Source organism: Streptomyces sp. DH10 (genome assembly GCF_029813805.1).
In the GTDB taxonomy this organism is placed as follows: Bacteria; Actinomycetota; Actinomycetes; order Streptomycetales; family Streptomycetaceae; genus Streptomyces; species Streptomyces coeruleofuscus.
Genome location: NZ_JARVKU010000021.1, coordinates 57672 through 171687, shown reverse-complemented (window position 1 = coordinate 171687; position 114016 = coordinate 57672). Strand labels below are relative to the sequence as shown.

The 114016-nt window shown below is 71.8% G+C and carries 106 protein-coding genes, 1 tRNA gene and 2 pseudogenes (2 of these 109 only partly in view); 51 read left to right on the top strand and 58 right to left on the bottom strand.

Going from position 1 to position 114016, the window contains the following annotated elements; all coding sequences use genetic code 11:
• On the bottom strand, positions 1–88 hold the 5' portion of the coding sequence (locus QC385_RS34160; RefSeq protein WP_279545230.1) for a sugar phosphate isomerase/epimerase family protein. 737 nt of this gene lie to the left of the window's left edge; the window shows 88 of its 825 coding nt (coding positions 1–88); its start codon is at positions 86–88; its stop codon lies off the left edge, out of view.
• 91 nt (positions 89–179) lie between these two features.
• Positions 180–1112 (bottom strand): Ppx/GppA phosphatase family protein, encoded by a 933-nt coding sequence (locus tag QC385_RS34155; protein ID WP_279545229.1) that lies wholly within the window; start codon positions 1110–1112, stop codon positions 180–182.
• Between the two features lie 71 nt (positions 1113–1183).
• Between QC385_RS34155 and QC385_RS34150 the strand changes: the two genes are divergently transcribed.
• Positions 1184–1984 carry a hypothetical protein gene (locus tag QC385_RS34150; protein ID WP_279545228.1) on the top strand — a complete coding sequence of 267 codons (801 nt, stop codon included), beginning with the start codon at positions 1184–1186 and terminating at the stop codon, positions 1982–1984.
• Positions 1985–2033: 49 nt separating this feature from the next.
• On the opposite strand, the gene QC385_RS34145 is transcribed toward QC385_RS34150, so the two are convergent.
• On the bottom strand, positions 2034–3755 hold the full coding sequence (locus tag QC385_RS34145) for a BACON domain-containing protein (protein WP_279545227.1): 1722 nt from the start codon (positions 3753–3755) through the stop codon (positions 2034–2036).
• Between the two features lie 196 nt (positions 3756–3951).
• Here QC385_RS34145 and radA point away from each other — a divergent pair, with 196 nt between their 5' ends.
• Positions 3952–5361 (top strand): DNA repair protein RadA, encoded by a 1410-nt coding sequence (gene radA / locus QC385_RS34140; protein ID WP_086850964.1) that lies wholly within the window; start codon positions 3952–3954, stop codon positions 5359–5361.
• Positions 5362–5441: 80 nt separating this feature from the next.
• Positions 5442–6566: a DNA integrity scanning diadenylate cyclase DisA gene (gene disA / locus QC385_RS34135; RefSeq protein ID WP_279545226.1), complete on the top strand. Its 1125-nt coding sequence runs from the start codon at positions 5442–5444 to the stop codon at positions 6564–6566.
• A gap of 99 nt (positions 6567–6665) precedes the next feature.
• Here the strand turns inward: disA and QC385_RS34130 are convergent, their stop codons facing one another.
• Positions 6666–7538 carry a hypothetical protein gene (locus QC385_RS34130; RefSeq protein WP_279545225.1) on the bottom strand — a complete coding sequence of 291 codons (873 nt, stop codon included), beginning with the start codon at positions 7536–7538 and terminating at the stop codon, positions 6666–6668.
• Positions 7539–7713: 175 nt separating this feature from the next.
• On the opposite strand from QC385_RS34130, the gene QC385_RS34125 reads away from it, so the two are divergent.
• The gene (locus QC385_RS34125) at positions 7714–8355 is read left to right on the top strand and encodes a phosphatase PAP2 family protein (protein WP_279545224.1); all 642 of its coding nucleotides are present in this window, start codon (positions 7714–7716) and stop codon (positions 8353–8355) included.
• Between the two features lie 60 nt (positions 8356–8415).
• On the opposite strand, the gene QC385_RS34120 is transcribed toward QC385_RS34125, so the two are convergent.
• Positions 8416–9108, bottom strand: a complete 693-nt coding sequence (locus QC385_RS34120; RefSeq protein ID WP_279545223.1) for a response regulator transcription factor — start codon at positions 9106–9108, stop codon at positions 8416–8418.
• Positions 9105–10682, bottom strand: coding sequence for a sensor histidine kinase (locus QC385_RS34115; RefSeq protein WP_279545222.1), 1578 nt, complete (start codon positions 10680–10682; stop codon positions 9105–9107). The genes QC385_RS34120 and QC385_RS34115 overlap by 4 nt, the downstream gene beginning before the upstream one ends.
• Before the next feature lie 119 nt (positions 10683–10801).
• On the opposite strand from QC385_RS34115, the gene QC385_RS34110 reads away from it, so the two are divergent.
• The 5 genes from QC385_RS34110 (at position 10802) to cseC (ending at position 15411) form a co-directional block, all read left to right on the top strand.
• Positions 10802–11737 (top strand): A/G-specific adenine glycosylase, encoded by a 936-nt coding sequence (locus QC385_RS34110; RefSeq protein WP_279545221.1) that lies wholly within the window; start codon positions 10802–10804, stop codon positions 11735–11737.
• A 288-nt stretch (positions 11738–12025) separates the two neighbouring features.
• Positions 12026–12565 (top strand): SigE family RNA polymerase sigma factor, encoded by a 540-nt coding sequence (locus QC385_RS34105; RefSeq protein WP_059423502.1) that lies wholly within the window; start codon positions 12026–12028, stop codon positions 12563–12565.
• Positions 12553–13209, top strand: coding sequence for a hypothetical protein (locus QC385_RS34100; RefSeq protein ID WP_279545220.1), 657 nt, complete (start codon positions 12553–12555; stop codon positions 13207–13209). Before QC385_RS34105 ends, QC385_RS34100 begins: the two co-directional genes overlap by 13 nt.
• Before the next feature lie 135 nt (positions 13210–13344).
• Positions 13345–14046 carry a two-component system response regulator CseB gene (gene cseB, locus QC385_RS34095; RefSeq protein ID WP_086839347.1) on the top strand — a complete coding sequence of 234 codons (702 nt, stop codon included), beginning with the start codon at positions 13345–13347 and terminating at the stop codon, positions 14044–14046.
• Positions 14047–14055: 9 nt separating this feature from the next.
• A complete protein-coding gene (cseC, locus tag QC385_RS34090; RefSeq protein WP_279545219.1) occupies positions 14056–15411 on the top strand; it encodes a two-component system sensor histidine kinase CseC in 1356 nt (451 codons plus the stop codon).
• A 13-nt stretch (positions 15412–15424) separates the two neighbouring features.
• On the opposite strand, the gene QC385_RS34085 is transcribed toward cseC, so the two are convergent.
• From QC385_RS34085 to QC385_RS34075, 3 genes are all read right to left on the bottom strand, one after another.
• On the bottom strand, positions 15425–15871 hold the full coding sequence (locus QC385_RS34085; RefSeq protein ID WP_279545218.1) for a VOC family protein: 447 nt from the start codon (positions 15869–15871) through the stop codon (positions 15425–15427).
• A gap of 62 nt (positions 15872–15933) precedes the next feature.
• Complete coding sequence (locus tag QC385_RS34080; RefSeq protein ID WP_279545217.1) at positions 15934–16368, bottom strand: helix-turn-helix transcriptional regulator; 435 nt, start codon at positions 16366–16368, stop codon at positions 15934–15936.
• A gap of 100 nt (positions 16369–16468) precedes the next feature.
• Entirely contained in the window at positions 16469–18058 is a 1590-nt protein-coding gene (locus tag QC385_RS34075; protein WP_279545216.1) for an MDR family MFS transporter, read from the bottom strand.
• 124 nt (positions 18059–18182) lie between these two features.
• On the opposite strand from QC385_RS34075, the gene QC385_RS34070 reads away from it, so the two are divergent.
• A complete protein-coding gene (locus QC385_RS34070) occupies positions 18183–18779 on the top strand; it encodes a TetR/AcrR family transcriptional regulator (protein WP_279545215.1) in 597 nt (198 codons plus the stop codon).
• A 16-nt stretch (positions 18780–18795) separates the two neighbouring features.
• Here QC385_RS34070 and QC385_RS34065 read toward each other — a convergent pair whose 3' ends face one another.
• Positions 18796–19509, bottom strand: coding sequence for a M23 family metallopeptidase (locus tag QC385_RS34065; protein WP_279545214.1), 714 nt, complete (start codon positions 19507–19509; stop codon positions 18796–18798).
• Positions 19510–19949: 440 nt separating this feature from the next.
• Between QC385_RS34065 and QC385_RS34060 the strand changes: the two genes are divergently transcribed.
• Both QC385_RS34060 and QC385_RS34055 read left to right on the top strand, forming a co-directional pair.
• Positions 19950–20582: an HAD family acid phosphatase gene (locus QC385_RS34060; RefSeq protein WP_279545213.1), complete on the top strand. Its 633-nt coding sequence runs from the start codon at positions 19950–19952 to the stop codon at positions 20580–20582.
• A gap of 59 nt (positions 20583–20641) precedes the next feature.
• Positions 20642–23704, top strand: a complete 3063-nt coding sequence (locus tag QC385_RS34055; RefSeq protein WP_279545212.1) for an NACHT domain-containing protein — start codon at positions 20642–20644, stop codon at positions 23702–23704.
• A 106-nt stretch (positions 23705–23810) separates the two neighbouring features.
• Here the strand turns inward: QC385_RS34055 and QC385_RS34050 are convergent, their stop codons facing one another.
• Complete coding sequence (locus QC385_RS34050; RefSeq protein ID WP_279545211.1) at positions 23811–26336, bottom strand: ATP-dependent Clp protease ATP-binding subunit; 2526 nt, start codon at positions 26334–26336, stop codon at positions 23811–23813.
• Positions 26337–26595: 259 nt separating this feature from the next.
• On the opposite strand from QC385_RS34050, the pseudogene QC385_RS44350 reads away from it, so the two are divergent.
• A pseudogene (locus tag QC385_RS44350) lies at positions 26596–27075 on the top strand (SCO3374 family protein); the annotation flags it as partial.
• Between the two features lie 468 nt (positions 27076–27543).
• Positions 27544–27807, top strand: a pseudogene (locus QC385_RS34040) (SCO3374 family protein); the annotation flags it as partial.
• A gap of 9 nt (positions 27808–27816) precedes the next feature.
• On the opposite strand, the gene QC385_RS34035 reads toward QC385_RS34040, so the two are convergent.
• From QC385_RS34035 to QC385_RS33990, 10 genes are all read right to left on the bottom strand, one after another.
• Positions 27817–28152 (bottom strand): histone-like nucleoid-structuring protein Lsr2, encoded by a 336-nt coding sequence (locus tag QC385_RS34035; protein WP_107460317.1) that lies wholly within the window; start codon positions 28150–28152, stop codon positions 27817–27819.
• 282 nt (positions 28153–28434) lie between these two features.
• Positions 28435–28968, bottom strand: coding sequence for an amino-acid N-acetyltransferase (locus QC385_RS34030; protein ID WP_279545210.1), 534 nt, complete (start codon positions 28966–28968; stop codon positions 28435–28437).
• A 9-nt stretch (positions 28969–28977) separates the two neighbouring features.
• Positions 28978–29520: a BlaI/MecI/CopY family transcriptional regulator gene (locus QC385_RS34025; protein ID WP_279545243.1), complete on the bottom strand. Its 543-nt coding sequence runs from the start codon at positions 29518–29520 to the stop codon at positions 28978–28980.
• Between the two features lie 203 nt (positions 29521–29723).
• A complete protein-coding gene (locus QC385_RS34020; protein WP_279545209.1) occupies positions 29724–29912 on the bottom strand; it encodes a hypothetical protein in 189 nt (62 codons plus the stop codon).
• A gap of 18 nt (positions 29913–29930) precedes the next feature.
• Complete coding sequence (locus tag QC385_RS34015) at positions 29931–30632, bottom strand: hypothetical protein (RefSeq protein WP_279545242.1); 702 nt, start codon at positions 30630–30632, stop codon at positions 29931–29933.
• Between the two features lie 223 nt (positions 30633–30855).
• Positions 30856–31653, bottom strand: a complete 798-nt coding sequence (locus QC385_RS34010) for a type III pantothenate kinase (RefSeq protein ID WP_279545208.1) — start codon at positions 31651–31653, stop codon at positions 30856–30858.
• Positions 31654–31670: 17 nt separating this feature from the next.
• Positions 31671–32645, bottom strand: coding sequence for a carboxylating nicotinate-nucleotide diphosphorylase (gene nadC / locus QC385_RS34005; protein ID WP_279545207.1), 975 nt, complete (start codon positions 32643–32645; stop codon positions 31671–31673).
• A 5-nt stretch (positions 32646–32650) separates the two neighbouring features.
• Positions 32651–34360: an L-aspartate oxidase gene (locus tag QC385_RS34000; protein ID WP_279545206.1), complete on the bottom strand. Its 1710-nt coding sequence runs from the start codon at positions 34358–34360 to the stop codon at positions 32651–32653.
• A complete protein-coding gene (gene panC / locus QC385_RS33995) occupies positions 34357–35349 on the bottom strand; it encodes a pantoate--beta-alanine ligase (protein ID WP_279545205.1) in 993 nt (330 codons plus the stop codon). Before panC ends, QC385_RS34000 begins: the two co-directional genes overlap by 4 nt.
• Positions 35349–36275, bottom strand: coding sequence for a Rossmann-like and DUF2520 domain-containing protein (locus tag QC385_RS33990; protein WP_279545204.1), 927 nt, complete (start codon positions 36273–36275; stop codon positions 35349–35351). The genes panC and QC385_RS33990 overlap by 1 nt, the downstream gene beginning before the upstream one ends.
• A gap of 161 nt (positions 36276–36436) precedes the next feature.
• Here QC385_RS33990 and QC385_RS33985 point away from each other — a divergent pair, with 161 nt between their 5' ends.
• The gene (locus tag QC385_RS33985; RefSeq protein ID WP_279545203.1) at positions 36437–37648 is read left to right on the top strand and encodes a threonine aldolase family protein; all 1212 of its coding nucleotides are present in this window, start codon (positions 36437–36439) and stop codon (positions 37646–37648) included.
• Here the strand turns inward: QC385_RS33985 and QC385_RS33980 are convergent.
• A complete protein-coding gene (locus QC385_RS33980; protein WP_279545202.1) occupies positions 37641–37844 on the bottom strand; it encodes a hypothetical protein in 204 nt (67 codons plus the stop codon). The two genes, QC385_RS33985 and QC385_RS33980, sit on opposite strands and share 8 nt — an antisense overlap.
• Before the next feature lie 341 nt (positions 37845–38185).
• Between QC385_RS33980 and QC385_RS33975 the strand changes: the two genes are divergently transcribed.
• Positions 38186–39292, top strand: coding sequence for a DUF5937 family protein (locus tag QC385_RS33975; protein WP_279545201.1), 1107 nt, complete (start codon positions 38186–38188; stop codon positions 39290–39292).
• 19 nt (positions 39293–39311) lie between these two features.
• Here QC385_RS33975 and QC385_RS33970 read toward each other — a convergent pair whose 3' ends face one another.
• Together QC385_RS33970 and QC385_RS33965 are read right to left on the bottom strand one after the other, a co-directional pair.
• On the bottom strand, positions 39312–39980 hold the full coding sequence (locus tag QC385_RS33970; RefSeq protein WP_279545200.1) for a response regulator transcription factor: 669 nt from the start codon (positions 39978–39980) through the stop codon (positions 39312–39314).
• A 54-nt stretch (positions 39981–40034) separates the two neighbouring features.
• A complete protein-coding gene (locus QC385_RS33965) occupies positions 40035–41225 on the bottom strand; it encodes a sensor histidine kinase (protein ID WP_279545199.1) in 1191 nt (396 codons plus the stop codon).
• A gap of 118 nt (positions 41226–41343) precedes the next feature.
• Here QC385_RS33965 and QC385_RS33960 point away from each other — a divergent pair, with 118 nt between their 5' ends.
• Positions 41344–42348, top strand: a complete 1005-nt coding sequence (locus QC385_RS33960; protein WP_279545198.1) for an SAM-dependent methyltransferase — start codon at positions 41344–41346, stop codon at positions 42346–42348.
• A gap of 14 nt (positions 42349–42362) precedes the next feature.
• Here the strand turns inward: QC385_RS33960 and QC385_RS33955 are convergent, their stop codons facing one another.
• On the bottom strand, positions 42363–43514 hold the full coding sequence (locus tag QC385_RS33955; RefSeq protein WP_150482297.1) for an NADH-quinone oxidoreductase subunit D: 1152 nt from the start codon (positions 43512–43514) through the stop codon (positions 42363–42365).
• A 31-nt stretch (positions 43515–43545) separates the two neighbouring features.
• Here QC385_RS33955 and QC385_RS33950 point away from each other — a divergent pair, with 31 nt between their 5' ends.
• Positions 43546–44112, top strand: coding sequence for a PH domain-containing protein (locus QC385_RS33950; RefSeq protein ID WP_279545197.1), 567 nt, complete (start codon positions 43546–43548; stop codon positions 44110–44112).
• Between the two features lie 302 nt (positions 44113–44414).
• Positions 44415–45704, top strand: a complete 1290-nt coding sequence (locus tag QC385_RS33945) for a PH domain-containing protein (protein ID WP_279545241.1) — start codon at positions 44415–44417, stop codon at positions 45702–45704.
• Positions 45705–45786: 82 nt separating this feature from the next.
• Here the strand turns inward: QC385_RS33945 and QC385_RS33940 are convergent, their stop codons facing one another.
• Positions 45787–46950, bottom strand: a complete 1164-nt coding sequence (locus QC385_RS33940; RefSeq protein WP_279545196.1) for a hypothetical protein — start codon at positions 46948–46950, stop codon at positions 45787–45789.
• A 145-nt stretch (positions 46951–47095) separates the two neighbouring features.
• Positions 47096–48214 (bottom strand): alpha/beta hydrolase, encoded by a 1119-nt coding sequence (locus QC385_RS33935; RefSeq protein ID WP_279545240.1) that lies wholly within the window; start codon positions 48212–48214, stop codon positions 47096–47098.
• 240 nt (positions 48215–48454) lie between these two features.
• On the opposite strand from QC385_RS33935, the gene QC385_RS33930 reads away from it, so the two are divergent.
• The 6 genes from QC385_RS33930 (at position 48455) to QC385_RS33905 (ending at position 53495) form a co-directional block, all read left to right on the top strand.
• A complete protein-coding gene (locus tag QC385_RS33930) occupies positions 48455–50299 on the top strand; it encodes a phosphatidylglycerol lysyltransferase domain-containing protein (protein ID WP_443033060.1) in 1845 nt (614 codons plus the stop codon).
• 62 nt (positions 50300–50361) lie between these two features.
• A complete protein-coding gene (folP, locus tag QC385_RS33925) occupies positions 50362–51243 on the top strand; it encodes a dihydropteroate synthase (protein ID WP_279545194.1) in 882 nt (293 codons plus the stop codon).
• A complete protein-coding gene (locus QC385_RS33920; RefSeq protein WP_086851403.1) occupies positions 51240–51743 on the top strand; it encodes a nuclear transport factor 2 family protein in 504 nt (167 codons plus the stop codon). The genes folP and QC385_RS33920 overlap by 4 nt, the downstream gene beginning before the upstream one ends.
• Positions 51744–51979: 236 nt before the next feature.
• Positions 51980–52339, top strand: coding sequence for a dihydroneopterin aldolase (gene folB / locus QC385_RS33915; protein WP_279545193.1), 360 nt, complete (start codon positions 51980–51982; stop codon positions 52337–52339).
• Positions 52336–52947 (top strand): 2-amino-4-hydroxy-6-hydroxymethyldihydropteridine diphosphokinase, encoded by a 612-nt coding sequence (gene folK / locus QC385_RS33910; protein ID WP_279545192.1) that lies wholly within the window; start codon positions 52336–52338, stop codon positions 52945–52947. Before folB ends, folK begins: the two co-directional genes overlap by 4 nt.
• A gap of 59 nt (positions 52948–53006) precedes the next feature.
• Positions 53007–53495, top strand: coding sequence for a DUF3180 domain-containing protein (locus QC385_RS33905; RefSeq protein WP_279545191.1), 489 nt, complete (start codon positions 53007–53009; stop codon positions 53493–53495).
• 35 nt (positions 53496–53530) lie between these two features.
• On the opposite strand, the gene folE is transcribed toward QC385_RS33905, so the two are convergent.
• The 6 genes from folE to dacB form a co-directional block, all read right to left on the bottom strand.
• Positions 53531–54136 carry a GTP cyclohydrolase I FolE gene (folE, locus tag QC385_RS33900; RefSeq protein ID WP_150482288.1) on the bottom strand — a complete coding sequence of 202 codons (606 nt, stop codon included), beginning with the start codon at positions 54134–54136 and terminating at the stop codon, positions 53531–53533.
• A 126-nt stretch (positions 54137–54262) separates the two neighbouring features.
• Complete coding sequence (gene ftsH / locus QC385_RS33895) at positions 54263–56305, bottom strand: ATP-dependent zinc metalloprotease FtsH (RefSeq protein ID WP_279545190.1); 2043 nt, start codon at positions 56303–56305, stop codon at positions 54263–54265.
• Between the two features lie 185 nt (positions 56306–56490).
• Entirely contained in the window at positions 56491–57051 is a 561-nt protein-coding gene (hpt, locus tag QC385_RS33890) for a hypoxanthine phosphoribosyltransferase (protein WP_086851389.1), read from the bottom strand.
• Positions 57052–57110: 59 nt separating this feature from the next.
• A complete protein-coding gene (gene tilS / locus QC385_RS33885) occupies positions 57111–58148 on the bottom strand; it encodes a tRNA lysidine(34) synthetase TilS (RefSeq protein WP_279545189.1) in 1038 nt (345 codons plus the stop codon).
• A gap of 196 nt (positions 58149–58344) precedes the next feature.
• Positions 58345–59472 (bottom strand): zinc-dependent metalloprotease, encoded by a 1128-nt coding sequence (locus QC385_RS33880; protein WP_279545188.1) that lies wholly within the window; start codon positions 59470–59472, stop codon positions 58345–58347.
• A 237-nt stretch (positions 59473–59709) separates the two neighbouring features.
• Positions 59710–61284, bottom strand: coding sequence for a D-alanyl-D-alanine carboxypeptidase/D-alanyl-D-alanine endopeptidase (dacB, locus tag QC385_RS33875; protein ID WP_279545187.1), 1575 nt, complete (start codon positions 61282–61284; stop codon positions 59710–59712).
• A gap of 79 nt (positions 61285–61363) precedes the next feature.
• Here dacB and QC385_RS33870 point away from each other — a divergent pair, with 79 nt between their 5' ends.
• Both QC385_RS33870 and QC385_RS33865 read left to right on the top strand, forming a co-directional pair.
• Positions 61364–61855, top strand: a complete 492-nt coding sequence (locus tag QC385_RS33870; protein ID WP_031487466.1) for an inorganic diphosphatase — start codon at positions 61364–61366, stop codon at positions 61853–61855.
• A 113-nt stretch (positions 61856–61968) separates the two neighbouring features.
• A complete protein-coding gene (locus QC385_RS33865) occupies positions 61969–63666 on the top strand; it encodes a threonine/serine ThrE exporter family protein (protein ID WP_279545185.1) in 1698 nt (565 codons plus the stop codon).
• A 63-nt stretch (positions 63667–63729) separates the two neighbouring features.
• On the opposite strand, the gene QC385_RS33860 is transcribed toward QC385_RS33865, so the two are convergent.
• Positions 63730–64644, bottom strand: a complete 915-nt coding sequence (locus QC385_RS33860; protein WP_279545184.1) for a DedA family protein — start codon at positions 64642–64644, stop codon at positions 63730–63732.
• Between the two features lie 133 nt (positions 64645–64777).
• On the opposite strand from QC385_RS33860, the gene QC385_RS33855 reads away from it, so the two are divergent.
• The 3 genes from QC385_RS33855 to QC385_RS33845 all read left to right on the top strand — a co-directional run bounded on the left by QC385_RS33855 (position 64778) and on the right by QC385_RS33845 (position 68172).
• Complete coding sequence (locus QC385_RS33855; RefSeq protein ID WP_279545182.1) at positions 64778–65152, top strand: YbjQ family protein; 375 nt, start codon at positions 64778–64780, stop codon at positions 65150–65152.
• 294 nt (positions 65153–65446) lie between these two features.
• Complete coding sequence (locus QC385_RS33850) at positions 65447–66733, top strand: ion channel protein (protein WP_279545181.1); 1287 nt, start codon at positions 65447–65449, stop codon at positions 66731–66733.
• 32 nt (positions 66734–66765) lie between these two features.
• Complete coding sequence (locus QC385_RS33845) at positions 66766–68172, top strand: glutamate decarboxylase (RefSeq protein ID WP_279545180.1); 1407 nt, start codon at positions 66766–66768, stop codon at positions 68170–68172.
• A gap of 18 nt (positions 68173–68190) precedes the next feature.
• Here QC385_RS33845 and QC385_RS33840 read toward each other — a convergent pair whose 3' ends face one another.
• The 6 genes from QC385_RS33840 to QC385_RS33815 all read right to left on the bottom strand — a co-directional run bounded on the left by QC385_RS33840 (position 68191) and on the right by QC385_RS33815 (position 73674).
• A complete protein-coding gene (locus tag QC385_RS33840; protein ID WP_279545179.1) occupies positions 68191–68952 on the bottom strand; it encodes an ABC transporter permease in 762 nt (253 codons plus the stop codon).
• Complete coding sequence (locus QC385_RS33835) at positions 68949–69899, bottom strand: ATP-binding cassette domain-containing protein (RefSeq protein ID WP_279545178.1); 951 nt, start codon at positions 69897–69899, stop codon at positions 68949–68951. Before QC385_RS33835 ends, QC385_RS33840 begins: the two co-directional genes overlap by 4 nt.
• A gap of 73 nt (positions 69900–69972) precedes the next feature.
• The gene (locus tag QC385_RS33830; protein ID WP_279545177.1) at positions 69973–70614 is read right to left on the bottom strand and encodes a PadR family transcriptional regulator; all 642 of its coding nucleotides are present in this window, start codon (positions 70612–70614) and stop codon (positions 69973–69975) included.
• Between the two features lie 25 nt (positions 70615–70639).
• Positions 70640–71188: a DinB family protein gene (locus tag QC385_RS33825; protein WP_279545176.1), complete on the bottom strand. Its 549-nt coding sequence runs from the start codon at positions 71186–71188 to the stop codon at positions 70640–70642.
• 107 nt (positions 71189–71295) lie between these two features.
• A complete protein-coding gene (locus QC385_RS33820) occupies positions 71296–72759 on the bottom strand; it encodes an aldehyde dehydrogenase family protein (protein WP_279545175.1) in 1464 nt (487 codons plus the stop codon).
• A 90-nt stretch (positions 72760–72849) separates the two neighbouring features.
• Positions 72850–73674 (bottom strand): helix-turn-helix domain-containing protein, encoded by an 825-nt coding sequence (locus QC385_RS33815; protein ID WP_279545239.1) that lies wholly within the window; start codon positions 73672–73674, stop codon positions 72850–72852.
• 342 nt (positions 73675–74016) lie between these two features.
• On the opposite strand from QC385_RS33815, the gene QC385_RS33810 reads away from it, so the two are divergent.
• Positions 74017–74532 carry an ATP-binding protein gene (locus QC385_RS33810; RefSeq protein ID WP_279545174.1) on the top strand — a complete coding sequence of 172 codons (516 nt, stop codon included), beginning with the start codon at positions 74017–74019 and terminating at the stop codon, positions 74530–74532.
• 93 nt (positions 74533–74625) lie between these two features.
• Here the strand turns inward: QC385_RS33810 and QC385_RS33805 are convergent, their stop codons facing one another.
• The 5 genes from QC385_RS33805 to rpmG form a co-directional block, all read right to left on the bottom strand.
• On the bottom strand, positions 74626–74844 hold the full coding sequence (locus tag QC385_RS33805) for a DUF397 domain-containing protein (RefSeq protein ID WP_086847633.1): 219 nt from the start codon (positions 74842–74844) through the stop codon (positions 74626–74628).
• 616 nt (positions 74845–75460) lie between these two features.
• A complete protein-coding gene (gene rpsR, locus QC385_RS33800) occupies positions 75461–75694 on the bottom strand; it encodes a 30S ribosomal protein S18 (protein ID WP_059419099.1) in 234 nt (77 codons plus the stop codon).
• Between the two features lie 6 nt (positions 75695–75700).
• Positions 75701–76921, bottom strand: a complete 1221-nt coding sequence (locus tag QC385_RS33795; RefSeq protein ID WP_279545173.1) for a CobW family GTP-binding protein — start codon at positions 76919–76921, stop codon at positions 75701–75703.
• Positions 76922–76925: 4 nt separating this feature from the next.
• The gene (locus QC385_RS33790) at positions 76926–77174 is read right to left on the bottom strand and encodes a type B 50S ribosomal protein L31 (RefSeq protein ID WP_086847611.1); all 249 of its coding nucleotides are present in this window, start codon (positions 77172–77174) and stop codon (positions 76926–76928) included.
• A 3-nt stretch (positions 77175–77177) separates the two neighbouring features.
• Positions 77178–77342: a 50S ribosomal protein L33 gene (rpmG, locus tag QC385_RS33785; RefSeq protein WP_010044249.1), complete on the bottom strand. Its 165-nt coding sequence runs from the start codon at positions 77340–77342 to the stop codon at positions 77178–77180.
• Between the two features lie 63 nt (positions 77343–77405).
• Between rpmG and rpmB the strand changes: the two genes are divergently transcribed.
• From rpmB to QC385_RS33765, 4 genes are all read left to right on the top strand, one after another.
• The gene (gene rpmB / locus QC385_RS33780) at positions 77406–77642 is read left to right on the top strand and encodes a 50S ribosomal protein L28 (RefSeq protein ID WP_279545172.1); all 237 of its coding nucleotides are present in this window, start codon (positions 77406–77408) and stop codon (positions 77640–77642) included.
• On the top strand, positions 77642–77947 hold the full coding sequence (gene rpsN, locus QC385_RS33775; protein ID WP_279545171.1) for a 30S ribosomal protein S14: 306 nt from the start codon (positions 77642–77644) through the stop codon (positions 77945–77947). The genes rpmB and rpsN overlap by 1 nt, the downstream gene beginning before the upstream one ends.
• Positions 77948–78108: 161 nt before the next feature.
• Positions 78109–78663: a hypothetical protein gene (locus tag QC385_RS33770; RefSeq protein ID WP_279545238.1), complete on the top strand. Its 555-nt coding sequence runs from the start codon at positions 78109–78111 to the stop codon at positions 78661–78663.
• Between the two features lie 161 nt (positions 78664–78824).
• Positions 78825–79370 (top strand): DUF4232 domain-containing protein, encoded by a 546-nt coding sequence (locus QC385_RS33765; protein ID WP_279545170.1) that lies wholly within the window; start codon positions 78825–78827, stop codon positions 79368–79370.
• 7 nt (positions 79371–79377) lie between these two features.
• Here the strand turns inward: QC385_RS33765 and QC385_RS33760 are convergent, their stop codons facing one another.
• Positions 79378–80478, bottom strand: a complete 1101-nt coding sequence (locus QC385_RS33760; protein ID WP_279545169.1) for a DUF2786 domain-containing protein — start codon at positions 80476–80478, stop codon at positions 79378–79380.
• 108 nt (positions 80479–80586) lie between these two features.
• Here QC385_RS33760 and QC385_RS33755 point away from each other — a divergent pair, with 108 nt between their 5' ends.
• The 3 genes from QC385_RS33755 to QC385_RS33745 all read left to right on the top strand — a co-directional run bounded on the left by QC385_RS33755 (position 80587) and on the right by QC385_RS33745 (position 83860).
• Positions 80587–81219 (top strand): LysE family translocator, encoded by a 633-nt coding sequence (locus tag QC385_RS33755; protein ID WP_279545168.1) that lies wholly within the window; start codon positions 80587–80589, stop codon positions 81217–81219.
• A gap of 59 nt (positions 81220–81278) precedes the next feature.
• Positions 81279–82022 (top strand): Clp protease N-terminal domain-containing protein, encoded by a 744-nt coding sequence (locus QC385_RS33750; protein WP_279545167.1) that lies wholly within the window; start codon positions 81279–81281, stop codon positions 82020–82022.
• A 137-nt stretch (positions 82023–82159) separates the two neighbouring features.
• Entirely contained in the window at positions 82160–83860 is a 1701-nt protein-coding gene (locus tag QC385_RS33745) for a bifunctional 3'-5' exonuclease/DNA polymerase (RefSeq protein WP_279545166.1), read from the top strand.
• A gap of 30 nt (positions 83861–83890) precedes the next feature.
• Here QC385_RS33745 and QC385_RS33740 read toward each other — a convergent pair whose 3' ends face one another.
• Both QC385_RS33740 and QC385_RS33735 read right to left on the bottom strand, forming a co-directional pair.
• A complete protein-coding gene (locus QC385_RS33740) occupies positions 83891–87127 on the bottom strand; it encodes an AfsR/SARP family transcriptional regulator (RefSeq protein WP_279545164.1) in 3237 nt (1078 codons plus the stop codon).
• Positions 87128–87533: 406 nt separating this feature from the next.
• Positions 87534–88427: a glycosyltransferase family 2 protein gene (locus QC385_RS33735; RefSeq protein WP_279545163.1), complete on the bottom strand. Its 894-nt coding sequence runs from the start codon at positions 88425–88427 to the stop codon at positions 87534–87536.
• Between the two features lie 206 nt (positions 88428–88633).
• Here QC385_RS33735 and QC385_RS33730 point away from each other — a divergent pair, with 206 nt between their 5' ends.
• Positions 88634–89551 carry an AraC family transcriptional regulator gene (locus QC385_RS33730; protein ID WP_279545162.1) on the top strand — a complete coding sequence of 306 codons (918 nt, stop codon included), beginning with the start codon at positions 88634–88636 and terminating at the stop codon, positions 89549–89551.
• 56 nt (positions 89552–89607) lie between these two features.
• Here QC385_RS33730 and QC385_RS33725 read toward each other — a convergent pair whose 3' ends face one another.
• The 6 genes from QC385_RS33725 to QC385_RS33700 all read right to left on the bottom strand — a co-directional run bounded on the left by QC385_RS33725 (position 89608) and on the right by QC385_RS33700 (position 98136).
• The gene (locus QC385_RS33725) at positions 89608–91071 is read right to left on the bottom strand and encodes an amino acid permease (protein WP_279545160.1); all 1464 of its coding nucleotides are present in this window, start codon (positions 91069–91071) and stop codon (positions 89608–89610) included.
• A gap of 292 nt (positions 91072–91363) precedes the next feature.
• Positions 91364–92998 (bottom strand): PucR family transcriptional regulator, encoded by a 1635-nt coding sequence (locus QC385_RS33720; RefSeq protein ID WP_279545158.1) that lies wholly within the window; start codon positions 92996–92998, stop codon positions 91364–91366.
• A gap of 93 nt (positions 92999–93091) precedes the next feature.
• Positions 93092–94045 (bottom strand): DMT family transporter, encoded by a 954-nt coding sequence (locus QC385_RS33715; RefSeq protein WP_279545237.1) that lies wholly within the window; start codon positions 94043–94045, stop codon positions 93092–93094.
• An 88-nt stretch (positions 94046–94133) separates the two neighbouring features.
• Positions 94134–94631, bottom strand: coding sequence for a YbaK/EbsC family protein (locus QC385_RS33710; protein WP_279545157.1), 498 nt, complete (start codon positions 94629–94631; stop codon positions 94134–94136).
• On the bottom strand, positions 94628–96694 hold the full coding sequence (locus tag QC385_RS33705) for a class II fructose-bisphosphate aldolase (protein WP_279545156.1): 2067 nt from the start codon (positions 96692–96694) through the stop codon (positions 94628–94630). Before QC385_RS33705 ends, QC385_RS33710 begins: the two co-directional genes overlap by 4 nt.
• Positions 96691–98136 (bottom strand): hypothetical protein, encoded by a 1446-nt coding sequence (locus QC385_RS33700; RefSeq protein ID WP_279545155.1) that lies wholly within the window; start codon positions 98134–98136, stop codon positions 96691–96693. Before QC385_RS33700 ends, QC385_RS33705 begins: the two co-directional genes overlap by 4 nt.
• Before the next feature lie 653 nt (positions 98137–98789).
• On the opposite strand from QC385_RS33700, the gene QC385_RS33695 reads away from it, so the two are divergent.
• Genes QC385_RS33695 through QC385_RS33640 form a run of 12 tightly spaced genes read left to right on the top strand, consistent with a single transcriptional unit; the run spans position 98790 to position 109167 of the window.
• A complete protein-coding gene (locus QC385_RS33695) occupies positions 98790–99314 on the top strand; it encodes a thiamine pyrophosphate-binding protein (RefSeq protein WP_086599722.1) in 525 nt (174 codons plus the stop codon).
• Positions 99315–99316: 2 nt separating this feature from the next.
• Positions 99317–99889 (top strand): thiamine pyrophosphate-dependent enzyme, encoded by a 573-nt coding sequence (locus tag QC385_RS33690; RefSeq protein WP_279545154.1) that lies wholly within the window; start codon positions 99317–99319, stop codon positions 99887–99889.
• Complete coding sequence (locus tag QC385_RS33685) at positions 99886–100911, top strand: hypothetical protein (RefSeq protein ID WP_279545153.1); 1026 nt, start codon at positions 99886–99888, stop codon at positions 100909–100911. Before QC385_RS33690 ends, QC385_RS33685 begins: the two co-directional genes overlap by 4 nt.
• A complete protein-coding gene (locus QC385_RS33680; protein WP_279545152.1) occupies positions 100908–101843 on the top strand; it encodes an isocitrate lyase/phosphoenolpyruvate mutase family protein in 936 nt (311 codons plus the stop codon). The genes QC385_RS33685 and QC385_RS33680 overlap by 4 nt, the downstream gene beginning before the upstream one ends.
• Entirely contained in the window at positions 101840–102955 is a 1116-nt protein-coding gene (locus QC385_RS33675) for a hypothetical protein (RefSeq protein WP_279545151.1), read from the top strand. Before QC385_RS33680 ends, QC385_RS33675 begins: the two co-directional genes overlap by 4 nt.
• On the top strand, positions 102952–103416 hold the full coding sequence (locus QC385_RS33670; protein WP_279545150.1) for a YjbQ family protein: 465 nt from the start codon (positions 102952–102954) through the stop codon (positions 103414–103416). Before QC385_RS33675 ends, QC385_RS33670 begins: the two co-directional genes overlap by 4 nt.
• Positions 103413–104555 (top strand): pyridoxal-phosphate-dependent aminotransferase family protein, encoded by a 1143-nt coding sequence (locus QC385_RS33665; RefSeq protein WP_279545149.1) that lies wholly within the window; start codon positions 103413–103415, stop codon positions 104553–104555. Before QC385_RS33670 ends, QC385_RS33665 begins: the two co-directional genes overlap by 4 nt.
• The gene (locus tag QC385_RS33660; protein ID WP_279545148.1) at positions 104555–104860 is read left to right on the top strand and encodes a glutaredoxin domain-containing protein; all 306 of its coding nucleotides are present in this window, start codon (positions 104555–104557) and stop codon (positions 104858–104860) included. The genes QC385_RS33665 and QC385_RS33660 overlap by 1 nt, the downstream gene beginning before the upstream one ends.
• On the top strand, positions 104857–106059 hold the full coding sequence (locus tag QC385_RS33655) for an ATP-grasp domain-containing protein (RefSeq protein ID WP_279545147.1): 1203 nt from the start codon (positions 104857–104859) through the stop codon (positions 106057–106059). The genes QC385_RS33660 and QC385_RS33655 overlap by 4 nt, the downstream gene beginning before the upstream one ends.
• 5 nt (positions 106060–106064) lie before the next feature.
• A complete protein-coding gene (locus tag QC385_RS33650) occupies positions 106065–106760 on the top strand; it encodes a metallophosphoesterase family protein (RefSeq protein WP_279545146.1) in 696 nt (231 codons plus the stop codon).
• Positions 106757–107914: an ATP-grasp domain-containing protein gene (locus QC385_RS33645; RefSeq protein WP_279545145.1), complete on the top strand. Its 1158-nt coding sequence runs from the start codon at positions 106757–106759 to the stop codon at positions 107912–107914. Before QC385_RS33650 ends, QC385_RS33645 begins: the two co-directional genes overlap by 4 nt.
• Positions 107911–109167, top strand: coding sequence for an MFS transporter (locus tag QC385_RS33640; protein WP_279545144.1), 1257 nt, complete (start codon positions 107911–107913; stop codon positions 109165–109167). The genes QC385_RS33645 and QC385_RS33640 overlap by 4 nt, the downstream gene beginning before the upstream one ends.
• An 89-nt stretch (positions 109168–109256) precedes the next feature.
• On the opposite strand, the gene QC385_RS33635 is transcribed toward QC385_RS33640, so the two are convergent.
• The 4 genes from QC385_RS33635 to tmk form a co-directional block, all read right to left on the bottom strand.
• A tRNA-Thr gene (locus QC385_RS33635) sits at positions 109257–109330 on the bottom strand.
• 107 nt (positions 109331–109437) lie between these two features.
• A complete protein-coding gene (locus tag QC385_RS33630; RefSeq protein WP_279545143.1) occupies positions 109438–111072 on the bottom strand; it encodes an alpha/beta hydrolase in 1635 nt (544 codons plus the stop codon).
• A gap of 128 nt (positions 111073–111200) precedes the next feature.
• Entirely contained in the window at positions 111201–112406 is a 1206-nt protein-coding gene (locus QC385_RS33625) for a DNA polymerase III subunit delta' (RefSeq protein ID WP_279545142.1), read from the bottom strand.
• Positions 112407–112665: 259 nt separating this feature from the next.
• Positions 112666–114016, bottom strand: the 3' end of a protein-coding gene (tmk, locus tag QC385_RS33620) for a dTMP kinase (protein WP_279545141.1). The gene runs 1820 nt beyond the window's last position; 1351 of the gene's 3171 nt are visible here — the last part of the coding sequence; its start codon lies off the right edge, out of view; the stop codon is at positions 112666–112668.

Here is a 114016-nt window from a genome sequence, read left to right as displayed (position 1 = left end):
CGAAGGCCGTGGCCGTCGACTCCGGGTAGACCGAGGCCGTCGAGAGGGCGACCTTCGCGTCCGGGATCCTTACGGCTGGCTCTGCCATGCAGGACAGATTACGGGGTGTGGTCGGGGTGGAGCGGGGTGCCTATTCGCCGTTGTGGTGTTTGCCACGGGCGGGCAGGGTGCAAGGCCCCCTAAACGGACTCCATGTGATCCAGATGACGCAGGATCACGCCCTCCCGCAGCGCCCACGGGCAGATTTCCAGGCGCTCCACGCCGAAGAGGTCCATCGCGGCCTCGGCCACCAGGGCCCCCGCCAGCAGCTGGCCCGCCCTGCCCTCCGAGACGCCCGGGAGCTCGGCCCGTTCCGCCTCCGTCATGCCGGCCAGCCTCGGGACCCATTCCTCCAGGGACTTCCGTTTGAGTTCCCGCTGGACGTAGAGGCCCTCGGCGGAGCGGGCGGCTCCGGCGATGCGGGCGAGCTGCTTGAAGGTCTTGGACGTGGCGACGACGCGGTCGGGCGGGCCGAAGCGGCTGAACTCGCCGACCGTGCGGGCGACCTCGGTCCGGACGTGGCGGCGCAGGGCCCGCACGTCGTCCGGGGCGGGCGGATCGCCGGGCAGCCACCCGGCGGTGAGGCGGCCGGCGCCCAGCGGCAGGGACGCGGCCGCGTCGGGCTCCTCGTCGATGCCGTAGGCGATCTCCAGGGAGCCGCCGCCGATGTCCAGGACCAGCAGTTTCCCGGCCGACCAGCCGAACCAGCGGCGGGCGGCGAGGAAGGTGAGACGGGCCTCCTCCTCGCCGGTGAGGACCTGGAGCTCGACGCCGGTCTCGGTGCGCACGCGCTCCAGGACGTCGTCGGCGTTGCGGGCCTCGCGCACGGCGGAGGTGGCGAACGTCAGGAGGTCCTCGACGCCCTTGTCCTCGGCGGCCTGGAGCGACTCCTGGACGACCGAGACCAGCCGGTCGACGCCCTGGGGGCCGATCGCGCCGTCGTCGTCGAGGAGCTGGGCGAGGCGCAGTTCCGCCTTGTGCGAGTGCGCGGGCAACGGGCACGCGCCGGGGTGCGCGTCCACCACGAGCAGATGCACCGTGTTCGATCCCACGTCGAGGACACCGAGTCTCATGTACGGAACGCTACTGCCAGGAGTGCCGTCCGCCGTCCTCGGTGTGGGTACAAGGCCCGTACCCTGGACTCGTGCCAAAGACGAAAAAGGCGAAGCGCGACAAATCACCGGTCGCCCCGCGGCCCGACGAGAAGGGCCTCGACTTCGCCCGTGCGTGGGTGGAGTTCCCCGATCCGGCGGACGACGAGCAGGTCTTCCGCTGCGATCTGACATGGCTGACCTCTCGCTGGAACTGCATCTTCGGCAGCGGCTGCCAGGGCATCCAGGCCGGCCGCGCGGACGACGGGTGCTGCACGCTGGGTGCCCACTTCTCCGACGAGGACGACGAGAAGCGGGTCGCCGAGCATGTGGCGAGGCTCACGCCGGACATCTGGCAGCACCACGCCGAGGGAACCAGGAACGGCTGGGTCTCCGAGGACGAGGACGGCGACCGGCAGACACGCCCCTTCCAGGGCTCGTGCATCTTCCAGAACCGGCCCGGTTTCGCGGGCGGCGCGGGCTGCTCGCTGCACATCCTCGCCCTGAAGGAGGGCCGCGAGCCGCTGGAGACCAAGCCGGACGTGTGCTGGCAGCTGCCGGTGCGGCGGACCTACGAGTGGATCGACCGGCCCGACGACACGCGTGTGCTCCAGGTGTCGATCGGTGAGTACGACCGCCGCGGCTGGGGGCCGGGCGGCCACGACCTGCACTGGTGGTGCACCTCGGCGACCTCGGCGCACGGCGCGGGCGAGCCGGTGTACGTCTCCTACCGGCCGGAGCTGATCGAGCTGATGGGCAAGGCCGGTTACGACCGGCTGGTGGAGCTGTGCGAGGAGCGGCTGGCCTCCCAGCTGCCGCTGCTGGCGCCGCATCCTGCCGACCCGGCCGGCTGACGAGCGCGACCGCTTCGGCACCCAGGACTTCCAGGGCTGTTACGGCCGTCTAGGACGTGGGCGGGCTCGCGTCGCCGCCGTCCGAGGGCGGGGGCGTCGGGTCAGTCGGGGTCGTCGGCCCCGGGTCCGTGGGTGTGGGGTCCGGGTCGGGTGACGGGGGCGGGGTGGTCGGCGTCGGGTCCGGTGGGGCCGAGGTCGTGGGCGTCGGGTCGGGCCGGGTCGAGGGCGGGTCGCTCGGGCCGCCGGGGTGGGGGTCCGGACGCGGGCCGGGGTCGGACGGGCTGGGGGCGGTGCCGAAGCCCTCGATGTGGACGACGGCGCCCACCGGGGCGATCGCCACCTGCGCGCGCCAGGGGCCGGAGGGCTCCCGCAGATGGTCGACGTACACCTTGATCGTCAACGACTCGCCGGGCCGGAGCGTTCCCGACGACTGGCTCAGGTAGAGCCAGTCCGCTCCGGTGGACGCGGACCAGCGGACCGGGGACGGGCCCGTGGCGGTCAGGGTGACGAGGGTGGTGTCGCCGCTGTTGTCCGCCGCGACGCCCAGGGCGCTCTCGCGGCCGGCGCCGGCGACGCCGATGACCTCAACGGAGACGTCGGCCTTGCCGTCCTTGCCGAAGCGGGGGCCGGGTCTGGTGCTCGCGTTGCCGGCGTTCTCGTAGCCGCCGCCGGCCATCTCGCCGTCCAGGGCGAACGGGTCGTCCGCCTCGCGCGCGGAGGCGGAGCGGCCGTCCTGGCCCTCGCCGACGGGGGTGCCCCGGTAGGCGGCCCACAGCGCGAGCACGGGGGCGGCCACGACGGTGGCGACGACGGTCGTGGTGACGGCACGCGCGCGGAGGCGGTCCCTTCGTGCGGCGCGGTCCTTGGGGTCCATCGGGAAGCCGCGCCGGTCGAAGCGGGGTCCGGCGCCACGCGCGCGTGCGTGGTGGGTCATGGCGACGTGCACGGCCGCGCGCGGGGCCGGCAGGACGGGCAGTTCGGCGGGCGTGACGCTGGTGCCGGGCCAGCGGCCCGGGATGGCGCGCTCGGCGGTGCGGCGGCAGCGCGGGCAGTCGTCGACGTGCCGGACGAGTTCGCGGCGCAGGGTCGTGCCGAGCACGGGCCGGTCGTCGCCGACGAGGTGCGCGACGCTCGGACAGGCCCCGGTCTCGACCACGGCCAGGGCCGCACGCGTGCGTTCCACCTCGCAGGCGGCGGAGGCGAGGAGATCGCGGGCGGCGGCCGGGTCCATGCCCAGGACGGCGGCGACCTCCTGGGCGGCGAGGTGGTGGCGCACGGCCAGTTCGAGCGCCTCGCGCTGCTCCGGGGTGGTGCCGGCGGCCTCCGGCCAGGCCAGCAGGGCCAGTTCGCGCCGCCGCCGTTCCCGGACCTCCTCGGAGACGGCCGGGCCGGTTGGCCGGTCGGCGCGCTGCGGGCGGCCCGCGGCGTGGCTGCTCTGACGTTTCTGCTTGGCCTCGGCCAGCTTGCGCAGGCACGCCCAGCGGGCCAGCGCGTACAGCCACGCCCTGCGGTCGGCGGGGGCGTCGGGGACGTGCTTGCCGCGGCGTTCGGCGAGCGCGAGGGCGTCGCCGAGGGCGGCGGTCGCGGCGTCGTGGTCGCACAGCACGGACAGGCAGTAGGTGAACAGGCCGTCCAGGTAGGGCTCGTAGCGCGCGGGCGGCCGCTGCGCCAGCGTGCGCGCCGCCCCGCGGTCACGCGCTTCCCCGTGCGCCCGGTGCGGGCCGGCCGTGCGGGTCGAGCGGGTCGAGATCTCCGGAGTACTGCTCATCATTCGGCGACCGTAGGCGGCCGGGAGTGGCACCTTCCGGCGGCTTGAGCACATTTAATCCGTACGGGTGAAACGATCCCTCAAAAGGGGACATGAACCAGTGGTTCCGTTGCTGGCGCGGGGTGGCGGGGCCGTGGCGCGCAGGTGGCCGAGCCGGTCGGCGACCGCGTTGTCAGTGCCGACGGCTACGGTCTTGTCCATGGCTGCCCGTACGAAGACCACCAAGGACCGCCCGTCCTACCGCTGCACGGAGTGCGGCTGGCAGACGGCGAAGTGGCTCGGCCGCTGCCCCGAGTGCCAGGCCTGGGGGACGATCGAGGAATACGGCGCGCCCGCGGTCCGTACGACGGCGCCGGGGCGGGTCACCACCTCCGCCCTGCCCATCGGCCAGGTGGACGGCCGCCAGGCCACCGCCCGCTCCACCGGCGTGCCCGAGCTGGACCGCGTGCTCGGCGGCGGGCTCGTCCCCGGCGCGGTGGTGCTGGTCGCGGGCGAGCCGGGCGTCGGCAAGTCGACCCTGCTGCTCGACGTGGCGGCCAAGTCGGCGAGCGACGAGCACCGCACGCTGTACGTCACGGGCGAGGAGTCGGCGAGCCAGGTCCGGCTGCGCGCCGACCGCATCCACGCCATCGACGACCACCTGTACCTGGCGGCCGAGACGGATCTGGCGGCGGTGCTGGGCCACTTGGACGCGGTCAAGCCCTCGCTGCTGATCCTGGACTCGGTGCAGACGGTCGCCTCACCGGAGATCGACGGCGCGCCCGGCGGCATGGCCCAGGTGCGGGAGGTCGCCGGGGCCCTGATCCGGGCCTCCAAGGAGCGCGGCATGTCCACACTGCTCGTGGGCCATGTCACCAAGGACGGCGCCATCGCGGGCCCGCGCCTGCTGGAGCACCTCGTGGACGTCGTCCTGAGCTTCGAGGGCGACCGGCACGCGCGCCTGCGGCTCGTCCGCGGCGTCAAGAACCGCTACGGCACCACCGACGAGGTCGGCTGCTTCGAGCTGCACGACGAGGGCATCACGGGCCTGGCCGACCCGAGCGGGCTCTTCCTGACCCGCCGGGCCGAACCGGTCCCGGGCACCTGCCTGACCGTCACCCTGGAGGGCCGCCGCCCGCTGGTCGCCGAGGTCCAGGCGCTCACGGTCGACTCGCAGATCCCCTCCCCGCGCCGCACCACCTCCGGCCTGGAGACCTCCCGGGTGTCGATGATGCTCGCGGTGCTGGAACAGCGCGGCCGGATCAGCGCCTTGGGCAAAAGGGACATCTACTCCGCGACGGTCGGCGGTGTGAAGCTCTCGGAGCCCGCCGCCGACCTGGCCGTCGCGCTCGCCCTGGCCAGCGCGGCGAGTGACACACCTCTCCCCAAGAACCTCGTCGCGATCGGGGAGGTCGGCCTCGCGGGCGAGGTGAGACGGGTCACGGGCGTGCAGCGCAGACTGGCGGAAGCCCACCGTCTGGGCTTCACACACGCCCTCGTCCCGGGCGACCCGGGCAAGATCCCCTCGGGCATGAAGGTCCTGGAAGTCGCGGACATAGGGGACGCCCTGCGGGTCCTCCCCCGGTCCCGTCGCAGAGAGGCCCCACGGGACGAGGAGGGTCGCCGGTAGACTTTGCCCTGGTCTCGCCCGTCCGTGCGAACCGAGCGCGCGACACGGGGGCGCCCAGAACCTGCGACCGGAGGAGTGCAGTGGCAGCCAACGACCGGGCATCAGCTCCCGGAAAGTCCGGCGGGAGTGCCGGTACCGATGGCCTGATGCGCGCCTCTCTGAGCGCCGTGGCACCCGGAACCGCCCTGCGTGACGGCCTGGAGCGGGTGCTCCGCGGCAACACCGGCGGTCTCATCGTGCTGGGCTCCGACAAGACGGTCGAGGGGCTGTGCAGCGGCGGTTTCGTGCTGGACGTCGAGTTCACCGCGACCCGTCTGCGCGAGCTGTGCAAGCTGGACGGCGGCATCGTGCTGTCCTCGGACCTGTCGAAGATCCTGCGCGCGGGCGTGCAGCTGGTCCCGGACCCGGCGATCCCCACGGAGGAGACGGGCACCCGGCACCGCACCGCCGACCGCGTGAGCAAGCAGGTCGGCTTCCCGGTCGTCTCGGTCTCCCAGTCGATGCGGCTGATCGCCCTGTACGTGGACGGCCAGCGCCGCGTCCTGGAGGACTCGGCGGCGATCCTGTCCCGCGCCAACCAGGCCCTGGCGACCCTGGAGCGCTACAAGCTCCGCCTCGACGAGGTCGCGGGCACGCTGTCGGCACTGGAGATCGAGGACCTGGTCACCGTCCGGGACGTCTCGGCGGTCGCCCAGCGCCTGGAGATGGTGCGCCGCATCGCCACGGAGATCGCCGAGTACGTGGTGGAGCTGGGCACGGACGGCCGGCTGCTGGCCCTCCAGCTCGACGAGCTGATCGCCGGTGTGGAGCCCGAGCGCGAGCTGGTCGTCCGGGACTACGTCCCCGAGCCCACCGCCAAGCGCTCCCGCACGGTCGACGAGGCGCTGGCCGAGCTGGACGCCCTCACTCACGCCGAGCTTCTCGAACTGCCCACGGTGGCCCGCGCGTTGGGCTACACCGGCTCGCCCGAGACGCTGGACTCGGCGGTGTCGCCGCGCGGCTTCCGCCTGCTCGCCAAGGTGCCCCGGCTCCCCGGCGCGATCATCGACCGCCTGGTCGAGCACTTCGGTGGGCTCCAGAAGCTGCTCGCCGCGAGCGTCGACGACCTCCAGACGGTGGACGGCGTCGGCGAGGCCCGGGCGCGCAGCGTCCGGGAGGGGCTGTCGCGGCTGGCGGAGTCGTCGATCCTGGAGCGGTACGTCTAGCGCATGAGCGGCATCGGCCGCACTGGCTGGAACGGCTGGAACGGCTGAGGGCGGTACCCGGCAAGGGGTACCGCCCTCAAGCGTCTGAGCCGCCGGGTGCTAGTCGGCCGACAGCACGAACGACGTCTGCACCTTCGCGAAGCCCGGAGCCTTCGCTTCCACCAAATACGTGCCCTTCCCGGCCGAGCCCGCCGGAGGCGTGGCGCACTCGGGGGCGCTCGGCTTGCGGTCCCATTTCACGGTGTAGGTGATGCCGCTGCCCGCGGGCACCCGGTACAGCTGGTGTGCGGCGGCCTTGGGGCAGTCCTTCGAGGTCCAGTAGTCGTCGTCGGAGCTCGCCGGGGTGATCGTGAACACCGCGTTCTTCGGCCCGAGATCGATCTTGCAGTCGCTGCCGGAGATGTTCCGCGCGGTCAGCAGGAACGTGGGCGTCTGCTCGGGGTCGTAGCTGTTGTGCCGGCTGCGCAGGCTGAACTTGACCACGCTGGAGGTGCAGTTGGGCAGCGTGGAACCGGCCGGCAGCGTGTCGCCCAGGCCGACGCCGCCCACCGCGGTACCGCCCCCGGAACCACCGGCGCCGCCCGACCCGGCGGACCCTCCGGAGCCGGAACCGCCGCCGGAGCCCGTGCCGGAACCGCCCTCGGAGCCGTCGCCCGAGCCATCACCCGAGCCGTCGCCGGAACCGTCCCCGGACCCGGACGACGAGCCGCCGGAGCCCCCGCCACCCGACTCGTCGCGTCCGCCGGGCGCTTGGCTGATGGCCGGGCCCGAACTCGACGGGCCGGGCGTGATGGAGGGCGCGGGATTCTTGCCGTTGGCGTCGTTGCCGCCGTCGTCGCCGCCCCCGCCGCCCATGGTCACGATCCAGGTGGTCAGCAGCGCCAACAGGGCGACCACAGACACCAGTACGACCCTCCGACGCCAGTAGATGTTGGAGGGAAGCGGCCCGACCGGATTGCGCAGAGATCCCACGGCGCAAACCTTACGAGAGATCGGCGCGTTCGCCGGTCCCACCCGCCGCTCGGGACGACAACTTTTCCGGATCATCATCCCGGAAACCACCGCCCCACCCCTGTCTTTCGACAGGTACGGCACGCGACGATCGCTGGGTGTGACGGTATCGGCCTGCCGCCTACCGTCCGTGACCATGAACTTCGAGGACAGCGCGCTCTACCGCGACATCACCGACTTCGCCCACGGCACCCCGATGTGGGTACAGCACGGGGCCGGCATATGGACGGAGGCCGGACTGCTGGTCTTCGTCGCGCTGTTCGCCACCGCCTGGTGGCGTGCCCGCCGCGACACTCCCCACGCGTTCGCGATCGCGGCTCTCGCGCCTCTGGCCACGGCAGTGGCGTACATGTGCAGCGAAGTGCTCAAGTCCGCGGTCACGGAGGAGCGTCCGTGCCGTGCGGTCGCCGGTGCGGCCGCGTCCCTCGCCGAGTGCCCACCGCACGGGGACTGGTCCTTCCCGTCCAACCACGCCACGATCGCGGGTGCCGCGGCGGTCGCCCTGGCCCTGGTCCGGCGCGCGCTCCTGTGGCTGACGGCCCCGCTCGCCCTGCTCATGGCCTTCTCCCGGGTCTTCGTCGGCGTGCACTATCCGCACGACGTCGTCGCGGGGCTGGGCCTGGGCACGCTCGTCGCCCTCGTCGCCGTACGGCTGGGCACGGGCCCGGCGACGCGGCTGGCCCGGACGCTGCGCACCTCACCGACGCCGGCCGTGCGGTGGTTCACCGGGCCCGGCACGGCGCCCGTCACGTCGTACGGCTCGCACGCGCGGCGCTGAGCCGACCGGTATGCGCGTCGACGAGCCGGGACGCGCCCCCACCACCGCGCGCCCCGGTCGTCACGACTCCACCAGCCCCGCCTCGTACGCCACGATCGCCGCCTGCACGCGGTTGCGCACGCCCAGCCGGTCCAGGACCGCGCTCACGTACGCCTTCACCGTGCCCTCGACGAGGTGCAGCCGGGCGGCGATCTCCGGGTTGGACAGGCCGGCTCCGACCAGTGCGAGGACCTCGCGTTCGCGGGGGCTCAGGACCGCCACCCGTGTGCGTGCCCGTGCCTCGCGGGTGAGGCGGCCGCCACCGAGGCCTTTGTCGATGACGTACCGGGCCACCTTGGGCGACAGGAACGCGGCACCGGCTGCCACCGCCCGTACGCCGGCGATCAGTTCGTACGGGTCCCCGGACTTCAGCAGGAAGCCGGTGGCGCCACCGCCGAGGGCGCGGGTCACGTAGGCGCCCTCGGAGAAGGTGGTGAGCATCGCGACGGACGTGCCGGGCACGGTCCGTACGATCTCCTCCGCCGCCGTGAGGCCGTCCAGGCGAGGCATGCGGATGTCGAGCAGGGCCACGTCCGGGCGGTGGGCGCGGGCCAGCTCGACCGCCTCGCGGCCGTCGCCCGCCTCGGCGACGACCTCCGTCACGCCGCTGCTGGCCAGGATGGCGCGGACTCCGGCCCGGACCAGGGCCTCGTCGTCGGCCAGCATCACGCGGATCGCCGTGCTCGCCGTGCTCGCCGTGCTCGCCGTGCTCATCGTGCGAACTCCTCGTGTTCCTCTCGCTCTTCGCCGGACCGGCCGAGGCCCGGGACAACGTCCTTGGCGACCAGCCGCCCGGCGTCGAAACACAGTCTGAAGTGGTCGACGGAGACGAAGAGTTCGCCGCTCGCGCGGTAGTAACGGCAGTCGGCTCCCTGGGGTGGGGCGGGGGCCCGGTCGTCGGGCGGGTCGTTCACGTCACGTTCGGGGAGCACGCGCTCGACATCGGCCACCGGGGTGCCCGGGCGCAGTTTCGCGTAGGCGGCGGGTTGGAGCACCGAGTGCGTCTCGGCGTACGCGTACCAACCGAAGGCGGCACCGACGAGCACGACACCCACACCGGCCGCGGTGCCGAGGCCGACGGCGAAGCGGCGCCTGGCGTGTGTGAACGGCGCCCGGGCGGAGCCCGCCGGCCTGACCGCCGTCCGCTGCTCGGGGACGTACGCCCGGACCCGGAAGCCCTCCTTGTGGGGGCCCGCCTCGAAGGTGCCGCCGATGGCGGTCACGGTGGCGCGCAGCCCCAGCAGCCCCGTGCCGCCCCGGGAGGGCCGCGAACCGCCGTGGGTGGCAGGGCCGTTGGTGATGGTGACGGACGTGCCCGCGGCCCGCCCCGTCACCGCCACGGTCACGGCAGCGCCCGGTGCGTGCCGTGCCGCGTTGGTCAGTGCCTCCCGGACCACGCGGTGCAGCAGCCGTTCGGCGACCCCGCCGGGCTCGGCGGCGGGGCCCTGCCCGACGGGCTCGTAGCGCACCGGCAGGCCCGATTCCGCGGCGCGGGCGACGAGTTGCTCCAGCGTCTCGCCCGCCGGGGTCAGCGGCGCGGGCTCGTCGTCGTCCTCGCGCAGCACGCCGATGATGCGGTGCAGCCGGTCCGTGGCGTCGGCGGCGGCCGCGCGCAGGTCGGCCGCCGCGGTCCGGTGCTCCCCGGCGAGTCCGGGGGCGACCTGGAGGGCTCCCGCGCGCAGGGCGATGAGGCTCAGCTCGTGGCCGAGGGAGTCGTGCATGTCCTGGGCGATCCGGGCCCGTTCGCGCAGCCGGGCGCGTTCCTCGGCGAAGCGGGCCTCGTCCTCCAGCCGGGCGGCGCGCAGCCAGCCCGCCTCGGCCAGCTCGCGGCTCTGCCGCCAGTAGCGACCGCCGAGCCAGGGGAAGACGCAGCCGAAGAGCAGCGTGCCCGTCATGACGAGCCACTCGGGGGCCGGGTCGACGCCGACGAGCAGGATCCGGGAGGTGCCGGCGCAGCCGACGGCCGCGAAGCACAGCACCGCGGGGCGTGCCCGGCCCGCCCGCAGCCCGAGCAGCAGCGCGAACACGCCGAGGGCCGGGCCGTAGGAGACGGTGAACAGGGCCGGGGCGGCGGTGAAGCTCAGGGCGGCGGCCAGCCCGAAGGCCACGGGCGGCAGCCGCCGGGACACTGCGGCCGCGACCGCCAGCACCGCCACACCGGCCAGTTGCTGCCAGAGGGGACGCGGCTCGTTCAGCCCGAGCCGGTCCGCCGTGAGGGCCGGCAGGGCGAGAGCCGCCCAGAGCAGGGCGCGGCCGCCCGGTGCCACGGCGGGACGAGGACGTTCCATGCGCCCGACGCTATAGGCGGACAGCGGGGTGGCACTGCTGCCGATCGTCAGGTACGCCTGTCCCTCTTGAGTGGTGGTGTGCCCGGAACGCGGCCCCCGCGTGGCAGGATCGAATGGCCATGACTGCTCCCACGAAGCCCCCGCACACCAGCCCCGCCGACCCCGCGTCCGGCCCGCCCTCCGGCGAGAGCCTGCACTCCCCCGTCATCGACTGGTTCGACGAGAACGCCCGTGACCTGCCGTGGCGGCGCCCCGAGGCCGGGGCGTGGGGTGTGATGGTCAGTGAGTTCATGCTCCAGCAGACGCCGGTGAACCGCGTCCTGCCCGTCTACGAGCAGTGGCTGGCCCGCTGGCCGCGCCCCGCCGACCTGGCCAAGGAGGCGCCGGGCGAGGCGGTCCGCGCCTGGGGCCGGCTCGGCTACCCGCGCCGCGCCCTCAGGCTGCACGGCGCCGCCGTCGCGATAACGGAACGGCACGGCGGTGACGTACCGGCCGACCACGCCCAGCTGCTGGGGCTGCCCGGCATCGGCGAGTACACGGCCGCCGCCGTCGCCTCCTTCGCCTACGGGCAGCGGCATCCGGTGCTGGACACCAATGTGCGCCGGGTCCTCGCCCGCGCGGTCACCGGCGTGCAGTACCCGCCGAACGCCACCACCGCCGCCGAGCGCAAGCTCGCCCGCGCGCTGCTGCCGGAGGACGAGCCGACCGCCGCCCGCTGGGCCGCCGCCTCCATGGAGCTGGGCGCGCTGGTGTGCACGGCGAAGAGCGAGTCGTGCCACCGCTGCCCGATCGCCGCCCAGTGCGCGTGGCGGCTGGCGGGCAAGCCGGAGCACGACGGGCCGCCGCGCCGCGGTCAGACGTACGCGGGCACCGACCGGCAGGTGCGCGGGCGGCTGCTCGCCGTCCTGCGGGAGGCCCACGGTCCGGTTCCGCAGTCGGCCCTGGACCGGGTGTGGCACGAGCCCGTGCAGCGGGCCCGCGCCTTGGACGGCCTCGTCGCCGACGGTCTGGTGGAACCGCTGGCGGGAGGGCTGTACCGGCTGCCGCTGACCTGACGTACGGACAGCCAGGTCACAGAAGCGGGTCGCCGCCCGTCACAGTGATCGGGGTGGACAAATCACCCTGAATCCGCCCCAACACGCGCACCGTTGTACCCCGTTACCACGGCCGTTACACAACCGACGGACAGCCGAGTGCTAGCCGAAGGCTGCTTCGGACAGTGCCGTGACAACGCCTCCGTACCTTCAATTTCGTTCCCGGAAGACACGGGACGACCAAGGAACACAGGCAGTGCACGGGCGGCGCGGAGCCGGCCGTAACGGGGAAGCGGAAGGCGGTTCACCATGGCGCAGGGCGAGGTGCTCGAGTTCGAGGAGTACGTCCGCACTCGGCAGGACGCGCTGCTGCGCAGTGCCCGCCGACTGGTCCCGGACCCCACGGACGCGCAAGATCTGCTCCAGACCGCGCTGGTACGGACCTACGGCCGCTGGGAGACCATCGAGGACAAGCGGCTGGCGGACGCCTACCTGCGCCGGGTGATGATCAACACGCGAACGGAGTGGTGGCGGGCCCGCAAGCTGGAGGAGGTGCCGACCGAGCAGCTCCCGGACGCCTCGGTCGACGACTCCACCGAGCAGCACGCGGACCGCGCCCTGCTGATGGACATCATGAAGGTGCTCGCCCCGAAGCAGCGCAGTGTCGTCGTGCTGCGACACTGGGAGCAGATGTCCACAGAGGAGACGGCCGCCGCCCTCGGTATGTCGGCCGGAACGGTCAAGAGCACGCTGCACCGGGCGCTCGCCCGGCTCCGCGAGGAGCTGGAGTCCCGCGATCTGGACGCACGCGCGCTGGAGCGTGAGGAGCGGGAGCGGTGCGCGGCCTGACCGGCGAGGGGTCTGCACGGCCCCGGGCCAGCATCCAGGCGGTGAGTACGGCGCTGGCCGTACTCACCGCCCTCGGCCTTTTCGTGTCCGCGTGCGGCGCGGGCGGCACCGGCGCCCGTGACGAGGGCCCGGCGCACTCCGACTCGGTGGCGGGCGCCGCCGCCGCCACACCGTCCGCCGCGCCGTCGAAGACGCCCGACACGGTCGACGCCGTCCGGCTCGTCAAGGACGACCCGAAGGTCTCCCCCGAGGTGAAGCGCGAGCTGAAGCCGTGCGTCGCCGACGAGTACCCCGTCGACGTGTCCTACGGCAACATGACCGGCGGATCGGCCGACGACGTCGTCGTGAACGTGCTGACCTGCGGTGACGCGGTGGGTGTCGGCAGTTACGTGTACCGCGAGCAGGACGGCTCGTATCAGAATGTCTTCAAGGCCGAGGAGCCCCCGGTCTACGCGGAGATCGACCGCGGCGACCTGGTCGTGACCAAGCAGGTGTACGACAAGGGCGACCCGGTGTCGAGTCCCTCCGGGGAGAACGTGATCACGTACCGCTGGACCTCCGGCCGGTTCGACGAGGAGTACCGCACGCACAACGACTACGGGAAGGTCGTCGGCGACACCCCCACGCCGGAGCCCGCGAGCTGACCCGGACGCGAGGGCGCGTGAACCGATCGGGCCGCTCGGACCGATCCCTCGGTGAACGCAACACACGGACCGTGCGTCCACCAGAGAGACACGACAGAACGCACCCCACGAACCACGAGGACTGAGAGCACCGGGATGGCAGACCAGACCCACGTCCTGTTCGTCGAGGACGACGACGTCATCCGCGAGGCCACGCAGCTCGCCCTGGAACGGGACGGCTTCGTGGTCACGGCCATGCCCGACGGCCTGTCGGGCCTGGAGGCGTTCCGGGCGGACCGCCCCGACATCGCGCTGCTGGACGTCATGGTTCCCGGCCTCGACGGGGTCAGCCTGTGCCGCCGTATCCGGGACGAGTCGACCGTGCCGGTCATCATGCTGTCGGCGCGGGCCGACTCCATCGACGTCGTGCTGGGCCTGGAGGCGGGGGCCGACGACTATGTGACCAAGCCGTTCGACGGTGCCGTCCTGGTCGCCCGGATCCGCGCGGTGCTGCGCCGGTTCGGGCACGCGGGCGGCGGGCGGGCCGAGGAGCCGGCCTCGCCGCCGAACGGCGGGGTGCTGACCTTCGGGGACCTGGAGGTCGACACCGAGGGCATGGAGGTCCACCGGGCCGGGCAGCCGGTGGCGCTGACGCCGACCGAGATGCGGCTGCTGCTGGAGTTCTCCACGGCGCCGGGCACGGTGCTCTCCCGCGACAAGCTGCTGGAGCGGGTGTGGGACTACGGCTGGGGAGGGGACACCCGCGTCGTCGACGTGCACGTGCAGCGGCTGCGGCAGAAGATCGGCCAGGACCGTATCGAGACGGTCCGCGGCTTCGGCTACAAGTTGAAGGCCTGAGCAGGGGATATGAGGGGGCACTTCCGGCGCCTGGTCGCCACGGGCTTGGAGCGCGCGGGGATCCGCACGGGCCTCAGATGGAAGCTGAGCGCGGCCATCGCGCTGGTCGGGGCGCTGGTGGCGATCGCGCTGAGCCTGGTCGTGCACAACGCCGCACGGGTGTCGATGCTGGACAACGCGCGCGACCTCGCCGACGAGCGCATCATGATCGCCCAGCGGAACTTCGAGCTGTCCGGGCGGATGAACTTCCCCAACACCAAGATCGACGACCCGCACCTGCCGGCGGCGCTGCGGGACCGGGTCGAGGCGGGCCAGCGGGCGACGTACGTGGCGGACCGGCCCGGTGACGTGCCCGACATATGGGCCGCGGTGCCGCTGAAGAACGGGCATGTCATGTCCCTGCACTCGGGCTTCACGGACCGCAGCTCGGACATCCTCCAGGACCTCGACCAGGCCCTGCTCATCGGCTCCATCGCGGTCGTCCTCGGCGGCAGCGCGCTCGGCGTGCTCATCGGCGGGCATCTCTCGCGGCGGCTGCGCAAGGCGGCCGTCGCGGCCAGCCAGCTGGCGGGCGGCGAGACAGACGTGCGCGTGCGGGACGCCATGGGAGGGATCGTCCGGGACGAGACCGACGACCTGGCGAGCGCGGTGGACGCCATGGCGGACACGCTACGCCAGCGGATCGAGGCCGAACGGCGCGTCACCGCCGACATCGCGCACGAGCTGCGCACGCCGGTGACCGGGCTGCTGACCGCCGCCGAACTGCTGCCGCCCGGCCGCCCGACCGAGCTGGTGCTGGACCGGGCCAAGGCCATGCGCACGCTCGTGGAGGACGTGCTGGAGGTGGCCCGGCTGGACGGGGCCTCGGAACGGGCGGAGCTCCAGGACATCATGCTGGGCGAGTTCGTCGCCCGGCGGGTGGCGGCCAAGGACCCGGACATCGAGGTGCGGATCGTGCACGAGTCGGAGGTCACCACCGACCCGAGGCGCCTGGAGCGGGTGCTGTTCAACCTGCTCGCCAACGCGGCCCGGCACGGCAAGCCGCCCATCGAGGTCACCGTGGAGGGCCGGGTCATCCGGGTCCGCGACCACGGGCCCGGCTTCCCCGAGGACCTGCTCGCCGAGGGGCCCAGCCGCTTCCGCACCGGCAGCAAGGACCGGGCCGGGCACGGCCACGGCCTCGGTCTGACCATCGCGGCCGGTCAGGCCCGGGTGATGGGCGCCCGGCTGACCTTCCGGAACGTCCGCACGCCCGGGACACCGGAGCATCTGCCCGCCGAGGGCGCGGTCGCCGTGCTGTGGCTGCCGGAGCACGCGCCGACGAACACGGGGAGTTATCCGATGCTGCCGGGGTCGGGGACGTAGCCCCTCGCGGTGGTCAGCAGGTCCACTCCTGGTCCAGGTCGAGTCCGCCCTCCCGGGGCTGCGTGAAGGAGAACCAGTTGCCGGAGTCGTCGCGGAACAGCGCCTCCGTGCCGTACGGGCGCTCCTGCGGCTCCTGGAGGAACTCCACGCCCCGGTCCTTGAGCTTCTTGTAGTCGCCGTGGATGTCGTCGGTGGTCAGCACGCCCGCGCCGAGCGCGCCCTTCGTCACCAGCTTCCGGAGCATCTCGGCGGACTCGGGGTCCATCGCGGGCCCGCCGGGCACCATCAGCGTGAACTCGACGTCGGGCTGGTTGGGCGAGCCGACGGTGAGCCAGCGCATGCCGCCCTCGCCCATGGTCATGTCCGTACGGACCTCCAGGCCCAGTTTCTCGGTGTAGAACTCCTTGGCCCGGTCCTGGTCGAGAACCCAGACGGTCGAGATGGCGAGACCCTTGATCATGGCGTGCTCCTGCTGGTCGGGGCCGGTTCGCTCTTGCCCTGCCACCGTAGGCAGCGGGGGTGTCAGCCCGCTTCTTCGGAATTGCGCTGTTTCCCCAGGGCGGGTGCCGACCGGAAGCCGCCGGCCCACAGCATGGCGTAGCAGCCCGGTATGAGTGCCGCTCCGCGGCCCACGTGCTTCGTCCGGTACTCGCTGGGCGTCAGGCCGGTCCACGCCTTGAACCGGGCCGAGAACGTGCCGACGCTGCTGAAGCCGACCAGGTGGCAGATCTCCGTCACCGACAGGTTCGCCGTGCGCAGCAGGTCCTCGGCGCGTTCTATGCGGCGGTGGGTGAGGTACTGCCCGGGGGTCTCGCCGTACACCTCCTTGAAGGCGCGGATGAAGTGGTACCGCGAGTACCCGGCGTGTGCGGCCACGGCGCCCAGATCCAGGTCCGGATCGGCCCAGTCCCGGTCCATGGCGTCCTTGGCCAGGCGCACCTGCCGCGTCTTGTCCATGGATCCGATGGTGGCACGGGGGTCTGACAGCGGGGTGTGCGGCCGCATGAGGAAGGCCCCGGGGTTCTCTCCCCCCCGGGGCCTTCCTCATGCGGTCCGCTCAGACGGTCTCCGCCACGGGCGGCTGCGCCGCCGGGGCGTCCGGCTCGTCCTTCCCCTCCGGTCCCGCTCCCTTGAGCGGGACCTCCTTCACGAACACCGCCGCTGCCAGCGCCACCACGGCCACCACGGCTCCCAGCAGGAACGCCGAGTGCGTGCCGGCGGAGACCGCGTGCTGGTAGGCCTCCCGGGCCGCCTCCGGGAGCTTCGCCAGGCTCGCCTGGTCGAGCTGCGCGGACTGTTCGGTGACCTTGGAGCCCAGCGCACCGGCCCGCTCGGCCATGACCTCCTGGACGCGGTTGTTGAACAGCGCGCCCATGATCGCGACGCCGAAGGAGGAGCCGAGGGTGCGGAAGAGGGTGGTGGACGAGGACGCGACGCCCATGTCCTTCATCTCCACGCTGTTCTGCGCGACCAGCATGGTGATCTGCATCAGGCAGCCCATGCCGAACCCGACCACGGCCATGAAGACACCGGAGGTGAACCGCGAGGTCCCCGTGTCCATCGTGGACAGGAGGTAGAGACCGACGGCCATCAGGACACTGCCGAGAATTGGGAACACTTTGTACCGGCCGGTGTTGGTGGTGACCCGGCCGGCGACCATCGAGGTCACCAGCATCGCGCCGAGCATGGGCAGGAGCAGCAGCCCGGAGTTGGTGGCGGAGGCCCCCTGCACGGCCTGCTGGTAGAACGGCAGGAACAGCGTGGCGCCGAACATCACGAACCCGGTGATGAAGCCGATGACCGACATCAGCGTGAAGTTGCGGCTGCGGAAGATGTGCAGCGGAAGCACCGGCTCGGCGGCCTTGGTCTGCCAGAACACAAAGCCGACGAGTGCGGCGACCCCGATGCCGATCAGCTCCATGATCCGCGCGGATGTCCAGGCGTACTCGGTGCCGCCCCAGGTGGTGACGAGCACGATCGCGGTGATGCCGACGGTCAGCAGGGCGGCGCCCAGGTAGTCGATCCGTGCCTCGGACCGCTTCTTCGGCAGGTGCAGTACGGCACTGACGGCGACCAGCGCGACCACGCCGAGCGGCAGGTTGATGTAGAACGCCCAGCGCCAGCCCCAGTGGTCGGTGATCGTGCCGCCGACCAGCGGGCCGCCGATCATCGCCAGCGCCATGACGCCGGCCATCATGCCCTGGTACTTGCCGCGCTCCCGGGGCGGGATCAGGTCACCGATGATCGCCATGACGCCGACCATCAGACCGCCGGCCCCGAGGCCCTGGATCGCGCGGAAGCCGATCAGCTCGCCCATGTTCTGGGCCATGCCGCTGAGCGCCGAACCGATCAGGAAGAGGACGATGGACGACAGGAACGTGCCCTTGCGGCCGTACATGTCGCCGAGCTTGCCCCACAGCGGGGTGGAGGCCGCGGTCGCGAGCGTGTAGGCGGTGACCACCCACGCGAGGTGTTCGAGGCCGCCCAGTTCACCGACGATCGTCGGCATCGCCGTACCGATGATCATGTTGTCGAGCATCGCGAGCATCATCGCGATCATCAGCGCGAGCAGCACGACCCGCACACTCTTCGGCCGTTTCCCCCCGGTGTCGGCGCCGATCGCCGGTATGTCCGTCGTGTCCGCCATCGCTTTCCCACTCCCCCAGCTACCGCTACTTACTTGCCGACCGGCTAGTGACTACACTCGGAAGCTAGCCGCGGAACTAGCCGGGCGTCAAGTAAGTTTTATGGAAAGGGAGCGGCGTAGGAGGATGGGCGGCACCATGGACGGCACCAGGCGGCGGCGCCGCGGGGACACCCGCCAGCGCATCCAGGACGTGGCCCTCGAACTCTTCGCGGAGCAGGGCTACGAGAAGACCTCCCTGCGCGAGATCGCGGAACACCTGGAGGTCACCAAGGCGGCGCTCTACTACCACTTCAAGACGAAGGAAGAGATCCTCGTCAGCATCTTCGAGGACCTCACGAAGCCGATCGAGGAACTGATCGAGTGGGGGCGGCAGCAGCCGCACACGCTCGACACCAAGCAGGAGATCGTCCGCCGTTACGCGGAGACCCTGTACGGCGCCGCGCCGCTGTTCCGCTTCATGCACGACAACCAGGCGACGGTGCGGGAGCTGCGGATCGGCGACTCCTTCAAGGAGCGCATCCGCAGCCTGCGCGACATCATCATCGACCCGGACGCCGACATGGTCGACCAGGTGCGCTGCGTCAGCGCGATCTTCACGCTGCACGCCGGGATGTTCCTGCTCCAGGACCTGGAAGGCGACCCCGAGGACAAGAACAAAGCCGTCCTCGAGGTCGCCACGGACCTCGTGACCCAGGCCCACGGGGGAGCCCAGGGCTCCTAGGGCGTGTCCGGGATCGTCAGACCTTGACGCCCTTGGCGCGCAGGAACTTCACCGGGTCGACCGCCGAGCCGTAGTTCGGGGTCGTACGGATCTCGAAGTGCAGGTGCGGACCGCTCGAGTTGCCGGTGTTGCCGGACCGGGCGATCTCCTGGCCGGTCTTGACGATCTGGCCGATGCTCACCTTGACCTTCGACAGGTGGGCGTACTGCGAGTACGTGCCGTTGCCGTGCTTGATCACGACGGCGTTGCCGTACGCGGGGCCGTCACCGGCGCCGTTGCCGCCGGCCTTGACGACGGTGCCGCCGTGGGTGGCGACGACCTGGGTGCCGCTCGGCACGGCGAAGTCCTGCCCGCTGTGGGTGGACTGCCACATGCCGCCGTTCTGGGCGAAGCTCGCGGAGAGCTTGTACTTCTTCACCGGGTCGACCCAGGACGGAGTTGCCTTCTTCGCGGCCTTCTTCACGGCGGCCTTCTTGGCGGCGGCCGCCTTCTTCACGGCGGCGGCCTTGGCGGCCTTGGCGGCCTTCTCGGCCTTCGCGGCCGCGGCCTTGGCCTGGGCGGCGGCCTGCGCCTGGACGGCACCGGCGGCACCGGACGCGGCCGTGGTGTCGGCGGCGGACGCGACCCCGGCTCCCAGTGCGACCGAGACACCGAGGCCGGCGGCCAGCACGGTCGCACGGGTGCGGAGCTGGGACGTACGGAAGGAACGGGACGTGACGCGCTGGGACATCGAAACCTCGTGGGGAAGGGGACGGAGAAAACCACCCGGCGCACAGTCGCTCGCCGAATGGCCATCTCTTGGTAACCCGAAGTCCGACAAACTCCCAAAAGCGTGATCTACGGCCTAAGTTAGTAACTTCGCTCAGTGGCCTACGTCTCTTGACATGGCACTCATTCGGGACGAATCAGGACACTACGCCGCACTTCAGCGTGCTCCACGGGCCGAGAATCCCTTTTCTCCCGACCCGTTCGCCACTATTCCGTCTAGTAACGGACATATCGCCTGTGCGGCATGTCACCGGGGCCTCTCTTCGGCCATTCCGGAAATGTGGCGCACGCCTCTATGCACCTACCGTTCGGTAACCCTACGGTTCCCCTCGCGCCACCCTCGCCCACGAACATGCACACGACATGTTGGCAGCGTCACGGACGTGAGAGGACCCCCACGACATGCAGACCCGACGCCCCTGGTTGCGCCGCGCATCAGTGACCGCCGTCTCGGCAGCCGCCCTTGTGGCGATGGCCGCACCGGCCGACGCCGCGGCCCCCGCCGGTGCCGCCACCGCGGTCACCACGGCCGCCGCCGCAGACGTCGACTACGCGACATGGCAGAAGGACTGCCAGGCGGTGATGGACCAGGCGCTGCCCTACCTGAAGCAGCGGATCGCGGCCGCCAAGCCGGGCGAGAAGCAGGCCATCGTTTTCGACATCGACAACACCACGCTGGAGACCGACTTCGGCTTCAGCTACCCGCAGCCGGCCAACAAGCCGGTCCTGGAGGCCGCCAGATACGCCCAGCAGCGCGGCGTCGCCCTGTTCTTCGTGACCGCCCGCCCGGACATCATCCACTCGTTCACCGAGTACAACCTCAAGCAGGCCGGCTACCAGGTCTCCGGCCTGTACGTCCGGAACTTCATCGACCTCTTCAAGAACGTCGCCGAGTACAAGACGGCCCAGCGCGTCGACGTCGAGAAGAAGGGCTACACGATCATCGCGAACATCGGCAACAGCGCCACCGACCTCTCGGGCGGCCACGCCGAGAAGACGTACAAGCTGCCGGACTACGACGGGCAGCTTTCCTGACCCACCTGGTCAACTCCGGGTAGTCTCACCCCCGTTCGGCGATCACGGGGGTGAGGCTGTTGGATCCGACGGTACTCGGCGGCAGGCTGGCGTCCGCACTGGTCGCCCCGCTGCTGAAGAAGCTCTTCCGCTCGGAGGGCCCGGGAGCGGGCCTGGTCGACAAACCCGTACGCCTCTGCGCACTCGTGTCGTTCCGCGGCGAGAAGCGAACCCTGAGCGAGCAGGACGTACGGAAGCTCGCCGAGTGGCTCGTGGCACAGGCGGTGGAGTCCCCCGGTGAACCGCCCTTCCCGCCCGACGAGCAGATCGCCGTCACCGACACGCTGGCCCGCAGGCTGCTCGCCCTCGGCGACCTCGACATGGACGACGTCCAGGCGGTGCGACTGGGCCACCGCGAACTGGCCAGGAAGCTCCATTACGCGGCGCCCGCACCCGACGGCCTGTCCGCGGACTCCTGTCACTTCCTTGACCACACGACCGACTGGGCCTGCCTGAACATCCTGGAGTTCTTCACCCGCCGCTCCACCTTCGTCGCACGCACCCTCGTCGAGCAGGCCCGGGCCCAGGCGGAACTGATCGCCAAGGTCGACGAGCTGATCACCCGCACACCCCGCCCGGACGCCCGCGACACCGCTTTCGAACGCCGCTACCTGCCGTTCGTCGCCGAGTGCCACAACCACATCACGATCTACGGGATCGACCTGCGGGACTCCCCCGACCGCTGGCCGCTGGAGGTCGCCTACCTGACGCTGGAGGCGACCACCGACCGGGAACCGGACCGGGCCGCCGAGCCCGGCGAGGGTCCGCCGGCCCGCACCGGACGGATGCCCGCCGACGAGACGCTGGACAAGGACCCCAGGGTGCTGCTGCGCGGCGACGCGGGCTCCGGGAAGACGACACTGGTGCAGTGGCTGGCGGTGTCCGCCGCGCGCAAGGGCCTGTACATCCCGTACGTCCTCCCGCTGCGCACCCTGATCCGCACCGGCCCGCTGCCCGCACCGGCCGCCTTCCTGAGCGCCGTCGGCTGTCCGCTGTCCCCGCCGGACGGCTGGACGGAGCGCGTGCTGACCGCTGGCCGGGCGCTGGTCCTGGTCGACGGTCTGGACGAGATCCCGGCAGCCGACCGCCACGGCACCCGTGACTGGCTGCGCGCCCTCATCCACGCCTACCCCGGCAACCGCTGGCTGCTGACCACCCGGCCCACCGCCGTACGCGCCGACTGGCTGTCCCAGGAGGGCTTCCGGGAACTGTCCCTGGCACCGATGGGCCGGGCGGAGGTCACCACCTTCGTCCACCGCTGGCACGAGGCGGCGCGCGCCCCGGAGTACGAACAGCGGCTGCTGGACTCCCTGCGCACCAAGCGGGACCTGGCCCGTCTCGCCACCAACCCGCTGATGTGCGGTCTGATCTGCGCCCTGCACCGCGAGCGCCGCGGCTACCTGCCCACCGGGCGCAAGGAGCTGTACGACGCGGCCCTCAGCATGCTGCTCTCCCGTCGCGACCTGGAACGCGGCATGGGCGCGGCCGAAGGACCGGAGCTGGGCGAAGCCGCCCAGCTCGAACTTCTCCAGCGCCTCGCCTACGCCCTGGTGCTCAGCGGCCGGAACGAGATGACCCTGACGACCGCCGAGAGGATCGTGGAGAGCGCGCTGCCCACACTGGCCCCGGCGGCCGGGAAGCAGGACGCGTCGGACATCCTGCGGGTCCTCCTGCTGCGCAGTGGCGTGCTGCGCCGTCCGGCCGAGGACGTCATGGACTTCGTCCACCGCACCTTCCAGGACTACCTGGGCGCCCGGTACGCCGTCGAGGAGGGCCACCTCGACGTCCTCACCGGCCATGCCGACGACACCCAGTGGGAGGACGTCATCCGCATGGCCGTGGCCCACGCCCGGCCTCACGAACGGGTCTCCGTGCTGAAGGAGCTGCTGGCCGGGGACACGCCCCGGCTGACGCTGCTGGCGCTGGCCTGCCTGGAGCACGCGACGGCGCTCGCCCCCGCGGTGCGCATGGAGGTGGAAGGGCGGGCCGCCGCGCTGATCCCGCCGCGCACGACCGGGGCTGCGAGGGAGCTGGCCGAAGCCGGTCCGCTGGTGCTGGAGCTGCTGCCGGGGCCGGAGGGCCTGACGGACGAGGAGGCGCTGGGCGTCACCGTCACCGCCTCGGTCCTGGGATCGGAGGAACCCGACGGGGCCCTCGCCGTGCTGCGCCGCTTCCGGGACCACCCGGACCACGACGTACGGCGGCAGCTGGCCGGCACCTGGCACCGGTTCGGCGCCGAGGAATACGCGGTCGAGGTACTGGACCACCTCGACCGCTCGGACCTCTTCCTCACCTGCGAGGCGCCCGCCCAAGTCGCGGCCCTCGCCCGGATGCGCCCCTGGCCCGACCTGGCCTTCGAGGGCCCGCACAGCGCCGAGGACATCGTGGCCGCCGTACCGGAGCCCGGGACGGTGACCACGCTCGGCATCCTCCGGAATCCGCGTCTGACGGAACTGGGTGCCCTGCGGCGCTTCACTTCGCTGAACCAGCTGACGATTTTCGAGTGCCCGGACGCGACGGGCCTGGAGCGGATGCGGCCCCTGCCGCTCACCGAACTCGTCATCCTCAGTTCCGTCGCCGACCTGACGGGACTGCGGGCCCTGCCCTCACTGACCCTGCTCTCCGTGGTCCAGGAACTGCCCGGCGCCGGCCTCACCGACGCCCTGCCGACCGAGGCCCCGCTGGGCTTCCTCTTCCTGGGCCGCCACAGCACCGACACAACCGGGCTGCGGGGCCTGGCTCACTGGGACAGGCTGCACACGCTCAGCCTCGGACCGCTGACCACGGAACTGACGGCGGCCGACTGGCGGGAGGTCGCCGAGCTTCCCGGACTCACCAGCTTGTACCTGAACGCTTCGATCATCCGGGACCTGCCCGCCTCCATCGGCTGCATGCCCGAGCTGCCGGGGGTCGAGGTGCTGCGGATCCGCTCGATGGACGGGACCGAGCACCTCGCCCCACTGGCGTCCCGGCTGCCCGGGTTGCACACGGTGATCCTGGGAAACAGGCCCGGGCACTTCTTCCCGCTGTCCGACTTCCAGCCGCTCTTCCCGGACGCCGACCTCGCCCTGGACCCGGACTGAGGCGAAAGCCGGTGCACGGGGACGGCCGACGGACGGCGCAGCACGAAGTGGGGCCACCGCCCGAAGGCAGTGGCCCCACTCTCGTTTCAGGAAGGTCCCCGAAGGGTCACACGTCCTTGCTCAGGTTCGGTCCCGTGCCACCGGCCGCCTGCTCGATCGGCGGGACGTCCGGCAGGGCCGACTTCTCCTCGCCGCGGAAGGTGAAGGTCTTGGTCTCACCCTCGCCCTCGGTGTCCACGACCACGATGTGACCGGGACGCAGCTCGCCGAAGAGGATCTTCTCGGAGAGGCTGTCCTCGATCTCGCGCTGGATGGTGCGACGCAGCGGACGCGCACCCAGCACCGGGTCGTAGCCCTTCTTGGACAGCAGCTCCTTGGCGGACTGGGAGAGCTCGATGCCCATGTCCCGGTCCTTCAGGCGCTCGTCCACCTTGCCGATCATCAGGTCGACGATCTGGAGGATGTCGTCCTGGCTGAGCTGCGGGAAGACGACCACGTCGTCGACGCGGTTGAGGAACTCGGGCCGGAAGTGCTGCTTGAGCTCGTCCGAGACCTTGTTCTTCATGCGCTCGTAGTTGGACTTGGTGTCGCCCTGGGCCGCGAAGCCCAGGTTGAAGCCCTTGGAGATGTCCCGGGTGCCGAGGTTGGTCGTCATGATGATGACCGTGTTCTTGAAGTCCACGACCCGGCCCTGGGAGTCGGTCAGGCGACCGTCCTCCAGGATCTGCAGCAGCGAGTTGAAGATGTCCGGGTGGGCCTTCTCGACCTCGTCGAAGAGGACGACCGAGAACGGCTTGCGGCGGACCTTCTCCGTCAGCTGGCCGCCCTCCTCGTAGCCCACGTAACCGGGGGGCGAACCGAAGAGACGCGACACCGTGTGCTTCTCGCTGAACTCCGACATGTCGAGGGAGATCAGCGCGTCCTCGTCACCGAAGAGGAACTCGGCGAGCGCCTTGGACAGCTCCGTCTTACCGACACCGGACGGGCCGGCGAAGATGAACGAGCCACCGGGACGCTTCGGGTCCTTCAGACCGGCACGCGTACGGCGGATCGCCTTCGACAGCGCCTTGACGGCGTCCTTCTGACCGATGACCCGCTTGTGGAGCTCGTCCTCCATGCGGAGCAGTCGGCTGGACTCCTCCTCGGTCAGCTTGAAGACCGGGATGCCCGTGGCCGTGGCGAGGACCTCGGCGATCAGCTCGCCGTCGACCTCGGCGACGACGTCCATGTCGCCGGCCTTCCACTCCTTCTCCCGCTTGGCCTTGGCGGCGAGGAGCTGCTTCTCCTTGTCGCGCAGGGAGGCGGCCTTCTCGAAGTCCTGCGAGTCGATCGCGGACTCCTTGTCGCGGCGGACGCCGGCGATCTTCTCGTCGAACTCGCGCAGGTCCGGCGGCGCGGTCATCCGGCGGATGCGCATCCGGGAACCGGCCTCGTCGATCAGGTCGATCGCCTTGTCCGGCAGGAAGCGGTCCGAGATGTACCGGTCGGCCAGGGTCGCGGCCTGGACCAGCGCCTCGTCCGTGATGGAGACGCGGTGGTGCGCCTCGTACCGGTCACGCAGACCCTTGAGGATCTCGATCGTGTGCGGCAGGGACGGCTCGGCGACCTGGATGGGCTGGAAGCGGCGCTCCAGGGCCGCGTCCTTCTCCAGGTGCTTGCGGTACTCGTCCAGCGTGGTCGCACCGATGGTCTGGAGCTCACCGCGGGCCAGCATCGGCTTCAGGATCGAAGCCGCGTCGATGGCGCCCTCGGCGGCACCCGCACCGACCAGCGTGTGCAGCTCGTCGATGAACAGGATGATGTCGCCGCGGGTGCGGATCTCCTTGAGCACCTTCTTCAGGCGCTCCTCGAAGTCACCGCGGTAGCGGGAGCCGGCGACCAGCGCGCCGAGGTCCAGGGTGTAGAGGTGCTTGTCCTTGAGGGTCTCGGGCACCTCGCCCTTGACGATGGCCTGGGCGAGGCCCTCGACGACGGCGGTCTTGCCGACGCCGGGCTCACCGATCAGGACCGGGTTGTTCTTCGTACGGCGGGACAGCACCTGCATGACCCGCTCGATCTCCTTCTCGCGCCCGATGACCGGGTCGAGCTTGGACTCACGAGCGGCCTGGGTGAGGTTCCGGCCGAACTGGTCGAGGACCAGGGACGTGGAGGGCGTGCCCTCGGCAGGACCGCCGGCGGCGGCGGTCTCCTTGCCCTGGTAACCGGAGAGCAGCTGGATCACCTGCTGCCGCACGCGGTTCAGATCTGCGCCCAGCTTGACCAGGACCTGGGCGGCGACGCCCTCGCCCTCGCGGATCAGGCCGAGCAGGATGTGCTCCGTGCCGATGTAGTTGTGGCCCAGCTGAAGAGCCTCGCGGAGCGACAGCTCCAGGACCTTCTTGGCACGAGGGGTGAAGGGGATGTGACCCGACGGGGCCTGCTGGCCCTGCCCGATGATCTCCTCCACCTGCTGGCGGACCGCCTCGAGCGAAATCCCGAGGCTCTCAAGGGCCTTGGCGGCGACACCTTCGCCCTCGTGGATCAGGCCCAGGAGGATGTGTTCAGTGCCGATGTAGTTGTGGTTGAGCATCCGGGCTTCTTCCTGAGCCAGGACGACAACCCGCCGCGCGCGGTCGGTGAACCTCTCGAACATCGTTAATCGCTCCTCAGAGCGGTCAGGCAGTGGGGGGAACTTCCCCTCCCTGTCCTTCCGCAGCTTAGTCCCGCAAGCGGGGACCGCTCATTCCAACTGCCGACACCGTCCTTGGCCTCCTGACCCCGAACGCCGACATCTGCTCCAACCCGATGGTGCGAGACGATGTTCCCGCAGGCCAGGCAGTTACCCCCTTCGCCAGTACGCCCATGGCGAACGTGAGACGGCCTTTCCTGCGTGTCGCCCCCTCCCACTAGGGATGTCTTACCCGTACGGACCGGAAGTCCATGCCGAGCGCCCCCGTTCCCTCCGCTACGGGCGAACAACCTTGCGCCTCCCCGTACCCCTCACAGGCCCCCATTTCGCCACCGTGTGCGCTCAATACGACACCCACCGTAACCCGCATGCTCCTCCGGCTGTTGCGCTTGGCATGTTCGGAGCCCCCGGCCCCATCCCGCTCCCCCGTCGGCCGCTCGACGCGAGCTGTCGTATCCGACGGTGGTACGAGAACGAACTGGGCTGGCCGACGGTGCCCGGCGGTCCTCTGCGGCTGGCGGTGGGATTGCGCTACGACGTCCTGGACGTGCCTGCCGAGGCGGGACACGCGGCCCTGCGGCACTTGGGACCGCACTCCCCGGTCGCCGCGTTCGGCGACCGGATGCGCCTCCTGGTGGCCCCGGGCAGCGCGGAGGAACTGCCCGGGCTCCTGGAGTGGCTGGAGTGGGGAACGCTGCCGCTCGGCCTGACGGCGATCGGGGCGGGGGGTGCCATGGAGGCGCCGTGTCCGCCCTGGATGGAGGCGCCGTTCCCCGACGGGACGGACGGCTCGACGCCGGCCTGCGGGGCGGGCGCGCGGCTGTACCAGGGGACGGACGGCTCCATGCCGCGCACGAGAGGCGGCCTCATGCCGCGGGAGGCAGGCGGGGTGCCGCCCGACGACACGAGCGCGTTGTTCTTCCGCGAGGCGGACGGCTCGGTATCGCGGGAAGGAGGCCGCTTGATCCCGTGCAGGGAAGGCGGGCTGCTGCCTGGCGAGTGGGACTGGCCGTCGACCCATGAGACGGACGCGGCGTTCTTGCGCGACGCGGGCGGCCGGGTATCGCGCGCCAGGGGTGGACCGCTGCCGTGCGAGGCCTTGATGCCGGTGGCCGCCGAGAGGCCGCTGCCTAGTCAGGCGTTCGCGCCGTCGGCCCCCGAGACGGACGGCGCGTTGCCCCCCGAGCCCGGCTTCTGTGGTGGCCGGCCGCTTCCCCTGGACCGGTTCGGTTCCCAGGGGGCCGCCGTGTGGCTGCGGCCCCCCGAGCCGGGATGCGAGGTCGAGACCTCGCTGCCGACGCTGTCGGCGTTGGGAGGCGGTGGAGACGCCCCCGATCTCGTGCGGCTGGTGAACACGGTGGCAACGCACTGCCACCGGCTCCGGCTGCGGCGCGCGTGCGCGCAGCCGCCGGCCTTGCGTGCGCAGGGCCGGTAGTGCCGCTGTTCAGCCGTTGGCCTTCTCGTAGGCCTCGCGGATGGTCGCGGGAACACGGCCGCGGTCGTTGACCTCGTAGCCGTTCTCCTTCGCCCAAGCGCGGATGGCCGCCGTGTCCTGGCTGCCGCCCGAAGCCGCCCGCGCCTTTCCGCGCCCGCCCGAAGCACGGCCTCCGGTACGACGACCGCCCTTCACGTAAGGCTCGAGAAGGCCGCGGAGCTTGTCCGCATTGGCGGTGGTGAGATCGATCTCGTACGTCTTGCCGTCCAGCGCGAACGTCACGGTCTCGTCCGCCTCGCCGCCGTCGAGGTCGTCGACAAGAAGGACCTGAACCTTCTGTGCCACCGGATTTCCTTTCATCGATATCTTCAGGGCCGGGGTGTGCCGGCGTCCGCCGTATCACCGTCCCCTGTTATATGCAGTACTGCAGTACCTCGGAAAGCAAACCGCTTTTGCCGGAAAAACACAAACCCTCGGGAGAGACCGGCAGCCCCGCCTCCGCCTGGAAACGTGCGCGTTTCGGACATAGGGCACCCGCACAGGGCGGTGGGGCGAAATATGTCTTGACGAACCGGGCGGGCGGTCTTGCGGCGGACTTGCGACTGGCTTGTGTGTCCGACCCGGCGATCACAGATGCAGAAGCATCCGGCTGTTGCCCAAGGTGTTCGGTTTCACTCGTTCGAGACCGAGGAACTCCGCGACACCCTCGTCATAGGAACGCAGCAGCTCCGCGTAGACATCGGTGTCGACAGGTGTCTCGCCGATCTCCACGAAGCCGTGCTTGCTGAAGAAGTCGACTTCGAAGGTCAGACAGAAAACACGGCGAACGCCGAGCCAGCGGGCGGTGTGCACCAACTTCTCCAGCAACTGGTGTCCGACACCCGCGCCCTTCAGGCCCGGCTTCACGGCGAGAGTGCGCACTTCCGCGAGGTCTTCCCACATCACGTGCAGGGCTCCGCAGCCGACGACCTCGGCGTTGTCGTCCCGTTCCGCGACCCAGAACTCCTGGATGTCCTCGTAAAGCGTCACCGTTGCTTTGTCGAGCAGGATGCCGCCGCGGACGTAGGCGTCAAGGAGGCGGCGCACGGCCGGGACATCGCCGGTACGGGCCCGCCGGACGGTGATGGCTTTTGCGGGGGCTTCGGGGCTCTTCGCGGACATGCCGGGACGCTATCGCCCGTCGGCGTCCTGAGCGGAGGCGGGGTTCTCCGCCGGTTCCGCCGGTTCCGTTCGTTCCGCCGGTTCCGTTCGTTCCACCGGTTCGGTTCGTTCCGCAGGTTCCGTGCGTTCTGCCGGTTCGGTTCGTTCCGCAGGCTCCGTGCGTTCTGCCGGTTCCGTGCGTTCCGTTCGTTCGGCCGGTTCCGACGGTCCGGTCGGTTTCTGGGTTTCCGGTACCTGGACGATGCGTACGGCATCGCGGAGAGCCTCTCGCTGTTCCTCGCTCATCATGCCGAAGAAGGCGACGAGAGCCGCGGCGGGGTTGTCGCTCTGCGACCAGGCGTCGTTCATCAGGGCGGCGGCGTAGGCGGCGCGTGTGGAGACCGCCTCATATCGATAGGCGCGGCCCTCCGCCTCGCGGCGCACCCAGCCCTTCTGATGGAGATTGTCCAAAACGGTCATCACGGTGGTGTACGCGATGGACCGCTCCTTCTGAAGATCTTCCAGGACTTCTCGAACGGTCACCGGGCGGTTCCACTTCCACACCCGCGACATGACCGCGTCTTCGAGTTCTCCCAATGGGCGAGGCACACCTCAGAACAATAGTGGGAGATCCGGGTAATGGCGTGGCGGACGTGCACTTCACCGGCAAACGGGAACAAAAAGGGCGTACGACTCCAAAGGTGCGAGCCCACGGAGGGGCGGCCGCACGGAGTCGTACGCCGTCGGAGCGCTGCGCCGGGGCGGCAGCGGTCGGGTCAGGCTTCGGCCTTCGGGGGCGTCGCGGAGGACTGCCGGGCGCCATCCACGCGCGCGAGGGCGGCGTCGACGGCCGCGTCCTCCTTGGCCTTGTTGACGCCGCCCTGTGTCTTCACGATCACCCGGATCACGCCGATGAAGAAGATGGCCATGACGACCGGGGGCAGGAGCGCGGAGACGTAGTCCATGGATCCAGAGTAGCCACGTCAGCCGGCGGCGAGCTGCTGGGGGCTCGCCGGGGGTGGCGGGCTGGGCTTGCGGCGCGGGAAGACCTCGCCCGGTGTGGGGATCGGGCGCCCGGGCTTCGGGGTGCCCGGGGCGGGGGCCGGGGCGGGCTTGGGGGCGGGCTTCGGAGCCTCCGGCTTTCGTGCGGGCTTCTTCTCGGGCTGCTTCTCGGGGGTGTCCTCGGCAGCGCCGGAGAGGTCCCCGGGGAGGGGCAGGAGACGGAGGCGGGAGCGGGAGGCGGGGACGGTGGGGGTGCCCGGCGCGACCGCGCGAGCGGCGGGGTGAGCGGCCGGATGAGCGATCGGCGAGGGGGCGTGCGAGCCGGTGCGTACGGTCTGCTGCCCGGTGAGCCGCTGGCACCGGTCCAGGAGGGCGGCGGCGGTGGGGTTGCCGCTCAGAGCACGCAGGGCGGCGAGGTCGTCGGGGCGGGGGCGGTATCCGGCGCCCAGTGCCTCGTCCAGGAGCGTGAGGTAACCGGCGGCGGTACCGGGAAGGGCGGCGCGGTACCGGCCGAGATCGGCCACGAGGAAGGCACGCAGCCTGGCCCCCTCCCGCATCGCCTCGTCGAGCGACTCTGCGAGGCGGAGACAGTCCTGGACGTCGTCGGCCGAGGCGGAGGTCGGGTGAAGGGCGAGGGCGAGAGCGCGGCGGAGCACACGCAGCTCCTCCACACCGAACGCCATGCCGCCGCGGGATCCGTATGGCGTGGGCATGCGGCGACGATACGCGCTAATCAGACAAATCTGGCATAGCGGATGGGTGTGGCGCGGGGGACCACCCGGGTGGGCGGGGTCGGCACCCCGCCACGCCGGGCCGCGAACCCACCCCACCCCAGTGACAACACCGAGCACCTCGAAACGCCGAGTCGCACAACGCCCACCCCCGACACCACCACCGCACGCCGGCTCACATGCGCGACACGTTCCGCTCGTACACCAACCGCAGCCCGATCAACGTCAGCCACGGCTCGTGTTCGTCGATGACCGACGACTCGCCCAGGACCATCGGTGCCAGACCGCCCGTCGCGATGACCGTGACGTCTTCCGGGTCGTCGGACAGCTCGCGGGCCACGCGGTTGACGACCCCGTCGACCTGGCCGGCGAAACCGTAGATGATGCCCGACTGCATCGCCTCGACCGTGTTCTTGCCGATGACGCTGCGGGGGCGGGCCACCTCGATCTTGCGGAGCTGGGCGCCGCGGACGCCGAGGGCCTCGACGGAGATCTCGATGCCGGGGGCGATGACGCCGCCGACGTACTCGCCGCGCGCGCTGACCGCGTCGAACGTCGTCGCCGTGCCGAAGTCGACGACGATCGCGGGGCCGCCGTAGAGCTCGACCGCCGCGACGGCGTTGATGATGCGGTCCGCGCCGACCTCCTTGGGGTTGTCCATGAGGATCGGGACGCCCGTCTTGACGCCCGGTTCGACCAGGACCGCCGGGACGTCGCCGTAGTAGCGGCGCGTCACCTCGCGGAGCTCGTGCAGGACCGAGGGGACGGTCGCGCAGATGGCGATGCCGTCGATGCCGTCGCCCAGTTCGTCGCCGAGGAGCGGGTGCATGCCCATCAGGCCCTGGAGGAGGACCGCCAGTTCGTCGGCGGTGCGGCGCGCGTCCGTGGAGATACGCCAGTGTTCGACGATGTCCTCGCCGTCGAACAGGCCCAGGACGGTGTGGGTGTTCCCTACGTCGATCGTCAGCAGCATGACCCGTACCCGCTCCCCTACTCCGCCGGCCGCAGGTCCAGGCCGATGTCCAGGATCGGCGAGGAGTGGGTGAGGGCTCCGACGGCCAGGTAGTCGACGCCGGTGTCCGCGTACGCCTTGGCGTTGTCGAGGGTCAGGCGGCCCGAGGCCTCCAGGGCGGCGCGGTCCTGGACGACGGCCACCGCCTCCGCGCACTCGCCCGGCGTGAAGTTGTCCAGGAGGATCAGCTCGGCACCGGCGTCCAGGACCTCGCGGAGCTGGGTCAGGGTGTCGACCTCGACCTCGATGGGGACGTCGGGGAAGCGTTCGCGTACCGCCGTGAAGGCCTGGGCGACGCCGCCCGCGGCGACCACGTGGTTGTCCTTGACGAGGGCCGCGTCCGAGAGGGACATGCGGTGGTTGACGCCGCCGCCGCAGCGGACCGCGTACTTCTCGAGGGAGCGCAGGCCGGGCGTCGTCTTGCGGGTGTCGCGGACCTTGGCCTTCGTGCCGTCCAGGACGTCCGCCCACGCGCGCGTGGCCGTCGCGATGCCCGACAGGCGGCACAGGATGTTCAGGGCGCTGCGCTCGGCCGTGAGGAGGTCGCGGGTGCGGGTGGTGACCGAGAGGAGCTTCTGGCCCGCCTCGACGCGGTCGCCGTCTTCGGCGTGGCGCTCGATCTCCAGTTCCTCCTCGCAGACGACGGAGATCACCGCTTCGGCGATCCGCAGGCCCGCCACGACGCCCGCCTCGCGGGCCGTGAAGTCTGCGGTGGACACCGCGTCCTCGGGGATCGTCGCCATGGTCGTCACGTCCACGCCGTGGGCCAGGTCCTCCTGGAGGGCCACGTTGGCGATGTCCTCGACCTCGATGGGGTCGAGGCCGGCGTCGGCCAGGAGCTGGGCGAGTGCGGGGTCCAGACCGCACTCGAGGTACGCCTCGCCGTCCGCGCCGCAGGCGCAGCCGTCGCCGCAGCCTCCGGACGAGGCGAGGGGAAGGTCGGGGGTGCTCACGTCGGTCACAGCTCCTGGGGGGCCTGGGGAGGAAGGGTCGAAGGGAAGTGTGTGGTGTCGGTGGTGTGCACGGCCAGCGTGCGGTCGGGGTTCAGGCGTACGACGATGTGGCGCCGCCAGGTGGTGTCGTCGCGCTCGGGGCGGTCCTCGCGCCAGTGGCAGCCCCGGGTCTCCTCACGCAGCCGGGCCGCTGTGACCAGCACGCGGGCCACGCACAGCAGGTTGGTGGCCTCCCAGGTGTCGACGCCCGCCTCGGCGGTCTTGCCGTTCTCGGCGAGGGCGTCGCGGGCGTCGGTGTGCAGTTGCTGGAGCTGGTCGGCGGCCTTGGTGAGGGACTCCGCCGAGCGCAGGACGCCGGCCCCGTTGGTCATGATCCGCTGGATCGTGAAGCGGGCCTCCGGGGTGAGCAGGGGGTGCTCGGGGGTCTCCGGGTGCGGCAGCGGTTGCGGCACGCGGGCCTCGATGCCGTTCGACGCGATGTCGGCCGCGATGCGCTCGGCGTAGACGAGGCCTTCGAGGAGGGAGTTGGAGGCCAGGCGGTTGGCGCCGTGCACGCCGGTGCAGGCGACCTCGCCGCACGCGTACAGGCCGGGGACGGTCGTACGGCCCCGGGAGTCGGTGCGGACGCCGCCGGAGGCGTAGTGGGCGGCCGGGGCGACGGGAATGGGCTCGGTGACCGGGTCGATGCCGTGGGCGCGGCAGGCGGCGAGGATCGTCGGGAAGCGGTGTTCCCACATGTCGGCGCCGAAGTGCCGGGCGTCGAGGAACATGTGCTCGGCGTCCTGCTCCTGCATGCGGCGCGTGATGCCCTTGGCGACGATGTCCCGGGGGGCGAGTTCGGCCAGTTCGTGCTGCCCCTGCATGAAGCGCACGCCGTCGGCGTCGACCAGGTGGGCGCCCTCGCCGCGGACCGCCTCGGAGACCAGGGGCTGCTGGCCCTCCGCGTCGGAGCCCAGGAAGAGGACCGTCGGGTGGAACTGGACGAACTCCAGGTCGCTCACCTCGGCGCCCGCGCGCAGCGCCAGGGCCACGCCGTCGCCCGTGGAGACGGAGGGGTTGGTCGTCGCCGAGAAGACCTGGCCCATGCCGCCGGTCGCCAGGACCACCGCGGGGGCGTGGACCGCGCCCACGCCGTCGTGCTGGCCCTCTCCCATGACGTGCAGGGTGACGCCTGCCGTGCGGCCCTCGGCGTCCGTGAGGAGGTCCAGGACGAGCGCGTTCTCGACCGTGCGCACGCCACGCGCGCGTACCGCCTCGACCAGGGCCCTGGAGATCTCGGCACCGGTGGCGTCGCCGCCGGCGTGGGCGATGCGGCGGCGGTGGTGGCCGCCCTCGCGGGTGAGCTCCAGGCCGCCCTCGGAGGACTCGTCGAACTGGGCGCCGGTCTCGATGAGGCGGCGCACGGCGTCGGGGCCCTCGGTGACGAGGAGGCGGACCGCCGCCTCGTCGCACAGGCCCGCGCCCGCCACCAGGGTGTCGTCCAGGTGCTGTTCGGGGGTGTCGCCCTCGCCGAGGGCCGCGGCGATGCCGCCCTGGGCCCAGCGGGTGGAGCCGTCGTCCAGGCGGGCCTTGGTGACGACGACGGTGGTGAGGCCGGCCGCCTCGCAGCGCAGGGCCGCGGTGAGGCCGGCGACGCCGGAGCCGACGACGACCACGTCCGCGGAGAGGGACCACCCGGGGGCGGGCGCGTGCAGTCGTATGCCTGTGCTGGTCACGAGGCGGCTCCGAAGGTGAGGGGAACGTTGTCGATCAGCCGGGTCGCCCCGACCCGGGCGGCGACGGCGAGGACCGCCTCGCCGGTGAAGTCGTCCCCGATCTCGGTGAAGTCGGACGGGTCGACCAGGGCGAGATAGTCCAGCACGAGCGGCGGGTCGAGGCGGGCGGCCTCGTCGAGGACCTGGCGGGCGGCCGCGCGGACGGCGGCCGGGCTGCCCGGGACGGCCGTCGCGACGGCGTGCGCGTCCGCCGCCGCGCGGGACTCCCCTATGGCGCTGAGAGCCTCGGCACGCGCGCGTGTGGCGGGCACTTCGCGGGCCCGGGCGCGCAGCGCCTCCTGTGCGGCGTGCCGGTCCTGGCCCGCGAACAGGGCACCGGACAGCGCGAGGGCGGTGCGCCGCTCGGCGGACGAGAGGTAACGGTTGCGGCTGGACAGGGCCAGGCCGTCCTCCTCGCGGACGGTGGGCACGCCGACGATCTCCACGCCGAAGTTCAGGTCCCGCACCATGCGGCGGATCAGGGCGAGCTGCTGGGCGTCCTTCTGGCCGTACAGGGCGACGTCGGGGCGGGTGAGGTGGAGCAGCTTGGCGACGACCGTGAGCATGCCGTCGAAGTGGCCCGGGCGGGAGGCGCCCTCCAGCCGCTCACCCATGGGGCCCGCGGTGATGCGGACCTGGGGCTCGCCGCCGGGGTAGACCTCGTCGACGGCCGGGGCGAACACGACGTCCGCGCCCGACTCCCCGGCCAGCTTCACGTCGGCGTCCAGGGTGCGCGGGTAGCGGTCGAGGTCCTCGCCCGCGCCGAACTGGAGCGGATTGACGAAGACGGTGACGACGACCTCGCCGTCCGGCCCGGCGATGGCGCGCGCGGTGCGGATCAGCGTGGCGTGGCCCTCGTGCAGCGCGCCCATGGTCATCACCACGGCGCGACGGCCCGTACGCGCGCGTGCGTGCAGTTCACCGGCGGTGCTGAGCAGGGTGGTGGTCATCAGGCGTCCCCTTCGGTGCCGTCGGTCCCGTTTGCGAGTACCCCGAGGAGGTCCGTGGCGAGCTCCGGCTTGAGCAGGCCGTGGGCCAGGGCCCGGTCGGCGGTCGCGCGGGCCATCGCCAGGTAGCCGGCGACGGCCTGCGGGGCGTGCCGGCGCAGCTCGGCGACGTGCGCGGCGACCGTGCCCGCGTCGCCGCGCGCGACCGGGCCGGTGAGGGCCGCGTCGCCGGAGCGCAGGGCGTTGTCCAGGGCCGCGCCGAGCAGCGGGCCGAGCATCCGGTCGGGGGCCGCGACACCGGCCGTGCGCAGCAGCTCCAGGGACTGGGCGACCAGGGTGACCAGGTGGTTGGCGCCGAGCGCGAGGGCCGCGTGGTAGAGCGGCCGGTTCTCCTCGGCGATCCACTCCGGCTCGCCGCCCATCTCGATGACCAGGGCTTCGGCGGCCATCCGCAGTTCCTCGGGCGCGGTGACGCCGAAGGAGCAGCCGGCCAGCCGCTGGACGTCCACGGGCGTGCCGGTGAAGGTCATCGCGGGGTGCAGGGCGAGCGGCAGGGCGCCCGCGCGCAGGGCGGGGTCGAGCACCCGCGCGCCGTACCGCCCGGAGGTGTGCACGAGAAGCTGTCCCGGCCGCACGGAGCCGGTGTCGGCGAGGCCCGCGACCAGCTCGGGCAGGGCGTCGTCCGGAACGGTCAGCAGGACCAGCTCGGACCGCTGGAGGACCTCGGCGGGCGGCATCACCGGCACGTCGGGCAGCAGCTGCGCTGCGCGGCGCCGGGAGACGTCGGAGACCGCGGAGACGGCGACCGGGCGGTGCCCGGCGAGCTGGAGGGACGCGGCCAGTGCCGGTCCCACGCGACCGGCGCCTACGACGCCGACGGTGAGCCGCGCGGGGCGGTCCTTGGGGTCTGGCTGTGGGGTTGTGTTCACTCGACGGCGGCCTTCCCGTTCCAGTCCGCTCCGGGTACCGGACGATTTCTCGTCATGTTAACGCGATCGGTTCGAGGGGCGTTCGGTTGTCCACAGGCTGTGCGTTCAGGCAGGGAAAAACCGGATGTCCGCCCGCACCCGCGCGCGGGATGATCCGGGCCATGAGTGACACGGCGGAACAGGCAGGACGGGCAGAACAGGACGAGCAGGCGACCGGGCAACTCCCGGACGAGGACCGGAGGTCACGGCTCCGGGAGCGGCGGCTGGCCGCCCACCGGGGCGCACGACGGGTGTTCGCGCGCTTCGGCTTCCACAAGACGCTCCGGGAGCGGCTGGCGGAGCTGGACGGCGCGGAGGGCCTGTACGACCTGGACGAGCTGTCCGACCTCTACGGCGACGGCGTCGTCGAGGCGCTGGAGGCGAAGGTCGCCGGACTGCTCGGCACCGAGGCCGCCGCGTTCTTCCCGACGGGGACGATGGCCCAGCAGGTGGCGCTGCGTTGCTGGGCGGGCCGCACGGGCGACCCGACCGTCGCCCTGCACGCGCTCAGCCATCCCGAGGTGCACGAGCGGAACGCGTTCAGCGAGGTCGGACGCCTGCGCACGGTGCGCGTGACGAGCGAGCCGCGGTTGCCCACCGCCGCCGAGGTACGCGACTTCGAGGAGCCCTTCGGGGCGCTGATGCTGGAACTGCCCCTGAGGGACGCCGGTTTCGTGCTGCCCTCATGGGAGGAGCTCACCGAGGTGGTGGCGGCCGCGCGGGAGCGGGACGCGGTGGTGCACTTCGACGGGGCGCGCCTGTGGGAATGCACGGTCCACTTCGGCCGGTCCCTGGAGGAGATCGCGGGCCTGGCCGACAGCGTCTACGTGTCGTTCTACAAGGCCCTGGAGGCTTTCGGCGGCGCGGCGCTGGCCGGGCCCAGGGAGCTGGTGGAGGAGGCGAAGGCCTGGCGGCACCGGTACGGCGGCGAGGTCTTCCAGCAGTTCCCGACGGTCCTGTCGGCGCTGGCCGGACTGGAGCGGGAGCTGCCCCGGCTGCCGGAGTACGTCGCCCACGCGCGCGTGGTGGCCGCCGGCCTGCGCGAGGGCTTCGCGGCGGCCGGGGTGCCGTGGGTGCGCGTGCACCCGGAGGTGCCGCACACCCACGACTTCCAGGTGTGGCTGCCGTACGACGCCGGTGTCCTCGCGGAGGCGGCGGTGCGGACGGCCGAGGAGACCGGCGCCGTCCTGTTCGGCTCCGGCTGGGACCGGGGCGGCCCGGGTCTGGCGGTCACGGAGGTGCATGTGCGGTCGGCCGGGCTGGAGTGGACCGCCGAGGACGTCAAGAGCGCGGTGGCGGAGTTCGTGGACCGGCTGCCGGAGGAGGTCAGGTAGAGCGCCGCCGCCACCGGTTCAGGGCGTCCCGGAACCGATGGCGGACCGGGTGGCCCGTCAGGACCGCCCGGAACTGCCGTTCGTCGCGCCATTCCCGTACGACCTGCCAGTCGTGCGCGCCGGGTGCGGGCGGGGCGGGCTCGCCGAGCCGGCGGGCGCGGTAGGTGTCGAGGAGGTGCTGCTGCGTGATGCTCATGGTGGATCGCCTCTGCGGGACGGGGTGATGGAGGTCCTAGGGGGTGTCCGCAAATTCCCGTGCGGTGCCCGCGGTGCCCGCGGTGCCCGCGGTGTCCGGAGCGTGGCCTCGGCGTGCCGGACGAAGGCCCTCGTAGCGGAGCTACTTCGGCCTTTGGCCGGTGCGGCGAGGGCGCGTGCCGGGCGCCATGGGGGTTGTGCGGGACTTTGCGGACACCCCCCAGGGCTCCGCGGCTGCCCCGGTGGTCCCACAGTGCGCCCGCTCCGGACGCGGCGTCGCGTCGATTGACGAGGCCCGTCAATCGGCGGGGCGTTGTCGGTGGCGGGGTGCACCATGAGGGCATGAGCGTGCACATCGACATCACGGGGCTGCGGCCGGAGCAGGTCGCCGTCGTGCCCTCGCCCCTGGCCGAGCTGGGCATGGCTCTGCACGCGCTGTCCGAGCCGGGACACCACCCGGGCCTCCAGGGCTGGGTGACGGGCGTGACCGCCCGGCTCGATCCGCATCTGGCCGACCGGATGTGCGAGGCCGACTTCCTGTGGCGGACGACGTTCTCGGACCTGTTCCTGCCGTACGCCGGCCTCCCGGGCCGGGGCACACTGCCGTGCGCCACCCTCGCCGAGGAACTGGACCTGCTGGACAAGCTGACGGACGAACAGTTCGTGGACGCGGCACTGGAGTTCACCTGTGCCGTCGGGTACGGCTCGTGCGGGCCCACCGCTCTGTCCGACCCCGAGGTGCGCCGCCGGTCGCTGGACCTGGCCGCCGCGCGCGGGCCGCAGCAACTGCGGTTCGGCGAGCGGCTGCTGGCCGACCCGCCCAGGATCCGGGCCTGGCTGCGGCAGTTCCTCCAGGACTGCGACGAGGCGTTCTTCGCGGAGGCCTGGTCCCGGCTGCGTCACCAGCTCGCGGCGGACGCCCGCCACAAGACGGACCTCCTCAGACACCGGGGCCTGGCCGAGGCGCTCGCCGCGGTGTCCCCCGCGGTGACACTCGACGAGGCCGCCGCCGACATCAAGGTCGACAAGCTGGGCGACGGCCGCACGGCCACGGGCGACAACGGCCTGCTGCTCGTCCCGACGAGCCTGGGCTGGCCGCACCTGATGGTCCTGTACCGGTACGGCTGGCAGCCGGTGCTGCACTACCCGGTCGGCTCCCCGGAGCTCGCCGCCCCGCCCACGCTGGAGCAGCTGGCCCTGCGCATGACCGCGCTGGCCCACCCGGTGCGCATGCGCATGTGCCGCTATCTGGCCCGCAGCGCGTACACCACCGGTGAACTGGCGCAGGTGCACGGCATGACGGCCCCGGAGATATCCCGCCATATGGCCGTGCTGAAGAAGGCGGGGCTGGTCACCACCCGGCGCCGCGGGCGCTACGTCCTGCACCAGCTGGACGTGACGGCGGTGGCCCGGCTCGGCAGCGAGTTCCTGGAGGGGATCCTCAGATAGCAGCCCCCCGGCGGACGGCTCAGCCGTGCCCGCCTGCCCGCACCAGTCCCGTCTCGTAGGCCAGCACCACCACCTGCACCCGGTCCCTGAGCCCCAGCTTGGTCAGGATGCGGCCCACGTGCGTCTTCACGGTCGCCTCGGACAGCACCAGCCGGGCCGCGATCTCGCCGTTGGACAGGCCCTGCGCGACCAGCACCATGACCTCCCGCTCCCGCTCGGTGAGCCGCTCCAGCTCCTTGTACTGGGGCTGCTTGGTGCCCGGCAGCATGGGTGCGAAGCGGTCCAGGAGCCGCCGGGTGGTGGAGGGCGCGACGACCGCGTCGCCGCTGTGCACGGCGCGGATCGCGGCGAGGAGCTCCCCGGGCGGCACGTCCTTGAGCATGAAGCCTGAGGCGCCCGCCTTCAGCCCGGAGAAGGCGTACTCGTCGAGGTCGAAGGTGGTCAGGATGAGCACCTTCGGCGGGTCGGTGTCCGCGCAGATCCGGCGGGTCGCCTCCACGCCGTCGAGCTTGGGCATGCGGACGTCCATCAGCACCACGTCGACCTCGGTCGAGCGCAGCTCCTGGAGGGCCTCGACCCCGTCGCCCGCCTCCGCCACGACCTCCATGTCCGGCTGGGCGGCCAGCACCATCCGGAAACCGGTGCGCAGCAGCACCTGGTCGTCGACGAGCATCACGCGGATCGTCATCGGGGCCTCTTCCATGTCTCTTTTGCAGGTGTCAGCGAGGGACGTGCGCCGAGGTCAGTTGGCGGGTTTGAGCGGCAGCAGGGCACTGATGCGGAATCCTCCGCCCGGGCGCGGGCCGGCGTCCAGGGTGCCGCCGACCATGCCGACCCGTTCCCGCATGCCGATCAGGCCGTGGCCCTGGCCGTCGAACCCGCCCTCCTCGTACAGCTCGTGCGGGGCGCCCTTGCCGTCGTCCTCGACGAGCAGGCCGAGGCCGTCGTCGAAGTACACCAGGCGCACGCTCGCGCCCACGTTGGGCCCGCCGTGCTTGCGGGTGTTGGTGAGCGCCTCCTGCACGATGCGGTAGGCGGTGAGCTCGACGCCGCTGGGCAGCGGGCGGGGGGTGCCCTCCACCTTGAAGTCGACGGGCAGTCCGTGCCCGCGGCACTGCTCGACGAGGTCCTCGATCTGCTCGACGTCGGGCTGCGGCACGTACTCGCCGGCCTCCTCGTGCTCCCCGGTGCGCAGCACGCCGAGCAGGCGCCGCATCTCGGCGAGGGCCTGGCGGCCGGTGGAGGAGATGGTCTCCAGGGCCTTCTTCGCCTGGTCGGGCGCGGCGTCGAGGACGTAGGCGGCGCCGTCGGCCTGCACCACCATCACCGAGACGTTGTGCGCGACGACGTCGTGCAGCTCGCGGGCGATCCGGGCGCGTTCGGCGGCGACGGCGACCTTGGACTGTGCCTCGCGCTCCCGCTCCAGGCGGGCGGCCCGCTCCTCCAGCTGCGCGAAGTAGGCGCGGCGGGTGCGGATGGAGTCGCCGAGCACCCAGGCGAGGGCGAAGGGCACGGTCATGAACACCGTCGCGGCGATGCTGCCCCCGACGCTCATCTGGTCGCTCGGCCAGCGCAGGTGGGCCACGGGGGCCGCGCACAGGCCTGCGGCCAGGGCGAAGCGGGAGGCCCATCGCGCGCCCTCCGCGGCGACCGTGTAGACGATCACCAGCATGGCGAAGTCGTGGGGGCCCATCTCGACGTCGGTGATCAGCTGGGCCACACCGACCGCGGTCGCGAGCAGCAGCATCTTCTCCGGCATGCGGCGGCGCAGCGCGACCACCAGGCACAGCAGCAGCGCGAGCGGAACGGCGACGGCCGGGGGGCCGAACCCGCCCGACGCTCCGCCGACCACGGAAATCCCGAGGAGGACCACGGCCCAGGAGCCGTCGACCCACATCGGGTGCCTGCGGAGGAAGTCATAGAGGCGCTGCACGTAACCCAGCGTAGGGAAGCGGGATAGGTGCAGGGGTCAACCGGAGGACCGATCCGCACCGGGCGCGTGTACTCCGCAAGGTGGAGTTGCGTTCGTTGTGTCCGCTTAGCCTGGCCCCGTGACAGCAGTGACGAGGGGCGAGGGACACCAGGGACAGCAGTGGCGGGGGTGGCGTGCGGCGGCTCGGGAGGCCCTGTACGGGCCGGGCGGCTTCTATCGCCGGGCCGAGGGGCCGGCCGGGCATTTCCGCACGTCCGTGCACGCGTCGCCGCTGTTCGCCGGGGCCGTGGCGGGGCTGCTGTGCCGGGTCGACGAGGCACTGGGGCGGCCCGCTGCGCTGGACTTCGTCGACATGGCAGCCGGGCGGGGCGAGCTGGCCGGCGGGGTGCTCGCCGCGCTCCCGGCCGACGTGGCGGCCCGCACGCGCGCGTACGCCGTCGAAGTCGCCGGGCGGCCCGAGGGGCTCGATCACCGGATCGAGTGGCTGGCCGAGCCTCCGCAGGGCGTCACCGGGCTGCTGTTCGCCAACGAGTGGCTGGACAACGTGCCGGTGGAGGTCGCGGAGGTGGACGCCGCGGGCGTGGCGCGGCGGGTGCTGGTCCGGGAGGACGGGACCGAGCGGCTCGGGGAGCCGGTCGACGGGGAGCGGGCGCGGTGGCTGGCGCGGTGGTGGCCGCTGCCCGGCGAGGAGGGGCTGCGGGCCGAGATCGGCCTGCCCCGGGACGAGGCCTGGGCCTCGGCGGTCGCGACGCTCGACCGGGGGCTCGCCGTCGCCGTGGACTACGGGCACACGGCGGACACCCGGCCGCCGTTCGGGACGCTGACCGGCTTCCGGGAGGGCCGGGAGACGCCGGCCGTTCCGGACGGCTCCTGCGACATCACGGCGCATGTCGCGCTCGACGCCTGCGCGCTGCCCGGCGGGCGCCTGCTCCCGCAGCGCGAGGCGCTGCGCGCCCTGGGCGTGACCGGCGCACGCCCCCCGCTCACGCTGGCCTCCACCGACCCCGCCGCCTACGTACGCGCCCTCGCGAACGCCGGAGAGGCCGCCGAACTCACCGCGGCGGGCGGGCTGGGCGACTTCGGGTGGCTGGTGCAGCCGGTCGGGATCGGGGATCCGTTCTAGGACTTATTTGTCGATCACTTGTCGATGTCGCCCACGACGAAGAACATCGACCCCAGGATCGCCACCATGTCCGCGACCAGCGTCCCCGGCAGCAGCTCCGTCAGCACCTGGATGTTGTTGTACGAGGCCGAGCGCAACTTCAGCCGGTACGGCGTCTTCTCGCCCTTGCTGACCAGGTAGTAGCCGTTGATGCCGAGCGGGTTCTCGGTCCAGGCGTAGGTGTGGCCCTCGGGTGCCTTCAGGACCTTCGGGAGCCGCTGGTTGACCGGCCCGGGCGGCAGCTCGGCGAGCCGGTCGAGGCAGGCGTCGGCCAGGTCCAGCGCGTTGTGCGTCTGCTCCAGGAGGCACTCGAAGCGGGCGAGGCAGTCGCCCTCCTGCCGGGTCACCACCTTCAGGACGTCGCCCAGCTCCCCGTAGGCCAGGTACGGCTCGTCCCGGCGCAGGTCGAAGTCGACGCCCGAGGCACGTCCGATCGGCCCGCTGACGCCGTAGGCGTGCACCGCCTCCGGGGCGAGCGTGCCGACGCCCCGGGTGCGGCCCCGGAAGATCTCGTTGCCGAGCACCAGGTCGTCGAAGCGGTCCATCCGGGAACGCACGTCGGCGACGGCGGCACGCGCGCGCGTGGTCCACCCGGCCGGCAGGTCCTCCTTGAGGCCGCCCACGCGGTTGAACATGTAGTGCATGCGCCCGCCGGAGACCTCCTCCATGACGTGCTGGAGCTCCTCACGCTCCCGGAAGGCGTAGAAGATCGGCGTGATCCCGCCGAGCTCCAGCGGGTACGAGCCGAGGAACATCAGGTGGTTGAGCACCCGGTTCAGCTCGGCGAGCAGCGTGCGCAGCCACACCGCCCGCTCGGGGACCTCCATGCCGAGCATCCGCTCCACGGCGAGGACCACGCCCAGCTCGTTGGAGAAGGCCGACAGCCAGTCGTGGCGGTTGGCGAGCATGATGATCTGGCGGTAGTCGCGCGCCTCGAACAGCTTCTCCGCGCCGCGGTGCATATAGCCGATCACGGGCTCCGCGTGCGTGATGCGCTCGCCGTCCAGCACGAGCTTCAGCCGCAGCACGCCGTGCGTGGACGGGTGCTGCGGCCCGATGTTGAGCACCATGTCGGTGCTCTCCGCGGCGCCGCCGATTCCGACCATGGTCTCCGTCGTAGGAGTCATGGACACAGTCTCTCCTACGTACGCTGGCCTCATGGAGACGGGGAGTCCGCAGGACACGGGGCCGGCGGGGACACAGGGCGCGGCGAAGACGCGGGACGCCGCAGGGACGCGGGGCGCCGCGGGGGCGGTCGAGGACGGGCCGGTGTGGATCGCGCTGCCGCCCGGGCTGCTGAAGATGCGGCGGTTGCTGCTGGTGGTGTGGCTGGGGCTGATCAGCCTGGCCGCCGGGCTGGTGCCGGGGCTGCTGGTCGGTCCCGCCTGGGCCGCCTTCGCGCTGCCGCCGCTGGCGCTGATGGTCTGGGGGTGGGTGATGCTGGAGCGCAACTGGCGCTCCTGGCGGTACGCCGAGCGCGCCGACGACCTGCTGATCAGCCGCGGTGTGCTGTGGCGGGAGGAGACGGTCGTGCCGTACGGGCGGATGCAGCTGGTGGAGGTCACCTCCGGGCCCGTCGAGCGGCACTTCGGGCTGGCCAGCGTGCAGTTGCACACGGCCGCCGCCTGGACCGACGCGACCATCCCCGGCCTGGACCCGGCCGAGGCGGAACGGCTGCGCGACCGGCTCACCGAGCTGGGCGAGGCCCGATCGGCGGGGCTGTGACGGCGCCCGAGGCCGCCGGGGATGCCGGGGATGCGGGGGCTGCGGAGGCCCCCGTGGCCGCCCGGACCACGGGGGATGCCGGAGCGGCGGAGACCCCCGTGGCCGCCCGGACCACGGGGGATGCCGGAGCGGCGGAGACCCCCGAGGCCGCCCGGACCACCGCGGAACCCGGAGCTGCCGAGGCCACACAGACCACCAAAGACGCCGGAACCGCCAAGACCCCCGAGGCCGCACAGACCACCAGGGACGCCGGAACCGCCGAGACCCCCGAGGCCGCCCGGACCGCCGGGGCCGGCAGCGGGATCGCCGAGCGGCGGCTGCACCCCGTCACACCGCTCAGGCGGGCCTGGGCGCCGGTCGCCGTGGTGATCGGCTGGGCGGTGCACGACCCCGACGGGGCGCAGCGCCATCTGACCCGGCTGAACACGACCACACTGCTGATCGGCCTCGCCGTGATCCTCCCGGCCGCGGCCCTGTACGGCTTCTGCTCCTGGTGGTTCACGCACTTCGCGGTGACCGAGACCGAACTGCGCATCCGTACCGGACTGGTGTTCCGGCGCACCGCGCACATCCGGCTGGAGCGGCTCCAGGCCGTCGACATCACCCAGCCCCTGCTCGCGCGGGTCGCGGGCGTCGCCAAACTCAAACTCGACGTCATAGGCACCGACAAGAAGGACGAGCTGGCCTTCCTCGGCGCGGACGAGGCGCGGGCGCTGCGGGCCGAACTGCTCGCCCGCGCGGCCGGATTCGCGCCCGAGACCGCGCACGAGGTCGGGGAGGCGCCGTCCCGGCAGATGCTGCGGGTGCCGCCCGGCGTGCTCGCCATGTCGCTGGTGCTGAGCGGGGCGACCTGGGGGTCGCTGGCCGCGGCGCTCGTCGTGCCCCCCGTGCTGTGGCTGGCCACGGAGAGCGTGTGGACGGTCCTGGCCGTCGCCCTGCCCCTGCTGGGCGCGGCGGGCGCGAGCAGCGTGGGGCGGTTCGTCGGCGAGTACGACTGGACGGTGGCCGAGTCGCCCGACGGGCTGCGCCTCGACCACGGCCTGCTGGACCGGGCCCACGAGACGGTGCCGCCGGGGCGCGTGCAGACCGTGCGGATCGTGGAGCCGCTGTTGTGGCGGCGGCGCGGCTGGGTGCGCGTGGAGCTGGACGTGGCGGGTTCCTCCAACTCCGTGCTGGTGCCGGTCGCCCCGCGCGAGATCGCGGAGGTCGTCGTCGCGCGCGTCCTGCCCGGGGTGACCGTGCCGGAGCGGGCGGCCCTGTCGCCGTCGCCGCGCCGCGCCCGGTGGTGTGTGCCGGTGTGGTGGCGCGGATACGGACTCGTCGTCACGGACTCGGTGTTCGCGGCGCGGTCCGGGCTGCTGCGGCGGCGCCTGGCGCTGGTGCCGCACGCGAAGGTGCAGAGCGTACGGATGACGCAGGGGCCGTGGGAGCGGGCCCGGGGCGTGGCCGACGTGTGTGTGGACACGGGCGCGAACAAGACGGTGAGGGCACGGCTGCGGGACGCGGCCGAAGCACGCGAACTGCTCGAGGCACAGGCGGAGCGGTCACGGACCGGGCGCAGGGACGCGCGGCCGGACCGCTGGATGGCGTGACCCACCGGAAAGCGAAGGCCCCCCGGTCGCGACCGGGGGGCCTTTTCAGCGGGTGCGGGCGTCAGGTTCAGCGACGTGGGCGTCAGGAAACCGCGCTCCGCAGCCCCTGTACGTCGATCTGCTCCGTCTCGTCGTGGGCCGTCAGGTCGATGACCTGGCCGATGCCGCGCGACTCCTCGTCCGCCGGCTTGAACCGGGCCTCGGTCTCGGCCTTGTGCAGCGCGAGGGCCTCCTGGCCGACGACATCGGCCAGGTCCTCGTTCTGCACGGCCTCCAGGGCGGCCCGCGACGTGCCCTGCTTCGTACCGAAGAAGTCGAACCCGCCTTCCGACGTGTGGCGCCGCACCGGCGTCTGCGGCGCCACGGCCACGGCGGTCGGCACGGTGTAGTGCCCCGGGGAGGCGGGCTCCGGGAGTCGCCCGGCCTCGTCGGCGGCGGCGGTGCCGGCGGTCGCACGCTCGTGCCCGGCGGCCGCCTCGGACTGCCCCTTGGCCTCATCCTCCCGCGTCTGCTCCCGCTGGTCGTCCTTCCGGTCGTCCCGCGCGGACTCCGCGTCGTCGCCCTTCGGTACGCCGTCGCCGTCACCGCCCCCGTCCGGATCCGGAGCCGGGGCCGCGTCGGCGTCGAGCCGGGCGAGCGCCGCCGCGGCACGCAGGAACAGCCGGGAGCCCTCCGGCGAGAACACGGCGGGGATCGCCGTCTGCTCGTCGGCGGCGGCCGCCTCGTCGGCGTCCGCCGGAGCCTCCGCCGTCTGCGTCGCCCCCGCGGGCAGCGCGGCCCGTTCCGGAACCGTCGCCTCTATCTCGAGCACCCGGCGTTCCTCCAGGACGCTCGCGCGCTCGGTCTCGGCGGTGGCGTACCGGCGCAGCAGGGCGGCGTGCTCGTTGCGCAGTCCGGCCAGTTCGGTCCGCTTGGCGCGCAGCCGCTGCTCCAGCTTCGCGCGCAGCTCGCGGGACTCCTCGAGGTCGGCCTCCAGTTCGGCGACCCGCTCCTCGAAGCGCCACTCGTCGCTCGCACGCGCGCGCGTGAGGTCCGCGACGCGCTTGCCCGCCTGGGTGTCCCAGCGGCGGAGCACGACCGCGCCGACGACCGCCGTCGCCGCGGCGGCAGCGGCCAGACCGCGGAGCACCATCGGCTCCGTGAACACCCAGGGCCCCAGGGCGCAGACGAGGGAGACGCCTGCGATCGCCGACGGGGGCAGCAGCCTGTGCAAGGGCGGTGAATGGCGGTGACGTCCACGTGGCATGGCCAGAAACTTACCGCGCGTAGGCGAATCGTGGTGACCCACCCCGCAAAAACAAAGCCACACCGAAGCGTTCACACGGCATCGGAACTCGGGAAGAAGCGGAATCGCCCCCTCGGACCTCCGGAGTGAATTCCCAAGATCATTTTCAACGGCCGTTCAGCCGCCCGCCGATCCACTCCAGCGTCGCCGGAATCTCGCGCCGCCAGGTGTTGAAGTTGTGCCCTCCGCTTTCCAGGATGATCGACGAGATCCGCGTCCGCCCGGTGGCCTGCACGCGCTCTATGAACCGCATCGTGTCCCGGTAGTTGGACTCGCCGGACCTGCTGCTGGTGACGAGCAGTGAGGTGTCGGGAGCGGGCCTGTGCTTGAGGTACCACCACAGGTCGGCACGATTCCGGAGCCCCTTGTCGCCCTGGAAGAGATCGCCCGTCGTGGCGTCGATCGGCGCCTTGTAGTACGCGGACAAGCCCGCCCCGGCGGCATACACATCGGGATGGTGCATGGCGATCTTCAAGGCGCAGTATCCGCCTGTCGAGTTGCCGATGATGCCCAGACCGCCCGGCTTATCGGCCACCCGGTAGTGCGTGCGCAACGCCTCGGGCAGATCCCTGGCGAAGAACGACTCGGTCTGCGGACCGCCCGGGACGTCCACGCACTCGGTGTCCCGGGGCGGCGCCACCGTGGGCCGCAGCATCACCAGGATCGTCGGCGGCATCCGGCCCTCCCGGGCCAGCTCCAGCGCCGTACGCGGGTAGTGGAGCTTCTCCACCAGCGCCGAGGCCGTGCCCGGATAGCCGGTCAGCACGACCGCCGTGGGGAACGTACGGGTGCGGTACCGCGGCTGGAAGTACTCCGGTGGCAGATAGACGTACGCGGGCGTGGCGATGCGCGTCGTACGCCCCACGACGTCGATCTCCTGGATCCGGCCGCCCGCCCGGGGACTCACCCCGCCCGCCCCCGGCACCCGGCGCGAGCCGACCACCTCCAGCGGGCCGCCGCCCGGCGCGTGGTCGACCACCACGCCCTGCTCCTTCTCCTGCCCGAACAGGTCCGCCCAGCTGGCGTAGAAACCGAAGGCCTGATTGGCGGCGAGGCCCACCGCGGCGAACAGCGCCACCTGCGTGGCGAGCAGCAGGCCGACCCGCCCGCCCACGGCCCGCCAGCTGCGCCGGGCCAGCCGCGGCCACAGCCAGACCGTGCCGGCGAACAGCAGCACCGCGGACAGTACCGCCAGCGCCAGCACCTTGTTGCTCGTGAGACCCAGACCCATCGGTGGTTACCTGTCCGCGCTTTCCGTCCGGGGCCTCTCACCGCACTCACACCTTCGCGAGCGCTTGTCCCGGACTTTCCATGGCCTTTGAAACGGCTTTGACGAAGGGAGTGAACCTCTCCCCCTGAGACACCGTCCTAGAGGGCGCAATGTCGCCGGATGCCCGAATCGGCACCGGATCCAAGGTCTCTCGCAGAACAACGGGATGCGATGTCTGTCAGGACAGATGAGGGAATGTCGGGCGAGGTTCCGAGTCAGGGAACCGCCACGGCCGGTACGGGCCGTATGAGCCGTGTGCGCCACCGGCTGCGCGGGCCACGCCCCGAGGCCGTCCCGGTCCTGGTCGGCAGAGCCTGCGCCCTGGTGGGCGTCCTGGACATCGCCGCGGGCGTCTTCCCGCGCTTCCGGCACAGCCGTATGCACGCCATCGCCGAAGTACTGCCCGGCGCGCTCGGCCCGTTCGCTGCCGCCCTCTCCCTGAGCACCGGAGTGCTGTTGCTGCTGCTCGCCCACGGCCTCAAGCGCGGCAAGCGCCGGGCCTGGCGGGCCGCCGTGGCCCTGCTGCCGGCCGGTGCCGTCGCGCAGTTCACCTACCGGCACTCGATCGTGGGCGTGCTCATCTCACTGGCCCTGCTGGCGCCCCTGCTGCGCCACCGCGACCAGTTCTCGGCCCTGCCCGACCCGCGCAGCCGCTGGCGGGCGCTCGCCAACTTCGTGCTGATGAGCGCCGGTTCGATGCTGCTGGGCCTGCTCGTCGTCAGCGTCCACGGCGAGCGCATGCTCGGCGACCCGAGCCTGGCCGACCGCATCACCCACGTCATCTACGGACTGTTCGGCTTCGAGGGCCCGGTCGACTACCAGGGCAACACCTCCTGGACGGTCGCCTTCTCGCTCGGCGCCCTCGGCCTGCTCACCGCCGTCACCACCATCTACCTGGCCTTCCGCCCCGAACACCCGGCCGCCCAGCTCACCGAGGAGGACGAGGCCCGGCTGCGCGCCCTGCTGGAGCGGCACGGCGGCCGCGACTCCCTCGGCCACTTCGCGCTCCGCCGTGACAAGGCCGTCGTCTTCTCCCCCAGCGGCAAGGCGGCCGTGACCTACCGCGTGGTCTCCGGTGTCATGCTCGCCAGCGGCGACCCGATCGGCGACGTCGAGGCCTGGCCGGGCGCCATCGAACGGTTCATGGACGAGGCCAAGGCCCACTCCTGGACACCCGCCGTCATGGGCTGCTCCGAGACCGGCGGCGAGGTGTGGACCCGCGAGACGGGGCTCGACGCCCTCGAACTGGGCGACGAGGCGGTGGTGGACGTCGCGGATTTCTCGCTGGCCGGCCGCGCGATGCGCAACGTGCGCCAGATGGTCAAACGCATCGAGCGCGCCGGTTACGAGACCCGGGTACGACGTGTCCGTGACGTCGGCGAGGCGGAGCTGGACCGCATCCGGCGGGCCGCCGACGACTGGCGCGGCACCGACACCGAACGCGGCTTCTCCATGGCCCTGGGCCGCGTCGGCGACCCCGCCGACGGCGACTGCCTCATCGCCACCGCCCACAAGCAGGACGACCACCCCGGTCCCTACGGGGATCTGAAGGCGATCCTGCACTTCGTGCCCTGGGGCACCGACGGCGCCTCCCTGGACCTCATGCGCCGCGACCGCTCCGCCGACCCCGGCATGAACGAACTGCTCATCGTGGCCGCCCTCCAGGCCGCCCCGAAGCTCGGCATCGCGCGCGTCTCCCTCAACTTCGCCATGTTCCGCGCGGCGCTGGCCCGCGGCGAGAAGATCGGCGCCGGACCGGTGCTGCGCGCCTGGCGCGGACTGCTGGTGTTCCTCTCCCGCTGGTTCCAGATCGAGTCGCTGTACAAGTTCAACGCCAAGTTCCAGCCGCGCTGGGAGCCCCGCTTCGTCGTCTACCGGGCCTCCGGCGACCTGCCCCGCATCGGCTTCGCCGCCATGCAGGCCGAGGGATTCGTCAACCTCGCCCTCCCCTTGCCGCGCCTCTTGCGCCGCCGTCGCCCGTCGGGCCGCCGCCCGTGCGCCCACGGCACGACGACGGAACGGAACGTCCGGGCGGCGTGACCTGTCGGGACCGAGCCGGGCCGCAGCGCCTGACGGCCCCCGCCGGGGCCTACGCTGAACATATGAGCAACCTGAGCGGACGCGGGCGCGTGGCGGGCCTACCGGAATGGGGCCGCTGCGCGGTCATGGGAGTCGTGAACGTCACCCCCGACTCCTTCTCCGACGGCGGCCGCTTCTTCGACACCACGGCCGCCGTCAAACACGGCCTCGACCTGGTCACCGAGGGCGCGGACCTGGTCGACGTCGGCGGCGAGTCGACCCGCCCCGGCGCGACCAGGGTGGACGAGGCCGAGGAACTCCGCCGTGTCGTCCCGGTCGTGCGCGGCCTGGCCTCCGAAGGCGTCACCGTCTCGGTCGACACCATGCGCGCCTCCGTCGCCGAACGGGCCCTCGCGGCGGGCGCCGCCCTCGTCAACGACGTCAGCGGCGGTCTCGCCGACCCCCGCATGATCCCGGCCGTCGCCGACGCCGGCGCCCCCTTCGTCGTCATGCACTGGCGCGGCTTCCTCCAGGGCGGCAACGTCCGCGGCGTGTACGCCGACGTCGTCACCGAGGTCGTCGACGAGCTGCACGCGCGCGTGGAGGCCGTGCTGGCGGGCGGTATCGCCCCCGACCGGATCGTCGTCGACCCCGGCCTCGGCTTCTCCAAGGACGCCGAGCACGACCTCGCGCTCATCGCGGGCCTCGACCGGGTCCTCGCCCTCGGCCACCCGCTGCTCGTCGCCGCCTCCCGCAAGCGGTTCCTCGGCCGGGTCCTCGCCGGCCCGGACGGCCCGCCCCCGCCCGCACGCGAACGTGACGCGGCCACCGCGGCCGTCTCCGCGCTCGCGGCGCACGCCGGCGCGTGGGCGGTACGCGTGCACGAGGTACGCGCCACGGCGGACGCCGTACGCGTCGCCCACGCCATCGCACAGGCACGCACCGGCGCAGAAGGAACCCGGTGAGCGCCCCGCACACCGACGTCGAACAGGTCGAGGCCGCCAACACCGCCTTCTACGAGGCGCTGGAACAGGGCGACTTCGAGGAACTGGCGTCGCTCTGGCTGACCCCCTCCGACCTGGGCGTCGACGAGACGTACCACGACCCGGCCGACACCGGCGTGGTCTCCTGCGTGCACCCCGGCTGGCCGGTGCTCACCGGCCGCGGCGAGGTCCTCCGGTCGTACGCGCTGATCATGGCGAACACCGACTACATCCAGTTCTTCCTCACCGACGTGCACGTCTCGGTGACCGGCGACACCGCCCTGGTGACCTGCACGGAGAACATCCTCAGCGGCGGTCCCGCACCCGAGGGCGACGAGGAACTCGGCCCGCTCGTCGGCCAGCTCGTGGTCGCCACCAACGTGTTCCGGCGCACGCCCTCGGGATGGAAACTCTGGTCGCACCACGCTTCCCCCGTTCTGGCCGAAACCGACGAGGACGAGCAGGACGACACCCCCGCCTGAGTGGGTACGCAGCAGGAAGTGGTTGGAATCACGGACCCGCGGGTATGGGCGGCTACCAACCCGTGAGCCGCCGGGTTCTCCAGGGGAAACGCCGGGTGAATCCTCCCGGTCCCGGCCCGGGCCCACGCCCCCGTGGCCCGGCCCCGTCCGGGCTCACAGGTAGATTCGACGAGGCCGGTGTGCCGACCGCACACGGCACGGACCGGCCGTGACCGACGATTGCAGGAGTGATTCGCGTGGATCGTGTCGCGCTGCGCGGCCTGAAGGCCCGCGGGCACCACGGTGTGTTCCCGAGGGAACGCGAGGAGGGCCAGACCTTCATCGTGGACCTCGTCCTCGGCCTGGACACCCGGCCGGCCGCGGCCGACGACGACCTGGCGAAGACCGTGCACTACGGCATCGTGGCCGAGGAGGTCGTGGCCGTCGTCCAGGGCGAGCCCCTCAACCTCATCGAGACGCTCGCCGAGCGCATCGCCCAGGTCTGTCTGAAGCACGACGGGGTCCGGGAGGTCGAGGTGTGCGTCCACAAGCCGGACGCCCCGATCACGGTCCCCTTCGACGACGTGACCGTCACCATCACCCGGAGCCGAGTATGACCGCGCCCTTCCTCAAGGGTCCCAGCGACCCGACCGTACAGCCGGTACCCGCCTCCGTCGTCGAGAAGGTCGACGCCGCCGACACCACGCTCAGCAACCCGAAACTGGCCGTGGTCGCCCTCGGCTCCAACCTCGGCAACCGCCTGGAGACCCTTCAGGGAGCCGTCGACGCCCTGGAGGACACCCCCGGCCTCCGCATCAAGGCCGTCTCCCCGGTCTACGAGACCGAACCCTGGGGTGTGGAGCCCGGCAGCCAGCCCGCCTACTTCAACGCGGTCGTGGTCCTGAAGACCACCCTCCCGCCGTCCTCGCTCCTGGAGCGCGCGCACGCGGTGGAGGAGGCCTTCCACCGCGTCCGGGACGAGCACTGGGGCCCCCGCACCCTGGACGTCGACATCGTCTCCTACGCCGACGTCGTCTCCGACGACCCGCAGCTCACGCTCCCCCACCCCCGCGCCCACGAGCGCGCCTTCGTCCTGGCCCCCTGGCACGACCTGGACCCCGAGGCGCAGCTGCCCGGGCGCGGCCCGGTCGCCGGCCTGCTGGACGCCGTCACCCGCGAGGGCGTGGCGCCCCGCCCGGACTTGGAACTCCGGCTGCCCGAGTAGCCGTTAAGGTCGAGACGGCCGCACAACCAGGCCGGAGCCGGGGGAACCGAAGGGACACTGTGAAAGAGCTGCGCATCAGGGTGCTGGCCGGGGTCTTCGTCGTGGCAGGGGTGCTGTCCTGGGCGGGCGCCCGCCTGTGGAACTCGATCGGGACGCTGCCGAGCATCCCCCTGGCCGCCCCCATCGCCCTGGCTCTGATCGCCGTGGTCCTGCTGGCCACGGCGCTCTCGATCCGCGCCCGGCTGAAGGCCCAGCGCGAGCGGCAGCCCGACGCCAAGGGCGTCGACCCGATGATGGCGGCCCGCGCGGTCGTCTTCGGCCAGGCCAGCGCCCTGGTCGCCGCCCTCGTCGCCGGCATGTACGGCGGCACCGGCGTCTTCCTGCTGGAGTCCCTCGACAACCCCGCCCGCCGCGACCAGGCCATCTCCGCCGGGTTCTCGGTCCTCGCGGGCATCGGCGTCATAGCGGCCGCCCTCTTCCTGGAGCGCGTCTGCAAGCTCCCGGAGGACGACGAACACGACGGCACGGGGGCGGCCCCGACGACGTGACCCGCCCCGGGAGCCGGGAAGGTCCGGGGGGCGGGTCAGCGCGCCATGATCAGGCTCATGGCCTCATTGCGGGTCGCTGGATCACGAAGCTGGCCGCGGACCGCCGAGGTGATCGTCTTCGCACCCGGCTTCCGGACCCCGCGCATGGACATGCACATGTGTTCACACTCGATGACGACGATCACGCCACGCGGCTCCAGGATCTCCATCAGGGAGTCGGCGATCTGTGTGGTCAGTCGCTCCTGCACCTGCGGACGCCGTGCGTACACGTCCACGAGCCGCGCCAGCTTGGAGAGGCCGGTGATCTTGCCCTCGACGGACGGAATGTAGCCAACGTGGGCAACTCCGACAAACGGCACAAGGTGGTGTTCACACGAGCTCAGGACCTCGATGTCCTTCACCAGCACCATCTCGTCATGCCCGAGGTCGAACGTGGTCGTCAGCACGTCCTCGGGCTTCTGCCACAGCCCCGCGAATATCTCCTTGTACGCCCGCGCCACCCGCGCCGGCGTCTCGCGGAGTCCCTCGCGGTCAGGGTCCTCGCCGACCGCGATCAGCAGCTCCCGTACGGCGTTCTCGGCCCGCTTCTCGTCGAACTCGCCGATCTGGCCCTCGCCGTCCAGCGTCACGGGGTCGGTCATCTGGTGCCTCGTTCCTGTGTCCATCAGGGGGCGGCCTGCGCAGATGGCGAAAAGCCGCGCCCCCCAGGCTAAAACCTGGGGGGCGCGGCATCCATTCCGGGCCCGGTGGGCCGCCGGGAGAGCGGGTCAGCTCTCGGGGCGGTCCTCCGGGGCTCGCTCGGGCGCCGGGGCGGGTTCCGCCGCGGTGCTCTTCGCGGTGGTGATGGCCGGCGTCGCGCCGTTCGCCCCGTTCGTCAGGGCCAGCTCCTTGGGGGAGAGGACCGGCGGGCGGGTGGACGGCGTACGACGCGAGGAACCCGTCCAGGCAGGCCGCGGCGGGCGCTTGACGATCGGGGCGAAGATCTCGGCGATCTCCTCCTTGCCCAGCGTCTCCTTCTCCAGCAGCTGCAGCACGAGGTTGTCGAGGACGTCGCGGTTCTCGACCAGGATCTCCCACGCCTCGTTGTGCGCGGTCTCGATGAGCTTCTTGACCTCTTCGTCGACCAGCGCCGCGACCTCTTCCGAGTAGTCGCGCTGGTGAGACATCTCACGCCCGAGGAACGGCTCGGTGTTGTCGCCACCGAACTTGATCGCGCCGAGTCGCTCGGTCATGCCGTACTGCGTGACCATCGCGCGGGCCAGGCCCGTGGCCTTCTCGATGTCGTTGGCGGCACCCGTCGTCGGGTCGTGGAAGACGAGCTCCTCGGCCGCGCGGCCGCCCAGCATGTAGGCCAGCTGGTCCAGCATCTCGTTGCGCGTGGTCGAGTACTTGTCCTCGTCCGGCAGCACCATCGTGTAGCCGAGGGCGCGGCCTCTCGACAGGATCGTGATCTTGTGGACGGGATCGGAGTTCGGTGAGGCCGCCGCGACCAGGGCGTGTCCGCCCTCGTGGTACGCGGTGATCTTCTTCTCCTTGTCCGACATGATCCGGGTCCGCTTCTGCGGGCCCGCGACCACACGGTCGATCGCCTCGTCGAGCATGTGGTTGTCGATCAGCTTCTTGTCACTGCGGGCCGTCAGCAGGGCGGCCTCGTTCAGCACGTTGGCAAGATCGGCACCCGTCATGCCGGGCGTACGGCGGGCCATGGCCGACAGGTCGACGTCGGGCGCGACCGGCTTGCCCTTCTGGTGGACCTTGAGGATCTCCAGACGGCCCTGCATGTCCGGACGGTCGACCGCGATCTGCCGGTCGAAACGGCCGGGGCGCAGCAGCGCCGGGTCGAGGATGTCGGGCCGGTTCGTCGCGGCGATGAGGATCACGCCGCCCTTGACGTCGAAGCCGTCCATCTCGACGAGCAGCTGGTTCAGCGTCTGCTCGCGCTCGTCGTGACCGCCGCCGAGGCCGGCGCCGCGGTGGCGGCCGACCGCGTCGATCTCGTCGACGAAGACGATCGCCGGGGCGTTCGCCTTGGCCTGCTCGAACAGGTCACGCACTCGGGAGGCACCGACACCGACGAACATCTCGACGAAGTCGGAACCGGAGATCGAGTAGAACGGCACGCCGGCCTCGCCCGCGACGGCACGCGCGAGCAGGGTCTTACCGGTACCGGGAGGCCCGTAGAGCAGAACGCCCTTGGGGATCTTGGCACCGACGGCCTGGAACTTGGCCGGCTCCTGGAGGAACTCCTTGATCTCGTGGAGTTCCTCGACGGCCTCGTCCGAACCGGCGACGTCCGAGAACGTCGTCTTGGGGGTGTCCTTGGTGATGAGCTTGGCCTTGGACTTCCCGAAGTTCATGACGCGGGAGCCGCCGCCCTGCATCTGGTTCATCAGGAACAGGAAGAGGACCACGATGAGAATCAAGGGAAGCAGGAAAGAGATCAGCATCCCGATGAACGGGTTCTGCTTGGACGGCGAGACCGTGTAGCCGTCCGGGATCTGCTTGTTCTGGAACTTGTTCTGCAGCGTGTTGGCGATGTCCTCGCCCTGGTTGCCGATGTAGCTCGCCTGGATCTTGGAGCTGCCCTCGACCTTTACGCCGTTCTTGAGCGTGACCTTGATGGTCTCGTCATCGCCGGTGGTGAGCTTGGCCGACTCCACCTTGTTCTGGTTGATCGCCTGGACGACCTGGCCGGTGTCCACCGTCTTGTAGCCACCGGACGAGCCGACGACCTGCATCAACACGACCACGGCAAGGACGGCCAGCACGATCCACATGACCGGCCCACGGAAGTATCGCTTCACGTCCATCCATACGGAGCGGTGCCGCCCCGTCCCTCCTGCCATAGTGAGTTTGATAAAGCCTGTTCTTCGGACGGTACCCCAGCATTGTCACCTGAAGCCGCGTGGGACGGCTGGCGATCCGTCTACGCATGCTCCAACGGCGGGAAGTCCGCTGGGGTTCCCGATCACCGTCACGGCACCCGGCCGGAGTTTCAGCCGCCGTACACGTGGGGCGCGAGCGTACCGACGAACGGGAGGTTGCGGTACTTCTCGGCGTAGTCGAGGCCGTAGCCCACGACGAACTCGTTGGGGATGTCGAACCCGACCCATTCCACGTCGATGGCGACCTTCGCGGCCTCGGGCTTGCGCAGCAGCGTGCACACCTTGAGGGAGGCGGGCTCGCGCGAGCCGAGGTTGGAGATCAGCCAGGACAGGGTCAGGCCGGAGTCGATGATGTCCTCGACGATGAGGACGTGCTTGCCCTTGATGTCGGTGTCGAGGTCCTTGAGGATCCGCACCACACCGGAGGACTGGGTGCCCGCCCCGTACGAGGATACGGCCATCCAGTCCATGGTGAGGGGGGTGGACAGCGCCCGGGCGAGATCGGCCATGACCATCACCGCGCCCTTGAGGACGCCGACGATCAGCAGGTCCTTGCCCGCGTACTCCGCGTCGATCTTCGCGGCCAGCTCGCCCAGCTTGGCGTCGATCTCTTCCTTGGTGATGAGTACCTGCTGAAGGTCGGCACCCATGTCTTTCGCGTCCACCCGCATCACTTTCGGTCGTCCCGGACTGAGCGGCCCCTCCACCGACTTCCCGGAGGGGACGTGATTCAGCCTTGCCGAATCACCAGTCTGCCACCCTGCCGCCGGGCCACGACCTTGCCGGGGAGGTTGATGGCACCCTGACCGCGCCAGCCGGTGATCAACCGGTCGACTTCCTCGATGTGCCGGGCGAACAGCGAACCGGCCGGGGCACCGGCCGCGATGGCGGCCCGGCGCAGGATCCGGCGGCGTACGGCGGGCGGCAGGGCGTAGAGCTTCGCGCACTCCAGGAGCCCGGCGGCGTCGCGGACGGTGGTCTCGGCCTGGGCGGCCCAGGAGTCGAGGGCGTCGGCGTCGTCGCGGGAGAGCCGGGCCGTACGGGCGAGGGCCTCGACGACGCCCTTGCCGAGGGCCTTCTCCAGGGCGGGCAGGCCTTCGTGGCGCAGCCGGGAGCGGGTGTAGGCCGGGTCGGCGTTGTGGGGGTCGTCCCAGACGGGCAGGGACTGGACCATGCAGGCCTTGCGGGCGGTCTGCCGGTCGAGTTCCAGGAAGGGGCGCCGGTAACGGCCGTCGGCCCCCGAGACCGCGGCCATTCCGGACAGGGAGCGGATGCCGGAGCCGCGGGCGAGGCCGAGCAGGACGGTTTCGGCCTGGTCGTCCCGCGTGTGGCCGAGCAGGACCGCGGCGGCGCCGTGGCGTTCGGCGGCGGTGTCGAGCGCGGCGTAGCGGGCGTCGCGGGCGGCGGCTTCGGGTCCGCCCGCGCGGCCTACGCTCACGGCGACGGAGTCGACCGGGTCGAGGCCGAGTTCGCGCAGGCGCAGGACGACTTCCGCGGCCCGCAGGTCGGAGCCGGGCTGGAGACCGTGATCGACGGTCACGCCGCCGGCCCTGATGCCGAGCTTCGGGGACTCGAAGGCGAGGGCGGAGGCCAGAGCCATGGAGTCGGCGCCGCCGGAGCATGCCACGAGCACGAGCGGCGGGGGCGGCGGCTCGTGCGAGGGGGTGGGCGGGAGTGCGGCGGTGGTGCGGTGGTGCTCGGTGAGGAGGTCGTGGAGGACGCGGCGGACCGCCAGGCGTATCGCCGCGACCGCAGGATGGGGACCCATGTCCGGTTCCCTTCATGAAGTTTTCGGGGGGTGAACCCGAGTGTCGGTCACGCAGAGTGTGTAGATGGTGACAGAACCGGGCCGTTCCCCGAGCATTGCACGCCCACCCCTCGCTCACGGTCCCTCGGACGGGTGATTGGAGGGGCGTTCGCCTGCCGTGGGCCCGTTTCCTTTCACGACCTCGCCGCGATGTTCACTACTCGGCCCTGCGATGCACCCGCGCGATCCAGTCCGCCGGTTTGGCGATCTCCGTCTTGGTGGGGAGGGTGTTGGGCGAGGTCCACACCCGGTTGAAGCCGTCCATGCCGACCTCGTCGACGACGGCCCGTACGAAGCGCTCGCCGTCCCGGTACTGCCGGAGCTTGGCGTCCAGGCCGAGCAGCTTGCGCAGGGCCAGGTCCAGGCGGGAGGCGCCCTTGGCGCGGCGCTGCTGGAACTTCTCGCGGATCTCCCCGACGCTCGGCACGACGTCCGGTCCGACGCCGTCCATCACGAAGTCGGCGTGGCCCTCCAGCAGGGACATCACGGCGGTGAGCCGGCCGAGGATCTCGCGCTGGGCGGGCGTCTGCACGATCTCGACGAGGGACCGGCCGCCGTCGTCCTCCTCGGCCTCGGGGCGGCCCCCGGCGAGGCTCTGGGCGGCTTCGCGTACGCGTTCCAGGACGGTCATGGGGTCGACGTCGGTCTCGCCGAGGAAGGACTGGATCTCGCCCTCGAGATGGTCGCGCAGCCAGGGCACGGCGGTGAACTGCGTGCGGTGGGTCTCCTCGTGCAGGCACACCCAGAGCCTGAAGTCGTGCGGGTCGACGTCGAGTTCGCGTTCCACGTGGACGATGTTCGGGGCGACGAGCAGGAGCCGGCCGCCGCCGTTCTCCCCGGCCGGGAGCTGGCGCGTGGCCGGGGCGAAGGTCTCGTACTGGCCGAGGACGCGGGAGGCCAGGAAGGACAGGAGCATGCCCAGCTCCACGCCGGTTACCTTGCCGCCGACGGCGCCCATGACCGTGCCGCCGGGGGTGTTGCCGCGCCGGTCCTGCATCTTGTCGAGCAGGGGCTTCAGGAGTTCCCGGAAGCCGGCGACGTTCGCACGGATCCAGCCCGGGCGGTCGACGACCAGGACGGGGGTGTCGTGACCCTCCTCCGTGCCCAGACGGGTGAAGCCCCGGACGTGTCCCTCCGAGGCCTTGGCATGCCGCCGCAGCTCGGCGACGACGGCCCGGGCCTCGTCGGCGCTGACTTCGGGGCCCGGCCGTACGAGCCGGGTCGCGGTCGCCACCGCCAGATTCCAGTCGACCATGCCGGTTGAAGCACCACCGATGCTCGTCATGCGTCAACCGTACGTGAGCGCCGGCCGCTGGGGCAGGGCGGCGAGGGTTGGGGGTCGCCGGGTTGGCTGTCGGGTACTCGGCGTTGTGGCCGGTGTCCGGGGCCGGCGGGGCTGAGGTGTCTTGGCCGGAACTCGGCGTTGTCGGCCGTGCCCACCCTCCCCCAAGCTCTCGGCTCCGCTCGAGCAGGGGGACCTCCATCGCCCCAGCGGAACGACTGCCCACGGCCAGGGAGGCAGCTACCGGCAGCCGCACGCCGACAACGTCGTCGCCGCCTTGTCCAGGGCCTTCTGGGCCTCCGCCGGGTTTGTCGTGTCGTTGGCCATGAAGGCGAAGGCCAGCAGGCGGCCGTCCTGGTCGACGACCGTGCCCGCGAGGGCGTTCACGCCGGTCAGGGTGCCTGTCTTGGCGCGGACCACGCCGGCTGCGCCGTCCGTGTAGCGGGTGGTCAGGGTGCCGGTGAAGCCGGCGACGGGGAGGCCGGTGAGGGCCGGGCGGAGTTCGGGGTGGGCGGGGTCGGACGCCTTGGCGAGGAGCGCGGTGAGGAGGTCGGCCGTCAGTCTGTCGGCGCGGTTGAGGCCGCTGCCGTCCTTGAAGGCGGCTCCCTTGACGGGCAGGCCGAGTTCGCGGAGCCGGGCGTTGATCGCCCGGTCGGCGCCGGCGAAGTCGGCCCGGTGGCCCGTGGCGATCGCCGTGTGGCGGGCGAGAGCCTCCGCGATGTCGTTGTCGCTGTCGGTCAGCATCCGTTCGACGAGGGCCGAGAGCGGGGGCGAGGCGACCGTGGCCAGGGTCTTCGCGCGGGTCGTGGCCTTCGACAGTCCGGGGGACGTGGCCTTGATGCCGCGGTCCTTCAGGAGGTCCCCGAAGCGGCGGGCCGCGTCCGCGGCCGGGTCGGTCACGCGGATGACCGGGCCGCTCGTCGAGTCGTCCGTGCGGCCCTCGTCGGCCATCAGGGGGCTGACGAGGGCGAGATTGGGGTTGACCCCGATCGGGTGCTTCTGGCTGCCCGCGTAGAGGGTCGTGTCGTAGGAGAGCGTGACGTCGCGGACGCCGCGCTGGGCCAGGGCCGCGGCCGTCCGGTCGGCCAGGGTGCGCAGGCTCGCCCAGCCGTCGGAGGCATCGCGGGCCGTGAGGGTGGGGTCGCCGCCGCCGACCAGGACGACTTCCTTCGTGTCGGGTTCCAGCGCGGCGCGGGTGGTGAGGCGGTGGTCGGCGCCCATCGCGGACAGCGCGGCGACGGCCGTGGCGATCTTCGTCGTCGAGGCCGGGGTGAGGGCGGCGTCCGAGGCGGTGCCGTACAGGCGCCTGCCGGTCGTGACGTCCACGACCGCCGCCGCGGGCCGGGGACCGAGCGCCGGGTCCTTCAGCAGGGGCGTGAGGGTCTTCGCGAGGGCCTTGCCGTCCGGGGCGGACTTCACGGTGCTGACGCCGCCGAGGCCGGTCAGCACGGGTCCGGCGCTGGGGGCCGGCCGGGGCTGCGCGGGCGCGCCGGGGACACGGCCGTGATCTGTGCCACCCGCGCGGCCCAGGGCCACGGCCCGGTCCCGCTCGGCCGTACGCTGACCCGAGGAGTCCCAGGGGCCGGCGGCGGTCACCGCACCGGCGGCCAGCGCCAGACCGGCGGTGGTGGCGCCCGCGGCGTACTGCCAGGGCCGCGTGACCCGCGCGACCTGCGGTTTCCCGGCTCGGGCGAGCCGCGCGACCCGTGGTTTCGCGGCTGCGGCGGCCCTGGCCAGGCGCGGTCGTACGGCACCCGCGATCCGCACCACGTGCGGTCTCGCGGCCCGCCAAGGACGCAGCTCCGGCACGACCACCAGCCCCTTTCGCGATCACACACCTGCGTGAGGGACACTTAACCACCAGAACTATGTGTTGATCATGGAGGAGCCACCGGTGGAGTTCGACGTCACGATCGAGATTCCGAAGGGTTCGCGCAACAAGTACGAGGTGGACCACGAGACCGGTCGTATCCGCCTGGACCGGCGACTCTTCACCTCGACCGCCTACCCGACCGACTACGGCTTCGTCGAGAACACCCTCGGCGAGGACGGCGACCCGCTGGACGCGCTGGTCATCCTGGACGAGCCGACCTTCCCGGGCTGCCTCATCAAGTGCCGGGCGATCGGCATGTTCCGGATGACGGACGAGGCCGGTGGCGACGACAAGCTGCTGTGCGTGCCGGCGACAGACCCGCGTGTGGAGCACCTGCGGGACATCCACCACGTGTCGGAGTTCGACCGCCTGGAGATCCAGCACTTCTTCGAGGTCTACAAGGACCTGGAGCCCGGCAAGTCCGTCGAGGGCGCCGACTGGGTGGGCCGCACCGAGGCCGAGGCCGAGATCGAGCGGTCGTACAAGCGCTTCAAGGACCAGGGCGGTCACTGACCCTTCTGATGCTCACGGGCCGCACGCCTGCGCGTGCGGCCCGTTCGCCTGTATGTGCGCATACTGAGGCTGGGGGTACTGAGGCTTACGTGTCGTACAGGGAGCGCCAGGCAGTGACGGACGCGGAAGACCGCAAGCCGAAGTCGGACGAGGCCAGGAGCATGTTCCTGCCGCCGGCGGGGGCCGCCGTCGACGGGGACATGTCGACGACGTCGGAGTTCGCGATCCCCGAGGGCCTCGCCGTGTCCAAGGCGACCGGTACGGAGTCCGAGGTGACGTCCGAGTTCGCCCTTCCGGAGGGGCTGGACGTCTCGCAGGCCCCGGCGGCGGATCCGGAGGGGTCGGCTTTCACCCCGCCGAGCACGTACAGCTCGAAGCACGCCCCGTCGGCGTTCACCCCGCCGAGCGGGATCCCCGTGGTCAGCCTGACCAAGGACGTGCCCTGGCAGGACCGGATGCGCACGATGCTGCGCATGCCGGTGGCGGAGCGGCCGGCGCCGGAACCGAGCCAGCGCGGCGGCGACGACTCGGGTCCCGCCGTGCCGCGCGTGCTCGACCTGACGCTGCGTATCGGCGAGTTGCTGCTCGCGGGCGGTGAGGGCGCCGAGGACGTCGAGGCGGCCATGTTCGCCGTCTGCCGGTCGTACGGCCTGGACCGCTGCGAGCCCAACGTCACCTTCACGCTGCTGGCGATCTCGTACCAGCCGTCGCTCGTCGACGACCCGATCACGGCGTCGCGGACCGTGCGCCGCAGGGGCACCGACTACACGCGGCTGGCGGCCGTGTACCAGCTGGTGGACGATCTCAGCGACGACGAGACGGCGGTCTCCCTGGAGGAGGCCTACCGGCGGCTCGCCGAGATCCGCCGTAACCGGCACCCCTACCCCGGCTGGGCGCTGACCGGCGCGAGCGGGCTGCTGGCGGGTGCGGCCTCCGTGCTCGTCGGCGGTGATCTGATCGTGTTCGTCGCGGCCGCGCTGGGCGCGATGCTCGGCGACCGGCTGGCGTGGCTGTGCGCGGGGCGCGGGCTGCCGGAGTTCTACCAGTTCACGGTGGCCGCGACGCCGCCGGCCGCGATCGGGATCGCGCTGACGCTGGCCCACGTCGACGTGAAGGCGTCGGCGGTGATCACCGGTGGGCTGTTCGCGCTGCTGCCCGGGCGGGCGCTGGTGGCGGGGGTGCAGGACGGTCTGACCGGCTTCTACATCACCGCGTCCGCGCGGCTGCTGGAGGTCATGTACTTCTTCGTGGGCATCGTCGCGGGTGTGCTGATGGTGCTGTACTTCGGCGTACAGCTGGGAGCCCGGCTGAATCCGGACGCGGCACTCGGGGTCTCCGACGATCCGCTGGTGCTGATCGGCGCGTCGATGCTGTTGTCGCTGGCGTTCGCGGTGCTGCTTCAGCAGGAACGATCCACCGTGGTGTGGGTGACGCTGAACGGCGGTGTCGCCTGGATCGTGTACGGGGCGATGCACTACGTGGGGGACATCTCGCCGGTGGCCTCCACGGCTGCGGCTGCCGGGCTCGTGGGGTTGTTCGGGCAGCTGTTGTCCCGGTACCAGTTCGCTTCGGCTCTGCCGTACACGACCGCGGCCATCGGGCCGTTGCTGCCGGGTTCCGCGACGTACTTCGGGCTGCTGGCGATCGCGCAGAACAAGGTGGACGCCGGGCTGGTGTCGCTGTCCAAGGCGGTGGCCCTGGCCATGGCGATCGCCATCGGGGTGAATCTGGGGTCCGAGATCTCGCGGATGTTCCTGCGGATCGGGTCCGCGGAGAAGCGGCGGGCCGCCAAGCGGACCAGGGGCTTCTAGCGCCCTTCGCCTCTGCCTGTCGGCTCGGGCTTCCTGTCCGCCGGCGGCCCCGCGAGTCGTCTGTCAGTAACCCCCGTTGTAAGGGGGCTGTCCGCCGCCCTGCTGGGGGGTGCCGTACGGCTGCTGCTGCGGGTTTCCGTAGGGCTGCTGCTGGTTTCCGTACGGCTGCTGCTGGCCGTAGCCCGGGGCCTGGGGGTACTGGCCGTAGTACTGCTGGTCGTTGTAGCCGTTCTGGTTGCCGTGCGGGGACTGCTGCGGGTGCTCGTGGGGCTGGTCGTCCGGGGTGATGCGGCGGAGCTGGGTCGTCGCGTCGTCCATGACGGGGGGATGGGGCTGGGACGAGGTCTGCGACGCGGCGCGCTTCTTCTGGGAGCGGTCGCGGAGGTACTCGATGATGATCGGGACGACCGAGAGCAGGACGATCAGGATGAGGATCGACTCGACGTTCTTCTTGATGAAGTCGATCTGGCCGAGCCAGTAGCCCGCGAGGGTGACGCCGGTGCCCCAGGCGATGCCGCCGATGACGTTGTACGTGACGAACGTGCGGTACTTCATGCGGCCGGCGCCGGCCACGATGGGCGCGAAGGTGCGCACGATCGGGACGAAGCGGGCCAGGACGATCGCCTTGGGACCGTACTTCTCCATGAACTCGTGGGCCTTGTCCAGGTTCTCCTGCTTGAACAGCTTGGAGTTCGGCCTGTTGAAGAGCTTCGGGCCCAGGAACTTGCCGATCATGTAGCCCACTTGGTCGCCGACGACGGCGGCGATCACGATCAGCGTGCAGACCAGCCACAGGGGCTGCGTGATGTAGGTGCCCTCGGCCACGAAGAGACCCGCCGTGAACAGCAGGGAGTCACCGGGCAGGAATGCGAAGAGGCCCGACTCGGCGAAGACGATCAGCAGGATTCCGGGGAGGCTGAAGGTCTCGATCAGATAGTTCGGGTCGAGCCACTCGGGGCCGAGCGCAAGCGTGGTCACGGGGATGTGGCTCCTGCTGCTGGGGGTACGGGCTGGGGCTGACTGCTTCAAAGTATCAACGCAGCCGTCATGGCCCAGGTTCCATGGGGGTACTCAGGATGCACTGTCGGCCGTCACGGAGAAAGCTGTGAACATGGGCATCGATGAATACGGCGGCGGACAGGGCCCCCAGCCCGACGTCCTCGTCGTCACCACGAACGACGTACCCGGCTACCGCGTGCGGGAGGTGCTCGGGGAGATCTTCGGCCTGACCGTCCGGTCCCGGCACCTGGGGAGCCAGATCGGCGCCGGGCTGAAGTCGATGGTCGGCGGCGAGCTGCGCGGTCTGACGAAGACGCTTGTGGAGACGCGCAACCAGGCCATGGAGCGGCTCATCGAGCAGGCACGCGCGCGTGGAGCCAACGGTGTGCTCGCGTTCCGCTTCGACGTGACGGCGGCGGCGGACGTCGGCACGGAGGTGTGCGCGTACGGGACGGCCGTGGTGATCGAGCCCGAGGACCGGGCCTGACCCGAGTCCCCCGGCGGTAGCCGGAGGCCGTAGCCGGAGGCCGTAGCCGGAGGCCGGCACGAAGCGGTTGAGGGCCCAGGGCTGGGCGAGCGCGCCCGCCCACGAGCGCTGCCCCGCTCTGCCGACGGTCACGGCGAATGGACAGGCGTCCGGAACTAGTTGATTCACCGGCGGGCAGGGGGCCAGCCCATTACCGGGGAATTGCGGCGGGCCGGCGAAAGTTAATCGCTCTTCCGACGGCCGGACGCAAGCGTGTTTCCTGCTCGTGCCCTTTTGTCCGCTTATCGTGTGCCCGTGGTCCAGGACTCCGCGCGGCAGGCGCCCTCCGTCACCCCCGCGACTCCCGCCCGCGCCCTGCTGCCGTCGATCCTGCCCGCCCTGGCCGTGGGGGTGGTGTCCAGCCTGCTGCTGGTGGGGGTGGAAGTCGCCGCCGAGGAGCTCCAGGGCGTCCTGTGGCGAACGGTGCCGGACGCGCTGGGGATCGGCCGGTATTCGGTGGCGTGGATGTTCGTGATGCTCGTCGCGACCGGGGTCGCGGTCGGGCTGGTGGTGTGGAAGGTGCCGGGTCACGCGGGCCCCGATCCGGCCACGGTCGGCCTGGACGCCCCGGTCCTGCCGCCCGTCGTGCTGCCGGGGCTGCTGCTGGCGACCGCGCTGATGCTGGCCGGCGGGCCGAGCCTGGGCCCCGAGAACCCGATCATCGCCGTGAACGTCGGCCTGGCGGTCTGGCTGGGCGGCCGGGCACTCCCCCGGGCGCCGGGCAGGATCTGGCCGGCGCTGGCGGAGGCGGCGACGATCGGTGCCCTGTTCGGCACGCCCGTGGCGGCCGCCCTGGTGATCTCCGAGGTGCTGGCCCGGCAGGAGACGCGCGGCCTGCTGTGGGACAACCTGTTCGCGCCGCTGACCGCCGCGGCGGCCGGTTCCCTGACGGCGACCCTCGTCGACCATCCGAGCTTCGACCTGGACCTGCCGTCGTTCGGACGGCCGGGCTGGGGAGACCTGTCGGCGGCCGTCGTGGTCGCCGCGGCGGGCGCGCTGATCGGCATGGGAGCCGTGCGCGCCTTCCCGTACGTCCACGCGGCGTTCCGCCGGCTGCGGCATCCGATGCTGATGCTCCCGGCGGGCGGGGCGGTGCTGGGCGCTCTCGCCGCCGTGGGCGGCCATCTGACGCTGTTCAAGGGGCTCGACGAGATCGCCGAGCTGGCGCACGACCCGGACGGCCGGTCGGCCGGTGAGTTCGCCGTCCTGACGGTGGTGAAGCTGGCCGCGCTGCTCGTCGCCGCGTCCTGCGGCTTCCGCGGCGGGCGCATCTTCCCGGCCGTCTTCGCCGGCACCGCCCTCGGTCTGGGCGCGCACGCCCTGGTGTCCGGGGTGCATCCCGCCGTGGGTGTGTCCGCCGGAGTGCTGGGGGTGCTGCTGGCCATCACCCGGCAGGGCTGGCTCAGCCTGTTCGTCGCCGCGGTGCTGGTCGCCTCGCCGGAGATCATCGCCCTGCTCTGCGTCGCCTCGCTGCCGGCCTGGCTGCTGGTCACCGGCCGGCCGCAGATGCAGCTGCGGCCGGACGGGACGCCCGTCCGCTGACACCCATTCACGAACCCATCCTGGAGGCTCCCTTGCCGCTCAACGAAGGCCCCCGTCAGCCCGCCGAACGCCGCCTGTCCGTCAACCCCTTCTACGGTCCCGCCAACCCGGTCGGCGACATGGCCGAGGCCCCGCCCACACACCGGCTCCCGGACCAGCCCATGGCCCCGGCGACCGCCCACCAGCTGGTGCGCGACGAGCTGATGCTGGACGGCAACGCGCGGCTGAACCTCGCCACGTTCGTCACCACCTGGATGGAGCCGGAGGCCGGGGTGCTGATGGCGGAGTGCCGGGACAAGAACATGATCGACAAGGACGAGTACCCGCGCACGGCCGAGCTGGAGCGGCGGTGCGTGGCGATGCTCGCCGACCTGTGGAACGCGCCCGACCCGGCGGCCGCCGTGGGCTGTTCGACGACCGGGTCGAGCGAGGCGTGCATGCTCGCCGGCATGGCGCTGAAGCGGCGGTGGGCGCGGCGGAACGCCGGCCGGTATCCGGGGGCCCGGCCCAATCTGGTGATGGGCGTCAACGTGCAGGTCTGCTGGGAGAAGTTCTGCAACTTCTGGGAGGTGGAGGCCCGGCTGGTCCCCATGGAGGGCGAGCGGTTCCACCTGGACCCGCAGGCCGCGGCCGAACTGTGCGACGAGAACACCATCGGCGTCGTCGGGATCCTGGGCTCGACCTTCGACGGGTCCTACGAGCCGGTCACCGAGCTGTGCGCGGCGCTGGACGCGGTGCAGGAGCGGACCGGGCTCGACATCCCCGTGCATGTCGACGGGGCGTCCGGTGCCATGGTCGCGCCGTTCCTCGACGAGGACCTGGTGTGGGACTTCCGGCTGCCGAGGGTGGCGTCGATCAACACCTCGGGGCACAAGTACGGGCTCGTCTACCCGGGCGTCGGCTGGGCGCTGTGGCGGGACGCGGACGCGCTGCCGGAGGAGCTGGTGTTCCGGGTCAACTACCTGGGCGGTGACATGCCGACGTTCGCGCTGAACTTCTCCCGGCCGGGCGCGCAGGTCGTGGCGCAGTACTACACGTTCCTGCGGCTTGGCCGGGACGGCTACCGGGCCGTGCAGCAGGCCGCGCGGGACGTGGCCACGGGGCTCGCCGGGCGGATCGAGGCGCTGGGCGACTTCCGGCTGCTGACCCGGGGCGACCAGTTGCCGGTGTTCGCCTTCACGACCGCCCCGGACGTGACGTCGTACGACGTCTTCGACGTCTCACGGCGGCTGCGCGAGAGCGGCTGGCTGGTGCCCGCGTACACCTTCCCGCCGCACCGGGAGGACCTGTCCGTGCTGCGGGTGGTGTGCCGCAACGGCTTCTCCGCCGACCTCGCCGAGCTGCTCGCCCAGGACCTGGAACGGCTGCTGCCGGAACTGCGCCGGCAGCCGCGCCCCTTCACGCAGGACAAGGGCGCGGCCACCGGGTTCCACCACTAGCGGCTCAGGCTTCCGTCACTAGCGGCTCAGCCGCCCGAACCTCCGTACCGCGAGCGGGAAGAACACCGCCAGCAGGGCAACGGGCCAGACGAGCGCCGCCCACACGTGCCCGGACTCCGCGCCGGGGGTGCCGAACAGGTCCCGTACGGCCGTGGCCGTGTGGGACATGGGGTTCCACTCGACGACCGTGCCGAGCCAGCCGGGCATGGTGTCGGGCAGGGCCAGGGCGTTGGACAGGAAGCCGACCGGCCAGACCAGGATCTGCACGGCCTGGACCATCTCCGGCTTTCCGGCCACCAGCGCCAGGTAGATGCCGACCCACAGCATGGCGAAGCGGAACAGCAGCAGCAGGCCCACGGCTCCCAGGAAGGCCACCGGACCGCCGTGGACCCGCCAGCCGAGCGCGGCGCCCACGCCGATGAGCACCACCAGGGCCATCGCCGACTGGAGCATGTCGGCGGCCGAACGGCCCACCAGTACGGCCCCGTCGGCCATGGGCATCGAGCGGAAGCGGTCGATGACGCCCTTGTCGAGGTCCCGGGTGACGGCGATCATCGTGCCCTCCAGGCCGAAGGCCATGGTGAGGGCGAGCATGCCGGGGATCAGGTAGTCGCGGTACTCGCCGTTCACCCCGCGGCCGCCGCCGATCAGGTAGCCGAACATGAGCAGCAGCATCACCGGGAAGACGAGGTTGACGACCAGCTGGACCGGCTGCCGCGCCCAGCGGGCGAGTTCCCGGCGGGTCATGGTCCAGGAGTCGGTCAGGGCATAGGCGGTCACGCGGCCTCCTTCACTCGGCGGTCGTCCCCGGTGAGGTGCAGGAACACCTCGTCCAGCGTCGGGCGGCGCAGGGCGACGTCCTCCGCCTCGATGCCGGCCTCCTGAAGGGCCCGTACGACCCCGGACAGCGCCTGCATGCGGTCGGTCACCGGAGCGCTCAGCAGGCGGCGGTCGGTGTCGACGGTGACTCCGGTGAGCGGCAACAGGGCGACGGCCGGGCCCAGTTGTCCCGCCTCCCGCAGGACCACGTCGATGCGGTCGCCGCCGGTCTGTGCCTTCAGCTCGTCCGCCGTGCCCTCGGCGATGACCCGGCCGGCGTCGACGACCGAGATGCGGTCGGCGAGCTGGTCGGCCTCCTCCAGGTACTGCGTGGTGAGCAGGACCGTCGTACCACCGCCGACCAGGGAGCGGACGGAGTCCCACACCTCCGCCCGGCCGCGCGGGTCGAGGCCGGTGGTCGGTTCGTCCAGGAACAGCACCTCCGGCTCGGTGATCAGGGAGGCCGCGAGGTCCAGGCGGCGCCGCATGCCGCCGCTGTACTGCCGGACCGCCTTGCGGCCGGTGTCGGCCAGGTCGAAGCGCTCCAGGAGCTCGTCGGCACGCGCGCGTGCCCGCCTCGCGCCCAGGTGGTGCAGCCGGCCGAACAGCTCCAGGTTCTGCCGCCCGCCCAGTTCCTCGTCGAGCGCGGCGTGCTGGCCGAGCAGACCGATGCGCAGCCGTACGGCGTACGCCTCGCGCACCACGTCGTGCCCGGCCACCTCGATCCGGCCCGCGTCGGGTCGCAGCAGCGTGGACAGGACCCTCACCAGGGTGGTCTTGCCCGCGCCGTTCGGGCCGAGCACCCCGTGCACCGTGCCGCGCGCGACCCGCAGGTCGAGCCCGTCCAGCGCCTTCTTGTCGCCGTATGTCTTCTCCGCGCCTTCGACGGTGATCATCGTGCCGGCCAAAGGGACCCCCTCGCTAGTCAAACTTGACTACACGCACGAAGGTAACCCCCGCCCCTTCATTCGTCAAATTTGATTAGTGGTCGTCCCCGGGGTGCCGCTCCCCCGTCGCGTACGGGTTCTCCGCGCCCTCGGCCAGCACGCCGACGAACGGGTCCCCTTCGTCGGCGAAGGTGTAGGCGCCGCCCTCGATCCGCTCGATGAGACCGCGGGTCCACTCGGCCTCCGAGTCGGCCGTGTGGACCCACATGTTCATGATCTCGCCGATGTGGCCCAGCTGTCCGGGCCCCTCCTCGGGGACGTAGTGCTCCAGGACGGAGGCCCGCCACTGCTCGATCCGCAGGGTGCGCTCCTTCAGCAGCGCGACCGCCTCCGCCCGCGGCAGGTCGACGACGAAGCCGACGGCGGCCGTCTTCACGTCCCCCCGCTGGTCGTACGTCACCAGCGCCTCGCGCAGCAGCCGGAAGTACTCCTCGGTCCCCTGCCCGGTGACCTCGTACTCCGTGCGCGGCGGGCCGCCCACCGTGGACGGGGCGACCTCGTGCGCGTGCAGCAGCCCTTGCTTCGCCATCTGCTTCAGGGCGTGGTAGATCGAGCCGGGCTTGGCGCTGGACCACTCGTGCGCGCCCCAGTACTCCAGGTCGTTGCGCACCTGGTAACCGTGGGCCCGCCCGTGCATGCGGACCGCGCCGAGCACGAGGAGACGGATCGCTGACATGGGGCCAGCGTAGAACCACAGGGCCTCAGCCCCAGGAGCTGCCCTGCTCCTTCGCCACCAGTTCGAAGGCGGTGGCGCCGTCCAGCGACTCCCGGATGATGTCGGCGTGGCCGGCGTGCCGGGCCGTCTCGCGGATCAGGTGCAGGCACACCCAGCGCAGCGAGAGCCACTCGTCCTTCGGGTTCCAGGACGTCTTCTCCAGCAGGAAGGTGTCGTCGAGGCTGGGCGCCGATCGGATGAACGCCTCCGTCTCGGCCGCCACCTTCTCGTAGTACGCGAGACAGGACTCCACGCTTTCGTCGCCCACCAGCCGGAAGCACTCGTGCCAGTTCGACTCGTCCCGGTGGACGGCCGGCGGCTCGCCCTTGGCCCGCGCGATCCAGCCCTGCTCGACCTCGGCGACGTGCTTGAGCAGCCCGCCGAGCGACAGTTCGCTGGCGCTGGGCGTGCTCATGGCCTGCTCGTCGGTCAGTCCCAGCACCGCCCGCCGGATGCCGCCGCGCTGCTCCTCGATGAAGGAGAGCAGCGCTCCGCGCTCGTCGCCGTGTGCCTCCGCGGGAACGTGAGTGACCATGACCGCCGCCTTTCGCCGGAGCCGGGGGCCTCTCCCCCGGCACAGACGAAGTTACGGGCCCTTGCGGTCAGGTTCTGTCCGCAAGGGCCCGCTGGGCCGTAGAAGGTCTAGAACGGGAAGCCGCTCCGCCCGTGCTGCACGGAGATCCACTTCAGCGTGGTGAAGGAGTCCAGCATCGTCTCGCCGTTGAGCCGGCCGAGGCCCGAGTGCTTCTCGCCGCCGAACGGGACGATCGGCTCGTCGTGGACGGTGCCGTCGTTCACGTGGAACATGCCGGTGTCGATCTGCTTGGCGAAGTTCACGCCGCGCTCGATGTCACCGGTGTGGACGGCGCCGCTCAGGCCGTACGGGGTGTCGTTGACGAGGCGGACGGCCTCCTCCTCGCCGTCGAACGGGACGAGGAAGGCGACCGGGCCGAAGACCTCCTGCCGCAGCAGGGCCGAGTCGGCGGGCAGGCCGGTCAGGACGGACGGCTCGACGAGGTTGTCGGTGCGCCCGCCGCGCACCAGGGCCGTGGCGCCCTCGGCGAGGGCCTGCTCGACCGCGCCCGCGACGGCGTCCGCCTGCGAGGAGTTGATGACCGGGCCGATGACGGTCTCCGGGTCGCGCGGGTCGCCCGCCTTGAGGGTCTTCACCTTGGCGACGAACTTCTCGGTGAACTCCTCGGCGACGGACCGGTCGACCAGGATGCGGTTGGCGGCCATGCAGACCTGGCCCTGATGGACGTACCGGCTGAAGACGGCAGCGTCGACCGCGTAGTCGATGTCGGCGTCGTCGAGGACCACCAGCGCGCTGTTGCCGCCGAGTTCGAGGACCGAGCGCTTGAACTGCCGGGCGCAGACGGTGGCCACGTGCCGGCCGACCTGGTCGGAGCCGGTGAAGGAGATGACCTTGGGGATCGGGTGCTCGAGGAAGGCGTCGCCGATCTCGGCGATGTCGGTGATGACGACGTTCAGCAGACCGCCGGGCAGGCCCGCGTCCTCGAAGATCTTCGCGACCAGGGAGCCGCCGACGATCGGCGTGTTCTGGTGCGGCTTGAGCACCACGGCGTTGCCGAGCGCGAGCGCCGGGGCGACGGACTTGATCGAGAGCAGGAACGGGAAGTTGAAGGGGCTGATCACGCCCACGACCCCGACCGGCACGCGGTAGACGCGGTTCTCCTTGCCGTCCACCGGCGAGGGGAGGATCCGGCCTTCCGGGCGCAGGGCCAGCTGGACCGCCTCGCGCAGGAACTCCTTGGCGAGGTGCAGTTCGAAGGCGGCCTTCAGACGCGTCCCGCCGAGCTCGGCGATGATCGCCTCGGATATCTCGGCCTCGCGCTCCTCGATGAGTCTCAGGGCCTTCTCGAAGACACCGCGGCGGACGTAGGGGTTGGTCGCGGCCCACTGCTTCTGGGCCCGGGCGGCCGCCCGGTACGCCTGGTCGACCTCGTCGACGGTGGCTATCGTGATCGACGCCAGCTTCTCGTCGTCGTACGGGTTGAAGTCGATGATGTCCCAGGAACCGGTACCCGGGCGCCACTCACCGTCGATGTACTGCCGTGCAAGGTCGGTGAAGTAGGACGACGACATGTGATCCCTCGATCCCTAGCAGACCCTCGATCGCGCCTTCACGATCTGATCACACGTCATCGTACTGATGTTTAAGGCGAGTTGGGGGCTTCAGGAGAGCTGGAGGAGTCCCCGGAGAAGATCCCGGCTCTCCGAAGGGCCCGGGCTGTCGCTCTGGAGCTCCTTGAGCGCCTTCTCGTACTGGGCGACGTCCTCGGGCTTGTCCAGGTACAGCGCGCTGGTGAGCTGCTCCAGGTAGACGACGTCCGAGAGGTCGGACTCCGGGAAGCTGAGGATCGTGAACGCGCCACTTTCGCCGGAGTGACCGCCGAGGCTGAACGGCACGACCTGGAGCCGCACGTTGGGCCGCTCGGAGACCTCGATGAGGTGCTGGAGCTGGCCGCGCATCACCTCGCGGTCGCCGTACGGGCGGCGCAGGGCGGCCTCGTCCAGGACGATGTGGAAGTCGGGCGCGCGCTCGTCGACGAGGTACTTCTGCCGCTCCAGGCGCAGTGCCACGCGCCGCTCGACGTCGGCCTCGCTCGCGCCCTGCATGCCGCGCCGGACCACCGCGTGGGCGTACGCCTCGGTCTGGAGCAGGCCGTGCACGAACTGCACCTCGTACGCCCGGATCAGCGAGGCAGCGCCCTCCAGGCCGACGTAGGTGGGGAACCAGCTGGGCAGCACGTCCGAGTAACTGTGCCACCAGCCCGCGACGTTGGCCTCCTTGGCCAGGGACAGCAGGGAGGCGCGCTCCTGCTCGTCCGTGATGCCGTACAGCGTCAGCAGGTCCTCGACGTCTCTGGTCTTGAAGCTCACCCGGCCCAACTCCATCCGGCTGATCTTCGACTCGGAGGCGCGGATCGAATAGCCCGCCGCCTCGCGCGTGATGCCCCGCGCCTCACGCAGTCGCCTGAGTTGTGATCCGAGCAGCATGCGCCGCACCACCGATCCCGGCTCTCCCGCGCTCACGTTCGCCAGCCTCCCCAACGTCTTCAGGGGCCGAAGTCTGCCACTAAAACACTCCGAGCAGTACTCGTCCGGTTACGGAAACGGAATCGAGACAGGGGACGCACGCGCGCGGTTCCATGAAAGAGACAGCGAACGGGCGGACAGGGCCGTGAAGATGACGGAAAAATTGACCAACAAGCGGTACGGGACGACTCATTCCGGTCACCTGCACGTGCATCTGCCCTTGCATCTGCTGTACGCATCCGAAACCATGGTCCCGCACCACCGCCGCATCGCACCGACCGCGAATTCCCGGGAGTGCCTCGCATGGGGACGAATGGATCGACCATGCTCGAGCCTTTAAGGCAGGGCCTTCCGCCGCTGGATCCCGCGGCCGTGTCCGACGCCGCCTCCTGCGCTCTGCCCGCCCGCTACGAAGCGGTGCGCGAGGCACGGCGGTTCACCCGCGGAACGCTCGACCAGTGGGACATGGGCGACCGTTTCGACGACGTCTGCCTGGTGGTCTCGGAACTCGTCACCAACGCCCTGCGGCACGGCCTGCCGGCGAGCAGCCGGTGCGCCGCCGGTCATGAACCTCCCGTCCGGCTGCACCTGATGCGGTGGACCGAGCGGCTGGTGTGCGCGGTGCGCGATCCCAGTCACGACAGTCCCGTCACCCGTGAGACCGACGACTTCTCGGCCGAGTCGGGCCGCGGACTGTTCCTCGTCGACTCCTTCAGCGACAGCTGGGGCTGGCACCCGCTCGCGGGCGCGCTCGACGGCAAGGTGGTCTGGGCGCTGTTCCGGCTGCCGCGGCCCGGTTCGGGGCCGAACGCGGAATGAGGAACCGCGGCGCTTCCTGACGCCGCGGTTCTACGCGCGTCGCGGCGCGTAGAGTACCGATTGCCCCGTTCCGTACGAGGGCCTGCCGGGGCGTCAGCCCCCCACCAGATGGTCGAACTCCCCATCCTTCACGCCCAGCAGCATGGCCTCGATCTCCGCACGGGTGTAGACCAGCGCGGGTCCGTCAGGGAAGCGCGAGTTGCGGACGGCCACATCACCGCCCGGCAGCCGGGCGAACTCCACGCACGAGCCCTGCGAGTTGCTGTGCCGGCTCTTCTGCCAGGCCACACCGCGCAGCCTGGTGGCCGCCATACCGTTGTACACGTCGTGGTCCACAGGTCGCTCCCCGGTGGTGCACTGGCTGGTGTGGCCATTGATGCAGTGGTCAACTGACCCGGATCATAGCCCTGTTCATGTGCAGATGCATGGGCAGATGCACGTGCACGGGGGGTGGCCCTCCGGTTACAGCTTTGACGACCGCTTTACCGAAAGCTCTTGCCTGTTTGACGGCCCTGCACCGCCGCTCGTTCCCCGGCACCTGTGACCAAGTCGGAGGGTTCGGCGGAGGTGTCGTGGAGGCGGAGCATCCGCTCGGCGGCGGGGACGGGTGCCTGGGCGGCGGCAGGGCCGGAGAAGCGGGAGCTGGGACGTGGGGTCCGGCGTCTCGTGCAGGACCGTCCGGCCTCGATGCGGAAGACGGCCGCGGTATGCGGGGGCGAGGAGAAATGGGCCGTGCGGATGACCGCGAGGTCGTCCTCCGGGCCGGTATCGAGGTCGGACCATCGCCGGACAGGCAGTCGGCCACCCGGCCCTGACGGACCGCCCGGCGTGCGCCCCGTGCGGCCTCGCGACCAAAGCATGAGGCTCCCCACCCGTCAAGCGTGGGGAACCTCACCCGGGTTGAGCTGTCAGCGGCGGGCGTACGGCCTCAGCGGCTGGAGTACGGCAGCAGCGCCATCTCGCGTGCGTTCTTGATCGCCCGGGCCAGCTGCCGCTGCTGCTGGGCCGACACGCGGGTGACCCGGCGGCTGCGGATCTTGCCGCGGTCGGAGATGAACTTCCGCAGCAGGTCCGTGTCCTTGTAGTCGATGTACTCGATCCCGGCCTGGTCCAACGGGTTGGGGCGGTTCTTGACGGGCTTGCGGTCGATCTTGCGGGGCATGTCGGTTCAGACCTCCAGGAGGGTGTCGAAGGCGTGCGGCAGGCGCTGCCAGGCCTCGCGCCCGGCCGCGTACTCGGCGTCGGTCAGCAGGCAGGACTCCAGCAGCCGCTCCAGGCCGTCCCGGTCCAGGCCGGGCGAGGTGAAGACCAGGTGCTGACCGCGGTCGCCGTGCTCGGGGTGCCAGTCCAGCGCGGCGGCGGCACGGCGCACCGGCGGGACCATCTCCCAGGCCGCGTCCGGCAGCGAGGCCAGCCACGGCCCCACGCTCTCCACGCACAGCGCCCCGCCCGCCGCGTCCCAGTGGAATAGCGTGTCGGGCTTGTCGGCGAGCCAGAACCGGCCCCGGCTGCGGGCGGCCGCGCAGGTCAGGTCCTCCAGGGCCGCGTAGAGCCGCTCCGGGTGGAAGGGGCGGCGCTGCTGCCAGACCAGGGTGGAGACGCCGTGCGCGTCGGCCTCGGCGGGGAACAGGGCGCAGGCCGGGTGCTGGGCGGACGCCGCGGACTCCACGTCGAAGCCGGCCAGGGCGGCCTCGGCCAGCGGCGAGGACGGGCGCCGCCGCGGGGGCGGCACGGTCAGGCCGTCGGCCGTGTCCCGCGCGAAGACGCCGGGTCCGGGCGCGCCCGCCAGGTCACCGTGGCCGATCGGGACCCGGCGGGCCGTCGGGTGCAGCTGGGCGAGCAGTTCGCGGTCCTCGTCGTCGGCCTCCGGGGACTCGGCGATCGCGAGGACGGGGGCGTACTCCAGCTGGCGGGCGAAGGTGTCGGCGACCGTGCGCTGGTCGGTGGCGGCGGCGGCCAGACCGCCGTCGGCCAGGTCGTCGCCGTTGCCGAGGTACGGCAGGACCAGGGCCGGGTCGACGGCGGTGATCACGCCGGTGACGGTGAGCCCGCCGGCCGTGACGACCTCCGCCATGGCCTTGGGCTCGACGGAGTCCCACAGCTCGACGACGGCCAGGGGCGTGCGTCCGGCGTCCGCGAGCCGCTCCAGCTCCGGGACCAGGTCCTCGCGCAGGGCGCAGCAGGCACAGTCGTTGACGAGCGGCGCCTCCCCCGCGTCCAGGATGCCGGTGGTGTCCCGGACGGTCCGTACGACCGTGCCGGCCGCGGCCGTCGCCAGGTCGTGGTGGAGTGCGACGCTGCCGGGCACGTCGGCGAGCAGCTGCGCCACGGCCGCCTTGCGGGCGTCGGCGTGCAGCCCGCCGACGATCACGACGGAGAGCTCGGGCACGGGCTCAGCCCTTCTTTCCGTACCGGCGCTCGAAGCGCTCCACGCGTCCCGCGGTGTCCAGGACGCGGGCGGTGCCGGTGTAGAAGGGGTGGCTGACGTCGGAGATCTCGACGTCCACGACCGGGTAGGTGTTGCCGTCCTCCCACTCGATCGTCTTCTCGCTCGTCATCGTCGAGCGGGTGAGGAACGCGTAGTCCGCGGCACGGTCGCGGAAGACGACGGGACCGTAGTCCGGGTGGATTCCCTCGCGCATCGGTCAGCGCTCCTCTCGGAAGTCGACGTGGCGGCCGACCACCGGATCGAACTTGCGCAAGGTCAGTCGGTCCGGATCGTTGCGACGGTTCTTGCGGGTCACGTAGGTGTAGCCGGTCCCGGCCGTGGACCGGAGCTTGATGACCGGCCGGAGTTCATTGCGTGCCATGCCGCTATGCTACTGAAAATGAATTCCATTTACATCTCCTGAGTCAGAGAGGTACGTCACCGCATGTCCGCGCACTGCATGCTGACCGGCACCCAGCCCGGCTTCGGCAACCGCATCTCGCACTCCCACCGGCGCACGTCACGCCGGTTCGACCCCAACATCCAGACCAAGCGCTACTGGCTGCCGAGCGAGGGCCGGTTCGTACGCCTGCGGCTGAGCGCCAGGGCGATCAAGACCATCGACACGATCGGAGTCGAGGCGGCCGTCGCCCGGATCCGCGCCCGGGGAGTGAAGGTCTGATGGCGAAGAAGAGCAAGATCGCGAAGAACGACAAGCGGCAGGAGGTCGTCGCGCGGTACGCCGCCCGGCGGGCCGAGCTGAAGGAGATCATCCGGCGGCCGTCGTCGACGGACGCCGAACGGCTCGCCGCGCAGGCGGAACTGCGCAGGCAGCCGCGCGACGCCAGCGCCACGCGGGTGCGCAACCGGGACCAGGTGGACGGGCGCCCGCGCGGTTACTTCCGGACGTTCGGGCTGTCCCGGGTGAGTCTGCGGGAGCAGGCGCACGCGGGATATCTGCCGGGAGTGCGCAAGTCGTCCTGGTGAGCCGGGTCCTCCCGGCGCCGGTCCGGTAAGAAGCCCCTGGGGGTTGACCCCGGGGGCTCTTGACCGGCCCTGGTAGCTTGCTGCGGTCGTTCCGGCATGGTCCGGCGGGCTCCGACCGGGGCCGTCGGCCGGCTACAGCTTGGGGGCCAGCAGTGACTTCGGTGATCTTCTCGCGTCGTCCGGGAGCACGCCGCCCGGGAGCGCGCCGGCGCGCTCGGGTCGCGGCGGCGGCCGCGGGCCTGGCGGGCGTGCTCGTGCTGTCCGCGTGCAGCGGTGACGGTGACTCCGGGGACGGCTCTGCGTCCACCCCGGCCCCGTCCGCCACGGCGTCCACCGGGGCGGGCGGCGACTCCGGCTCGGGTTCGGACTCCGGGTCCACGTCCGGTTCCGGCGGGTCGGACGCCGACGGACTCCAGGGCAGCTGGCTCGCGACGACCGGCGGCAAGGCCGTGGCCCTGGTGATCACCGGCAAGCAGGCGGCGATCTTCGCCACCGGCGGCAGCGTGTGCACCGGCACCGCGGGCGGGGAGTCCGGGACGCGCACGATCCGTCTGAAGTGCACGGACGGCAACAAGGACCGGGCGGCCGGCACGGTCGACTCCGTGGACGGCAAGAGCCTCAAGGTCACCTGGGAGGGCGGCCTCGGCGCGGAGACGTACACCAAGGCCGAGGGCGGGAAGCTGCCGACCGGGCTGCCGACGGCGGGCCTCGGGTAGCAGGGCCTCGAAGCGTACGGACGGGTCGTGGATCCCCTTCGGGCGCCTCGGCCCGTCCGGCTTTCGGGGGATTCGCAGGGGGTGGGTGCCCGTACCGCATCCGCGTGCGTGATGATCCAGGGGCCCGTAGCCGCTCATGCTCATCACGCTCAGAGGACCCCATGCGCACCTTGCCCCTCACCCTGGCAGCCGCCCTCGCCGCCACGCTCCTGCTGACCGCCTGCGACGACGGCAAGACCGGCGACGACGACGCGAAGAACGCTGATCCGGCGAACGGTTCGGCCTGCGCGATCGGCGACCTGGGCGTTGAGGTCGGGGCCGGTGCCGCCCCGGCCGCCGGGGACACCGGCAACGTCACCGTCACGCTCACCAACCAGGGCGCGCAGTGCACCCTGAAGGGCTTCCCCTCCGTGGACCTCGCGGCCGACGACAGCACGACGTCCGTGTCCCCGGAGGAGGGCGCGAAGGCCCAGCCGCTCACGCTGGGGAAGGGCGGCACCACGTCCTTCACGATCACCTACGTCCGGGGCGAGGCCGGCTCCGCGAAGAGCCTCGCTGTACGGAAGGCGTCCTTCACCCTGCCCGGCGCCCCCGAGGACGCGCACGACCTGACGTGGTCGTACGGCGAGGTCGCCCGGAGGGACGGGAGCGGCGGCGGCGGCGCGGCGGAGGCCTCGGTGAGCGGCTTCGAGTCCTCGGGCGACTGACCGCAGGTCAGCGCAGCGGCGGGCGGTGTCCGACTTGGGCGCGGTCCGCCGCCTGCGCGCCCTCTGTCCAGCCCTCCGCGTCGCGCACACCGCGCAGGCGGGTCGTGGTCGTCTCCGGGAACATCGAGTCCAGCCGGCCGGTGACCGCCACGTCGCGGGAGGCGAGGACCGGGAGCAGGTCCTCCGTCACCTGGGTCTCGGCGGCTGCCGCCAGGCGGGTGCCGATGCGGTGGGCGTAGGCCGCGAGGAAGGACTGCCGGAACGTCTTGGTGCGCTTGCGGCCGGCCGCACGCTGAGCGGCCTCCGCCTTCGTCATCGCGGTCGTGGCCTGCACGAGGAGTGAGGTGTAGAGGAGTTCGACCGCTTCGAGGTCGGTCTCGAAGCCGACGACGGTGGAGAAGCCGAGGGGCTCGTTCCACACCGCCCGGCAGTGGTTGGCGGCGGCGACGGCGTCCAGCAGCACCGCCTTGGTCTGCTCGTACGGCGGTTCGACACCGATCCGGCAGGCCCCGGGCGTCTCGGGCGAGGGCGCCCCGGCCGCGAGCAGCGCCTCGTCGACACTGTGCCGGGCCATCAGCTCCTGCGCCTTGGCACTGAGCGCCTCGGCCTCCTCCGGGAACCCGGTGGCCTCCGCCTTGGCGAGCAGGGCGCGGATCCGGCCGAGCATCCTGGACTCGGTCTTCGGCTCCCCGGTCGACTCGTCGAGGGACTCGAGCGCGGGCAGGCGCAGCAGCAGGCGGTACAGCTCCAGCACGGCGGTGGCGTACGAGAAACGGTCGGTGCGGGGCGGGGCCTCGGCGGGGAGTTCCGCGAGCTGCGCGCTCCAGCGGCGGCCGCGCGGACGGTCGTGCGGCGCCTGTGCCCGGATCAGTGCCGTCACCAGGCGTACGTGTACGTCGTCCAGCTCCCGCCGGACGATCCGTACGACGTCGGCCGGCTGCCAGCCGCGCCGCCAGGCCGTGGCCACGAACTCCTGACCGCGGCGGGTGAGTTCGGTGTCCGCCGCCGGGTCGGACGCGAGCAGGGAGGCGCCGGCGTCGAGGGCCGTCTCGCTGGTGTCGTACAGGGCGGTCTCGAACGCGCGGTCGACGGTGGTGGGCGTACTCACGGGCCGATGGTGCCACGCCTGGGCGGACGGCCCGGCATGCGCGACCCCGTACGTCTCACTCCCCGGAATTGCGTCATCCGCGCGCGGCGGGGACTCGACCATGGCCGCATGGTGGACATGTCTCTGTACGCGGCGTTCCTCGTCGCCGCCTTCGCGCTCTGCATCACCCCCGGCCCGGACATGATGTTCATCGTGGCGATGGGCGGATGGGGCGGGCCCACGGCGGGGGTGATGGCGGCGTTCGGGGTGGCGTGCGCGATGCTCGTGCACGCGGTCGCGGCGGCTCTCGGTCTGTCGGCCCTGTTCACGGCGCTGCCGACGCTGTACCACGTGCTGCGCTGGGCGGGCGCGGCCTATCTGCTCTATCTGGCGGTGAAGGCGTTCCGCGACCGTTCGGTGCCGGGCGAGGACGGGACGGGCGCGGTCGGGCCGGGGATGCGGCGGGCGTTCTGGCAGGGCGCGATCACCAATCTGCTCAACCCCAAGGTGATCCTCTTCAACGTGGCGTTCCTGCCGCAGTTCGTGGACCCGTCGCTCGGTCATGTCCAGGGCCAGTTGCTGCTGCTCGGGGTCACGCTCGTCGTGATGGGCTTCCTGTGGGACGGCAGCGTCGGCCTGCTCGCGGGGAGGCTGGCGTCCCTCCTCAGGCGCAGCGCACGCGTGAACCGCTGGTTGAACATCGTCTCAGGGACCGTCTTCACGGGGCTGGCGGTGCGGTTGGTGGCGACGTCTCCGAAGTAGTCACGTCGGATGTCAACTCGCGGTTGACACCCCTAGGGGCGCAACCTACGGTTGACACCATGACGACGAACCCCAACATCACGTCATCGTTCCGCCTCGACGACCTGATCGCGGCGATCAAGAAGGTGCACCAGGAACCCCTCGAACAGCTCCAGGACGCGGTGCTCGCCGCCGATCACCTCGGCGAGGTGGCCGACCACCTGATCGGCCACTTCGTGGACCAGGCCCGGCGGTCGGGCGCCTCCTGGACGGACATCGGCAAGAGCATGGGGGTCACCCGGCAGGCCGCGCAGAAGCGCTTCGTGCCGAAGGAGTCGGCCGACCTCGACCCGAGCCAGGGCTTCAACCGCTACACGCCCCGCGCCCGCAACACGGTGATGGCCGCGCACAACGAGGCCCGGTCCGCGCGCAACGCCGAGGGCGTACCCGAGCACCTCGTCCTCGGTCTGCTGGCCGAGCCCGACGGTCTCGCCGCGAAGGCGCTCGTCAAGCAGGGCGTCTCCCTCGACGCGGTCCGCGAGGCGGCGACCGCCGCGCTGCCGCCGGCCGTCGAGGAGCCCCCGGAGCTCGTGCCGTACGGCCAGGCCGCCAAGAAGGTCCTGGAACTCACCTTCCGCGAGGCCCTGCGCCTCGGCCACAACTACATCGGCACCGAGCACATCCTGCTGGCCCTGCTGGAGCACGAGAACGGCGAGGGCGTCCTCAGCGGCCTGGGCATCGGCAAGGAGCCGACCGAGCAGTACGTGTCCGGGGTACTGGAGAAGATCGTGCAGGCGCAGAAGGACACGCCGGACGAGGCGTGAGACCGCCCGAGCGGGGACCGGGGTGGTGACCGGGGACCCAGGTGGTGACCGGGAACGGGGTGGTGACCGGGAACCGACGTGGCGACCGGCACGGCGCCCCGGAGGGCATTGTCAGACCCCCCTGTCACACTCCCAGCATGACCGACCGGTGGGCTCTCGCTCCGGCCGAGGACGGTGGCGTGGACGTCGCCCCCCTCGGTCCGGACGGGCTGCCCGCCGGGCCGGTGCGGCGGGAGGGGGATCTCGCCGAGGCCGTGCGGAGCCGTACCGGCGTCGCGCGGTGGGTGTGGCGGTCCACCGCCGAGGTCTACCCGCGCCTGCTCGCCACGGGGGTGCGAGCCGAGCGGTGCTACGACATCGAGGCCGCCGAGACACTCCTCCTCGGCCACGAGGGGCGGTACGGGGAACCACGCTCGGCCGCGGCCGCCCTGGCCCGGCTGCGCGGCGGCCCCGTACCGCCCGATCCGCCGCAGCGCTCCGCCGAACCGGGCTCCCAGTCCTCACTGTTCGAACCGCAGGGCGTCCACCTCCCGCTGACGGACCTCCTCGCGGTCTACGCCGAGCAGCAGCGACGGCACGAACGGGCCGAGCACCCCGACCGGATGCGTCTGCTGACGGCCGCCGAGTCCGCGGGCATGCTGGTGGCCGCCGAGATGAACCGCGCCGGCCTGCCCTGGAGCACCGACGTGCACCGCGCGGTGCTCCACGACCTGCTGGGCGAGCGGTACGCGGGCGGCGGCGAACCACGCCGCCTGGCCGAACTCGCCGACGAGGTGTCCACCGCGTTCGGCCGCCGGGTCCGCCCCGACCTGCCGGCCGACGTGGTCAAGGCCTTCGCGCAGGCCGGCATCAAGGTCTCCTCGACCCGCCGGTGGGAGATCGAGTCCGTCGACCACCCGGCCGTGAAGCCACTGATCGAGTACAAGAAGCTGTACCGCATCTGGGTCGCCCACGGCTGGTCCTGGCTCCAGGACTGGGTGCGCGAGGGCCGGTTCAGACCCGAGTTCCTGGCGGGCGGGACGGTGACCGGGCGCTGGGTCACCAACGGCGGGGGCGGACTCCAGATCCCCAAGGTGATCCGGCGGGCCGTGGTCGCCGACCCGGGCTGGCGGCTCGTCGTCGCCGACGCCGACCAGATGGAGCCGCGCGTCCTCGCCGCGATCTCCCGCGACCCCGGCCTGATGGAGGTGGCCGGCCGGGAGACCGACCTGTACCAGTCCGTCTCCGACCGCGCCTTCTCCGGCGACCGCGACCAGGCCAAACTCGCCGTGCTCGGCGCCGTCTACGGCCAGACCTCCGGCGACGGCCTGAAGAACCTCGCCGCGCTCAGACGCCGCTTCCCGCGTGCGGTGGCGTACGTCGACGACGCGGCCCGCGCCGGCGAGGAGGGCCGGCTCGTGCGGACGTGGCTCGGCCGGACCTGCCCGCCGGCGGCCCGGGGGACGGACGACGCGACCGAGGAGGCGGGCATCCCGGCCGCGTCGGCCGTTCCGGAGGACGACCAGTCCGACGGCGGCCAGTGGGTCCCCGGCTACGCCTCCACCAACGCCCGCGCCCGCGGCCGCTTCGCCCGCAACTTCGTCGTCCAGGGCAGCGCCGCCGACTGGGCCCTGCTGCTGCTCGCCGCGCTGCGGAAGGCTTGCGCGGACATGGCGGCCGAGCTGGTCTTCTTCCAGCACGACGAGGTGATCGTGCACTGCCCCGAGGAGGAGACGGCCGCGGTCGTGACGGCGATCCGCGAGGCGGCGGCCCTGGCCGGACGGCTGACCTTCGGGGAGACGCCGGTGCGGTTTCCGTTCACGACCGCGGTGGTGGAGTGCTACGCGGACGCCAAGTAGCCCGCCGAGCAGCCAGACGAGCAGCCGGTGTCAGTCCGTGGGAGCGAGCAGCTCGCGGAGTTCCGTGACCACCGTGTGCTCGTCGGTCCCCTCCAGCGCCGCGAGAGCCGAGCGCCATTCCTCGCGCGCCTCGCCGACGCGCCCCTGCTCGCTGAGCAGCAGCCCGTGCTGGTGGCGGGCGAGCGCGCCGGTGTAGCGGTCGGCACGGGCGTCGGCCTGGTCCAGCAGCTCGGCGCACTCGCGAGCGGCCCGCTCGGTGCGGCCCAGCAGACGTAGCGCGCGGACGTGACCGAGCCGGGTCTGGGACTCGCCGTGCCAGTCGCCGTGACCGCCGAGGATGCGCAGGCTCTCCTCGAAGTGCGGGAGGGCGGCGGCCGGTTCGCCGAGCCGCAGATGGGCGTAACCGATGTTGCAGTGCGCGGTGTGCCGCACGATCACGGCGCCGATCTCGTCCCCGAGCGCGAGGGAACGCCGGTGCTGCTCGATGGCGGCCCGCGGGTCGGTGTGCTCGTAGAGGTTGCCGAGGTGGCTGTGGGTGACGGCCTCGCCGTACGGGTCGTTCAGCCGCCGTGCACACTCCAGGCTCCGGGTCAGCGCCTCGCCTGCCTCGGCGTGGCGGCCGAGCCCGTCGAGCAGCAGACCGCGGTTGTTGAGGCAGCGGCGGATCCAGGACGGGTCGTCGAGCCGCCGCCAGATCGCCAGCGCGCGGTCGTTGAGGCCGAGGGCGTCGTTGTGGCGGCCGGTCAGGAAGTGCAGTCCGGCGAGGTCGACCAGCGCGTACGCCTCCGCCGCCTCGTCCCCCAGCCGCCGCGCCACGCCGAGGCCGGTCCGGCCGAGCACCTCCATCTCGGCGACGCGGCCCCTGCGGTGCGCGTAGGGGAGGATCAGCCGCACGAGGGTGGAGACGAGGCCCGCGTGCTGCCGGCACGGGTCGCCCGCGTGCCGCTCGACCAGGGTGACGACGTTCGCCAGCTCCCTGTCGCCCCAGGCGAAGGCCTCCTCGGGGCTGGTGAAGGGGGCGACGGTGTCGACGTGCGCCGCGTGACCGGGCGGCTGCGCCGCGGTGGGGCGGCGGCGGTCGTCCTGGTCGGGTCCGGGCTCGACGATCGCGACGAGCAGCCGCTCGGCGACCGCGGCGTACCAGCGGAGGGCGGTTTCGGAAGGCCGGGAGTCCTCGCCTTCCGGTAACCAGGCCAGGTCGCAGGCGGTTTCGGAGGGTTGGGCGCCGTCCGCGTCCCGGCTTCCGGCCGGTTCGCCAACAGTGCCCGCGCCGTCCGCATCTCGCCTCCCGGCCGGTTCGCGAACACTGCCGGCGTCGTCCGCATCTCGCCTCCCGGCCGGTTCGCGAACACTGCCGGCGTCGTCCGCGTCCCGCCCTCCGCCAGAGATGCCGGTGCCCTCCGTGCCCCACCCGCCGGCCAGCTCGCGGGCGAAGTCGCGGACGAGGTCGTGGGGCGCGTAGCGGCCGTATGCCGGCTCCTGGAGCAGGGCCACGTCGACGAGACGGTCCAGGGCGGCCTCGGTGCGGAGTTCGCCGGCGCCGGTGAGGCGGGCGAGCAGGGGTGCGCCGTACGTGGGCAGATCGAGCGCGCCGATACGGCGGAGGACGAGGGCCGCGTCCCGGTCGGCCTCACGCTCGGAGCCCGCCAGCGCGTCGTGCGCGACGGCCAGTGAGCGGCGCACGCTCAGGTCGTCGTATTCGAGGTGCCGCAACCGCCCCTCCGTATCGGCGAGTTGCCCGGCGAGGACGTCCGGGGTGAGCGCCTGCCGGGCGGCGAGCCGCGCGGCGACGACGCGCAGGGCGAGGGGGAGGCGGCCGGTGAGTTCGACGAGGCGGCGGGCGGCGTCGGAGCCGTCCAGTCCGGCACGGCCCGAGGCAGCGACCAGGAGGGCCGCGCTCTCCTCGTCGGACAGCGGGCCCAGCGGAAGGCGGGCGACCCCGTCGAGTGCGGTGAGCGGCGACCGGCTGGTGACGATCACCGCGCACCCGGCACCGCCCGGCAGCAGCGGCCGTACCTGCGCGGCGCTCGCGGCATCGTCCAGCACCAGGAGCGTGCGGGTCGGCGCCAGCAGCGAGCGCAGCAGAGCCGATGCCGCGTCGGGGAGCTCCGGGATCCGGCAGGGGTCGGCGCCGAGGTCACGCAGCAGCGCGGTGAGCGCCTGACCGGGGGTGAGAGGGGCCATGCCCGGGGTCGCACCGTGCAGGTCGAGGTAGAGCTGACCGTCGGGGAAACGTTCCGCCAACTCATGCGCGACGTGCAGCGCGAGCGCGCTCTTGCCGACGCCGGGCATGCCGCTGATGACGGCGGTGGCGGGGGTGGTGAGGGTTGCCGAGTGCGCTCCGGGTGTCGTGAGAGTGCGGCGCAGGGAGTCGCGTACGGCGGCGCGCCCCGTGAAATGCGCCGGCGGCGGCGGAAGTTGGGCGGGCGGCGGTTGGGCGGGCGAGGGTGGCCTCCCCGCGACGCCCCGCAACACCTCCACATGCGCCTGCCGCACCGCGGGACCCGGCTCGATGCCGAGCTGGTCGACCAGTCGGGTGCGCAGATCGCGGTGGACGGCCAGGGCCTCGGCCTGGCGGCCCGTGCGGTGCAGGGCGAGCATGAGCTGACGGTGGTACGTCTCCCGCAGCGGATACTCGGCGGTCAGCGCCGCCAGCTCCGGTACGAGCGCGCCGAGACGCGGTCCGCCCAGCGCCAACTCGGCGTCGTAGCGCCACTCCAGGAGCAGCAGCCGTCCCTCGCGCAACCGCCGCGCGAAGGCGTACCCGCCCACCTCGGTCGGCAGCCCGGCGAGCGGCGCGCCCCGCCACAGTGCGAGCGCGGCGGCGCATTCACGCACGACGCGCTCCCAGTCCTGCCCGGCGTGCGCGGCACGCGCCGCGGCGACGTGGGCGTCGAACACGTGGACGTCCAGCTCGCCCTCGTCGACCCGCAGGACATATCCGGACGGTACGGTCCGCAGCCGTTCGGGATCGTCGAGCAACCGCCGCAACCGGGCTACGTGGTTGTGCAGCGAGGCCTGGGCGGAAACGGGCGGTGTCCCGCCCCACAGCGCCTCCCTGAGCGACTCGACGGAGACGACCCGTCCGGCGTCGAGCAGCAACGCGGCCAGCAGCACACGGGACTTGGGGCTTGCGACACCCCGGGCTTCGCTCCGGCGCCCCCCGCTGACGTCGTAGTACAGCACCGGCGGCCCGAGCAGCCCGAACCGCAGCCCGCTCCGTCCTTCGTGACCGTCCTCGCTGCCCGAGCAGGCAGATGCCCCCATCGCGCCCCCGTCTCCCCGCGCCACCGCCCCTTGCCCTTGCCCTTGCTCGCGAGATACATCCTTGACGGGTTTCCGCCCCCGGGGCAGCGGTTTTCCGTCACCTTCGTCCTCGCGTTCTCCGCCGGAAAAGCCCCCGCACCGGCCGCCGTCCGTCATGGTTCGGCGACTTCACGCCAATGGGCGGACGACGCAACGGAGAACCGTTGGCCACATGTTAGCCATCCGTTGGCAAAACCTGATGTGATCACTACGTCGGATCTGGCCCGGCGGCGCGCGCGTCTGGACGCGCAACTCGGGGGAGTGTCGCCGCCGCGGCCGGGTCCGGGTCCCGGTCGGCGGAGGTGAACGGCCGGGGCCCCACCAAGCTTCCGGCCACCGAGCGTGTGGCCACCCCGCGCCCCCGGCGTCAGATGACCGGCGGCCGCCCCAGCCGCGTGAGCCGCCACACCGTCCGCCAGCGCATGGGCCGCCGCTCACCCGCAGGCTCCCGTACACCTTCCACGAATCCGCCGAACCATGCCCGCAGCCCCGCCCGCGACCGATTCCGCAGGAGGGTGAGCAGTACCCAGACGCCCAGGTGGACGGGCACGAGCGCGAACGGCAGCCGGCGGCGGGCCAGCCAGACCCGGTTGCGGGCGTTCACGCGGTAGTAGATGGCGTGCCGGGCGGGCGAGGTCTTCGGGTGCTGGAGCAGCAGTTCGGGCGCGTACAGGATGCGCCAGCCCGCGTCGGCCGCGCGCCAGGCCAGGTCGGTCTCCTCGTGCGCGAAGAAGAACTCGGCGGGCCAGTCGCCGACCTCGTCGAGCATGGCCGTCCGCAGCGCGTGCCCGCCGCCGAGGAACCCGGTGACGTACCCGCCCCGGAGGGGGTCCGAGCTGCCGATCCGGGGCACGTGCCGCTGCTGCGTCTCGCCCTGCTCGTCGGCGATGCGGAAGCCGACGATGCCGAGCCGTTCGTCGGCGGCGTACAGCTCCCGCACGCGGCGCAGCACGTCGGCGTCGACGAGCAGCCCGTCGTCGTCCAGATCCACGACGACGTCGATGTCGCCGAACTCCCGCAGCCGCGCGAGGGCCGCGTTCCGCCCGCCGGGGCAGCCGAGGTTCTCGTCGAGCTCGATGGGGGTGACCTCGCCGGGAAGCGACAGCCGCCGGGCGAACTCGGGCAGCGGGCAGCCGTTGCCGACGATCACGATCCGCTCGGGTGGCACGTCCTGCTTGGCCACGGACCTCAGCAGGGCGTCGACCTCGTCGGGCCGGTTGCCCATGGTCACCACGGCGACGGCGATTCTGGGCGCCCCCATGTCCTCACCTCGTCCCGATCGGCAACTGCGGTTGACGGGCGATGCTAGCCGTTCACGATAAGGACCCTTTAAGTACGCCTGCCGGACGGCGATGCGTCTACGCCGTCCAGCGGAGGCGGCACCCGACCGGAACGGGCACAGGATGTCGGGTGCGGCAGGGTGCCCGCTGCCTAGCGTGGTGATCACGAAAGAGGAAGGAACCGGGCGTGCTGGAGCGGCTCAACCAGGCGATGGAGCACATCGAGCGCCACCTCGACGAGCCCGTGGACGTCGCCGAGCTGGCGCGGATCGCGGCCACGTCGGAGTACCACCTGCGCCGGATGTTCTCCGCGCTGGCAGGCATGCCCCTGTCGGAGTACATCCGCCGCCGGCGGTTGACCATCGCGGGCGCGGAGGTGCTCGCGGGCGACGAGACGCTGCTGGAGATCGCGGTGCGCTGCGGCTACGGCTCGGGCGAGGCGTTCGCACGGGCGTTCCGCGCGATGCACGGCGTGGGCCCGGGCGAGGCCCGGCGCACCGGCGCCGCGCTCGTCTCCCAGCCCCGGCTGACCTTCCGCCTCACCGTCGAAGGGAGCAGCAGCATGCAGTACCGAGTGGTGGACCGCCCGGCCTTCACGGTCGCCGGATTCAAGACCCGTGTCCCGCTCGTGCACTCGGGCCCGAACCAGGCGATCATCGACTTCGTCCGAGGGCTCGGCAAACAGGCCCTGGAGCAGCTCGGAAAGCTCTCGGACCAGGAGCCGCACGGCATCGTCGCGGTCTGCGACGACCTGGACCCGAGCCGCGCCGAGGGCACCGAGCTCGACTACTACCAGGCGGTGATCACCGCGGCGTCCACCCCGTCGGACGTCCCGTCGGACGGCCCGTCGGACGGCCCGTCGGACTTCCCCGCGGGCGTCACCACCCTGCCCGTCCCGTCCGGCACCTGGGCGGTCTTCACCACGACCGGCCCGGCACCGCAGGCCATCCAGGAACTGTGGCGCGACGTGTTCACCGAGTGGTTCCCGTCCAACCCGTACCGCAGCCGCCCCGGCCCGGAGATCCTGCGGACCGACCTCTCGGCGGACGGCACGAAGGCGGACGCCGAGCTGTGGCTGCCGGTGGAACGGGAATCCACCCGCTGAACGCCGGAACCCCGGGCCGGAGTCGATCCGGCCCGGGGTTCCGGCGGAGCCGGGGGCTACCGCGGCGCGACCGGCTTCGCGGTGTCCTTCCGGCGGGACCGCTCCCGGACCAACGAGATCGCGATCACCACCGCGGCGACGAGCACCGAGAGCAGCACCTGGCTGCGGCCGCCGCCCTCCTTCTCGTCGGTGAGCATGTAGAGCAGCACGAACCCGATCATCGCGATCGTCGCCCACGTCAGATAGGGGAACAGCCACATCCGGACGACGAGCTTCTCCGGGCTCTCACGCAGGATGATCCCCCGCATCCGCAGCTGCGAGAAGCAGATGACCAGCCACACGAAGAGCGCGACGGCGCCCGAGGAGTTCAGCAGGAACTGGAAGACCGTGTCCGGCCACAGGTAGTTGAAGGCGACCGCCACGAAGCCGAAGACCACGGAGGCCAGGATCGCGGCCTGCGGGACACCTCGCGTGTTCGTCCGGACGAAGGACCGCGGGGCGTCTCCGCGCTGCCCGAGGGAGAAGGCCATCCGGGAGGCGGTGTAGAGGCCGGAGTTGAGACAGGACAGCACGGCGGTCAGCACGATGAAGTTCATGATCTCGCCGGCGTGCGGGATGCCGATCGAGTCGAGGGCCGCGACGTACGAGCCCTTCTTCTCGATCGCGGGGTCGTTCCACGGCAGCAGGGCGACCACGACGAGGATCGAACCGACGTAGAAGACGCCGACCCGCCAGATCACGCTCCTGGTGGCCTTGGCCACCGCCCGCTGCGCGTCCGAGGACTCACCGGCGGCGAGGGTGACGATCTCGCTGCCCATGAAGGAGAAGACGACCAGCAGGATGCCGGTGAGGATCGCCCCCGGCCCGTTCGGCAGGAAGCCGCCGTGCTCGGTGAGGTTCCCGAAGCCTGTCGCGGCGTGGTCGGAGCCGGGCAGCACACCGAAGACGGCCAGCCCGCCGAGGACGATGAAGCCCGTGATGGCGACGACCTTGATGCCGGCGAACCAGAACTCGAACTCACCGAAGGAGCCGACCGAGGCCAGGTTCGTGGCGGTGAGGACCGTCATCACGATCAGGGCCCAGGCCCACTGCGGTACGGCCGGTACCCACCCTTCCAGGATGACGGCGCCCGCGGTCGCCTCCACGGCGAGTACGACGACCCAGAAGAACCAGTACAGCCAGCCGATCGAGAACCCGGCCCAGCGGCCGAGCGCCCGGTCCGCGTAGGCGGAGAAGGACCCGGAGGTCGGGTTGGCCGCGGCCATCTCGCCGAGCATCCGCATCACGAAGACGACGAGGGCGCCGACCAGTGCGTAGGACACCAGGATGCCGGGCCCGGCGGCGGCGATACCGGAGGCGGAGCCCACGAAGAGACCGGCACCGATCACACCGCCGATGGCGATCATGGACAGATGGCGGTTCTTGAGGCCGGCCTGGAGACCTGCCTGCTGCTCCGGAGGCTGACCGCTGGTGGATTGAGCGGTATCAGGGGCCAGTGAATCGGGGGGACGTGTAGTCATGTCGACATCCATGGGTCGTTGGGAGTGCCGTGCTGTGCGTCAGGAGGGACGGTCGGGGCACTGACGATTCCCGGAAGCGTTCACGGTGCGGTTCGCGGATTCCGGATGACGTGCCGGTGATGGGGTCGTCACCGCACGTCCGCGCTTCGCTCCGTCTCCTCGTGGGAGGTGGGCCGCATCACTTGCGGAAATGGATTTGCGCAAGCGTATGGGGGGTCATGGGGCCAAATGTTTGTGAAGGCTGAACAAACTCCGCCTCGATGGCTGTACGACCGGCCAATGCGGAACCGGTTCAGCCGGTGGGCGGCAGCCGCAGCTGGAGCATGGCCAGCAGACGCTGGTCGGGACGGCTGAGATCGAGGCCGGTCAGCTGCTCGGCCCGGCGGAGGCGGTACCGCAGCGTGTTGGGGTGCACATGGAGCTGTGCGGCCGCCGCGCGGATGTCACCGAAGGAGTTCAGGTACGTCAGGAGGGTCTCGGCGAGCCGGCCCTGGTGCCGGCTGTCGTGCGAGAGCAGGGCGGTCAGGCGGGGATCCCGTATCTCGGGGCGGGCGGCGAGCAGCGTCAGAATCTCGCTGACCAGCACCTCCGCCTGGATGTCCGGCAGCGCGGCGACCGCGACGCTCACTCCGGCGCTCACCATGGCGTCGAGTATGCGGTCGGCCTCCCGGCGCGACTCGGGGACATCCCCGAGCCCCGGCACCAGGCAACCGACCGAGCCGCGCAGCGGCAGGCCCAGGTGGCGGCGGGCGGCGTCGGTGATCTCCTGGGTCCAGCCGCGCAGCGTGTCCGTGTCGATGCCGCGGGGCAGTTGGGGCAGCAGCACGTAGATACGGGGATCGACCTGGGTGACCAGGGCGCTGCGGTGCCGGGCGGCGATGTGCACGGAGACCAGGTTGGTGACCTCGGAGTGGGTCAGTTCCGGTACGACGGCGCCCTCCGCGGTCGCGTACGCCTCTGTGGTCCCGTACGAGAACCCCAGCACGGCGGCCGGGCGGGTGGCGTCGAATCCCAGGTGGGTGGCGAGCGGCTGCGGTCCGGTGCTGCCGTCCAGGAGTCCGGCCAGCAGGGTCCGGGTGAGCGTCACATCGTCCGAGAGCTCCCGGCGACGGCGTACGAGATGGAGCGCCGCGACCCGGGCGGCGCCCAGCAGCGCCTGGCGCGAGCGTTCGGACAGCGGGATCGAGCCCTCCTGCACCCAGATGGTGCCCAGCTGCCGGTCCCCGGACCGGATGGCCACCGCGAGCCGGCGGCGGATGCCCAGCTCGGGGTGGCTGTCGATACCGATCACCTCGTCGCTGGAGTGCAGGTGCTGGAACACGCCCCACTCGCGCAGCTTGGCCAGATAGCCTTCCGGCCCCTGCCAGCCGAGGATGGAGCGCCGGCGCAGGTCGTCCGCCTCGTCGGAGTCGGTGGTGCGGGAGTAGGCCAGTACCCGGTTCGCGGCGTCCTCGATGCTGACGATGCCGCTGGTGAGGATGGCGGTGGTCTGGGCGAGCGAGAACAGGTCGCCCTCCTCGGCCCCCATGCCCGGCTCGCCCGGCGGTGCGTCGTCGAGGGCGGCCCGGGCCAGCGCGTGCACCTGCTCCCAGCGTGCTTCGCTGCGCAGCGAGAGCAGGGCGACCCCGGCCTCGGCGGCGGCTTCGCTGAGCACCGCGGCCTGGCCGGGCCCGTCCAGCTTGACCACGACGGCGGCGGCTCCGTCCCGCCCGGCGGCCCGCAGCGCGGGAAAAGCGGCCCGGCCCCGGGCACCGATGACGAGAACCAGCTCACCCGGCTGCGCGGTCGGCGGGTCCTCGGGATCGAGCAGCGAAACCTCACGGATCTCGACGTCCAGCCCGGCGGGAGCCGCCTGCACCTCCACCAACGAGTCGCCCAGCACCATCAGCAACTGACGCAGGCCGATGCGCGCTGCGGGGGGAGACACTGCGGCCGGATCCATGATCGTCGCCTCTATTGGGAGCCCTGCCGAAGCCCTGATGCTATCCGCAGGGGCGCACCCGAGACCTGGGAACCCTGCTCAGCGGACCACACGCTGCTCCACCTCGGCGTCAACCACCTCGGCCCCAACCGGCGCGTCCGCCACCAGGACCGGCCGCGGTGCCGGACGAGGCGCACCGTGCGCCGCCATGATCCCGGCGATGACCAGCACCGCCCCGAGCGGCTGGTTCCATGTCAGCCGCTCGTCCAGCAGGATCACGCCCGCCGTGACACCGACGATCGGGGTGAGATAGGTGACCGCTGCGGCGTTCACCGCGCCCCACGCCTGGACGATGTTGTTGTTCCACAGATAGGCGAGGCCGGTACTCAGGGCACCCAGCGCCAGCATGGCCAGCGCGATCGGCGCGTCGATGCGGGGTGCGGGTGCCGCGAGCCAGGGTGTGGCCGCCAGCATGATGATCGCGCCGATGGTGACCTGCACGAAGGCGACACTGACCGCCGGCAGTCCGCGCGGGGTGATGAACCGGCGCAGATAGACGAAGGCGACGCCGTAGCAGGCGGTGGCGCCCAGACAGGCGAGCTCGGCCATGAGGTGGCCGCCGCCACCGGCCAGGTCCCCGGGACCGATCAGCACCAGGACCCCGGCGAAACCCGCGAGCAGGCCCGCCGTACGGCGACGATCGAGCCGCTCGTCCGCCAGGGCGACCGTACCGACCGCGAGGGTCACCAGCGGGGTGGTGGCGTTGAGGATGCTCGCCATGCCGGAGTCGAGGTGCTGCTCGGCCCAGGAGAACAGCAGGAAAGGTATGACACACAGCAGGACCGACACGACGGACAGCCGCAGCCAGAGCCCGGGATCCCGGGGAATCCTGCTGCGGGTCACCGCCATGACCGCGCAGAGCGCCAGCGCGCCCAGCACCAGCCGGCCCCACACCACCTGAGCGGGCGTCAGCCCGTCCAGCGCGACCTTGATGAACAGGAAACTCGAGCCCCACGCGCACGCCAGCGCGACGAACTGTGCCCCGATGCGCACTCGCAAGCCGACGCCCCCCTCTTTTTCTTGTCGATCGCTACGCCGTGTCGATCGCTACACCGTGCCGATCGCTACACCGTGTCGGTCCCTACTCCACGACGACCGGAACCGCCGGCGCCGCGATGGGCGCCACCGCGGGCGCCACGATCCGTACGTAGTCCTCCGTGGCCATGACCACCGACCGGTCCAGCCGCCCGGCGTTGAAGGCGATCTCCTCGTGGGCCGCGAGGAACTCCGCGTCCACGACGACGGGCAGCGTGCCGGACAGCGACAGCGGCGGGATGGCGCCGACCACGCAGCCGGTGAGCTGCTCGGCCAGTTCCGAGGGGGCGAACCCGCCCTTCTTGCCCTCGACCGCGGCGACGACCTTCTTCAGGTCCGCGCGCCGGTCGCCCGCCAGCACGGCCAGCACCGCCGGGGACTCGATCCCCTTCACCCGGCACACGAGCGCCTTCGCACCCTGCGACACGGTTGTGCCGCGCACCGCGGACACCTCCTCGGAGCGTCCTTCGGCCGGGTGCTCGACCACGCGGTACCTGGCCTCCTCACGGTCGAGAAGGTCGACGATCTGCTCAAAGGGACTCAACTGCGGCCTCCCTGGGGCTCTACGGGGGTACGGCCACGGAGCGGAGCCGCGTAGCACCGCTCCAGCCGGCTGACGAAGGTGTCGACGAAGGACGGCGGCGCATCGGTCCAGGACCGCCAGTCACGTGTCGCCTCCGCAAGGTACGACATGCGCCGCACATGCTTCCAAGTCCCCTCGCCCGTCGGCGAATTGGGGTCCACCGCGAGATCCACGGGCAGATGGGCGCGCAGTGCCTCCAGATAGTCGGCGTAGACCCCGCTGCCGAAGTTGACCCGGGCGACCCCGTGCGCGGGCAGGGACGTGAGGTCGATCCGCGAGAGCGAGCTGCCACCGTGCACGACCAGGGCGCGGCCGGTGCCCTCCAGTACGCCGGTGAGAGCCTGGACGAGCCCGTGGTCGATCGCCGCGTACCGGTGCTCGCGCGCGGGCTCGGTGGCGAAGACTTCGTCCCACAGTTCCGTCTTGCGCCGGGCCTTGGCCAGCCGCTGCTCCAGCCACTCCTTCTCCAGGGCGTCGAGCAGCGGCCGTTGGAACACCGGGACGCGCGTCCGCGCCTCGCGGAACACGGCGTCGAGCCGCGGCCCGGCCTCAGGCCCGTCCCCGGCCGTCGTGGCCCGGCGCGCCAGCGCGGCCACCAGCCGGTGCTCGGCCGAGTAGCCGGGCAGCCCGGCGTCCGTGAGGTCCTTCTCGACACGCGCGCAGGCCTCGGCGAAGGCGTGCAGGTCGTCGCCGGTGGCACGGTCGTCCATCAGGCCGACATCGGCCAGCGACCGGCGGGTGGCGGCGAAGCCGTAGTCGAAGCTGTGGAACTGGCCCACGTGCGCCCCGACCAGATCCAGGTCCGTATCCTCGACGAACCTGGTGAAGTCGCTGACGGTCGTCTTGTTCCACTTGCGCAGCCCGGCCCCGTCTATGGAGCCGATCTCACCCTCGACGAGGACGCCGTAGCGCCGTGCCAGTTCCGTGGCCGCGTTGGTGAACAGCACGTTCTGGTGGAGCGTGCGGCCGGACCCGTCGACCATGACCGAGTCGAACCCGGCCTCGCAGGCGGCCTGGACCACCTCGTAGTCGTCCGCGTGGTCGAGGTGGAGGCGCAGCCGCGAGCCGAGCTCGGTGTTGAGCCGGTCGACGTCCTGCCGGAGCGTGCGGAAGACCTCTGCGACGGCGGCGGCCGGACCCCGGCCGACGCTGTCCGCGACGAACAGCAGCGCTTCCTGTGGCGAGATCTCGCAGTAGACCTCCCGCCGCGTGCGCGCCGAGAGCAGGGCGTACGGCAGCAGCATGGACGGATGCTTTACGTTGAAGTTCGGCACGGTCCCGCTCCACCGGGCAGGTGGCGCAGCCGCTCCTCCGGACGGCAGCGGGCCGGGGCGCCGGTTGCGCAGTTCCCAGTGGTACTCGTGCCGCACGCGCTGCACTTCGGCGAGGAAGTCGGGCAGGTCCGTGTCGCCGGGCGACAGGGTGCGCACCAGCGGGCCGAGGGCGCGGGGGTCCAGGGCCCGCCGGCCCTCGACCATGAAGACCACGCCGAGCAGCGGGTCGTCGCGGCGCAGCGCCTCGGTGCGGCGAGCCGCCCAGGTCATCGCGGCCAGGCCGCTGACCGGGAGCTCCTCGCACACGAACGCCACCGACTGGGCGGCGAGCGTGTCGAGCACCCGCTCGCACGACAGCCTCTCGTCGGCGATGACGGTCCGCAGTTCGAGCCGTTCGAGGAGCGAGCGGGCCCACCCGGTGTGCCAGACCTCCGCGCCGATCACGGCGTGCGGGGCGTCGGCGCGGCGCGGCCGTACGGTGGCGCCCGGCACGCCGGGCGGCAGCGGAGGCCGGGGGATCAGGCGGGTCATCGGGCCCGCCGGGGAGTCCGGGGCCGTGGCGCCCGGGGAGACCGCCGTACCCGCCTGGTCCGTGGGTGCGGCGGAGACCGTCGCACTCGCCGGGGCGGCACCGCTCTCATGCGCGGCCGTACGCGCGGTTCCCGCAACGCTCGTCTCATGGGCGGCCGTACGCGCGGTTCCCGCAACGCTCGCCGGACCCGACGCGTTCGCCGGAGTCGCCGTGCTCACCGGAACACCTCCCCCAGCAGACGGGCCGCGGCCGGCGAGTCGACGTAGGCGTCGAAGGAGTAGGCGAGCCGGTCCAAGGCATGGTGCTGGAGCAGGTCGGCGACCTCGGCGCGGACCGTCGTGGGCTCGGCGCGGCGCAGCACCACCTTCGCCACCAGCCGGGCCACCTCGCGCATCTCCGCCTCGCGCAGCCCGCGCCTGGTCATCGCCTGGACGCCGAGCCTGAGGCCGTGCAGCCCGTTGGCGCCCGGCACTTCGATGTTGGTGGTGCGGATCCCGGCGTGCGCCAGGTCGCCCAGGGACAGCCGCAGCGCGTCGGCGGCCGACCCCGTGATGACGTGCACCTGATGGGTCTCGGTGAACCCGAAGGACTCCCCGGAGACCCGCACCCCCTCTTCGTGCAGGGCGTGTGCGAGAGCCTTGGAGTTGGCGAGGATCTGACGCGCGTAGTCGTGGCCGTAGAGGGCGATCTCGGACAGGGCCACGTACATGGGTGCGATCAGCTCGGCGTGCGAGTTGCTCTGCATCTGCGGGCAGACCCAGTCCGACACCGCCCTGAGCTTCGGGTGGTCCGCGTCCCGGAAGGCGATGTAGGCCTTCTGGGGTCCGGCGATGGTCTTGTGGGTGTTGCCGTGCACGGCGTCCGCGCCGAGCAGCGTCGGCTGCGGCAGCGCCCCGCCCGCGATCAGGGCGCCGTCGTGACTGGCGTCGTAGGCGAGGAAGACGCCCTCGGGCAGCGCGGCCCTGATCTGGGCAAGCGGCTGCCAGCGCAGTTTGAACGACTGGTCGAGGATGACGAGCTTGATCTCCGGGTGCTCGGCGCACAGCGTCGCCAGCCGGTCCACGTCGATGAGCAGGGTCCGGTCGACCATCGGCAGGTGGTACGTGTTGACGCCGGCCGCGGCGGCCAGCGACTCCAGGGCGAAGTGGCCACCGTCCTTGTGCGCGAAGTGCACGAAGCCGTCGCCGCGCCCGCAGGTACCCAGCAGCACGGCCTGCTCGGCGACCGAGCCGCCGTTGGGCCGCCAGTCGAAGGTGGCCGCCTCGAAGAGCTGCCGGCCGATCCCGGTCAGCTTCCCCACCAGGGACGCGTTCGCGCCGGAGTCAGGGAAGGCCCACTCGCCCGCCTCGGCCGGGTACGGCGGGGCGAACTCGTAGAAGCCGCCCTGGAGCCCGCTGCCGAGCATCCGTACCAGCTTGCTCGGGTAGTTCTCGCTGGCCGTGAGGCTCAGGTGCTGCTCACGGTAGGTGTTGTCGAGCACGAAGTCCGAGGTGAGGCGCTCCAGCAGGTGCGCCACCCGGTCGTCCGACCACACCTGGCCGAACACACCGGCATTTTCACTCCCCGATGCCTCTTCGATGATCCCCTCGGCCGCCACGACCGCCGCCTGTGCTTCGTCGTCGACAAGGCCGATACCGCTGTCATGTTCTGCCGCGCGCATGAATCAACCCCCGCTGCATATCGGAATGAACCGAAAAGAAAAAAAGAAGGAGACGACAGAAGGGGGGGAGAAGAGTCGGCACCCGCGCACGGCACTGTGCCGGGTAATGCGTCGGCACAAGCCGAACGCCGCCATCAATGCTCTTCCGGAGCCTCCCCGATTCTTCGGGCCCCCTGAGGCATCCACAGGCCAATGGCGAAGAATTTACACGAGCAACACCAGCATCGGTCCATCCGAATCCAGCCACGCCACATCCGCGCCTTGCCGCCGGTCGGCACGCGCCCCGGGGGGAGTAATACGGACAATACACACCAAGACACCGCCCCTGACGCCCGAATTGCCCGCACAGGTCCCCTCAATCCGGTGCGCGCGAGGTGCCCCGTAAAGCATCCGATACCCCACTCATCATCTGACTCAAATCGATCCGGCGAGTATCGATTTCCATCACTCAACGGTTGCCACACGACACGATGCGCATCCGAAAGAATGTGTGACATGTCCGACTCATCCGTGCATGCAATTCGCCTGTCCGAATGCTGGAATGTCATTGCGGATTCCCCTGGAGGTCATACAGGATCCACCCCGCCGGGGGGCACGGAGACGCTCCTCGCCGGGCGTGAACACGTCCGTGCTTCACATAGGAAAGGTCATACGTGCTGCCTGAATCTTCGTTGGCGGCAGGGCCGGGGACCGAAGTCGCAGAAACCTTGCTCAAGGCCTTCGTATCCCGCGGGCATTCACACTTCACCGGCGTGCCGTGTTCCCTGCTGAAGGGGTTCTTCCGGTTACTCGAGGACCCCGAATGCCCAGCCGCGTACATACCCGCACCGCGTGAGGACAGCGCCCTCGGAGTGGCCTCCGGTCTCGCCGTGGCGGGTGCCAGGCCCGTGGTTCTCATGCAGAACTCCGGCCTCGGCTACTCGCTCAACGTCCTCACCTCGTTCAACCTCATCTACGACGTCCACCTGCCGATCGTGGTCAGCTGGCGCGGTCACGACGGCAAGGACGCCGTCGAGCACGACGTCATCGGACGCGAACTCACCCGGCTGCTCGACGTGTTCGGGCTTCCCTGGACCGTGCTGGACAACGAGCACCCCGAGGACTCCGTGGAGGCGTTCCTCAAGCAGTACGACGCCGGCCGGAACACCGCCGTACTGATCGTCCGGGAAGGGATCTAGCGTTGCTGGACATCCGTGACGCCCTGGGCGCACTGCTGGAGCGCGAGTCCGCCGCCCTGACGGTGAGCACCTGCGGCTACATCACGCGTGACGTGTACAACATCCGCGATCGCGCGAACCACTTCTATCTGGTCGGCTCCATGGGCATGGCCGCGCCGATCGGGCTCGGCATCGCGCTGGCCCACCCGGACCGCCGGGTACTGGTGCTGGACGGCGACGGCTCGTTCGCCATGAACCCGGGCTGTCTGCCGATGATCGCCGAGCACCGGCCCGATCTGGTCCACGTCGTCCTCGACAACGGAGCACACGAGAGCACCGGCGGCCAACGCACCGCCGCCCTCGGTGACCCGGCGGCCATGGCCCTCGCGGCCGGTTACGCCGCCGCCCACACCGTGGACGACCTCGGCGAGCTGGCCGCCCTGGACCTGACCGGCAGGCCCACGCTGGTGCGGATCCGCTGCAAGCCTCGCAGCCACCCCGCCGGAAAGCGCGTGGAGCAGACCCCCCAGGAGCTGGTGAAACGATTCCGCGCCCACTTGGCCGATCCGGCGCAGCACCTGGAGGGGGCCGCATGAAACCCACTCTGCTCGACTGCACCCTGCGCGACGGCGGCAACCAGAACGACTGGCAGTTCACCGCCACCGACGTCCACACCATCGTGAGCACCCTGGACGCCGCCCGCATCGACGTCATCGAGGTCGGCTACCGCGGCGGCTCCGGGAGCCGGGCCAGCACCACCGCGGGACCCTCGGCACACTGCACGCCCGAGTACCTCGCCGCGCTGCCGGCCGTCTCGCACGCCGAGCTGGCCGTGATGGTCGTACCCACCGTGTGCCCGGTACGGGCCATGGACGACCTGCCCGACAGCCCGGTGTCCATGGTGCGCATCGCCGCCTACCCGTGGAACATCGACGGGGTCCCGGAGTACGTCCGTGCCGTGCGAGCCCTCGGCCTGAAGGCCGGGGTCAATCTGATGGCCGTCAGCTACACCACCCAGGAGCAGCTGGCCGAGGTCGCCGCGGTCGTGGCGAGCGAACCACCGGACGTCTTCTACATCGCCGACTCCTTCGGCGCGCTCACCCCGGACGACGTCCGCCGGCGTATCGAGTTGCTGGCCGAGCGGCTGCCGACACCGCTCGGCGTCCACGCCCACAACAACCTCGGCCTGGCCGCGGCCAACGCGGTCGCCGGACTGGACTCGGGCGTGAGCTGGCTGGACGCCTCGCTCTGCGCCATGGCGCGGGGCGCGGGCAACCTCGCCACCGAGCAGGCCGCGGCCTTCCTCACCGCGTGGCCCAAGTACGACACCCACGCCGATCTGCCCCTGGTCTGCGAGGCCGCCGAATACGTGGCCGAGCAGGTGCTGCCGCGCCCCATGACGGTGCGCCGGGCCGAGATCGCGGCCGGGATCAACGACCACCACTTCTACTTCCAGGACCGCATCGAGAAGATCAGCGCCCGCCACGGACTCGACCCGTGGCAGGTCGGGCGCAGGATCGGCGCGGCACGACCGCGCAAGGTCCTCGACGAGACGGTCGAGGACGTGTGCCGGGAACTGGCCGGACAGACCGCACGAACCAACGGAGGGGACGCATGACCGGGAGCCGATCGCCCCAGCAGGAACCGAACGACGCGCCGGCCGGCGCGGCACAGCGGCTGCGCGCAGCGCTCGCCGCACCGCGACTGGCCCGTGCCATGGGCTCGCACAGCCCGCTCAGCGCACGGCTCGCCGAGGAGGCCGGCTTCGACGTCGTGTGGTCCAGCGGACTGGAGATCTCCGCCACGGCCGGCGTGCCCGACGCCAACATCCTCGCCATGGGCGAGTGCCTCGACTCGGCCGCCGACCTCGCGTCCGCGGTGGACATCCCGGTCCTCGCGGACTGCGACTCCGGGTTCGGCAACGTCAACAACGTCATCCACATGGTGCGCTCCTACGAGGCACGCGGCGTGGCCGGCGTGTGCATCGAGGACAAGCAGTTCCCCAAGCTCAACAGCTTCATCGAGGGCAACCAGGACCTCGCCCCGCTGGACGACTTCGCGGGCAAGATCCGGGCCGCGACGGAGACCCGTACGGACATGGTCGTGGTGGCCCGTCTGGAGGCGCTCATCTCCGGGCAGGGCATGGCGGAGGCACTGCGCCGGGCCGACGTGTACGAGCGGGCCGGGGCGGACGCCCTGCTCATCCACTCCAAGCGCAAGGACCCCGAGGAGGTCTTCGCCTTCCGCGAGGCCTACGCCGGCGACCTCCCGGTGATCGTCGTGCCGACCACGTACAACCAGGTCACCGTCGAGGAGCTGGAACAGCGCGGCTTCGCCATGGCGATCTACGCCAACCAGGCGCTGCGCAGCTCGATCCGGGCCATGCGGGAGACCCTCACCCGGATCATGCGGGACGGCACCACTCTGAACGTGGAGCCCGAACTCGCCCCGCTCAAGGAAATCTTCGACCTGCAGCGCATGCCCCAGATGCTTCAGCAGCAGGAGCGCTACGAGTCCCTGGGACGCGAACTCGCGGAGGCCGCACAGTGACCACGCACACCACCGCTCTGCGACTGGACTTCCACGGCACCCGGCTCGACCTGGACGTCGAGGACGGCGCCGGCATCGAAGGCGCGCTCGACTTCCTCGCCACGCATCTGACCGCCGAGGAGGCCAAGCCCGACGAGACCGGCCGCGATCCGGTCGCGATCCTGCGCGTCCACGCCTTCGACCCCGAGCGCCTCGCGCCTCCGGCCGGGACCGTGCAGGAGGACATCTACCTCCGCAAGAGCGCCAGCGAGTTCTTCACCGTGCCGGCCCGGCGGGCCGTGGTGGACGCCCGCGAGTACCTGGAGTGCACCAAGACGGGCAGCCGCTTCGTCTTCGACCCCACCGCCCGGGTGATCGACGTGGCGCTCGGGGCCGGCGGGCACATGGACTTCGTCGAGCTGGTGCGCGACCTGGTGCTGAAGCACCAGGAGAACACCGGTGCCGTGGTGCTGCACGCCACCGCCGCCTACCGGGACGGCGAGGTCGTACTGATCACCGGCGCGAAGGGGGCCGGCAAGAGCACGGTGCTCCTGGAGCTGGTGGAGCACTTCGGCTACCAGGTGCTCAGCGGCGACAAGACCGTGCTGCACGAGCTGCCGGACGGCTCGGTCGTCGCGGCCGGCTGGCCCGACTACCCGCACCTCGGCTACGGCACCGTCGCCAAGTACCCGGGCCTGAAGGACATCGCGGGGATCGGGGACGACTACGTGCCCGCCGAGGGCCACGCGTTCTCGCCCGTGGGGAAGTTCGCGGTGGACCCGCTGCCGTTCCGGGACCGTTTCCCGAGCGCCCCGGTCGGGGTGCGCGTGCCCGTCGCGGCGATCCTGCACCCGGCGATCGGCCCCGGCGAGGCCACGGCCGTCGAGCCGCTGACCGGCGGCCGTCAGGAGCACGCCGAAGTCCTGCGCGCCAACGTGGAGTCGGCGTTCGACGGCGCCAACGCCGGCTGGCACCACTACCTCGACGACGGCCGCGCCGCCCACGCCGACCGGCTGGCCCGCATCACCGAGGTCCTGGCCGGGGTACCCGCCTGGACGCTGACCGGGCCGGGCGACCTGACGGCCGAGAACGTGCCGCCCATGATCGGCGGGCCCGCGGAGGTGGCCCGGTGATCGAACTGACGGTGGAGAGCACCGGCCTCAACTCCCACTACGACCTCACCGACCGGATCGCCGCCGCTCTCCAGGAGCACGGCACGGGCGACGGTCTGGCCGGGGTGTTCGCGCACGGCAGCACCATCGGGCTCACCGTGATGCGCTACGAACCGGGCGCCGTGCAGGACCTGCTGCGGACGCTGGAGCGGATCGCACCGGAGTCCCCCGCCGACGGCAGCCGCTATCTGCACGAGCTGACCACCGCCGACCCCAACGGCTTCTCCCACCTGAAGTCGTCGCTGCTCGGCACCAGTCTGCTCGTCCCCTTCCGGGACGGCCGCCTCGCCATGTCGCCGAGCCACCGCGTGGTGCTCTTCGACTTCGATCTGAAGCCCGCCACCCGACGCGTCTTCATCGACGCTCCCCGGCCCGCGACAACCACCCCCCACACCGACGAGATCAAGGAGAACAGCCGGTGAAGCTGCGGCTGGCCACACCCGGCCCCACCGAAGTACCGCAGCGCCTGCTGCTGGCCGGGGCCCGCGAGATCATCCACCACCGCTCCACCGAGATGGAGCAGCTGATCCACGAGATCAGCGGTGGCCTGCCCCCGCTGTTCGGCACCAGCGCCCCCGTGTACACCATCGCCTCCTCCGGGACCGGCGCGATGGAGGCCGCGGTCGCCAACTGCTTCTCGGCCGGCGACGAGGTCCTGGTCGTCTCCAACGGCTACTTCGGCGAGCGCTTCCAGGCGATCTGCACGTCCTACGGACTCGTCGTGCACGTCGTCGAGAGCGACTGGGGCACCAGCGCCGACCCCGAGCGCGTGGCAGCCGCCTACCGTGAACACCCGGAGATCCGGGGTGCGTTCGTCGTCTACAGCGAGACGTCCACCGGGGCGCTCAACGACGTCGAGGCGATCGGGCGGATCTTCCGCGACACCGACGTGGTCGTGGTCGTCGACGCCATCAGCGGTCTGCTGGTGCACCCGCTGGAGATGGACGCGTGGGGCCTGGACGTGGTCCTCGCCGCGTCCCACAAGGGCTTCATGCTGCCGCCGGGGCTCGCCTTCGTCGCGCTCTCCGACAAGGCGTGGACGGCCGTGGAGCGGTCCAGCGGGCCGAACTACTACTGGTCGTTCGAGCGGCTGCGCCACTTCTACCCGATGTCGTCCTCGTCCCCCGCGGTGTCCCTGCTGCTCGCGCTGCACGAGTCACTGAAGATGCTGGACGAGGAGGGCATGGAGGCCTTCCGCAGGCGCCACGCCGTCCTCGGCAGGGCGGCCGAACGCGGGCTGCTGAAACTCGGGTTCAGCACCTTCGTCCAGTCCCCGAACCGGCGCAGCCACGTCATCACCTCGGCCCTCGCGCCCGAGGGCATCGACACCGGGCAGTTGCTGAAGACGCTGTCCACCTCGTACGGCGTCACCATGACCGGCGGCCAGGCACACCTCAAGGGCAAACTCATCCGGGTCGGACACGTGGGCGCGGCCGACGCCCTCGACCTGAGCGGGATCTTCGGCGCCCTGGAGATGGCCCTGCTCGACCTGGGCCACACGTTCACGCCGGGCTCCGGCGTCGGCGAGATCATCCGTACGTTCCACGAGGAGGGCCGCTGATGCTCGTCCTGTTCCAGCGGGAGACCTGCCCGGACTGCAAGCCCGTGCGCGAGCTGCTCACCAAGCTCCAGGTCTCCTACATCAACATCAACGTGCCCAAGCCGCGCGAGGAGCGGCACGAGCTGATCCGCACGACGGGCAGCAAGTTCATCCCGGCCCTGGTCGACGGGGCCACGGTCATCCCGGGCAAGCTGCGGGAGAACGCCGACATCATCGCCTACCTCAAGGAGCGCTTCGGCGACCCGGAGGCGGTGACGCCTCAGGTGGGTACCGCGCTGGAAGGCCGGCCGGAGCCCGTGGCATGAACGTCGGTCAGCAGGGGCCCGCGGCACCGCGTATCGCGGTGCTCGCGGGTACCCCGCAACTGGTGCACGCGGCCCGCGCGCTGGGCGTCGACACCGTATTCGTGCACGACGCGGCGCAGCCGGCGCCGCCGGTGGCCGCTGAGGCCGACACGGCTCTCGCCGTGGACCTGGCGGACACCGACGCAACTCACGCGGCCCTGGCGCCGCTGCACGCCGAACGCCCCTTCGCGCGGGTGCTGTCGCTCACCGAGCGCGGACTGCTGCCGACGGCAGCGGTCGCCGAGCGGCTCGGCCTGCCCGGAAACTCGCTGCACACCGTGGGCCTGCTCCAGGACAAGCAGCGCATGCGGGAGATCCTCAACGCCCGCGGCATCGGCCCGGTGCACACCGCCGCACCGCGCGGCGCGGCCGAACTCGCCGCGTTCTGCCGTACGACCGGCGGACCGGTCATCCTCAAACCCGCGGCCGGCACCAGCAGTCAGGCCGTCTTCCGGGTGGCCGGGCCAAAGGACGCCGAGGACGTCTGGCGGGCGTTCGAAGCGGCGGGCGGCACACAGCCGATCGCCGAGGAATACCTCGACGGGCCCGAGATCAGCGTGGAGAGTTTCTCGTACGACGGGAAGCACACCGTGCTGGCGGTGACCGACAAGCTGGTCGGTGCCTCGTTCGTGGAGACCGGGCACACCCAGCCGAGCGCCCTTCCCGCGCCCGTCCTGGTGGAGGTGGCTGCCCTCGTCCACGCCTTTCTGGACGCCGTGGGTCTGACGGAGGGCCCCGCCCACACCGAGGTCAAGGTCACCGGGAAGGGCCCGCGCATCCTCGAGTCGCACAACCGCATCGGCGGCGACAAGATCCGTGAACTGCTGCGCCGGGCCTACGGACTGGACGTGGTGGCCCTCACGGCGGGCTGCCCGCTGGGCCTGCTGCGTCCGCCCGCCGACCCTCCGGTGGCCCGCCGCGGAGCGGCCATCCGCTTCCTCACCCCACCACCGGGAACGGTCCGGTCCATCGCCCTGCCCGACACCGAGGGCACCTCCGCCGAGATCCGGCTGGACGTCGCGGTCGGCGACCTGGTCCGTCCGGTCCGCAGCTCGCAGGACCGGGCCGGGCACGTCATCACCGACGGCAGGGACGCGGCCGACGCCGCCCGTGTCTGCGAGGAGTTGGCGGGCCGGGTGCGGATCGAAACGAGCGGGTGAGAGCCGTGCGCCATGCCGTCGTGACCGACGTCCACGGGGACACAGCACGGCTGCGCGCCGTTCTCGAGGGGATCCGTGAACAGCGGGTGGACCGGGTGGTCTGCCTCGGCGACGTCTTCGAGTGCCGGGTCGGCAAACGGGAGGTGGACGGGTACGAGTTCGGCGGCCGGCTGGCCGACGTCTTCGACCCGGACCCCGAACTCGCCCGGCTCCTGGACGGGGTACTGCTGGTGCGGGGCAACCAGGAGGAGCGGATCCGCGCCCTTGTGCCCGACCACCGCCTGCCCGAGTGGACCCGCCCGCTGCTCGACGCCCCGTTGGAGCACCGCACCGGCTTCGCCCTGTACTGCCACGGTCACCCGTTGCCGTGGCGCGAGCTGGAGCCGGGGCTGTGGTGCCCGGCCGAGGCGGACTTTCCCGGGCGGGCGCTGGTGCACGGGCACCATCACCGCAGCGCGCTGTACCGGCTGTGGCCCGGCGGCACCGGACCGGTGCGGGTGGAACGCCTGCCCCTGCGGTTCGGGACGCCGGTCCCGCTCGCGCCCGACGGCCGCTACGTCGTCAACGTGGGCTCCGTCACCCGCTGCGCCCCGGACCGCGGCCCCTCCCCCGTCTGGGCCGTCGTCGACGAGGCGGCCGCCACCGTCACCTACCACCGCGCACCCGTTCCCCCGTCCGCACAACCCACGGAGAAGCAGTGACCCGGCAGGTACTCCTGCTCAACTCGGACAAGCCCGAGGTCCTCGAGGCCCTGGCCCGCCGCCCCGACGTGACCGTCCGCGTCATCACCCGCAAGGTGTACGCCGACCTGTACCGGAACCACGAGGTGGCGTACGTCGACAGCTTCGCCGACCTGACGCAGGTCGAGCAGGCGGCGTACGAGCTCGCCGCACACGGCCCCGTCGACCACGTCATCGCGGCCACGGAGAAGAGCGTGGTGGCGGCCGGGCTGGTCCGCGTGCTGCTCGGAGTGCCCGGGCCGGGCTTCGACCAGTCCCTGTGGGGCGCCCACAAGAGGGCGATGAAGGACAGGCTGCGCGCCGCCGGTCTCCCGGTGACGGACCACGCCCAGGCGGCCACGGTCGACGAGGTGCCCCGGGCGGCGGAGCTGACCGGCTGGCCCGTCATGATCAAGCCGGTGTTCGGCGCCGGCTCGAAGTGCACCTACCGCGTCGACTCCCCCGAGGAGTTCACCGAGCGGCACCGGGCCGGCGGCTTCGCCGACCTCGCCGGCAAGCGGCTGCCGGTGCAGGTGGAGCGCCTGGTGCGGTTCACGCACGAGTACCACTGCGACGGCGTCGTCCACGACGGCGAGGTGGCCCGCGCGGCCGTATCCCGCTACTTCCTCCCACCGCTTCACAGCTCGCCGAGCCTGAACAGCGGGTACGTCGCCGACCAGACGGACCCGTTCTCGCGGGAGGTCCTCGAGCTGCACCGCCGGGTGATCGGCGCGCTCGGCCTGCCGGCCGGGGTCACGCACCTGGAGGTGTTCCGCACCCAGGCGGGTCCGGTCATCGGCGAAGTGGCCGTACGGCCGGGCGGCATGGGCATCTCCCGGATGTGGAGGCACGCCTTCGGGGTGGACCTGTGGGAGGAGTTCGTCCGGGTCTCGGCCGGTGAACAGCCAAGCCGGCCGGACCGCGAACCGCACCGCGAGACGGTCGGCCGTACCCGCCTGCCCGCACTGCCCGGCCTACGGGAGCGGGTACTGGCCCTGCCCGGCGTGCTGGAAGTACTGACGCCCCAGGAGTGCGCCAGCCCGGGGCACCTGGAGGCGTACTTCACGGCCGCGGACGAGGCGGCCGCGGAGACGTTCATCGCGCGCCTGCACGAGTTGGCGGGGCCCGCGGCATGACCACATCCGCTCCGGGCCGGGCGCGTGCCCTGCTCGACGCCGCTCTGCCCGCCCCCGGCGAGCCCCGGCTGCTCGCGCTGTCATGGCTGGTCAAGACGGTCGGCAGCGGTCTCTATCTGACCACCAGCACCCTGTTCTTCACACGGGTCGTCGGACTGCCCGTGCACCAGGTGGCCTCCGGCCTCACCGTCGCCGGGATCGTGGCGCTGGCCGGTGCCGTACCGCTGGGCAGGCTGGCGGACCGGTTCGGCCCCCGGCGGACGTACAGCGTCCTGCTCGGCGTCCAGTTCGCCACGATGGCCGCGCTGGCCTACGCCCGTACGTTCCCCATGTTCCTGGGGCTGATCCTGGTCTTCCTCCTCGCCGAGCAGGGCAGCACCGCGGCCCGCGGCGCGCTGGTCGCCACGGTCGGGGAGGGCGCCGAACGGGTACGGTTGCGGGCCTATCTGCGGGTGGTGACCAACATCGGCATCACGATCGGCGCGGCGGCCTCGGCGCTGGTCATCCAAGCCGACACCGATACCGGGTACATGGCCCTGCTGTGGTGCACGGCGCTGACCTACCCGGCGGCGGCGGTGCCCCTGGTGTGGCTGCGGCCGCGCCGGACCCGGCCGGCCGAGGAGGCGGGGCACACCGGTTCCGGCTGGCAGGTCCTGCGCGACCGACGGTACGCCGCCGTCACCCTGATCTGCGGTGTGCTGTCCCTCCAGGCACAGGTGCTGTCCTTCGCCGTACCGCTGTGGGTGCTCCAGCACACCGAGGCACCGCCGGTCCTGGTATCGGGCATCGTCGCCGTCAACACGGTGATGGTGATCTGCCTGCAAATACGGTTCAGCCGCGGCGCCGAGGACGACGGCCGGGCCGCCCGGATGTGCCGCAACTCGGGGATCGCCCTGTTCGCCGCATGCGCGCTGGCGGCGTTCACCGGCGGGATGGGCGGCTGGCCGGCGACGGTCCTGCTGCTGCTGTTCGCGGCCGCCCTCACCTTCGGCGAACTGTGGCTGTCGGCGGGCTCGTTCGGGCTGAGCTTCTCACTCACGCCGGAAGGAATGCACGGCCAGTACCAGGGCTTCTTCTCCCTGGGACGCGGCGCCGCGACCGCGGTGGCACCGGTGCTGATAGCCGTGCTCTGCCTCGGAGACCGCCCGCGCGAGGGGTGGCTCGTACTGGGCGCCCTGTTCGCCGTGGCGGGAGCCGCGGCCCCACTGGCGCTGCGGGTCCGTCCGCCGTCCTTGCCGGCTGCCGTGAAGTAGGCGACAGGGACGGGCACAGAACTTACGAGGATCACAAACGGCAAAACGAAAAACCGCAGGTCAAGAGCTTGACCTGCGGTTTCCTTCAGAGCCGCCTTCGGGATTCGAACCCGAGACCTACGCATTACGAGTGCGTTGCTCTGGCCATCTGAGCTAAGGCGGCGCGCTGTCCGCACTATGGTGCGATCAGCAACGACGGTAAGTCTACACAGTTTCCGAGGGTGCTCCGCACCAGCCCCGGAGGGCCCGCCTCCGGGGCTGGGCGCGAGGTCATGAGCAGCGCTTTCCGTCCGTGGGAGGGGTGCCGCGGAGGAGGTACGCGTTGATCGTCCGGTCGATGCAGGAGCTGCCGCGGCCGTAGGCCGTGTGGCCGTCGCCCTCGTAGGTCAGGAGGCGGGCCGAGGAGAGCTGGCCGGCCAGGGCCTGCGCCCAGCGGTAGGGGGTCGCCGGGTCGCGGGTGGTGCCGACCACGACGATGGGGGCGGCGCCCTTCGCCTCGATGCGGTGCGGCTCGCCCGTGGCGTGGACCGGCCAGTACGCGCAGTTCAGGGCCGCCCATGCCAGACCCTCACCGAAGACCGGGGACGCCTTCTCGAACTCGGGCAGCGCCCTGCGCGCCTCGTCGGGGGTGTCGAAGGCGGGCGGCAGATCGAGGCAGTTCACGGCCGCGTTGGCGAACATCAGGTTGCTGTAGCGGCCGTCGGCGTCCCGCTCGTAGTAGCCGTCGGAGAGGACGAGGAGCCCGGCGCCGTCGTTCTCCTTCATCGCGGACGTCAGCGCCTCGCGCAGCTGCTGCCAGGCGCCCTCGTCGTACATGGCCGCGATCACGCCGGTGGTGGCGAGCGACTCGGTGAGGCGGCGGCCGTCGGCGTCGCCGGTGGCGGTCGGCCGCGCGTCCAGCTTCTCGAAGAACGCCTTGAGGTTCTTGCCGACCTGCTCGGGTGAGGTGCCCGCCTCTCCCAGCGGGCAGTCTGCGTGCCGTACGCAGTCCCGCGCGAACGACCGGAACGCCGTCTCGAAGCCCGCCGTCTGTTCGAGGTTCAGCCGCCGGGCGGGCAGCGACGGGTCCATCGCGCCGTCCAGCACCAGCCGGCCCGTCCGGTCCGGGAAGAGCCCGGCGTACGTCGCGCCGAGGAACGTGCCGTAGGAGGCGCCTACGTAGTTCAGCTTCTCGTCGCCGAGCGCTGCCCGCACGATGTCCATATCCCGGGCCGCCTCCACGGTGGACACGTGGCGCAGCAGCCGGGGCGCGTCCGCGCCGCAGCCCTCGGCGAACGTCCGGTACGCCTCGGCCAGCCCGTCGGTCTCCTTGGCGTCGTCGGGCGTGGTGTCCGTCTGCGTGTAGGTGTCCATCCCCGGCCCGTCCAGACACACCACGGGCTCGCTGCCGGCCACGCCGCGCGGGTCGACCGCCACCATGTCGTAGCGGGCACGGACCTCGGCCGGGTAGCCGATGCCGGCGTACGCCTGGACGTAGCCGATCGCCGAGCCGCCGGGACCGCCGGGGTTCACAAGCAGCGAGCCCAGCCGCTCGCCCGGGCCCGTGGCCTTCTTGCGGGCGACGGCGAGCCGGACGTCCCCGGCGGACGGCTTGGCGTAGTCGAGCGGTGCCTTGATCGTGGCGCACTCGAAGCCGGAGACGTCGCAGCGGCGCCAGGCCGGCTTCTGGTCGTAGTACGGCGTGAGCGCGGCGGGGGTGGACCGCGGCAACGCGACCAGTGCCGCTTCCTCCGCCGCAGCCGTGGCGGACGTCGTCGAGCTCCCGGAGGAGCAGGCGGAGACGAGCAGCGCGGCCGTGGCGAGGAGGCCGGCCGCGGTCCTGCCTCCGCCGCGGGCCCGGCGGTGCAGGCCGCCGGAAGGGGAGACGGATCGGGAGGCGGAGCGGGGAAGGCGCCTTGTGTCCATCCAGCGAGCGTAACTCTGGGCGACGGAATGGATGCCCAGCGTGCGCGTCGTGCCTCGTACGAGTTACGGCGTCAACTCCGCTTCCACCTCGTGGGCAGGACGCGCGGTGCCGCTCCGCCGGTGCCGGCTCAGCCCGCTCTGAGCGCCATCGTCATCGCCTCCACGGCGAGCAGCGGCGCCACGTTGCGGTCGAGGGCGTCGCGGCAGGCGGCGATCGCGTCGAGGCGGCGGAGCGTGGCCTCCGGGGAGCTGCCGCGGGCGAGGCGCTCCAGGGCGTCCTCTGCGTCCGCGTTGGCGATGGCCACGCGGGAGCCGAGCTGGAGGGCGAGGACGTCGCGGTAGAAGGACGTGAGGTCGGTCAGGGCGAGGTCGAGGCTGTCGCGCTGCGTGCGCGTTCGGCGGCGCTTCTGCTTGTCCTCCAGGTCCTTCATCACACCCGCCGTACCGCGCGGCATGCGGCCGCCCTGGGACGCGCCGAGCGCGGCCTTCAGCTCCTCGGTCTCCTTGGAGTCCGTCTCCTCGGCGAGCTGCTTGGCGTCCTCGGCGGCCGCGTCGACGAGCTCCTGGGCGGCCTTGAGCGCACTGCCGATCTCGTCCACCCGCAGCGGCAGCCTCAGCACCGCGGCACGGCGCTCGCGCGCGGCCGGGTCCGTGGCCAGGCGGCGGGCGCGCTCGACATGGCCCTGGGTCGCGCGGGCCGCCGCGGCGGCGACGTCCGGCTCGATGCCCTCACGGCGTACGAGCATGTCGGCCACGGCGTCGACCGACGGCGTGCTCAGGTTCAGGTGGCGGCAGCGGGAGCGGATCGTCGGCAGGACGTCCTCGATGGAGGGGGCGCACAGCAGCCAGACCGTACGCGGGGCGGGCTCCTCCACCGCCTTGAGGACGGCGTTGGCCGACTTCTCGTTCAGCCGCTCGGCGTCCTCGACGAGGATGATCTGCCAGCGGCCGTTCGCCGGTGACGTGAACGACTTGCGGACGGTGTCGCGCATGTCGTCGGCGAGGATCTGCGAGCCGACCGCGGCGACGGTGGTGACGTCGGCGTGTGTGCCGATCAGGGCCGTGTGACATCCGTCGCAGAAGCCGCAGCCCGGGGAGCCGCCGAGAGCGCGGTCGGGGCTGACGCACTGCAAGGCCGCCGCGAACGCCCGCGCCGCCTGGTTCCGGCCGGCCCCGGGCGGGCCCGTGAACAGCCAGGCGTGCGTCATCTTCGACGCCTCGGGCGGGGGAACGTCGGTTCCGGCCACGGTGACCAGGGCGTCGGCGTCCCGGGCGGCGGCGTCCAGCTGCGCGCTCACCCTCTCCTGCCCGACGAGGTCGTCCCACACGGTCATGGGTCACGCCGCCCTTTCGTCACGTTCCACGGTGTGAGGTCCATTGTGGGGGTGACCACTGACAACGGCTGCCCTCGCCGCCTGGTCCCGCCGGACGGGACCAGGTCTCGCGGGGCTGGCGTCGGCATCTCGCGGGCCTGGCGCCGGCATCTCGCAGGTCCGGCGCAGGCGTCTCGCAGGTCGGCGGAGGCGTTCCGCAAGTCGGGCCCGGGTCCGACTCCCGCGTCGGCCCGGGCCCTCAGTCGCACCGCCGGAGGCCTCAGCGGCCCCGGCCGCCCTTCCCCCGGCGTCCCCGCCCGTCGTCCGGCTCCTCCTCGTGCGGTCCGAGCAGCTCGTCCGCCAGGGACGGCAGGTCGTCCAGCGGCGTCTCCTCGGCCCAGTCGGAACGCCGGCGGGGCCGGCCCTCGGCGTCGACCTGGGGCATCTCCCGCGTACGGTCCGTGCCGTCGGGCCGGGCGGCCGGGGCGTCCTCCCGGAAGTACCCGGGCGGAACCCGGTCCGCCGGATCGTCCTCCCGTACGGGCGGCAGCACGGCCGTCTCCTCGGCGTCCTCCGGCCGGACGGGGGGCAGCACGGCCGTCTCGTCGCCCGCACCCGGCGGAACCGGCGGCTTGGGCAGCTCGGCCGTCACCTCGGCGTCGGACCCGCCGGAGGTCCGGCCACCCCGGCCCTGCTCCTCGTCCCGCACCGGGCGCAGCACGGTCGTGTCGTCCCCTGCGCCGCCCGGTTTCACCACTGGCGTCGGCACCGTCGCCGCGTCCTGAGCGGCGGCCGTCGAACCTGAGGCACCCCGCGGCGCGGAGCTCTTCGGACCGGACTCCGCGGCAGCGGCCGCCGCCTCCGCCAGACGCCGGGCCTCCTCGGCCCGCAGCAGGGCCGCCTCGGCCTTGCGCTGCTTCTCCAGGCGGAGCGCCTCGGCCTCGGCGCGCAGCCGGGCCTCTTCCTCGGCCTGCTGGCGGCGGCGTTCCTCCTCGGCCTTGCGCCGGGCTTCCTCCTCGGCGCGGGCCTTCTCCTCCGCGAGGAGCCGAGCCCGCTCCTCCTCGGCCTTCTTCCGCGCTTCCTCGGCCCGCCGACGAGCCTCCTCCGCCTGCCGCTCGGCCTCGCGCCGCTGCGCCTCTTCCAGCTCGCGCCGCTTGCGCTCCTCCTCCTCGGCACGCAGCCGGGCGAGCTGCTCCTGGCGCTCACGCTCCAGGCGCTCTTCCTCGGCCTTGCGGGCAGCCTCTTCCTCGGCCTTCCGGCGGGCCTCCTCCTCGGCCTTCTTCCGTGCCTCCTCCTGAGCCTTGATCTCGGCCTCGGACAGCGGCAGCACCTGGTCGAGCCGGTGCCGGATGACGGTCGTGACGGCCTCGGGCTCCTGGCCGGCGTCCACCACCAGGTACCGCCCGGCGTCGGCCGCGGCCAGGGTCAGGAAACCGGCCCGCACGCGCGCGTGGAACTCGGCCGGCTCCGACTCCAGGCGGTCGGGCGCCTCGGTGAACCGCTCGCGCGCGGTCTCCGGCGCGACGTCCAGCAGGACGGTCAGATGCGGCACCAGTCCGTTCGTGGCCCAGCGGTTGATCCGGGCGATCTCGGTCGGCGACAGGTCGCGGCCCGCGCCCTGGTAGGCGACG

Coding starts and splice junctions, on each gene's coding strand:
- QC385_RS34070 (WP_279545215.1), top strand. CDS start 18,183: ATGGGCGGCACCATGGACGGCACCAGGCGGCGGCGCCGCGGGGACACC.
- QC385_RS34105 (WP_059423502.1), top strand. CDS start 12,026: ATGGCGCAGGGCGAGGTGCTCGAGTTCGAGGAGTACGTCCGCACTCGG.
- QC385_RS33755 (WP_279545168.1), top strand. CDS start 80,587: ATGGTGGACATGTCTCTGTACGCGGCGTTCCTCGTCGCCGCCTTCGCG.
- QC385_RS33750 (WP_279545167.1), top strand. CDS start 81,279: ATGACGACGAACCCCAACATCACGTCATCGTTCCGCCTCGACGACCTG.
- folK (WP_279545192.1), top strand. CDS start 52,336: ATGACCGCGCCCTTCCTCAAGGGTCCCAGCGACCCGACCGTACAGCCG.
- QC385_RS33820 (WP_279545175.1), bottom strand. CDS start 72,759: ATGTCGTCGTCCTACTTCACCGACCTTGCACGGCAGTACATCGACGGT.
- QC385_RS33805 (WP_086847633.1), bottom strand. CDS start 74,844: ATGGCGGCCACCAGGCTGCGCGGTGTGGCCTGGCAGAAGAGCCGGCAC.
- panC (WP_279545205.1), bottom strand. CDS start 35,349: ATGACCACCACCCTGCTCAGCACCGCCGGTGAACTGCACGCACGCGCG.
- QC385_RS33630 (WP_279545143.1), bottom strand. CDS start 111,072: ATGGACACAAGGCGCCTTCCCCGCTCCGCCTCCCGATCCGTCTCCCCT.
- radA (WP_086850964.1), top strand. CDS start 3,952: ATGGCTGCCCGTACGAAGACCACCAAGGACCGCCCGTCCTACCGCTGC.
- QC385_RS34115 (WP_279545222.1), bottom strand. CDS start 10,682: ATGGAACGTCCTCGTCCCGCCGTGGCACCGGGCGGCCGCGCCCTGCTC.
- QC385_RS34030 (WP_279545210.1), bottom strand. CDS start 28,968: ATGTCCGCGAAGAGCCCCGAAGCCCCCGCAAAAGCCATCACCGTCCGG.
- QC385_RS33660 (WP_279545148.1), top strand. CDS start 104,555: ATGCTCGTCCTGTTCCAGCGGGAGACCTGCCCGGACTGCAAGCCCGTG.
- QC385_RS33880 (WP_279545188.1), bottom strand. CDS start 59,472: ATGACGAGCATCGGTGGTGCTTCAACCGGCATGGTCGACTGGAATCTG.
- rpmB (WP_279545172.1), top strand. CDS start 77,406: ATGTCCGCGCACTGCATGCTGACCGGCACCCAGCCCGGCTTCGGCAAC.
- tilS (WP_279545189.1), bottom strand. CDS start 58,148: ATGGGTCCCCATCCTGCGGTCGCGGCGATACGCCTGGCGGTCCGCCGC.
- QC385_RS33740 (WP_279545164.1), bottom strand. CDS start 87,127: ATGGGGGCATCTGCCTGCTCGGGCAGCGAGGACGGTCACGAAGGACGG.
- QC385_RS34125 (WP_279545224.1), top strand. CDS start 7,714: ATGAACTTCGAGGACAGCGCGCTCTACCGCGACATCACCGACTTCGCC.
- QC385_RS33975 (WP_279545201.1), top strand. CDS start 38,186: ATGAGCGTGCACATCGACATCACGGGGCTGCGGCCGGAGCAGGTCGCC.
- folE (WP_150482288.1), bottom strand. CDS start 54,136: ATGACCGACCCCGTGACGCTGGACGGCGAGGGCCAGATCGGCGAGTTC.
- QC385_RS33940 (WP_279545196.1), bottom strand. CDS start 46,950: ATGCCACGTGGACGTCACCGCCATTCACCGCCCTTGCACAGGCTGCTG.
- QC385_RS33930 (WP_443033060.1), top strand. CDS start 48,455: ATGTCGGGCGAGGTTCCGAGTCAGGGAACCGCCACGGCCGGTACGGGC.
- QC385_RS34015 (WP_279545242.1), bottom strand. CDS start 30,632: ATGGCGTTCGGTGTGGAGGAGCTGCGTGTGCTCCGCCGCGCTCTCGCC.
- QC385_RS33700 (WP_279545155.1), bottom strand. CDS start 98,136: ATGCGCGCGGCAGAACATGACAGCGGTATCGGCCTTGTCGACGACGAA.
- QC385_RS33950 (WP_279545197.1), top strand. CDS start 43,546: ATGGAGACGGGGAGTCCGCAGGACACGGGGCCGGCGGGGACACAGGGC.
- QC385_RS33625 (WP_279545142.1), bottom strand. CDS start 112,406: ATGACCGTGTGGGACGACCTCGTCGGGCAGGAGAGGGTGAGCGCGCAG.
- QC385_RS33685 (WP_279545153.1), top strand. CDS start 99,886: ATGAAACCCACTCTGCTCGACTGCACCCTGCGCGACGGCGGCAACCAG.
- hpt (WP_086851389.1), bottom strand. CDS start 57,051: ATGCGGGTGGACGCGAAAGACATGGGTGCCGACCTTCAGCAGGTACTC.
- QC385_RS34075 (WP_279545216.1), bottom strand. CDS start 18,058: ATGGCGGACACGACGGACATACCGGCGATCGGCGCCGACACCGGGGGG.
- QC385_RS34085 (WP_279545218.1), bottom strand. CDS start 15,871: ATGATCAAGGGTCTCGCCATCTCGACCGTCTGGGTTCTCGACCAGGAC.
- QC385_RS33970 (WP_279545200.1), bottom strand. CDS start 39,980: ATGACGATCCGCGTGATGCTCGTCGACGACCAGGTGCTGCTGCGCACC.
- rpmG (WP_010044249.1), bottom strand. CDS start 77,342: ATGGCACGCAATGAACTCCGGCCGGTCATCAAGCTCCGGTCCACGGCC.
- QC385_RS33680 (WP_279545152.1), top strand. CDS start 100,908: ATGACCGGGAGCCGATCGCCCCAGCAGGAACCGAACGACGCGCCGGCC.
- QC385_RS34145 (WP_279545227.1), bottom strand. CDS start 3,755: ATGATGAGCAGTACTCCGGAGATCTCGACCCGCTCGACCCGCACGGCC.
- QC385_RS34010 (WP_279545208.1), bottom strand. CDS start 31,653: ATGCTGCTGACGATCGACGTAGGGAACACCCACACCGTCCTGGGCCTG.
- QC385_RS34155 (WP_279545229.1), bottom strand. CDS start 1,112: ATGAGACTCGGTGTCCTCGACGTGGGATCGAACACGGTGCATCTGCTC.
- QC385_RS34120 (WP_279545223.1), bottom strand. CDS start 9,108: ATGAGCACGGCGAGCACGGCGAGCACGGCGAGCACGGCGATCCGCGTG.
- QC385_RS34110 (WP_279545221.1), top strand. CDS start 10,802: ATGACTGCTCCCACGAAGCCCCCGCACACCAGCCCCGCCGACCCCGCG.
- QC385_RS33980 (WP_279545202.1), bottom strand. CDS start 37,844: ATGAGCATCACGCAGCAGCACCTCCTCGACACCTACCGCGCCCGCCGG.
- QC385_RS33655 (WP_279545147.1), top strand. CDS start 104,857: ATGAACGTCGGTCAGCAGGGGCCCGCGGCACCGCGTATCGCGGTGCTC.
- QC385_RS33985 (WP_279545203.1), top strand. CDS start 36,437: ATGAGTGACACGGCGGAACAGGCAGGACGGGCAGAACAGGACGAGCAG.
- QC385_RS33640 (WP_279545144.1), top strand. CDS start 107,911: ATGACCACATCCGCTCCGGGCCGGGCGCGTGCCCTGCTCGACGCCGCT.
- QC385_RS33745 (WP_279545166.1), top strand. CDS start 82,160: ATGACCGACCGGTGGGCTCTCGCTCCGGCCGAGGACGGTGGCGTGGAC.
- cseC (WP_279545219.1), top strand. CDS start 14,056: ATGAGGGGGCACTTCCGGCGCCTGGTCGCCACGGGCTTGGAGCGCGCG.
- rpsR (WP_059419099.1), bottom strand. CDS start 75,694: ATGCCCCGCAAGATCGACCGCAAGCCCGTCAAGAACCGCCCCAACCCG.
- QC385_RS34050 (WP_279545211.1), bottom strand. CDS start 26,336: ATGTTCGAGAGGTTCACCGACCGCGCGCGGCGGGTTGTCGTCCTGGCT.
- QC385_RS33810 (WP_279545174.1), top strand. CDS start 74,017: ATGGGGACGAATGGATCGACCATGCTCGAGCCTTTAAGGCAGGGCCTT.
- QC385_RS34025 (WP_279545243.1), bottom strand. CDS start 29,520: ATGTCGCGGGTGTGGAAGTGGAACCGCCCGGTGACCGTTCGAGAAGTC.
- QC385_RS33790 (WP_086847611.1), bottom strand. CDS start 77,174: ATGCGCGAGGGAATCCACCCGGACTACGGTCCCGTCGTCTTCCGCGAC.
- QC385_RS33830 (WP_279545177.1), bottom strand. CDS start 70,614: ATGTCAGCGATCCGTCTCCTCGTGCTCGGCGCGGTCCGCATGCACGGG.
- QC385_RS33735 (WP_279545163.1), bottom strand. CDS start 88,427: ATGGGGGCGCCCAGAATCGCCGTCGCCGTGGTGACCATGGGCAACCGG.
- QC385_RS34065 (WP_279545214.1), bottom strand. CDS start 19,509: ATGTCCCAGCGCGTCACGTCCCGTTCCTTCCGTACGTCCCAGCTCCGC.
- QC385_RS33815 (WP_279545239.1), bottom strand. CDS start 73,674: ATGCTGCTCGGATCACAACTCAGGCGACTGCGTGAGGCGCGGGGCATC.
- QC385_RS33955 (WP_150482297.1), bottom strand. CDS start 43,514: ATGACTCCTACGACGGAGACCATGGTCGGAATCGGCGGCGCCGCGGAG.
- QC385_RS33725 (WP_279545160.1), bottom strand. CDS start 91,071: ATGACTACACGTCCCCCCGATTCACTGGCCCCTGATACCGCTCAATCC.
- QC385_RS33825 (WP_279545176.1), bottom strand. CDS start 71,188: ATGGTCACTCACGTTCCCGCGGAGGCACACGGCGACGAGCGCGGAGCG.
- cseB (WP_086839347.1), top strand. CDS start 13,345: ATGGCAGACCAGACCCACGTCCTGTTCGTCGAGGACGACGACGTCATC.
- QC385_RS33855 (WP_279545182.1), top strand. CDS start 64,778: ATGGGCATCGATGAATACGGCGGCGGACAGGGCCCCCAGCCCGACGTC.
- QC385_RS34020 (WP_279545209.1), bottom strand. CDS start 29,912: ATGGACTACGTCTCCGCGCTCCTGCCCCCGGTCGTCATGGCCATCTTC.
- QC385_RS34060 (WP_279545213.1), top strand. CDS start 19,950: ATGCAGACCCGACGCCCCTGGTTGCGCCGCGCATCAGTGACCGCCGTC.
- ftsH (WP_279545190.1), bottom strand. CDS start 56,305: ATGGACGTGAAGCGATACTTCCGTGGGCCGGTCATGTGGATCGTGCTG.
- rpsN (WP_279545171.1), top strand. CDS start 77,642: ATGGCGAAGAAGAGCAAGATCGCGAAGAACGACAAGCGGCAGGAGGTC.
- QC385_RS34080 (WP_279545217.1), bottom strand. CDS start 16,368: ATGGACAAGACGCGGCAGGTGCGCCTGGCCAAGGACGCCATGGACCGG.
- folP (WP_279545194.1), top strand. CDS start 50,362: ATGAGCAACCTGAGCGGACGCGGGCGCGTGGCGGGCCTACCGGAATGG.
- QC385_RS33765 (WP_279545170.1), top strand. CDS start 78,825: ATGCGCACCTTGCCCCTCACCCTGGCAGCCGCCCTCGCCGCCACGCTC.